This is a genomic window from Halofilum ochraceum, from assembly GCF_001614315.2.
Classification (GTDB): Bacteria; Pseudomonadota; Gammaproteobacteria; order XJ16; family Halofilaceae; genus Halofilum; species Halofilum ochraceum.
Map to the genome: position 1 here is coordinate 1 of NZ_LVEG02000017.1, position 115,343 is coordinate 115,343.

Genomic DNA, 115,343 nt, shown 5'->3' on the forward strand with positions numbered 1-115,343 from the left:
GGTGCATTCGCGACGCGGTCACAGGATTCATGTAGGAGCGAGCTTGCTCGCGAATGTACCCGCGATCGGGATCGGGAACCCCAGCGCGCGAATACCCCGAGACTGCCCACCCGCGTGCATAGGCGCCGATGCATTTCCACCCGCGCGCGCTCGGCTTCGCCGAAAACGCGCCTACGGGACGGTTTCCAGGCGGGCGTAGGCGAGTACGAGCCACTTGCTGCCGGCGTCGGCGAAGTTGACCTGTACTCGGGCGTGGGCGCCGTTGCCCTCGAAATCGAGCACCGTGCCCTCGCCGAACTTCGGATGCCGCACGCGCTGGCCCATGCTGGGCACCCCTTCGGGCACCTCCTCCTCGGCCGCGAAGCGCCCGGCCGCGGCGGACGGCGGCATCCCCATCGGCTGCCCCTGGGCGCGCGGGCGTACCTCGTCCACGAGCTCGCCCGGGAGTTCGCCGACGAAGCGTGACGGCACACCGAACACCTCACGGCCATACAGCCGCCGCTGCTCGGCGCTGGTGATGAACAGGCGCTGCTGGGCGCGCGTGATGCCGACGTAGGCGAGGCGCCGCTCTTCCTCGAGACGACCGCTTTCCTCCAGCGAGCGCTGGTGCGGGAACAGCCCTTCCTCGAGACCCACCAGGAACACGACCGGAAACTCCAGCCCCTTGGCCGAGTGCAGCGTCATCATCTGCACGCAGTCTTCCCAGGCGTCGCCCTGACCCTCGCCGGCTTCCAGCGCCGCGTGCGCGAGGAAGGTCTCCAGCGGGCTCTGCTCCGCCGTCTCCTCATCCGGCGGCGGCGTGAACGTGCGAGCGGCGGTGATCAGCTCTTCCAGGTTCTCCACCCGGGCCTGGCCTTTCTCGCTGCGATCGCGGCTGAAGTGATCGATCAGCCCGCTGGCGTGGACGGCGTGTTCGACAATCGCCTCGAGATCACGCTCGGCCGCCTTCTCCGCGATACCGTCGACCAGTTCCAGAAAACCGCCGACGGCGGTCGCCGCCCGGCCGGAGAGCATGCGTTCATCGAGCGCCTGGCGCGCCGCGCGCCACAACGAGCTGCCGGCGGCACGGGCCGCCGCCCGCAGCTGCGACAGCGTTTTCTCGCCGACGCCGCGCGTGGGCTGGTTGACCACGCGCTCGAATGAGACATCGTCGTCACGGTTGGCGATCAGGCGCAGATACGCCAGCGCGTCCTTGATCTCGGCGCGCTCGAAGAAGCGCTGGCCACCATAAACCCGGTACGGCATGCCGCGGCTGATGAACTCCTGTTCCAGCGCGCGCGACTGGGCATTGGAGCGATAGAGCACGCCGCACTCGGCCCGCGTGCCGCCTTCGTCGATCCACGCCTCGACGCGGTCGGCAACGAACCGCGCCTCATCGGTCTCGTTGTAGGCGGTGTAATACGCGATCGCCTCACCCTCGACATCGGCCGTCCACAGATTCTTGCCGAGGCGCCCGCTGTTGTTCGCGATCAGCGCGTTCGCGGCGGCCAGAACGGTACCGGTCGAGCGGTAGTTCTGTTCGAGGCGGACAGTGGTCGTCCCCGGATAGTCCTTCGAGAACTTCTGGATATTCTCCACCCGTGCGCCGCGCCAGCCGTAGATCGACTGGTCGTCGTCGCCAACGGCGGTCACGCAGCCGCGATCGCCGACCAACAGGCGCAGCCAGGCGTACTGGATGGTGTTGGTGTCCTGAAACTCATCCACCAGCAGATGGCGGAAGCGGCTGCGGTAGTGATCGAGCAGTTGCGGGTTGTCGCGCAGCGTCTCCAGCGCCAGCAGCAGCAGCTCGGCGAAATCGACGGCGCCCGCGGTCTTCCGGGACTGCTCGTAGGCCGCATAGATCCGCACCAGCTGTTCCTGCACCGGATCGACCGTGTCGCCGAGATGCTCGGGCCGGCGGCCCTCGTCCTTGTTGCCGTTGATGAAGCCCATCGCCTGCTTCGGTGGCCACTTGCTGTCGTCCAGCTCCAGATTGCGCAGCACACGGCGGATCAGACGCAGCTGATCGTCGGCATCGAGGATCTGGAAGCCCTGCGGCAGCCCCGCCTCGCGCCAGTGCGCGCGCAGCAGGCGATGCGACAGGCCGTGGAAGGTCCCGACCCACATCGCCCCCGCCGTTGCCCCGACCAGCGACTCCACGCGCCCGCGCATCTCGCGCGCCGCCTTGTTGGTGAAGGTCACGGCGAGGATCGAATGCGAGGACATGCCCTCCACCGCCTGCAGCCAGGCGATGCGATGCACCAGAACGCGCGTCTTGCCGGAACCGGCGCCCGCGAGCACGAGCAGGGGCTTGCCCGCCGGGGCCGTAACGGCCTCGCGCTGGCGTTCGTTGAGGGGGTCGATGATCGGGGTGACGTCCATTGTCCTATTGTATCCGGGTGGGGGTTTGGGAGTCAGTGGCCGTGGCCATTTGAGCGTTGTCTGTTTCTCACGCAGAGGCGCAGGGCACGCCAGGGGCGCGGAGAAAAGCGAAAGATGCAAAAGGCCGTGGGTCGGGTTTTAACCCGACATCAAACGTAGGCGCGTCTTCGAGCGGCGCGGCTGAGCGCCGCTCGAATGCGCGCAGCACGCCGGGGCGGGTTCGCCCTTTGTCGATGACCTCGTCGCCGTACCCGCGAAGCGCGCGTTCGCCTTCGGCGAAAACGCGCCTACGTGCCTTCGCCGGCGAGCACATATGCCAACCCTGCCTATGCGCTGCTGCTTCTTAGCCCTTCTCTGCGCCCTTGGCGTGCCCTGCGCCTCTGCGTGAGAAACGGACAGCGTTACCGCACGGCCACGGCACTGATCAACAGACTGATGCCGCCGACACCAAGAATCCATATGGGCAACCCGACCCCGGCCAGGGCAACCGGTGCCACGGGCGCGGCGCTGTAGACGATGGCGGCGGCGACGGTGAGGGCGCCGCCGGCGATCCCGCGGCGCGTGGCGCGGTGCTGGCGGCGCATTTCGCGGTGCAGCCGGTGCAGCTGGTCGCTCTTCCAGTGCACCTCGAGCTTGCCATTGCGGGCGCGCGTGAGGACGTCGTGCGCGAGACCCGGCAGCTGGGGCAACTGCTCGCCCCATTCGGGCAACCGGTCCCGCAGATGGCGCAGCGTGGCCTTCGGGCCGACCTGACGCTTCATCCACTGCTCGAGGAACGGCTTGGCCGTGGTCCACAGATCGAGATCCGGGTAGAGATCGCGGCCCAGGCCCTCGATGTTGAGCAGCGTCTTCTGCAGCAGCACGAGCTGCGGCTGCACCTCCATCTCGAAGCGCCGCGCGGTCTGGAACAGGCGCATGAGCAGCTGGCCGAAGGAGATGTCCTTGAGCGGGCGCTCGAAGATGGGTTCACAGACGCTGCGGATCGAGGCCTCGAACTCATCCACGCGTGTATGCGCGGGCACCCAACCGGAATCGACATGCAGTTCGGCCACCCGGCGATAGTCGCGGCGGAAGAATGCGAGGAAATTCTCGGCGAGGTAGCGCTGGTCCTGCGGCGCGAGCGTGCCGACGATACCGAAGTCGACCCCAATGTAGCGCGGATTGCCCGGATCGTCCCACTCGACGAAGATGTTGCCGGGGTGCATGTCGGCGTGGAAGAAGTTGTCGCGGAACACCTGCGAGAAGAAGATCTCCACACCACGCTCGGCCAGCACGCGCAGATCAACGCCATGGGCGCGGAGCGTCTCGACGTGGCTGATCGGGATGCCGCCGATGCGCTCGAGCACCAGCACATCGGTATGCGTGTACGGCCAGTAGACCTCGGGCACGTACATGATCTTCGAGCCCGCGAAATTGCGCCGCAACTGCTGCGCGTTAGCGCCCTCGCGCACCAGGTCGAGTTCGTCGATCAGGGTCTTTTCGAACTCGGCGACGACCTCGCGCGGGCGCAGCCGATGGCCCTCGCTCCAGAAGCGGGCCGCGAGTCCGGCGACGATGTACATAAGGCCCACATCACGCCGGATGCGCCGCTCGACCCCGGGGCGCAGCACCTTGACCACGACCTCGCGGCCATCGATCAGACGGGCCCCGTGGACCTGGGCGATCGAGGCCGAGGCCATGGGATCGGCGTCGAAGCGGCTGAACAGCTCACCCACCGGATGGCCCAGCGAGGCCTCGATGGCGGCGCGCGCCTCGCTGGACGGAAACGGCGGCACGTGGTCCTGCAGCCGGGCCAGTTCGGTGGCGATGTCGTCCGGCAGCAGGTCGCGGCGCGTGGACAACATCTGGCCGAACTTGACGAAGATCGGCCCCAGATCCTCGAGCGCCGACCGGATACGGACACCGCGGGGCTGACGGCGCGTATCGAGACGCAGCCAGGCACCGGGCGTCAGGTAATACAGGAAGCGTATGGGCCGGAACACCTGGGTGGCCCAGATGATCTCGTCGAGCCCGTGGCGCAACAGGATCCACTGGATGTGGATCACCCGCAGCATCTGGGTGACGCGGATCATGGGTCCTCGCGCCCCTGGCGCTCGAGCCGGTTCACGCGGGCGGCCAGGCGATCGGCATCGGCGCGCAGACGGTCGACGGCATCCATCCAGTCATCGACCTCACCACGCGCCGGCAACGCCTCGATTTCATCGACCAGCCAGGCCCGCAGGTCCGTACGCCGATCGGCACTGATCCGCGCGGCGCGCGTGCCGGCGGCGCGCAGCATGCGGGCGGTCTCGTGCGCGGGGATATCGCCCATCACGCGCCCCAGTGCCTCTTCCCAGTCGGGATCGAGGGTGTCGAACAGGCGCTTGTAGGCCTTCGCGACCTGGACGTCACCGCTCACGTGCAGGCTGCCGCCGAACAGGACCCGGGTGCCGCCGGTGGTGGCAAGCGCCGCGAGCGAGGCCGGCGGCCCACCGATGCGGGCCGCCGGCGGCACCTCCGGATCGTCCGTAAGGAGCAGACGCCCTGCCGCCGGCACCAGATGGATATGCCAGTCCAGGCCGGTGACGTGGATCTCGAGCCCCTTGCCCTCGAGGCGCTCGACCCGCGCGCGTGCCGCGGCGTCGAGCGCCAGCGCGCCCTCGAACACCGGCTCGACGGCCCTGCAGATGCGGCCGACCAGGGTCATACGACGCTCGCCGGTTCGATATCGAGGATCTCCGAATCTTCGACCATGACCACGCGTGTGCCCGCGATCTTGTCGTGCAGCCCCTGGCACTGGCGGTCGAAGACGATCCAGAGAAACCCGAGTCCCAGCGGCAGCGCCGACACGAAATAGCCGATGTAACGAACGAGCGCGCGCAGATAGCCCGGCGGCTCACCGGTGCGGGCGTTGACCACCCGCAGATCGAGAAGGAGCTTGCCGGGCGTGCGACCGAACCGGCCCCAGCCGACGATGCAGACCACCGCCGGCAACAGTTCACGGATCAACGCCGCAAGCGTTGCGAGCGAGCCGGGATCCCCGAAAGCGGGCCAAGGCTGTCCGGTCAGAGCGATCGCGATCACACCGGTCAGGGAGAACAGCCACAGGGCATCGACGCCGAAGGCGGCCGCGCGGCGCCAGAAGCCGGCGTTGCGGACCGCGGTGGTCACGCGCGGTACCCCGTGTGCACCGCCACCACACCGCCGGTGAGATTGTTCCAGCTGCAGTGGACGAGGCCCGCGGTTTCCATCATGCCCTTGAGCGTCGGCTGATCCGGATGCATGCGGATCGACTCGGCGAGGTAGCGATAGCTGTCGGCGTCGCCGGCCACCCACTGGCCGAGCTGGGGCAGCACGCTGAACGAGTACGTGTCGTACAGCCGGCGGAACCATGCCCCCGCCGGCCGCGAGAATTCGAGTATGACCAGGCGCCCACCGGGCCGCAGCACGCGCGTCATCTCGGCGAGCGCGCGCGCCTGATCCGTGACGTTGCGCAGGCCGAAGCCGATGGTCACACAGTGGAAGTGGCGATCCGGGAACGGCAGGTACTGGGCATCGGCCTGGACGAAGCCCATGCGGGTGCCGACGCCTTCGTCGATCAGGCGATCGCGGCCACGCCCGAGCATGCTGGCATTGATATCGGAGGCGACCAGGTAGCCGCGCTCGCCCATGGCGCGGGCAAGGCCCGCGGCCAGATCACCGGAACCGGTAGCGAGATCCAGCGCCCGCTCACCGGGCCGAACCCGGGCGCGCGCCAGCGCGAAGCGTTTCCACAGCCGGTGCATGCCGCCCGACATCAGGTCATTCATCAGGTCATAACGGGACGCGACCGAGTCGAACACGGCTCCCACGCGGGCGGACTTCTCGCCCACCGGGACCTCGCGATAGCCGAAGTGCGTGGTTCCTTCGCTATCGCGATCGCCGGGATCGTCAGGTCTGTCGCTGGACACCGGCTTCCTCCAGACGCGCCAGATAGCTCTGCCAGTTCTCCTCGAACTGCGCGGCGAGCGTGTAGAGGTGCTCCCACGTATAGATGCCCGTGTCGTGGCCATCATCGAACACCAGCCGAACGGCGTAGTTCCCGACCGGGTCGATCCGCTCGATGTTCACGTGCTCTTTGCCGAACACGAGGACCTCCTGCCCGGGGCCATGGCCCTGTACCTCGGCCGAGGGCGAGAACACGCGCAGGTATTCGCAGCTCAGGCGTTTCTGGAAGCCGTCCTCGAACGCGACTTCGAGTTCGCGCGACTGCTTATGGAGCGTGATATCGGTGGGCTTGGGTACCGCCATTGGGCCTCCGTTGGGTGCGGGCATGCCGTCGCCCGGTGCGGCCCGGGGCTTCGGCGCAACCCGCGCACCGCGTCCCCGGATTCCGCTGCGCTGCATCCGGGCTACGGTCCGGGGTCATTGCGTGGTTACAGAATATAACGCGACAGATCGTCGTCGCCGACCAGTTCGGCCAGCTGTTCGTCGACGTAGGCCGCATCGATCTCGATCGACTCCCCGCTGCGATCCGGTGCCTCGTACGACAGGCGCTCGAGCAGACGCTCCATCAGGGTGTGCAGGCGGCGTGCACCGATGTTCTCGGTCCGCTCGTTGACCTGCCAGGCGATCTCGGCGATCCGGCGGACGGCGTCGGGCTTGAGCGTCAGCTCGATGCCCTCGGTCTGCAGCAGCGCGCTGTACTGCGCCGTCAGCGAGGCATCCGGCTCAGTCAGGATGCGGACAAAGTCCTCGGTCGTGAGCGCGGCCAGCTCTACCCGGATGGGCAGGCGCCCCTGCAGTTCCGGGATCAGGTCCGAGGGCCGCGCGACGTGGAATGCGCCCGAGGCGATGAACAGGATGTGATCAGTGCGGACCATGCCGTACTTGCTGGACACGGTACTGCCCTCGATCAGCGGCAACAGGTCGCGCTGCACGCCCTCGCGGGAGACATCGCCGCCGCTGCCGCCCTGCTCGCCGCGGCGCGTGATCTTGTCGAGCTCGTCGAGGAAGACGATGCCGTTTTCCTCGACCAGCTGGATGGAGCGCGCCTTGAGGTCCTCCTCGTCGATCAGCTTGTCGGCCTCCTCGTCGATGAGCTGGCGCAGCGCGTCACGCACGGTCATTTTCCGGCGCTGGGAGCGGCCGCCCCCGAGCTGGCGGAACATGCCCTGCAGCTGCTGGGTCATCTCCTCCATGCCGGGCGGCGACATGATGTCGACGCCCTGCCCGCCGCCGCTGACGTCGATCTCGATCTCGCGCTCATCGAGTTCACCTGCACGCAGCTTCTTGCGGAACTTCTCGCGCGTCTCCGACCCCTGGGGTTTCGGCTGATCCTGCTCCCAGCCACCCTGCTGGCGCGGCTGCGGCAGCAGCGCATCGAGCACGCGGTCCTCGGCGGCCTCTTCGGCCTTCGGGCGCAGGCGCTCGATCTCGCGCTCACGCAGCTGTTTGAGCGCGACATCGACCAGATCGCGGATGATCGACTCCACATCGCGCCCGACGTAGCCGACTTCGGTGAACTTGGTCGCCTCGATCTTGGTAAACGGCGCCTGCGCCAGGCGTGCCAGACGGCGCGCGATCTCGGTCTTGCCGACACCCGTCGGCCCGATCATCAGGATATTTTTGGGCGTGATCTCCTGACGCAGGGGCTCATCCACCTGCTGCCGCCGCCAGCGGTTGCGCAGCGCGATCGCCACCGCGCGCTTGGCGTCGTCCTGGCCGACGATGTGGTGGTCGAGTTCGGCGACGATTTCCTTCGGGGTCATCTGCGACATGGACGTCAGGCCTCCAGCGTCTCGATCGTGCGCTGGTGATTCGTGTAAATACAGATATCGCCGGCGATCTCCAGCGAACGCTCGCAGATCGTGTGCGCATCGAGCTCAGTGTTGTCGAGCAGTGCGCGGGCCGCCGCCTGCGCGTAAGGGCCACCGGAACCCATCGCGATCAGGCCCTGCTCGGGCTCGATGACATCCCCGTTGCCGGAGATCATCAGCGACTGCTCGTGATCGGCCACGGCCAACAGCGCCTCGAGGCGGCGCAGCATCCGGTCCGTGCGCCAGTCCTTCGCGAGCTCGACCGCCGCACGGGTGAGATGGCCGCTGTGTTCCTCGAGCTTGGTCTCGAAGCGCTCGAACAGCGTGAAGGCATCGGCCGTGCCGCCGGCGAAGCCCGCCAGGACGCGGTTGCGGTAGAGGCGACGCACCTTGCGGGCATTGCCCTTCATTACGGTATCGCCGAGCGTGACCTGACCATCGCCCCCAAGGGCGACGGCGCCATCGCGGCGGACGCAGACAATCGTGGTTCCGTGCATGCTACAGTGCCGGTCGGGGAAAAAACGGGACCGGCAGTCTACACGATTGACCGGGCCGCACGGCAGGGTAATACGCGTGTTCCGGCGCCCGGCGGGGGAGAGCGGGAACGGCGCGGCCAGGAGGTCGCCAGCGATGGCACTCGAACCAGGCGTCCCGCCTCGTGAGCCGCCGCAGCGCGGGGGATTCCCCGTGCGCAGGCGCGCCCTTTCGCAGTGGCTGTCGGGACTCGCCCATCTGGACCGCCGCGAGCGCAGCCGCCGTCTCCACGAAGGGGTACACACCCTGAACCGACTGGAGGTCCCGCCGCGCCGCCGCCTCGCCCTGATGGAAGAACTCCGCCCGGCGATCCGGGAAGTCCTCGATTATCTCTCCAGCCGCATCCAGTCCCAGGCGCTGCCGTTGCCCGACCGGGCGCGCCGGATCTACGACCTCAATATCGATCTCCTGCGCGAATGCGCCCTCGGCTACAGCATCGTACTGCTGGCCGAAGGCCCGAATGGTCGTCGTCGCCGGATCGCGCCGGCCGCCGAGCGGGCCCTGGCACTGCACGGCGAGTGGATGCTGCGTTCGGCGCAGATCTACGCGCGGGTACCGGACGCGTTCTGGGAGAGCGTAAATGCCATTTACGACATCGCCGACCGCGCCGGGGTCGCCTACCGGGCGGTCGAGGATGCTGACCTGCCGCAGGGCGATGGACAACCGACCTCGCAGTCACCGATCGGCATCTACCGGCGCATTCTCCTGTTCGCCCTCGCCGGGACCCAGGGCCTGCGGCGCGGGGAGGCCGAGCGCATCTACCGGGCACTGGCCACCTGGGCCGATGACGCCCACCTGGGCATCGACGACGGCGCCGTGTCAGGGGGCACCTGTTTCGCCATCGACCTCGAAACCGCGCGCGGCCCCTCGCCGCTGAGCGAATGGACGGTTACGCCCGAGGCGCGCATCCGGGTGCTGGAAGTGGATTCGGTGGTCGACCGTGTGGAGGCGCTTTACCGGCAATCGCCGCCCGACGACTCGCCGCTCGCCGACCGCAATCGCGTCGGCGCCGCGGCGCTGCGGCGCCTGATCGACAGCTGGCGACCGTCCACCCATGAACGCAGCGAGCGCGCGCAAAGGGGCGAGGAAGTCGATGCGGAGGTGGCGCTGAGCGTGATCGTCGCCCGCCTCTGGGCCGAGTTCGCCCCGGAGGAAGCGAAAAAACGACGACGGCATCGGCTCGAGACGCCCGGTGCCGCACTCACGCTGCAGACGATCGAGGCCCCGGAAGATCAGCGCGGGGAATCGGCGGAGCGAACCGCCGGCGCCTCCTGGGACGAAGTGGAGGTCGGCCAGGATCGCTCCGGCGGCTACGCCGCCGCCCGCCGTGCCGAGGCGCGGCTCGACCGCGAGGGGACCCGACCGGAGAATCCCCGCTGGTTGCTGCAGGATGTCAGCGCCACCGGTTGGCGCCTGTGGTGGGCCAGCGACGGCTCGTCGCGGGCCACGGTCGGAGAACTGGCGGCGCTGCGCCTCGCGGCGGATGACGACAGCGATTATCGCTGGTCGATCGGCGTTATCCGCCGCATGCAGTTCCTGGACGACGAGCGCTTCGAGATCGGCGTACACGCCCTGTCACGGCGGGCGACTCCGGCGCGCGTGCGGCGCGAACCGGCGAACCCCAACCGCAAGCGTGACCGCCGCAGCGAATCGAGTGAACCCGCCCTGATGCTGCCGGCCAGCCAGACGCTCGACACCGCCGCGACGCTGCTGGTGCCGGCGCATATGTTCCGCCAGGGCGATATCCTCGAACTCGACCTGCCGGAAACACTGTTGCGGATTCGCCTCGCGACGATCCGCGAGAACACGGGCTCGTTCAGTCAGTACGAAATCGAGACCGCACCATCGCGCGGTCGCAGCGCGCAACAACGACACGGCGGCTCGACGGGCGCGGACCCGGGGCAAGGAAGCTGAACCACACGATCGGTCAACAACACGGGGGAGTCACCGACATGGCGGTTCCATCGGAACACACCTGCACCAGGGAGCACAGGCGCCGGATTCCAGTCATGCACATTGTCGGCACGGCCATTGCAGGAGATACCACGCAGCCGCGGCTACTCGCGATCTGCGCCAGGAGGCACGGCAATGGCACTTGATTGGTTACGGGTCGGTCGAACGCGTTCATCCGCGAGCGGATTCCCCGATACCCCGCGGGCGCTGCGGCGCTGGCTCGATGCCGCCGAACGGCAGGAACACCGGACATTGTCCCAACGGCTGCTGGAGGCGGCGCGCGCGCTCAACGGCATGGACCTGGCCCCGCGCGAGCGCCTGCGGATGCTCGAGTTGATGCGCCCGACCGCCCGCAAGGGGCTCGACTATCTCGGTGGCCGCATCCACGCCCAGGCGCTGCCGCTCCAGGTCGCGGCGCGGGTCGCATTCGACCTGGATCTGGAACTGCTGGACGAGCTGACACGCGGTTACGAGGACGCGCTCACGCGCGAACCCGCCGGTCTGCGCCGCCGCACGGCGGCGCTTGCAGCCGAACGCGCGCTCACCCTGCTGGGCGAACAGATGCTGCGCGTAGCCCAGACCTACGGCACCCTCGATGACGGCTTCCACGAACGGGTCAACAGGGTCTACCGGCGGGCGGAAGCGGCGGACGCCGCGGGGCACGCGGTCGAGAACGACCAGCTGCGCTTCGCCGCCCGTCAACGGCAGTCGCCGGAGACCATGTTCAAACGCATATTGTTATTCGATCTCGCCGGTGTGCAGGGATTTCGCCGCGGCGAAGCCAGGCGGCTCTACCGCGCGCTTGAGGGTTGGGCCGACCTGGCGCGGCTCCATGGGGTGGACAGCGACGTGGACAACAGCTTGCCGCGGTTCGCCGTCGACACGGATTCCGGCGAGCCACCGCGGTTGCTGGAAGAGGCCGGAAGCGGCCCCGGTGTGCGCATCCTCGAAGTGGACGACCTCGTGCACCACGTCGAGCAGCAGCGCATCGACCGGGGCCCGGAGGACAACCCCGTACCCGCCGAGAACGAACTCGGCGCGACCGCTCTGGCGCGGCTCGTCGACAACTGGCGGCCCGGCAACTATCAACGCAGCGCCCGCACGCGGCGAGGCGTTGAGGTCGATGCCGAGGCCACCCTGAACGTCATCCACGCCCGCATCGCGATGGAGCTCGAACCGGAGGAAGCCGAGCCGGATCCGGTGGCCGAGACCGCGGGCTGGTCGCTGGAACCCATCGGCGAGGGCTCATCGGGTGACGCCGCCCGCCTGGATGGGGTACGCCCGGGGATCAACTGGAACGAGGTCTCGCGCGGACGCGATCTCTCCCCCAGTTACGTGGCAGCGCGCGAAGAGGAGGCGCGCCTCGTGCGCTCCGAGGCCCAGAACCTCGCGCCACGCTGGCTGCTCGCGGACGTCAGCGCCTCCGGATTCCGCCTGATCTGGGACGGCTCGGGTTCATGCCGGGCCGCCGTGGGCGAACTGGTCGCGCTCAAACTCACGAACCGCCCCGACCAGCGTGGCCGCTGGTGCGTGGGCGTCGTCCGGCGCATGCGCTTCCTCGACGAGCGGCGGTTCGAGATCGGGGTCGAGGCCCTGTCCCGCACGACCCTTCCGGCCCGCGTGCGTGCCGAGCCCGCGAACCGCAACGTCACCCGCTTCCGTGACAGCGAGTCGAGCGCACCGGCGGTCGTCCTGCCGGCCGACCGGGCCCGCGGGCTTCCGACCACGGTGGTGGTGCCGGCCCACATGTTCCGGGAGGGCCAGATCATTGAACTCGACCTGCACGACCGGATGCTGCGGCTCGTGCTGAACAACCTGCGCGAGGAGACCGGGGCCTTCAGCCGCTATACCGTGACACCGGCCCCCGAGCGCGGTCGCCACGCCGCCGGCGATACCCGCTTCGCCGAACACTCGTAATGCAGGACGGATTCCTGTCACTCACCAGCGGCCGGCTCAGGTCGGCTTGCCAGCGAAGTAAGCCGGCCGGCTGAGGCTCGTGACGGCTTGTGGGTAGCTCACGCCGGCTGTTGCCTTACGGCAAAAGCCGGCCCACGGTCGCGCGGCCACCGATCTACTCGCCGCCGTCCGAACTGCCCCCGTTGCCACGCCGCGCGCGCGGATGTGCGCGTTCGTAGACGTCGGCCAGATGGCTGAAATCCAGGTGCGTATAGATCTGCGTCGTGGCGATATCGGCGTGACCGAGCAGCTCCTGAACCGCGCGCAGATCCCCGCTGGACTCCAGCAGATGCGTGGCGAAGGAATGCCGCAGCATATGCGGATGCACGTTGCGTGGCAGGCCCAGGCGCCGCGCCCAGTGAGCGACCCGAGCCTGGATCGCGCGCCGTGACAGCCGCTGGCCACGCGCGCTGATGAACAGCGCCGGTTCGTCGGCGTCGGCCCATTCGGAACGCGCCCGCAACCAGTCGCCGAGCGCCTTCCGCGCCGCGCCGCCCAGGGGCACGATGCGCTCCCGCTGGCCCTTGCCGAGCACCCGGGCCGTCGCCTCCCCGAGATCGACCCCGGTTACGTCCAGCCCCGCCAGTTCCGCCAGCCGCAGGCCCGAGGAGTAAAACAGTTCCAGCAGGGCCCGATCCCGGCATTCGCGGGGTCCCGTCCCCGGTACGCTCACCAGCCGCTCGACCTCTTCGACCTCCAGCGCATGCGGCAGCGGCCGCCCCGAGCGTGGCGGCCGAATATCGGCGGCCGGATCGAAACGCACCCGGTTCTCCCGCAGCAGCCAGCCGAAAAGGGCCCGGATCGCCGCCAGCGAGCGGGCCAGCGAGCGACCACTCAGTCCACGCCGGTGCTCGGCGGCGACAAAGCGCTGCACATGATCGGCGGTCACGGCGGACCAGTCGTCGATCGCGTCGTGCTCAAGGAAGGCGCGGAAGCGGGCCAGATCACGGCCGTATTCGCTGCAGGTGGCGGGCGAGGCGTTACGCCCGTTGCGGAGGTTGTCGAGGAAGCGGTCGAGGTCCGTCTGTAGCGTCACACCGGACACTGCGTATAGCGGGCAATGCCGGCCGAGACCAGCTCACCGAGTTGTTCCAGGAAGAGCCTCCCCATATCCGGGGTGAAATGCCCGGAATCGTGGCTGCCGAGCCCGATCAGGCCACTGACCCGGCCCGCGCGCAGCGGCGCGACCGCCGCGGACGCGGTGTGTTCGGCACGCTTGCCGAACAGCGCGGCCTGCTGCTCGTCACTCAGTCGCCCGCAGACCGCGGCGCCGCGCTCCAGCACGCCGGCAAAGGCCTGCGCGACGGCGCCGTCGCCGGCCAGGAAATGGCCATCGGCGGGGCCTTCGTGATCGATCAGCACGATCACCGCCTCATCGGCGGCGAACTCGCTCAGCAGGGTGTCGCGCACCAGCGCGAGGACGCCGTCGAGCGACTCCGCCTCAAGCAGTCCGCGGCCGAGTGCCAGCAGCTGGGCACCGACCCGCTCGTTGTCACGGGCCGTGCGCATGAGTTCCGCGAGCTTGCGCTCCAGCCGCTCGTTGCGCTCACGCAGCGTCGCCACCTGGCGCTCGATCAGGGAGACCGCGCCCGGCCCCGGTCGGTGCGGTATGTCCAGCGCCACCAGCACATCCTCATTCCGTTCGAGGAAATCCGGGTGCGTGCGCAGATATTCGGCGACGGTCTCGTCGTCGAGTTCGGTCATCGGGGCTGTGGTCTCTGGCGAAGTCGTCATCGGGCGAGCGTCCCGTAGAAGGCGGTTTCGGCCGCGCCGGTCATCCATAACGGATTATCCGCGCCGGCCCAGTCAATCACAAGTTCACCGCCGGGCAATGCCACCGTCACACTGGCGTCAAGCAGGCCCCATAGCCGCCCGACCGCCACCGCGCCGCAGGCGCCGGTGCCACAGGCCGCGGTCTCGCCGGCGCCGCGCTCCCACACGCGCAGCAGGATCCGATCGCGGTCGATCACCTGCATGAATCCGGCGTTTACGCGGCGCGGGAAGCGCGAATGGTGCTCGATCACGGGGCCAAGCTCGGTCACCGGCGCCGCGGCAACGTCATCGACGCGCAGCACCGCATGCGGATTGCCCATCGATACCGCGCCGATCTCCCACTCGGTCCCGCCGGCCTCGAGCGGGTAGCGCTCGGCGCGCGCCGGCGCATCGAACGGGATCTCCGCCGGCTCGAAGCGCGGCACGCCCATGTCCACGGCGACGCGGCCATCCGGCATGAGCTGCGTGTGGATCATCCCGCCCAGCGTCTCGAAGCTGATCCGATCGGCATCGGTCAACCCACGATCGCGCACGAAGCGCGCGACACAACGGGCCCCATTGCCGCACTGCTCAACCTCGGCGCCATCGGCATTGAAGATGCGATAGCGAAAATCACCCTCACCCTCGGCGGGCTCGATCAGCAGGATCTGATCACAGCCCACGCCCCGGTGACGATCCGCCAACCGATTCAGCACGTCGTGTTCCAGCCACACGCACACCGACACCCCGTCGATCACGACGAAGTCGTTCCCCAGCCCGTGCATCTTCGTAAAGTCCAGCGTCATCCGCCTCCCGTAATCACTCGACCCGATACCGTAGGAGCGGGCTTGCCCGCGAACCGACGTCCCCCGGCAACACACCAACAAATACCGTAGGTCGGACTTCAGTCCGACACTCGCAAGCCCAGGCGCCATCCACTCCTCACCGCGCCCAGAACTCCCCCAACCCGACGCGACCCAACCAAAAACCTACCGATACCCCCAAACCACCAGATGATGGTCATCAATCAGACCAACCGCCAGATCCAGCCCCGCCGCACGCAACTGCCCACGCACCTCGTCCACGGTAAACGCCGCATGCAACGAAGCCCGAAAATCCCGCTGCAACACCTCGGGCTCGGCGGCCATATCGGCCACCAGCGCATCCACAGCGGCCTCATCCTCAGGCCGCGCAAGATCGGCGATAAACACCGGCGCTCCCGAAAGCGTGGTTTCCGCGACCACTCGCCACAACACCATCGGATCATGCAGATGATGCAGCAGGCTGTTCGAGATCACCGCGTCGTAGCCCACCCGCGGCGGCGCCTCATCGGGCAGCATCACCCGATACAGCCGCACCCGCTCACCGAGCCCGTCACGCTCGATGCGCTCGCGCCCGGGCGCCAGCATCGCCTCGGCACCATCAATGCCATCGACCCGCACGCCCGGAAACCGCCGCGCGACCCGAATCGAGATATCCCCGGGCCCACAACCGATATCCAGCACATGCCCGGTGGCGGGAAAATCCGGCAACCGCGCGACCAGCGCATCCACGATCGCGCCATGCGATGCCTCGAAATCGGCCCCCGCGTAGGCAGCGGCCTGCTCGGCCTCATCCATCAGTTCGGGTTCGGGCGTACGCTCCAGCATCACTCCGCGTCCGCACTGGCCGCCGTATCCGTTTCCGGCGCCAGGCACTTCTCCGCGACCCACAGATCGGCCAGCGCCTCACGCGCCCGCACCAGCTGCGCGCGATCGCCATCCACCATCACCTCGGCCGGCTTCGGCCGCGTGTTGTAATTCGAAGCCATCACGAACCCGTAGGCGCCCGCCGAGCGCACCGCCAGGAGATCGCCCGCCTCCACGGCCAGCGGCCGATCATGGCCGAGGAAATCCCCGGACTCGCATACCGGCCCGACCACATCGCAGGGCAACGCCTCGCCGTCGCGCTCGACCACCGGGATGATCGCCTGCCAGGCGTCGTACAGCGACGGCCGGATCAGGTCATTCATGCCGGCATCGACGATCGCGAAGCGCTTCTTCGGCGCCTGCTTCATGTACTCCACGCGCGTGACCATGATCCCGGCGTTGCCGGCGATCGCGCGCCCGGGCTCGACCCGGATCTCGCAGTCCACGTCGCCCAGCGCCCGATCGATTGCCGCCGCCCACTCGGTGGGATGCGGCGGCTGCTCGTCGCGGTACGGGATCCCGAGCCCGCCACCCAGATCCAGATGTTCGATCTCGATGCCATCGGCCATCAACTCGGCGCGCAGCGCCAGCACCCGATCGACCGTATCGACGAACGGCTGGACGTCCGTCAGTTGCGAGCCGATATGGCAGTCGATCCCGACCACGCGCAGATGCTCGCTGTTGGCGGCGTGCCGATACAGCGGCGGCGCGGCGTCGATGGCGATGCCGAACTTCGAGGTCTGCATCCCGGTCGCGATGTAGGGATGCGTCTTCGGATCGACATCGGGATTCACGCGCAGCGAGATCGGCGCGACCCTGCCCGCGCCCGCGGCGATCGACTCGATCCGCTCCAGCTCCGCCGCCGATTCGACATTGAAGCAGCCGATCCCGACGAACAGCGCGCGCTCGATCTCGGCCGCGCTCTTGCCGACCCCGGAAAAGACGATATCGGCCGGCGCGGCGCCGACCTTCAGCACACGCTCCAGCTCGCCCACCGAGACGATATCGAACCCCGAACCCAACCGCGCCAGCACGTCCAGCACCGCCAGATTGGAGTTCGCCTTCACCGAATAGCACACCCGGTGGGGGCGCCCTGCCAGCGCGCGGTCGAACGCATGCCAGTGACGCTCCAGCGTCGCGCGCGAATACACATACAGCGGCGTCCCGAAGCGCGCCGCCAGCGATTCGACGTCGATCGACTCGGCGTACAGGCGCCCGTCGCGGTACTCGAAATGATCCATCGGGCGGCCCTTACTCGTCGGTTTCTTCGGTGGACTCGTCCTGTGACTCGTCCGGCATGTACAGCGGGCCCTTCTGGCCGCAGCCGGCGACGAGTACCAGTACACAGGCGAGCAGCAGCAGTCTCGGCGTCACGGCGCGCGCTCCGGGCAGATTCAGGCAGATCGCACAGTATAAACGCCGGTGAGAGATGCGCCCACGGGGGACTGGCGTGAGGGGGCCTTGGGGCAATTCACGCGTGGGCTTGGGTTCTCGCCAAGCCGCGGAGTGCGCCAAGGATCGCAAAGGAGGATAAGCGAGCGAGGTGCCCGGAAGCCGGATGGGGATGGTTCCGGAAGCCAGCAGGCGTGGTCGGTCGTGGCCAGCCGGGCGGCTTGCGGGGAGGCCGGGCGGCGGGGAGAATCCGGGCGCTATGAGTGACAATCTCCCTGAATGCATAGAAGTCCCCGCCCCCGGCGAGCACCGCTGGAGCGTGATCTGGCTGCACGGACTCGGCGCGGACGGGAGCGACTTCGAGCCGATCGTGCCGGAGTTGCGCTTGCCTTCGGGTCATGGTGTGCGGTTCGTGTTTCCGCACGCGCCGGAGCGGCCGGTGACGGTGAACGGCGGGATGCGGATGCGGGCCTGGTATGACATTGCCGGGGTGGATCTCGCTTCGAAGGAGGATGAGGAAGGCATCCTGGATTCAACCGGAATGGTCGAGGCGCTGATCGCACGGGAGAAGGCGCTCGGTGTTCCGGCTGCGCGGATCGTGCTGGCCGGGTTTTCGCAGGGTGGTGCGGTCGCGCTGCATGCGGGGCTGCGGCATAGGGAGCGGCTGGGCGGGATCATGGCGCTGTCGGCGTATCTGCTGCTCGCGGATCGGCTCGAGGACGAGATGAGTGCCGGGAATCGGCTGACGCCGATTTTCCAGGCGCATGGCGAGCAGGATCCGGTGGTGCCGATGGAGCTGGCGGGGTATTCGCGTGACCGGATCGGGGCGGTGCGCCCCGTGCCGGAATGGCATACGTATTCAATGGGCCATTCCGTGTGTGGTGAGGAGATCGGCGACATTCGGAAGTGGTTGGTGGATACGGTGGGGGTCGGTCAGTAGCACCGGGTCCCGCAACGGACGTGAACCGTGCGTTGTAGGCCGGTTCTCGGCGGCGCCTGTTGTTCGGAGATGTAATGGCACTCACCGCCGGAAATGCCGGCATTGCGCGGCGAAGGGCCGTGTGGGGGTTGCGGATCGCCGTGGGCCGCGCAAAGCCGGCCTACGTTGGCGTGTGACAGGGAGGTTCGGCGATGGGCGATTCAGCGCCGGTGTACGCGCAGGAGATCGAGGAGCCGGTTGAGGCGGTCTTCGAGTCCAGCGGTCCGTTCGGGCTTTCATGGTCTTCTCGGGTCGTGCTGCGCCAGGGGGATACGTCGCTGGCGACCGTGCATCTCGCGGAGGAGACGGGCTTCCGACGGGCGTTTGGTTCGATCGATTTCGGCGCGCGGTCTTTCACGCTCACGATGCCGCCGGATCGGACGCTGGGCGAGATGCTGGCGGAGTTCTTCACCCGGTATCGGCGTCGGCGGGTATGGCGCGCCGGTTCGGGGATCGTTACCGAGATCCGCGATATCACGCAGGACGACAAATCCGCCCTCAAGGGCACTTTCCAGCGCGACGGGACGAGTTACGTGATCGAGCGACCGATCGATACCGGTTTTCTCGGCCGCACGGAGGGCGACATTCGCGTAATGGCGAATCACCGTGAGGTCGCGCGCATCGAGGAGAGCCTGGCGGACCAGGCGATCATGGTGATTACCCCGACTGCACCGGTGCGGCTTGATGTGATCGCGATCGCCTTCGATCTCGGGATGTCGCTGGCACTGCCGCGCGGCGGTGGTGGTGCCGGGGGCGGTGGCGGAGGAGGCGATGGTGGCGGGGGATGCTGACGACGGCCGTGGAGTAATCCCTCGACATGGCATCGAGGGGATCCGCCATGTGCGTGATCTGCGGTGGAATGCGCTGCTGTTCGACGAGCCCCGCCCGGTTCTTTCTTCGGCACCGGTAAATGGCGGCGATGTGATGGCCGAGCGGGTCGTAAATCTCTGTGTAGATGGGCCCGATGTGGTGGCGGCCTGTGACGATCCGGCGGGTACGTTCGCTTCGATTTCGAGGGCACAGGACTGGCGCGGTGCGACCGTGGGTCTGATGACCGGCGTAGCCGCGGCGAACGCCGGGATCGCGCGCGAGACTCATGATGACGTCGAATGGCTGGTGCTGGCGACGGTCGGCTTCAGTAACGCGCACCGCGCCGGGGGGCCGGCGGTGGAGAACGCCGGTCCGGGGACGATCAATGTCATTGCGGCGAGTTCGCTTGCTTTGACGGCGGCCGCGCGGGCGGAGGCGTTGGGGCTCGTCGTGGAGACGAAAGCGGCGGTATTGAGCGATCACGGGATCGTTGCGGCCGGAGGCGGGACGGCGACGGGCACGGGAACGGACGCGGTCGCGATCGTCGGTGCGCCCGGGGAAGCCGACACGCCGTATACGGGGTATCACACGGTATCCGGTCGTTGCCTCGCGGCGGCGGTGATCCGGGCTATGGGGTTGTCGATGGAGGCCGGGCGTGGGGGGTGAGGTTCGGTTGTGGCTTTGATGTGGCGTTGTCCGGTTTTCCTCGCGGAGGCGCTGAGGGCGCAGGGTGCGCGGAGGAAGGCGGGGGTTTCTTGATTGTATGGTTTCTCGGCGCCCTCGGCGCGCTTTGCGGCTCTGCGAGAGATTGGTTTTTGAGGGATTGCTGTAACGCCTTGGGGATGGCACCGGGTTCGGGACTCGTGTGATCGGTTCGCGAGCAAGCTCGCCCCTACAGGTTGCGGTTTGATCCTCTGCAGTGGGTTGCCGGCTGTTGCCTTTTGGCAAAAGCCGGCCTGCTTGTTTGCTGGCGCGTGCGGGGCGTGGCGTTCAGGCTGTTGCGGGCGCGCCTTCGTCCTGGCCGGATGCCAGTAACTCGACCAGATCCGAGAGCATGCGGTCATTGAGTTGATACGGGTCGAATGCGCTCAGGCCGTGGCGTTTGAGGAACGCGGCCATTTCATCTTCGAGCGTCAGGAACTTCATATTCCATGCCGCGAACCGGAGTTCGTCACGGGCCTCGTCCCGCAATACTTCGATATCTTTGTTGCGCGGGTCCTCGCGGATCGCGTCGAACAGCGCGTCCACCGTCTCGGGCTGGCCTTCGAGGATCTGCAGGAACTTGCCCTGACCGAAGTGCAGCACGCCGACGATGCCGCGCTTCGGGTTGGAGCGGCGGCTGTGGCTGACGATCTTCATGAGTTCGCGCTGTGTTTCGGGGTGGCTCAGATCACGGCCGATGGTGGCGGTGCTTGCGTACACGAGCTGCTTGTACGGACTGTCCGTCATGATGACTCCGGGTAATGGGTTGGCTGGCGCTGTGCGGTCGCTCGCCGCTGCTGATGCGAACGCGGACCTCAGCGGCGGCCGAACATTCTCTTGAGCAGTGAGTTGCCCCGTCCGTAGTTCTGATCGGGGTCGTTGAGCGGCGCGCGGCCTTCGACGAGCGTTCGGATCAGGTCATCGATGATGGCTTCATCGAAACGGTACGGGTTGAACCTGCGCATGCCGTGGCGCTTGAGCAGTGCTTCCACATCTTTTTCCAGCGGCACGTACTTCATGGACCAGTCGGGGAAGAACCGCGTCTCGGTCTCGCGCACGCTCAGGACCTCGAGGTCGCGGTGGCGGTCGTCAGCGGCGATGCGTTGGTACAGCGTGTTCACCGCTTCGCGCGGTCCCTCGATACCCTGGAAGAAGTAGCCATAGCCGTAATGAAGTACCCCGCCGATCCCCTGCTTCGGGTTATTGATTTTGCAGGCGCGCAGGATGCGGCCGATCTCGAGGTCGACACTGCCGCTGCCGCCACTGGTGTCGAAGTTGGCGGTGCTGGCATAGGTCAGACGGGTGAGTGGTTCGCTGGCCATGGGTTATTCCGGTGCGCGTGTTTGCGAATGCGGACGTACTTCAGGCCCTTCGGTCTGGAATCGGTTCTGGATTTCGGGGGCGATCGAGGGATCGTGGTTTCGGGTTGGTGTTGTGCGTTTTTCCTCGCAGAGGCGCGGGGTGCGCAAAGATTGCGGGGAGAGCAAAGGTCTATTCAATCACGGTTTTCTCTGGGCTCTTTGCGGGCACCGCGCCTCTGCGTGAGATGGTTTTTTTGCGGAGTTTCCCTGAACCCCCTGAAGGGGTGGCGGTTCGGGAGTCCTGTTGTCGGTTCGCGAGCAAGCTCGCTCCTACAGGGGGAGCGTTTGGTTGAGGCGATTGTGGCCCCGTTTTGTGGCGGCGCGGACCTGGTCGGGGGCGGTGCCGCCGAGGTGGTCGCGGCTGGCGGCGGAGCCTTCGAGGGTGAGGACTGCGTACACATCCTGCTCGATGGCGCTGGAGAACTGCTGCAGGTCGTAGAGTGAGAGTTCGGCGATATCGCAATTCTCATCGATGGCTTTGCGCACGGTCTTGCCGACGATCTCATGGGCGTCGCGGAAGGCGACGCCTTTTCTGACCAGGTAGTCGGCCAGATCGGTGGCCGTGGCGAAGCCTTTCCTGGCGCGGTCCGCCATGTTCTCCGGTTTAATCTCGATCGCCGGGATCATGTCGGCGAAGGCGCGCAGGGAACCGGCGAGCGTATCCACTGTATCGAACAGCGGTTCCTTGTCTTCCTGGTTGTCCTTGTTGTACGCGAGCGGCTGGCTCTTCATGAGCGTGAGCAGGCCCATGAGGTGGCCGTTCACTCTTCCGGTCTTGCCGCGCACGAGTTCGGGGACGTCCGGGTTCTTTTTCTGCGGCATGATCGACGAGCCGGTGCAGAAACGGTCCGGCAGGTCGACGAAGTCGAACGCGGGCGAGGTCCACAACACCAGCTCTTCGCTCATGCGCGAGAGGTGCATCATGGTGGTCGCCCCCCAGTGACAGAACTCGATGGCGAAGTCGCGGTCGCTGACGGCATCGAGCGAGTTCTCGGCCGGGCGCTCGAAGCCGAGCAGATCGGCGGTCATGTTGCGGTCGATCGGGTACGGCGTGCCGGCGAGCGCGGCGGCGCCGAGCGGCATCACGTTGGTGCGCCTGCGGCAGTCCATCAGCCGGTCGGCGTCGCGGAGCAGCATCTCGAACCACGCCAGCATGTGATGACCGAAAGTCACGGGCTGCGCGGTCTGCAGATGGGTAAAGCCGGGCATGACGGCGTCAGGATGACGGCCGGCCTGTTCCAGCAGGCCTTCGCAAAGGCGCCGGAGTTCAGTGGCGAGGCCGTCGATGGCATCGCGCAGGTACAGACGCAGGTCGGTGGCGACCTGGTCGTTGCGCGAGCGACCGGTGTGGAGTTTCTTGCCGGCATCGCCGATGCGTTGCGTCAGTGCGTGCTCGATGTGCATATGCACGTCTTCGAGTGCGTCGTTCCACTCGAAGCGGCCGGCGTCGATATCGCCCTCGACGCCGTCCAGGCCTTCGAGAATCGCATCGAGTTCGGCATCCGTAAGGACACCGACGGCGGTCAGCATTCGCGCGTGCGCGCGCGAGCCCATGATGTCGTGGCGGTAGAGCCGACGGTCGAAGGTCTGCGAGGCGGTGAAGGCCTCGACGAAGGCGTCGGTCGGTTCGGTGAAGCGGCCACCCCAGGGTTTGGCGCCACTGTCGTCACTGCCACTCATTACGGCTCTCCTGTCGGCGAGGGGGAAGTATAAAGGAGTGGATACAGGGCGTGCAGTTCCGCGGCGCATGTGCACCGCTGGCGGCGCGCGTCTATGATGGCTCCATGAGCGCGAACGAGCCTGGCAAGCGACCGTTTCTGCCGGACTTCTGTGAGCAGGGCAATCTGCTGCGCACGATGGTGATCGCGCAGTTGCTCGTGTTCGTGCTCGTGGCCGCTACCCCCGGCGACTGGTTCGAGCGATTGCGGTCGCTGGCGACGATGTCGCTGTTCATCCAGTGGGTGGCTATCGTCGATATCGCGCTCCTCTGCGGGCTGCAGGGTCGACTGGCCCGCCTCGATGACCGGCTGGCGGCATTGGCTGCGTTCGGTTTGCTGCAGGTCGTAACACTGTCGTTTACCTGGATCGCGCACGCGATCGCACGCGCCATTTTCCTGCCGCTCGGTACGATGGAACTGTCCACACTGCTCCTCGAGAACGGCGTGATCAGCGTGATCGTCAGTGCCATCGCGCTCCGGTATTTCTACGTGACGGCGCAATGGCAGCGCGACGTGGAGGCCTCAGCCGAGGCCCAGGTACAGGCGCTGCAGGCGCGCATCCGACCGCATTTCCTGTTCAACAGCATGAATACGATCGCGAGCCTGACGCGTTCTGACCCTGCGACCGCCGAACATGCGGTCGAGGATCTGTCCGAACTGTTCCGCGCGGCGCTCGCCCACAAGCCGTATGTCCCCCTGGCCGAAGAACTGGAACTGGTGGGCAGTTACCTGCGCATCGAGGGTCAGCGCCTGGGTGAGCGCCTGCGGGTGGAATGGGATCGCGACGCGGATGCGGATGACGTCGAGATCCCGGCGCTGTCGCTGCAGCCGCTGGTCGAGAATGCGGTCTATCATGGCATCGAGCAGTGCACGGCCGGTGGACGCATCCGGATCGTGACGCGCAAGGGCGACGACGCGGTCACGGTGACCATCAGCAACCCCCTGCCCGCGTCCCCACGACCGTCAAAGGGCCACCGCATCGCCCAGGACAATGTCCGCCAGCGGCTGGCATTCGCCTACGATGAAGGGGCACGCATGGACGTCCAGGACGATGATGGCGATTATCAGGTGACGATCCGGATCCCGCTGGCCAGGAGCGAAACGACATGAAAGTGCTGGTGGTGGATGACGAGACGCCGGCAAGAGCGCGGCTGACGCGCCTGGTCTCGGAGCTCGACGGGTTCGAGGTCGTGGGTGAGGCCGGCGACGGCGCCGAGGCGGTCCGGCGCGCCGAGGACACCGGTGCGGATATCGTGCTGCTGGACGTGCGGATGCCCGGCATGGATGGTCTCGAGGCGGCGCGGCACATCGCCCACACCGATCCGCCCCCGGCCGTGATTTTCACGACCGCCTATGGCGACCACGCGCTGGAGGCGTTCGAAGCCCATGCCGCGGATTATCTGCTCAAACCCGTGCGCGCGGACCGGCTGGCGCGTTCACTGGCGGCGGCCAAAAGGCCGACGCGGGCACAACGCACCGACCTTCCCGAATCCGATCAGCCGCGTGAGCAGATCTGCGCCCGCCTCGGCGGCGAGCTGCAGCTTGTACCGGTAACGGATGTCCTGTACTTCCTCGCCGAACATAAATATGTCACCGTTCATCATCGTTTCGGCGAACTCCTCATCGAGGAATCGCTGAAATCGCTTGAGCACGAATTCGGCGACCGGTTCATGCGCATCCACCGCAATGCCCTGGTCGCGGAAGCCTGGGTCGGCGGCCTCCGCCGCGGGCCCGACAATCAGAACCGCATCTGGTTCAAGGCCAGTGACGCCACCCTCGAGATCAGCCGACGCCATCTGCCGGCGGTGCGCCGGCGTCTGAAAAATGCCGGCACCCAGTCCGGCCGGTGACTTCCATGACCGCGACAAGACTCCGTATCGCCACCCGCAAGAGCCCGCTCGCCTGGTACCAGGCCGAGTTCGTCGGCCGCCGCCTGCAGGCCGCCCACCCGGATCTCGAGATCGAACTGGTGGGGATGAAGACCGAGGGCGATCGCGTCCTCGACCGGTCGCTCGCGGCGATCGGTGGCAAGGGGCTGTTCGTAAAGGAACTGGAGGAAGGTCTGCTGGATGGCCGCGCCGATATCGCGGTGCACTCGATGAAAGACGTGCCCGGTTATTTCCCCGAGGGCCTGCATCTGCCCGTGATCCTCGGGCGCGAGAGCCCGTTCGACGCCTTCGTCTCCAACGATTATGACGATCCGCGCGCACTGCCCGAGGGCGCGGTCGTCGGCACCTGCAGCCAGCGCCGTGCCAGCCAGCTCCTGTATGCCCTGCCCCACTGCCGGATCCGGGAACTGCGCGGCAACGTGAACACGCGGCTGGCGAAACTGGACGCCGGCGAGTTCGACGCGATCGTGCTGGCGGTGGCCGGGCTCGAACGGCTGGGGTTCGAGGCGCGGATCACCCGCGCGCTCGATTCCGACCTGTGCCTCCCGGCGATCGGCCAGGGGGCACTCGGGATCGAGTGCCGCCGCGACGACCCGGAGGTCGAGACCCTGATCGGCGCGCTCGATGATGCCGAGACCGCCGCCTGTGTGCGGGCCGAACGGGCCGTCAGCCATCGCCTGGGCGGCAGCTGTCTGTCGCCGATCGCGGGCTACGCCGTGATCGAGGACGACGCCATGCACCTGCGCGCGCGTGTCGCGGCGCCGGACGGCAGCGCGCTGATCGCCGGCGAACGCGCGGGCCCGGTCGCGGATGCCGAGGCCCTCGGCAGCGGGCTGGCCGAGGAACTGCTCGGCCGGGGCGCCGAGCGCCTGCTCGCGGCCGCGTCGGCCTGAGTCATGTCCTCGCCGCTGGCCGGACGCTCGGTACTGGTTACCCGGCCGCGGGAGCGGGCGGGGGACCTGATCGATCGGCTTTCGGCCCTCGGCGCCCGACCGGTTGCCTGTCCCGTCATCGAGATCCAGCCCCTGCCCTGGACCGGCGCGCGCGATGCCGGGGGGTACGATATCGTCATCTTCACGAGTCCCGCCGCGGTGCAGCATGGCACCGACGGCATGGATCTGCGGGGGACGTTCGAGGTCGCCGGCGTCGGGCCCGCGACCACGGCCGCGTTGCGCGAGCGCGGTTTCGGCGTCACCGTGGAACCCGTCAATACGAACGACAGCGAGGGTCTGCTGGCCCACCCGGCGCTGGCGCCGGAACGCGTTTCCGGGCGCCGGGTGCTGATCGTCCGCGGCGAAGGTGGACGCGGGTTGCTGGGCCGCAGCCTCGTGGCACGCGGCGCGAGGGTCGATTATGCTGAGGTGTACCGGCGGGCCCGCCCGGCCGGACCATTGCCGGCCGAGGCGGCCGGGTGCGACGTGATCACGGTCACCAGCAACGAGGGAGTGACCAACCTGCTTGCCATGATCGAACCGGCCAACCGTGCACGCATGCTTGACCGCCCGCTGGTGGCCGCAAGCGAGCGGGGGGCAACCCAGGCGCGCGAGGCCGGGTTCACGGGGCCGATCGCGGTAGCCGGAGGTGCCAACAGCGAATCGATCATTACCGCGGCCGAACAACTGGCCATATCGTCATCGCAGGGAAAAACGGGGTCCGCATGAACGATCAACGTTCGGACGATGACCGGCGCAGCGATAAGCCCGGTCCCGAGGAGAGCGACGAGCGCATGCCGGCGCCGGAGGAGTCGTCGGACGCGTCCACGGATCGCACGGAACCGGATAACGCGGTTGAGCCGGACTCGGGGCAGCCTCAGGAGCCGGACCCGGAGAGCGAGTCAGGCTCGCGCGAGGGGGCCGACACGGACGAGGCGGAGCCAGCGACTGCCGACCACGGCGGGGAGGGTTCCCGGGACAGCAGTGCGGACGACGACGGCGACGGTACGGATGACGGCGCGGCCGCCGCGGGCCCACCGCGGCGGCGCGGCGGCAGGTGGGTGCTTGCGCTGGCGCTGCTGATCGCCCTCGTGGCGGCCGGCGCCGCCGGTTATCTCGGGTGGCGCCTGTACAGGCTCGAAGAGCGCGTCGCCGACATCCCCGCGCAGCGCGCAGCGGCGCTGGAGCCGCTGGCAGAGCGGTCCGCGCTGCAGACGCTCGAGCGCCAGTTCGAACAACGCCTCCAGGCCGCGGTCGACGACAAGGCGGACGCGCTGATCTCCGCGCGCGATGAGGCGCTCGGCGAGGTGCGCGAACGGTTGGCGACGCTGGAATCGGGCGTTGAAGATATCCGCGAACTCGCGGCCCGGGATCATATCAACTGGCGCCTGGCGGAAATCCGTTACCTGCTCGCGATCGCCCAGCGCCGCGTCATGATCGACCGCGACGTTCGCAGTGCGGTCGCCGCACTCGAATCGGCCGACCAGGCCATCAGCGAGTTCGGCGACGTACGACTGCTGCCGCTGCGCCAGCGTATCGTCGACAACCTTTCCGCCCTGCGCTCGGTGGAGACCGCGGATATCGAGGGCATCGCGCTGCGGCTGCAGAATCTGCTCGGGCGCGTGCCTGAACTGCCCGCCGCCGGCAGCCGGACAACCGTTACTGACGCCACGGGCGATGGCACCGGCGCCGGGGGCTGGTGGGATTCGCTCGTCACGAGGCTGGATCGATTCGTGACCGTGCGTCGGCGCGAGGCGGCGCCCGAACCCGGCCGGCCACAACCGTCTACGGAACTGCCGGAGGCGGATAGCCTGGTGCTGGCGCTGGAGCGGGCCCGCAGCGCGGCGCTGGCGCGTGACCCGGCAGCATATCAGCGCGCACTGGAGCGGGCGTCGACGGCGCTGGACAACGGTTTTGAAACGGATGTGCCGGTTACCGAGCGCTTCCGCGAGGGGCTGGCGTGGTTACGGGAACGGCCCGTCGAGGTCGAGCTGCCCGACCTGGCACCGACCGTGGATCTCGCCGAAAAGCTCTCGGCGCGAATCGAATCGAGCCGCGAGGACACTCCGGCCACAGGCGACGAGGCGGAGGACTGATCCATGCGTTTGCTCCTCATTACGATCCTCCTGCTCGCCGCCGCCGTGGGCGGCGCGGTAATGCTCCAGCAGTATCCCGGCTACGTCTATCTTGAGGTCGGGCTCTGGACGGTAGAGACCACGCTGGCGTTCCTGATCGCAGCACTGGTTTTGGCCTTTGTTCTGCTCTATATCGTGCTCCGGCTGCTCGGGCTCGTCGTGCGCACGCCGCGCGCGCTGCGTAGGGGTAGCTACGGGCGCCGCACCGAACGCTCGCGGCGCGGACTCACGCGCGGCCTGATCGAGATGGCCGAGGGCCGCTGGGGGCAGGCGGAGAAGATCCTGACGCGGCACGCGCCGGATTCCGATACCGCCCTGCTGCATTATCTCGCGGCCGCGCGGGCGGCCCAGCAGGCCGGTGCCTACGAGCGCCGCGACAATTATCTCAAGGCGGCGATCGAGGCCAACCCCGAGGCGGACGTGGCCGTATCACTCACGCAGGCGGAACTGCAGCTCGCCCATCATCAGACCGAGCATGCACTCGCGACGCTGAACCGGCTGCGCGGGCTGGCACCGCAGCACAGCTATGTCCTCAAGCTGCTGGCACGGCTCTACGCCGAGACCGAGGACTGGGAGAGTCTGAGCGAGCTCGTCCCCGAGCTGCGCAGCCGCAAGGTCCTGGCGCGCGAGCGGATCGACATGCTGGAGCGCGCGGCGGCACTCGGGCGCCTGTCCGAACGGGGCATGGATGGCGCGGCGATCAAGGCGGTCCATGAGTCGCTGTCGCGGCGGATGCGCGACGACCCGGATATCGTGCTGGCGTACGCCGAACGCCTGATGAATGTGGATGGGAACGAAACGGCGGAGAAGCAGGTCCGCCATGTGCTTGGTCGCCAATGGGACGAGCGCCTGGCCCGCTGTTACGGCCGCATCCGCTGTGAAGAACCCCAGCGGCAACTGGAACACGCGGAGGCCTGGCTCAAGGAGCACGGGCGCAGCGCGATGCTGCTGCTGACTCTGGGCCGGCTGTGCGTGCGTAACCGCCTCTGGGGCAAGGGACGGATCTATTTCGAATCGAGCATCGGCATCGAGCCGCGCGCGGAGACGTATTTCGAGCTGGCGAACCTGCTGGACGAACTTGGCGAGTTCGGGCCCGCACGCGAGCAGTACCGGACGGGGCTGGCAAAGGCCGTGGAAAGCGGCGACGGCAACGGAAGGCGGGGTCCCGCCCGGATCCCGAGAGAGCGACTGCTGGCCGGGGCGACGGATCTGCCGGAGCAGGCGCTGCTGCCGACCGCTCGCGCGAGCGAGTGAGTCCCGGCTACCGCGTTTCGGCTCGAGCAACCCGTCTGGGTGACCGTCCGGGCGAGCCGCGCGCGCCGACGCCGAGGCCCCAACTCGCTCAGCCGGGATCGATTCCGGCTGCGGCCATCCCCTGGACCGCATCGGGCGCGTAATCGAAGGAATCGAAAAACAGCGCATCGCGCGGCAGGCCCGCCGCGCGGAACGTCGTTCGGCCGGCTTCGATCATCGGTGGCGGGCCCGACATGTAGACCTCATGACCGCTGAGATCCGGGTAGCGCTGCGCCACGACCTCGTGCACGAAACCGGTGGCGCCGGTCCATTCGTCCTCGGGCTCGGGATCGGACAACACCGGCGTGAACTCGATCCAGTCATGGGTCTCCGCCCAGCTCTGCGCGAGTTCCGCCATGTAGAGGTCGCGTTTGGCGCGCACGCCCCAGAAGATGTGCAGCGGACGGTGATTCCGGCTGGCGATCGCGTGCTCGACCATGCTCTTCAGCGGAGCGAAACCGGTGCCGCCGGCCATCAGGATCGCGGGCCGGTCCGATTCCTCGCGCAGATAGAATGAGCCCAGCGGGCCCTCGAAGCGCAGGACCGCCTTGGGCTTCATGTCCTCGAGCAGTTGATCCGAGAAACGGCCCCCCGGCACGCGCCGCACGTGCAGCTGGAGGTAGTCGTCGTCGTGCGGCGGGTTGGCGAGCGAGAAGCTGCGGCGCTTGCCGTCCTTGAGCAGGAGATCGATGTACTGCCCCGCCAGGAACTGCAGGCGCTCGGCCGCGGGCAGTTTCAGTTTCAGGAGTTTGACGTCGTGGCAGAGCTCTTCGATCGCGGCGAGCCGGACCGGCAGCGTGCGCACGACGATATCGCGGGCCGCTTCCACCTCCTGGACCTCGACCTCGCCGTCTTCCTGTGGCTGCGCCTGGCAGAGGATCACCTGGCCCGCCGCTTCGCCCTCTTCCGTCAATGCCGGCGGACGCCCGCCCGTGTAACTGAACGAGCCGCTGACGATCTCGCCGAGGCAGGCCGCGCAGGTGCCGTTACGGCAGCCGTACGGCAGCGCGTATCCCTGACGCAGCGCGGCATCGAGCACGCTCTCGCCGGATTCGACATCGATCTCATGGCCACTGGGGCGGATAACGACGCGGTTCGCCATCGGGATTCGCTCGGACTGGGTTGGAGAATCGGCGATTGTGGCCGATCAGCGCGGCTTGCGGAAGGGCCGCAGCGGGTGGCGGGACGCGATCCGAGGGCGTTCCAGTCCCGCCGCGGTGCAGAAGGCACCAGGAAAGGCGGAGGACCGTGCCGTCGGGAATTCCTGTAGGTCGGGCTTCAGTCCGACACGCGGTGCCCGGAGCGGTCGGACTGAAGGGCGGCCGTGGTTACGCCACCGGCCCGGTATCGCTCAGCCCGGCTTGCTGCGCTTGCTGTTGAGCCAGCGGACCACGGGCTGCCACTGCTCACGATCGGTGACCGTGGCATACGGCGCCAGTTCGAAAATGCCGAGCCCCCGTTCCGCCGCCCGGATATAGTTCATGTTGTCGCGCAGGGTGGTGAGGATCGGCACGCGCTGGCGACGCAGATGCTGGTCGAGCTCGCCGTAGACCCGGGTGTAGGTGCGGGCGCGGTTCTCGATCAGGGCGAATTTTGCCTGCCTGGACTGGATCCGTTTGTTGCGCCGCATCTCTTCGAGGAAGTTATCGGCGGCTCGCCAGTCGATAGGAGACGGCAGCACGGGGACGATGAAGGTGTCGGCCCGGCGCATGAGATTGCCGAGGTCGGCACCGTGCACGGCTGCGGGCGCGTCGAAGATGGCCATATCCGCGCTGCGCGGGAGGCGTGCGCCTTTGGTGGTGGCATCGACCCCACGGATCGGCGGCCGGCCCGCGGGCCGCTCCTCGAGCCACGCAAGCGACGAACCCTGGGGATCGAGATCGGCGAGGACAACGTCCTTGCCCTGGGTGGCGTAGTAACTCGCGAGATTGGTCGCAATGGTACTTTTGCCCGACCCTCCCTTCGCGTTCAGAACCATGATCTGGCGCATTGGGCCCCCACCGGGTTGTTGAACCGCCCCGATAGTGGCGCAATTCTTTGCGCGTGCCAAGTTCGGCGGGTTTATTGTGGACGATGCCCTGAATCAGGCGTGGTCGGGCAGGATATATGGGTGATGGTTCTCGCCAAGGCGCAAAGGGCGCCAAGGGACGCGAAGAAAGGCGTAGGTCGGGTTGTAACCCGACACTTGGTGGCCCCCGGCTCTGCGGGATTGCACCCCGCACGGAACTCCTGAAGCGGCGGGTGAGATCCCTCTCCATGACCTGATCGCCGTACCCTCCGACAGGTCGTTGTCGGGTTACAACCCGACCTACGTGTTTTCTTAAGGCTTTCCTTGGCGCCCCTTGGCGCCCTTCGCGCCTTGGCGAGAACCAAAGCCCACACTGGATCAGCCCGCCGACATCACGCAGTCCCTCACGTCGACGTATCGATCCCCAACTCGTCCCAGATCGCATCCACTCGAGCGACGGTGGCATCGTCCATGCGGATCGGGCGGCCCCACTCGCGGTCGGTCTCGCCGGGCCATTTGTTGGTGGCGTCCATCCCCATCTTGGACCCGAGCCCGGCGACTGGTGAGGCGAAGTCGAGGTAGTCGATAGGCGAGTTGTCGATGAAGGTGGTATCGCGCCGCGGATCCATGCGCGTGGTGATCGCCCAGATCACGTCGTTCCAGTCGCGGGCGTTGACGTCGTCGTCCGTCACCACGACGAACTTGGTGTACATGAACTGTCGCAGGAAAGACCAGACCCCAAGCATCACGCGCTTGGCGTGGCCCGGATACTGCTTCTTCATGGTCACGACCGCGAAACGGTACGAGCAGCCCTCCGCCGGCAGGTGGAAATCGACGATCTCCGGGAACTGCTTGCGCAGCAGCGGCGTGAACACCTCGTTCAGCGCGAGGCCGAGCACCGCCGGCTCGTCCGGCGGGCGGCCGGTGTAGGTCGAGTGGTAGATCGGATCCCGGCGGTGGGTGATCCGGTCGATGGTGAAGACGGGGAATTCCTCGACCTCGTTGTAGTACCCGGTGTGGTCGCCGAACGGGCCTTCGGGCGCTGTATCGCCCGGGTGCAGGTGGCCCTCGAGGACGATCTCGGCCCGCGCGGGTACCTGCAGGTCGGAGCCGATACAGCGCACGAGTTCCGTGCGGCTGCCCCGCAGCAGGCCCGCGAAGGCGTGTTCGGAGAGCGCGTCCGGTACCGGCGTGACCGCGGCCAGCGTCGTCGCCGGGTCGGCGCCCAGGGCGACCGCGATCGGGAACGGTTCGCCCGGGTGCGCGGCCTGCCAGTCGCGGAAATCGAGCGCCCCGCCCCGCTGCGCGAGCCACCGCATGATCACCCGGTTCGGGGCGATCACCTGTTGGCGGTAGATGCCCATGTTCTGGCGTTCGCGCTCGGGGCCACGGGTCACCACCAACCCCCAGGTAATCAGCGGACCGGCGTCGCCGGGCCAGCAGGTCTGTACCGGCAGTTGCGAGAGATCGACCTCGGCACCGGACTGGACGACCTCCTGACAGGGCGCGCGGCGGACCGTCTTCGGCGCCATGTCGAGAACTTTCTTGTACAACGGCAGGCTCTTCCATGCCTCACGGATGCCCTTCGGGGGATCGGGCTCCTTGAGGAACGCGAGCAGGCGGCCGATCTCGCCCAAGGCCTCTTTGTCCTCGGCGCCCATGCCGCGCGCGACCCGGGACTCGGTCCCGAACAGGTTGCCCAGTACCGGAGTCGAGAACCCCTTCGGTTGCTCGAACAGCAGCGCGGGCCCGCCGCGTCGCAGTGTCCGGTCACAGATCTCCGTCATTTCCAGATACGGATCGACCGGATGCCGGACGCGCACCAGGTCGCCGGCGCGTTCCAGTCCCTCGATGAACTCACGCAGGTCGCGGTATTCCATAGCCGCCCCCTCAGGCCGCGAAGGCGGCGATCACGGGCGCGTGGTCGGACGGGCGCTCGTTGCGGCGGGGTGCGACGTCGATCACGCACGACTCGCAGGCATCGCGCAGCATGTCCGAGGCGAGCACGAGGTCGATGCGCAGCCCGAGGTTCCGGCGGAAGGCGTTCATGCGGTAGTCCCACCAGGAAAACGCGCGCTCGGGCTGCTCGAACAGGCGGAACGTATCGGTCAGCCCGACGCCGCACAGACGCTGCAGGGCCGCGCGTTCGGGTTCACTGCAGTGGATCTCGCCGGCCAGGGCTTCCGGGTCGTGGACATCGGTATCCGCCGGCGTGATGTTGAAGTCGCCGACCACGGCGAGGCGCTCGTGACGAGTGCGCTCGTCGGCCAGGTGCGCCGTCATCTTCTCCAGCCAATCCAGCTTGTACGCATACTTCTCGCTACCGACCTCGGAACCATTGGGGACGTACAGGTTGTAGATCCGGACACCGTTGACGGTGGCGCCGAGAATCCGGCGCTGCGGATCGTCGAGCCCCGGGATATCACGGATGACCTCCGTGGGCTGGGTACGCGCGACCAGTGCTACCCCGTTGTATGTCTTCTGCCCACTGAAAACGACGTGCCAGCCGGCGTCCTCGAATGCCCTGCGCGGGAAATTCTCATCCGTCAGTTTCGTCTCCTGGATCCCCAGCACATCCGGCTGCGCTTCCTCCAACCAGGCCAGAACCTGCGGCAGACGAACCTTGAGCGAATTGACGTTCCAGCTGGCAATTTTCATAAATATATAAAAATCAATCGTTTAGGTTGTTCTTTGGCGCCCGGGAAGGCGGGAACCACGGATGGACACGGATGAACACAGATTGGCTCCCGGGGGCAGTTCGCTTTGGGGAGCTTCGCTGATGTCATGGAGCGTACGACAGGTTTTTTGGAACCACGAATGAACACGAATGCACACGAATAGTTCTTCGGGGCCAGGAAGTCGTGTCGGAGCTTGCGCTGATACCTTTGTGGCCCCGGGGAGCCGCGAGAAATCAGTGCAAGCCTTCAGCGAAGCTCCAACACCAGTGGTCAACCCGAAACGCCATCCGTGTTCATCTATGTCCATCCGTGGTTCTCAACCCCCGGTTCCACCCCGCCTCCGTTTCAGCGTTCCTCCACGAACGCATCGGCACCCTCAGAACCATTCGTGTCCATTCGTGTTCATTCGTGGTTCTTTCTTTCACGAACCCGCGCGATTCACGCAGCCAGGCCGGATTGGCGCAGCAGGGCGTTGGGGTCGGGTTCGCGGCCGCGGAAGGCTTTGAAGGATTCCAGTGCCGGGCGCGAGCCGCCCTGTTCCAGGAAGGCGTGCAGGAAGGACTCGCCCGTCTCGCGATCCAGAATGCCCGCCTCTTCGAACTTCCCGAAGGCGTCGGCCGAGAGGACTTCCGCCCACTTGTAGCTGTAATACCCGGCCGCATAGCCGCCCGCGAAGATGTGCATGAAACCGTGGGCGAAGCGATTGAAGGCCGGTGGATGCACGAGCGCGACCTGATTACGGACCTGCTCCAGCAGTTGCTGAATGTCGTCGACGCTCGGCTGCTCATGCTCCAGGTGCAGACGGAAATCGAACAGCGAGAACTCGAGCTGGCGCATGAGGCCGAGCGCCGCCTGGAAATGTCGGCTTTCGTGCAGGCGATTGAACAGCTCTTCGGGAAGCGGCGATCCGTCGTCGACATGGCCCGCGATCATATCGAGGGGTTCGCGCTCCCAGCACCAGTTTTCCATCAGCTGGCTCGGCAGTTCGACGGCGTCCCACTCGACGCCATTGATGCCCGCGAGACTGGGCACATCCACCAGCGTCAGCATGTGGTGGAGGCCGTGACCGAACTCATGGAACAGCGTGATCACCTCATCGTGGGTGAACTGCGCGGGGCGATCCCCCACCGGCGGTGTGAGGTTGCAGGTCAGGAACGCAACCGGTGACCGCACGCCGTCCTCAAACCGCATGCGGCTCGTGCACCCATCCATCCAGGCGCCGCCGCGTTTCCCCGGCCGGGCATAGAGATCAAGGTAGAAGCCGCCGCGTTCGATGCCGTTAGCGTCAAGTACACGATAGTATGAGACGTCGTCGTGCCATGTTTCCACGCCTTCGACCGGTTCGATATCGATGCCGTACAGGGTTCGGGCGATCCGGAACAGGCCATCGATTACGCGGGGCGCCGGGAAAAACGGGCGCAGCATCTCGTCGGAGATATTGAAGCGCGCCTGGCGGAGCTTCTCGCTCGCGTAGGCCGTATCCCAGGCCTGCAGGTCATCGATCCCGAGATGTTCCACCGCGAACGCCCGCAAGCTCTCGATCTCCGCGCGCCCGGCCGGGAGGCCTCGCCCCGCGAGGTCATTGAGGAATCGCAACACCTCATCGGGTCGGCGCACCATCTTGGTCGCCAGCGACAACTCGGCGTAGTTGGCATAGCCGAGCAGCTGCGCCTTCTCCTGACGCAGCGCGACGATCTTCTCCATCGCCGGGCCGTTATCCCACTTACCGGCGTCGGGACCCTGATCCGATGCGCGCGTAGTCCACGCCTCATACACCTCACGCCGGAGTTCACGGTCATCGGCCGTGGTCATGACGGCGTGGAAGAGCGGGAACTCCAGGGTCAGCAGCCAGCCGTCCACACCTTCGCGTTCCGCCGCTGCCCGGGCCATACCCAGCGCATCGGGCCCGAGGCCCGACAGGTCGTCCTCATTCGTGATCGGCTTGCGCCAGGCGTTGGTCGCATCGAGCACGTTCTCCTGGAATCGCGACTCCAGTTCGGCAAGCTCGGCCTCGATCGCGGCGAAGCGTTCACGGTCGTCACCTTCCAGCGCCACACCGCCGAGACGGAAATCCCTCAGGGCATCATCGACCGCCTTGCGCTGCGTCGCGTCGAGGTGCTGATACTCATTGCCTTCCGCGATCTGCCGCCAGGCGGCATAGAGACCGCGATGCTGGCCCAGTTCCGTGTGGAAGTGGCTGAGCTTCGGCAGGCAGCGGTTATAGACGGCCCGCAGCGCATCATCGCCCAACACGGCATGGAGATGCCGGACCGGCCCCCACATGCGGGTGAGCCGATCGAGCTCACGCTCGAGCGGTTCAACGAAATTGTTCCACGTGAAACCTTCCTGATTATCGAGAAGGGCTTCGATGCGCTCTCGCGCCTCGGCGATCAGGTAATCCAGGGCGGGTTCGACGTGGTCGGCATGGATACGCTCAAACGGCGGCAGACCGGGGTAGTCCACCAGCGGATTCGACGCGGAATGGTCGGTCACGAATTCTTTCCAGTTACGACAGAATGTTGGAGATCAGATATCGAGGTTGCTGACAGCGAGGGCATTGCGCTCGATGAATGCGCGACGCGGCTCGACATGGTCGCCCATCAGCGTGGTGAACATTTCGTCGGCCGCAACCGCATCCTCGATCCGCACCTGCAGCAGGCGCCGCGAATCGGGATCCATGGTGGTTTCCCAGAGCTGCTCCGGGTTCATCTCACCGAGGCCCTTGTAGCGCTGGAACGTCAGGCCCTTGCGGCCCTGGGCCAGCAGCCATTCCATCACCTCGCGGAATTCATGGACGTCGCGCTGATGCTTGCCCCGGCGGATAAACGCACCGGCGTCCAGCAGATCGTGCACGCGGCCGGCGAACTCGGCAATGACCTCGTATTCCGGTGACCCGAAGAAGCCCGGGCCCAGGACGCTGCGGTGTTCGTTGCCGTGGATCGAGTGGCTGACGACTACCGCGACGCCGGCATCCTGGCGCTCGGTACTGACGTCGTAGCCGTTCCCCGTCGCCCCATTGAGGCGGTCACGCAGCTTTTCGGCCCAGGCATGCATCGCGGATTCGTCGCGCTGGTCCTCGGCCGTCACCGGAGGCAGATTCAGGAGCTGCTCGAGCAGCTCCCGATCGAAACGCCGGCTTAGACCGGACACCACTCGCTGCACGCGCGTATAGTCGCGGGCCAGTGCCTCCAGAGCGGACTCGGCGATCGGCGGCGCGTCCGGATGGACGTAGAGCTCGGCGTCGTCCAGCGCGAGCGCCAGCAGGTGGGCGTTCAGCTCGTCGTCGTCCTTGACGTAATGTTCCTGCTTTCCGCGCTTGACCTTGTACAGCGGCGGCTGGGCGATATACACGTGCCCGCGGCGGATCAACTCCGGCATCTGCCGATAGAAGAACGTCAGCAGCAGCGTGCGGATATGCGAGCCGTCCACGTCCGCGTCCGTCATGATGACGATGCGGTGATAGCGCAGTTTGTCCGCGTCGAATTCGTCCGGGCCGATGCCGCAGCCGAGCGCGGTGATCAGCGTGGCGACCTCTCCCGACGCCAGCATGCGATCGAACCGCGCCTTCTCGACGTTCAGGATCTTGCCTTTGAGCGGCAGGATCGCCTGCGTTCGGCGGTCTCGGCCCTGCTTCGCTGACCCGCCCGCCGAGTCACCCTCCACGACGAACATCTCCGACAGGGCGGGGTCTTTTTCCTGGCAATCCGCGAGCTTGCCGGGCAGCCCCGCCACGTCCAGCGCGCCCTTGCGCCGCGTCATGTCGCGCGCCTTGCGGGCCGCGTCGCGCGCGCGGGCGGCCTCGACGATCTTCGCCGTAATCGCCTTGGCCTCGTTCGGCTTCTCCAGCAGGAACGCCGACAGGCGTTCGCCGAGACTGGACTCGACCACGCCCCGCACCTCGGACGACACCAGCTTGTCCTTGGTCTGCGAGGAGAATTTCGGATCCGGCACCTTCACCGACAGGACGGCGGTCAGGCCCTCACGCGCATCATCGCCCGTGGGCGTGACCTTGGCCTTCTTGGTGATCCCTTCGGCTTCCATGTAGTGATTGAGGCTGCGCGTGAGCGCAGTCCGGAAACCGGACAGGTGGGTGCCGCCGTCGCGCTGCGGGATGTTGTTCGTGAAACAGAAGATGTTCTCCTGGTACGAGTCGTTCCACTGCATCGCCACTTCGACCGTGATCTCCTGGGTCTCGTCCGCGAAGTGGAACACGGTCGGGTGGAGCGGCGATTTGTGGCGGTTGAGGTGTTCGACGAAGGCGCGGATGCCGCCCTGGTACTCGAACACATCCTCTTTGCCGGTGCGCTCGTCGGTCAGCGCGATCCGGACCCCGGAGTTCAGGAAAGAAAGCTCGCGCAGGCGGCGGGCGAGCACGTCGTAGTGGAACTCGATGTTCGTGAAGATGCCCGGATCCGGACGGAAATGGATCTCGGTACCGGAGTGGTCGGTGTCGCCAATCTCTTCAAGCGGGGCGACCGGGACGCTGTGGTCAAAATCCATGCGGTGGATGCGGTTATCGCGATGGATCGTCATGCGCAGGCTCGAGGACAGGGCATTGACCACGGAGACGCCGACGCCATGGAGACCGCCAGAGACCTTGTAGGAATTCTGGTCGAACTTACCGCCGGCGTGGAGCACGGTCATGATGACCTCCGCCGCCGATCGGCCCTCTTCCTCGTGGATGTCCACCGGGATCCCCCGACCGTCATCGACCACGGTGATCGATTCGTCCGAGTGGATAATGACCTGGATCGTGCTGCAGTAGCCGCCGAGGGCCTCATCGATCGCGTTATCGACCACCTCGAAGACCATGTGGTGCAGGCCGGTCCCGTCGTCGGTGTCCCCGATATACATACCGGGACGTTTCCGGACGGCGTCCAGGCCTTTCAGCACCTTGATCTGCGTGGAATCGTACAACGGCGAATCGGTCATCGGTCGGCCCCCTGAAGCGAACCCCTTAGTGTAGCACCTCGGACACCTCTCCCTGTTCCACGTGGAACATATTGCAGGCGATATCCTGCGGGATCGGAACACTGTCCTTTTCCAGCGCGGTCACGAAACACTGCGCCCCCACTGACACGGCCGCGGCCATCACCCGAGCGCGCCGATCGGCATCAAGCTCGGCGGGGAGGTCGTCCAGCAGAAGGACACAACTGCCATCCCCGGCGCCTGCCAGCTGCCGCGCCTGCGCGAGCCGCAGGAGGTACACGAGCAGTTTCTGCTGCCCACGTGAAATCCGCTGGCGGACATCCCGTCCATCGATGCGCAGGACCAGGTCCGCACGATGCGGCCCCATCCCCGTGACGCGTTGCTCGATATCACGGCTGCGGAGCCGACCGAGCGCATCGACAAGGGTTTCGCCCTCCGGCCATCCGCGACGATACTCAAGATCCAGCGCGATCGAGTCACCGAACAGCGCCGGCGCGAGCTCCATGACCTCCGCCGCCAATGACTCGACGTAGCGGCGCCGAAATTCATCGAGCTGCGCGCCCGTCCGACCCAGCTCGGCCTCCCACGGTCCCAGTTCGGGTTCCGCGACTCGTTTCCGCAGGAGTACGTTGCGTTGCGACAGGGCCCGCCGGTACCGCTGCCAGAGGTCGTGGAAACGAGGTTCCACGTGGAACAATCCGAGGTCGAGCAGCCGGCGGCGCTCACCTGGACCGCCCATAATCACTTCGTGACTCTGTGGGTGGATGGCGATCACCGGGAGCAGCCGTGCCAGTTCCGCCATGCGTTCCGCCGGTCGGCCATCGACGCGCATCCGCGCCGGTCCCGAATGCCCCCGCTCGATCCCGAGGCGGTGAAGCGTGCCCTCGCCCCCGCGTTGCACACGGCCGACCACCCGCAGCGGCCCACCACCGACCCGAACCACCCTCGCCGTACGGCTCGCGGCAAAGGAGCGCCCGGTCGCCAGGATATGAATCGCCTCAAGAACCGACGTCTTGCCGGTCGCATTCGGACCCAGCAGGAGGTTGACATCCGGACCCGGCTCCAGCGCCGCGCTCCGGATCAGTCTCACATCCCGCACATCAAGCGCCGTCAGCCGCACGGCGACCCGGCCAACGACTCGCGTGGCATACGGCTCAGAGGCGCATCGGCATCACGACATGCCGGCATTCATCCGATGCCACATCCGTGATCAGACAGCTGCTATTGGAATCATTGAACTGCGCCTGGACGGTGTCGCCCTCGATACTTCCCAGGATGTCCAGCAGATACACCACGTTGAACCCGATCTCGAGCGCCTCGCCGGCGTACTCGACCTCGATCTCCTCTTCCGCTTCCTCCTGATCCGGATTGTGCGTCTGGACACTCAGCCCGGACCCGTTCAGCGCAAGCCTCACGCCCTTGTATTTCTCGTTCGACAGGATCGACGTGCGTGCCAGCGCCTGACGCAGTGTCTCCCGGTCGGCCCGCATCTCGTAGGCACCGCCTTCCGGAACCACGCGGGTGTAATCCGGGAACCGGCCATCGATCAGTTTGGACGTGAACCGCAACCCCGGGATGTCCACCTGGATGTGATTCCCGCCGACCCGAACGGTAACCGGCTCTTCCGCGTCGGAATCGAGCAGCCGCGCGAGTTCAATCACCCCTTTGCGCGGAACGATGACCTGCTGACCCTCGGCTCCGGGCAGTTCGGTCCGGATTTCGCACATCGAGAGGCGATGGCCATCCGTCGCCACGGTCCGCAGGCGATCCCCCGCGAGCTCAAACAGGAGACCATTGAGGTAATACCGCACGTCCTGTTGCGCCATGGCGAACCCGATACGGTCGATCGCGCGCTTGAGTTCGGCTTGGCCCAGCTGGAACTCGACCTGCGCCTGCACCTCGTCGACGACCGGGAATTCAGCCGGCGGCAGCGTCACCAGCGTAAACCGGCTGCGACCGGAGCGGACCACGACCCGCTCACCGTCCAGTTCCACACCCACCGAGGCGCCGGTCGGCAGATTCCGGCAGATATCGAGCAGTTTGCGCGCCGTCACGGTCGTCTCGCCCGGGCGTTCCACCTCGACCGCGACGTCCGCGCGCAGCTCGATTTCCAGATCCGTTGCGGTCAGCTGCAGACCATGATCAGTTGCACGGATCAGCACATTGGCGAGGGCCGGCAGCGTCTGCCGCCGTTCCACCGCACCGATCACCTGCTGCAGCGGTTTCAGAAGCGATTCGCGCGCTATCTCGAATTTCATCGGCTGATCCCTGATTATTAGTGGTCTTATATAAACCTATTACTGTTATTAGTGCCGGCCAACGCTGCGGATAACCGTCCAATTTCCCCGACAGATCAGATACTTATAACCGTCTTACCCTGTGGGGCGATGGCCCGCTGGCCTGTTCCCCACCTGTGGACAACTTGTGGTCCGAATCGCGTCGATTTCATCCTACCCGCGTTACACTCACGTTTTCCACAGGATGCCCACGGCTTGTGCCTCAGCTCGTCAGAATCCGCATCATGTTGGAATAGTCTTCATCGATCCGGACGTCACCCTCGCGCAGTTCCGCGATCTTGCGGCAGGCGTGGAGAACGGTCGTGTGATCGCGCCCGCCGAACGCGTCGCCGATCTCGGGCAGGCTGTGGTTCGTCAATTCCTTGGCTAGGACCATCGCCAGCTGCCGCGGGCGCGCGATCGAGCGGCTGCGCCGTTTGGACAGCAGATCGGCGACGCGGATCTTGTAGTACTCGGCGACCGTCTTCTGGATGTTCTCCACCGTCACCAGCTTGTCCTGCAGCGCGATCAGATCGCGCAGCGCTTCGCGCGCGAACTCGAGCGTGATGGGCCGCCCGGTGAAATGCGCATTGGCGATCACCCGTCGGAGCGCCCCCTCCAGTTCACGCACATTCGAGCGGATCCGCTTGGCGATGAAAAACGCGACCTCATCCGGCAGGGCGATCTCCGCCTGTTCCGCCTTGCGATGCAGGATCGCGACCCGGGTCTCGAGCTCCGGCGGTTCGATCGCCACCGTCAGGCCCCAGCCGAAGCGCGATTTGAGCCGCTCCTCGAGCCCGTCCACCTCCTTGGGATAGCGGTCGCAGGTGAGGATCACCTGCTGGTCTCCTTCCAGCAATGCATTGAAAGTGTGGAAGAATTCCTCCTGCGAGCGTTCCTTGCGGGCGAAGAACTGGATGTCGTCGATCAGCAGTCCGTCGAGGGAGCGGTAGAAGCGCTTGAACTCATTGATCGCGTTCCGCTGCAGCGCCTTGACCATATCGGCGACGAAGCGTTCGGAGTGCAGATAGACGACCCGGGCATCGGGCTTGTGCGCAAGCATGGCATTGCCGATGGCGTGCATCAGGTGGGTCTTGCCGAGGCCCACCCCGCCGTAAATGAACAGGGGGTTATAGGCGCGCCCGGGATTCTCGCCGACCTGCAATGAGGCCGCTCGGCAGAGCTGGTTCGATTTGCCCTCGACGAAGGTCTCGAAGGTGAATTCGCGATTGAGATTGTGCTCGATGCGCTGCTGCGGGCGCCCGCGACCGTGTTCCGAGAGAGCGGCCGGAGTGGGATCCTCCACGGCGGCGGCTGGTTCCGGGTTCGCCGCGGGCGTGGCCGGGCGTGGCTGGCTGCCGACTTCGAGGACGACGCGCTCGGGCGCATCGTCGCCCAGGTCCTGCACGATCGCGTCGATGCGCGGGAAAAAGTGCTCGCGCACCCAGTCCAGCACGAACCGGTTGGGCGCGTAGAGCTTCAGGACCCCCGCCTGCAGCTCGGGCTGGAGCGGGCGGATCCACGTGTTGAGCTGCTGATCCGACAGTTCCCTTTCGAGTTGTGTCAGACAGCGGTTCCAGATGGCGGCGCCCAAGGCTCGAATTCCTTCCTGCGACGGGATTTTGCGTGCGTGCCACGTGGACGGCGCAGGCGGGCGACCCGCGCTCGCCGGCCAGCATCGCCTCCTGCCGCCAGGTACTCGTGGCGGCCGGCCGCCCCATGCGGGATCGACTCGGCGCAGGCACCGGGAATGACGCCGCAGTGTACGCCCGTTGCACAGGGCGATCCATACACCACAGACATTGACCCGGAGCGCGCTCGCCGCTACGATTCCGCGCTTGTCCGCGCCCCTCCGGGCCCGTCGAACAGCCGGATATCGATCATGAAGCGAACGTTTCAGCCCAGCACGATTCACCGCAAGCGCACGCACGGCTTCCGTGCCCGTATGGCCACCCGTGCCGGTCGCGCCGTGCTCAAGGCACGCCGCGCCAAGGGCCGTCATCGCCTGACGCCGTGATCGCCGGCCGGCCGTCGGCGTCCCGTTCCGCGTGGCCGGCTTTCCGCGCCATCACCGTTTGCTGCGGCCGGTCGAGTTCCGCGCCGTTTTCGAGCGGGCGACCCGGGCAGGCGATTCGCGGGTAACCGTGCTGGCCCGAGCGAACGCCCTGCCGTACGGACGGCTTGGCCTTGCCGTCGGCCGTCGCAAGATCGCCCTCGCCACGCGGCGCAACACGTTCAAGCGGGTCGTGCGCGAGAGCTTCCGCGCCCATCCCGAATACACGGCGGGCCTCGATTTCATCGTACTGCCCAAGCCCGCCGCCGCCCGGGCCGATCGTGCCGAGCTGCGGGCGAGTATCGATCGCCAGTGGCGCATCCTCCATCAACGGCTGGCCAGAACCTGAGACCGCCGCAGCGAAACCTCGGAGCCGTACCAGAAAATGGATAACCAGCGGTTATTTCTCTACGGGGCGCTCGGCCTGCTCCTGCTGCTGATCTGGCAGACTTGGCAGGTCGACTATGGCCCGCGGCGTGAAGGCACCGCACCGGCGACCGCCGAGCGTTCCGCCGACGGTGACGGCTCCGCCACCGCTCCGGGGGATACCCCCGAGGGTCCGGTAACCGCCGATGCGGGCGATGACGGTACGCCCTCCGACGCCAGCCTCGACGACGCCCCGGGCCAGGCACCGATCGAGAAGGGTCGGCGCATCCAGGTCGTGACCGATCGTCTGGACGTCACCATCGATACGCGCGGTGGCGATCTGCGCCAGGCATTCCTGCGCAAGTACAAGGCCGAGAGCGGCGGCGACGAGCCGGTCGAACTCCTGACGGATACCGGCGGCGACCTGTTCGTGGCGCAGTCCGGCCTGCAGGCCGGCGACCAGCCCGCGCCGACGCACCACGCCGAGTTCAGGGCCGAGGCTGACGAGTACCGCCTGGCCGAGGGGGAGGACACGCTGCGGGTGCCGCTCGTGTGGTCCGGCGACGGTGTGCGCGTGACCAAGACCTATACCTTCCATCGCGACAGCTACGTCGTCGATGTCGCTTTCGACGTCGAGAATACCGGCGACTCGCCTTGGGTGGGGCGCCAGTACCGCCAGTTCCAGCGCTACCAGATCCCGAGCGAGGAGCAGCCGACCCTGCTGCCGGCATTTTTCGGTGCCGCGTACTACAACAGCGAGGACAAGTACGAACAGATCGCCCTCGAGGACATCGCCGAAGAGCCGATGCAGAAAACCTTCGAGGGCGGCTGGGCCGCCATGGTGGAGCACTATTTCGTAACCGCCTGGCTGCCCAGCGAAGGGGAGACCAATACCTATTACACCAAGGCGCTCACCGACGGCGCGCAGCCGCGCTATCTGATCGGGCTCTATTCGACGGCGAAGGAGGCGGCCAGCGGCGAGAGTATCTCCTTCTCGAACCGGCTCTACGTCGGCCCCAAGGACACGGATTATCTGGCGGGGCTCGCCGAGGGTCTGACCCTCACGATCGACTACGGCTACCTCGCGTTCCTGTCCGAACCGCTGTTCTGGGTACTGGACTGGCTCCACTCGTACGTCGGCAACTGGGGCTTCGCCATCATCCTGCTGACGCTGCTGATCAAGCTCGTCTTCTACAAGCTCTCCGAGAAGAGCTACCGCTCGATGGCGAAGATGCGCAAGCTGCAACCCAAGATCCAGCAGCTCAAGGACCGTTACGGCGACGACCGCGAACGCATGGGTCGCGCCATGATGGACCTGTACAAGACCGAGAAGATCAACCCGCTCGGTGGCTGTCTCCCGATCCTGGTCCAGATCCCGGTCTTTATCGCGCTCTACTGGATGCTGCTGGGGACGGTCGAACTGCGCCACGCGGATTTCATCCTCTGGATCAATGACCTTTCCGTGCGCGACCCGTGGTTCATCCTGCCGCTGCTCATGGGCGCCTCGATGTGGGCGCAGCAGAAGCTGAACCCCGCGCCGGTCGACCCGATGCAGCAGAAGATCTTCGCGGCCCTGCCGGTCGTGTTCACGGTCTTCTTCATGTTCTTCCCGGCGGGGCTCGTGCTGTACTGGCTGACGAACAACGTCCTGTCGATCGCGCAGCAGTACTACATCACGCGCCATGTGGTCGGCGATGTACCGGGCCGCGACAAGGGCAAGGGCAAGGGCACTGACAAGGCCGAGCCCGAGGACGACACGCAGGCGGAGGCGTCCGAGGCCATTGCAGACCAGTCCGGTGCCGACCAGTCTGGCCACCGTAGCGACGACTCCGCCCGGGATCGCTGATCGGGCGCCCATGATCGAACCGGACACGATCGCCGCCCCCGTCACCCCGCCCGGGTATGGCGGGGTCGGCATCGTCCGGGTCAGCGGCCCGGCCGCGGGCACGATCGCCGCCGCCGTGGCGCCGCCCCTGCCGCCGCCCCACCGCGCTGCGCTGCGCCCGTTCCGAGACAGCGCCGGCATCACGCTCGACGAGGGGCTGGTCCTCTGGTTCCCCGGTCCGGGTTCCTACACCGGCGAGGACACGGTCGAGTTCCACGGCCACGGCGGCCCCGCCGTCGTCGATGCGCTGTACGCCCGCATGCTGGAACTCGGGGCGCGCCCGGCTCGCCCCGGCGAGTTCACCGAGCGCGCCTTCCTCAATGGCCGCCTTGATCTCGCCCAGGCCGAGGCGGTCGCCGATCTCATCGAGAGCGGTGACGCCGCCGGCGCCCGCGCCGCGATGCGCTCGCTGGAGGGCGCGTTCTCCCGCCGCGTGCATGCCCTGCGCGATGAGCTGACGACCCTGCGCGCCTGGATCGAGGCCGCGCTCGATTTCCCCGAGGACGAGATCGACTTTCTGGCCGATACGGCGCTGCGTGACCGCCTGGATGCCCTGATCGCGGATCTCGCCGACACGCGCGCCAGCGCCGCCGAGGGCCGGCGGCTGGTCGAGGGCCTGACGCTCGTCATCGCCGGCGCCCCGAACGCGGGCAAATCCAGCCTGCTCAATGCCCTCGCCGGCGCCGACAGCGCGATCGTCACCGACATCGCTGGCACCACCCGCGACGTCCTGCGTGAATCGATCCGCCTCGACGGCGTGCCGCTGACCCTGCTCGACACCGCCGGCCTGCGCGCCACCGACGATCCGGTCGAGTCCGAGGGCGTGCGCCGCGCGCGTGCCGCGCTGGACGAGGCGGATCGCGTTCTTCTGGTCGTCGACAGCGCCGCGGATGCCGACGCGGAAACGCCCGAGCTCCCACCCGGCGCGGTCGTCGACACGGTCCGCACCAAGATCGACCTCACTGGTGAAGAGGCCGGCGTGATCGACACGGAGACGGGGCGTGTCTTCCGCCTTTCGGCCGTCACCGGCGAGGGCCTCGACGCCCTGCGCGCCCACCTGCGCACCCTGCTCGGAACGGGCCCCGAAGGCGGCGCCTTCAGCGCCCGCCGCCGCCATCTCGACGCCCTGGACCGGGCCGATGGGGAAATCCGCGCCGCGCGCACGGAACTGGTGGATACCGGCGCCGGCGAACTCGCCGCCGAACGCCTCCGCCAGGCCCAGACCGCCATCGGCGCCATCACCGGCGAAACCACCACCGAGGACCTGCTGGGCGAAATCTTCAGCCGGTTCTGTATTGGCAAGTGATAGGGCTTCGGGGCGCTGAACCGTGTTTTGGGGTTCTCGCCAAGGCGCCAAGCGCGCCAAGGGACGCCAAGAACGGCGTAGGTCGGGTTTTAACCCGACACCTGCGTGTCGGGGTGTGAGGCGATCAGATCATGGAGAGGAATTTCACCCGCCTCGTCGGATTTCTGTGAAGCGGGGTGCAGCCCGACAGAATCGGGGCACCACGTGTCGGGTTAAAACCCGACCTACGAACTCTCCAGGCCTTCTTCCTTTGTCCTCCTTCGCGTCCCTTGGCGCGCTTGGCGCCTTGGCGAGAACCCGAAAACACGCATCAGAATTCCCCAACCCAAGCTTCCACCGACAGTCGGTGATTTAACCTCAGCGGGTCGGGCGCTATCATAGGCCGGCTATGCAGCATCCAGAACACTACGACGTCATTGTCATCGGCGGCGGACACGCCGGGACCGAGGCCGCGCTGGCCGCGGCGCGGACCGGTGCGCGCACGATTTTGCTCACCCACAGCCTCGACACCCTCGGGCAGATGAGCTGCAACCCGGCCATCGGCGGGATCGGCAAGGGCCATCTGGTGCGCGAGATCGACGCGCTCGGCGGCGCCATGGCTAAGGCCGCCGACCGTGCCGCGATCCACGTGCGGACACTGAACGGCCGCAAAGGTCCGGCCGTGCGGGCCACGCGCGCCCAGTCGGACCGCGTGCTGTACAAACAGGCGATCCGGGCCACGCTCGAACAGCAACCGAATCTGCAGCTGTTCCAGCAGGCCGTGGACGATCTGATCGTCGACGGCGAGCGGGTGATTGGCGTCGTCACCCAGCTCGGGATCGAGCTGCGGGCCGAGAGCGTCGTGCTGACCGTGGGAACCTTCCTCGGCGGGCGGATCCATGTGGGCGATCAGAACCACGGTGGCGGTCGTGCCGGCGATGCGCCGGCCAACGCACTCGCCCAGCGCCTGCGCGCCCTGCCGTTCGAGGTCGGGCGCCTGAAAACCGGTACGCCGCCGCGCATCGACGGCCGCTCGATCGACTTCTCCGCGCTGGACGTCCAGGCGGGCGATGAGCCGCGGCCGGTATTCTCGTTCATGGGATCGACCGCGGACCACCCGCGCCAGACCGTGTGCCATATCGCCCACACCGGGCCGGGGACCCATGACCTGATCCGTGAATCGCTCCACCGTTCGGCCATGTACGGCGGCCATATCGACAGCGAAGGCCCGCGCTACTGCCCCTCGATCGAGGACAAGGTCGTGCGCTTCGCCGACCGCGACCACCACCAGATATTCCTGGAGCCCGAGGGCCTCGACACCCCCGAGCTCTATCCGAACGGCATCTCGACCAGCCTCCCGTTCGACGTCCAGATCGAGTTCGTGCGCTCGATCCCGGGCTTTGGCAACGCGCATATCACGCGCCCGGGTTATGCCATCGAGTACGATTTCTTCGACCCGCGCGGCCTCCAGCCCTCGCTGGAAACGCGCCCACTGACCGGGCTGTATTTCGCCGGTCAGATCAACGGCACCACCGGCTACGAGGAGGCGGCCGCCCAGGGGCTCATCGCCGGCCTCAATGCCGCCCGCGCGGCCGCCGGCGAGGCCCCGTGGACGCCACGGCGCGATCAGGCGTATATCGGCGTGCTCATCGATGATCTGGTGACGCGCGGTACGCGCGAGCCCTATCGCATGTTCACCAGCCGCGCCGAGTACCGGCTGCAGCTGCGCGAGGACAATGCCGACCTGCGCCTCACCGCGATCGGGCGTGAACTCGGCCTGATCGACGACGAGCGGTGGGCCCGATTCGGCGAGCGGGAAACGGCGATCGCCGCGGAACAGGCGCGGCTGGCCGAATTGACGGTGCGCCCCGGCGACGACGCGGCGACCGACCTGGCCAATCGGCGCGGCGTGCGGATCTCGAAGCCCGAACCGGTCCAGGATCTGCTGCGCCGCCCGGAACTGGATTACGCCACCCTGGTGGGGGCACCGGGTATCGGGCCCGGTGTGGAGGCCGATGACGTGGCCTTCCAGATCGACGTCCAGGCGAAGTACGCCGGTTACGTGGCCCAGCAGCGTGACCAGATCGAGCGTGATCGCGCCCGCGAGGATACCGAGCTGCCGCCCGACCTCGACTATACGGAGGTCCAGGGCCTGTCGACCGAGGTCCGCGAGAAGCTGGCCGCCCATCGCCCGGCGACGATCGGTCAGGCCGGGCGCATCGCCGGGGTGACGCCGGCGGCCGTGTCGCTGCTGCTGGTGCACCTGCGCCGGCGCGGAGACGCGCTCCGGCGCAGCGCCTGATGGCCACTACCGATCCGCTCGCGGCGGGTTTGCAGGCGCTGGGACAATCGCTGCCCGATGATCGCCGCGAGCGCCTGCTCGCCTATCGTGACGAACTTGCGCGCTGGGGGCGGGTGCATAACCTCACCTCGGTACTGGATCCCGAGCGCATGGTGCCCGTGCATCTCCTCGACAGCCTTGCACTGGCACCACTGCTGCGTGGCGAGCGTATCGCCGATATCGGTTCGGGCGGTGGCCTGCCGGGCCTGCCGCTCGCGATCGCCGACCCGGATCTGGGCGTGACGCTGGTAGAGCCGCGCACCAAACGCGCCCTGTTTCTGGAACATATCGTCAGGACCCTGGGTCTCGGCAATGTTATTGTGGAACGTGCGCGAGTGGAGGATCTGCCGCCGAGCGCCACGTTCGACACACTGGTTACGCGCGCGTTCGGCAGTCTGGCGGAATTCGGTGCCGCGGCCGGGCATCTGGCGGCGCCCGGTGGCTGCCTGCTGGCGGCGAAGGGGCGTGATCCGGCGCGCGAGATCGAGGCACTGGGGCCCGACTGGATGGTCGAGGTCGTGCCGCTCGTGGTGCCGGGTGTCGACGCCCAGCGCCACGCCGTGCGCATGGTCCGGCGGGGCGAGCCCGCAGGTGCCGGGATGGATGATCAGGAGACGACAGGCTGATGGCCCGCATCATCGCGATCGCGAACCAGAAAGGCGGCGTCGGCAAAACGACGACCGCGGTCAACCTCGCGGCCTCGCTCGCGTCGACGCACCGGCGCGTCCTGCTGGTCGACCTCGATCCCCAGGGCAACGCCACCATGGGCAGCGGCCTCGACAAGCGTGACCTCGCCCGCTCCGCCTACCATGTCCTGATGGGGGAATGCGCCGCCCGCGATGCCGTGGTGGCGCTGGACAAGGTTCAGTACGCGCTGCTGCCGGGCAACGGTGACCTGACCGCCGCCGAGGTCAAGCTGATGGAGAAGCTGGCCCGCGAGCAGCGGCTGAAGAAGGCGCTGGATACCCTGCGTGAAGACTACGATTACATCCTCGTGGACTGCCCGCCGGCGCTGAATATCCTCACGCTGAACGCGCTGGTCGCGGCCGACGGCGTCCTCATCCCGATGCAGTGCGAGTACTACGCGCTGGAGGGCCTCTCGGCACTGCTGAACACGATCGACGATGTCCGCGACACGGTGAACCCGGATCTCGTACTCGAGGGCCTGCTGCGCACGATGTACGACGGGCGCAACAACCTCGGCGCCGATGTCTCGGCGGAGCTGACCGAGCACTTCGGAGACCGGGTCTACCGGACCATCATCCCGCGCAATGTCCGCCTGGCCGAGGCGCCCAGCTACGGCCGCCCGGTGATGTACTATGATCGCACCTCGCGCGGCGCGCTCGCGTATCTCGCGCTCGCCGGCGAACTCCTGCGCAAGGACTCGAAGACGCGCTCGCGCGAGAGCGCCGGCGCAGCGTAGGGGCGCTGCATCCCGGCTACGATCCAACAACCTGCTTTAACACGGAATCACGAAACCATGTCCAGGAAGCGCGGTCTCGGGCGGGGCTTCAGTGCCCTCGTTGGCGATGGCCACTCGGTCGACTCGGTCACCGAGGTGACCGAAGAGGAAAAGCGCGACGCACTGCAGATGCTCCCCGTCGATCGCGTCCGCCGCGGACGCTACCAGCCGCGGCGGCATTTCGATCCCGACGCGCTGCAGGAACTCGCCGACTCGATTTCCTCCCAGGGAATGGTGCAGCCGGTGGTCGTGCGCCCGGTCGACGGCGGCTTCGAACTCATCGCCGGCGAGCGCCGCTGGCGCGCCGCCCAGATCGCCGGGATGGACGAAATCCCAGGCGTGGTGCGCGAGATGGAAGATCAGGCCGCGGCAGCGATCGCCCTGATCGAGAATATCCAGCGCGAGGATCTCAACCCGCTCGAAGAGGCGCGTGCAATCTCACGGCTGGTGGAAGACTTTGGCCTGACCCATCAGCAGGTCGCGGGCGCCGTCGGCCGCTCGCGCGCCTCCGTAAGCAACCTGCTGCGCCTCCAGGAGCTCGACGACAACGTCAAGGAACTGGTCGAGACCGGCCACCTCGAGATGGGCCATGCCCGGGCCCTGCTCGGCCTCAAGGGGGATCGCCAGCGCGCGATCGCCCGTCAGGTAGCGGATCGCGGGCTGACCGTGCGCGCCACCGAGCAGCTGGTGAAGCGCGAACTCGAAGGTGACAACGAGAAGCCCGCGAAACCGCCGAAGAAGGACGCCGACACGCGGCGCATGGAGCAGGATCTCTCCGAGAAGCTGGGCGCGGCGGTCACGATCCAGACCGGAACGGGGGGCCGGGGCAAACTGCAGATCAGCTACAACAGTATCGACGAGCTCGAAGGCATCCTCGAACACATCCGGTAACCCGCGAACCGCGTCCGCACCGCGACGCCGTGCCGGGCCCGGACGGGCGCGGCCAAGTTGACCCCCCCGCGGACCGGTCTATATACTCGCGCGCTTCGTATGCAGCGCTTCGAGCGGGGCGACCGGTTGCTACGGTCTGGAGCGGAGTCACCCGTGAACGAGCAGCTGCCGAGCGGTGCCAGCCGATTACGACCGGTCCGCCGGCTGCTATTGGCTCAGGCGGGAACGGGGGCAGTCGCCGCCGGGATCGCATGGCTCGCGGGCGGGGATAAGGCGGCCCTGGCCGCGGCACTGGGCGGCCTAACGTGCCTGCTGGCACAGGTCTGGTTCGCCTGGCGGGTGTTCGCGGCGGATCCGGCGAAGCCGGCCGCGATGCTCGGGGCCCTGTATATCGGTGAAGGCGTCAAGCTCGCGTCGATCGCGGTGGCCTTCATGGCGATCTTTCGGGTGTGGCCCGAGGTTCCGCCATTACCGCTGATTCTGGCATTTATCGCGGTACAGACGGTGCACTGGTTCGCGCCGCTGCTACTGGAACAGTAAACCGCACAGAGAACGGTCCTGTCTTATGGCAAGCGAGCAGCTCACAGCCCAGGGTTACATCAAGCACCACCTGACCAACCTCACGTACGGGCAGCACCCGAACGGCTCCTGGGGTTTTGCGCAGAACGCGCAGGAAGCCAGGGAAATGGGCTTCATGGCGGTGCACGTCGATACGCTCATGTTCTCCGCCCTCACCGGCATCTTCTTTATCTGGATCTTCCGCATGGCCGCCAAGCGCGCGACCACCGATCAACCGGGCGGCTTCCAGAACTTCATCGAGTCGATCGTCGAGTTCGTCGACAACCAGGTGCGCGATACATTCCACGGCCGCAGCGAGCTGATCGCGCCGCTTGCCCTGACGATTGTCGTCTGGGTGTTCCTGATGAACCTGATGGACCTGGTGCCCGTCGACTACATCCCGTATATCGCCGAGCACGGATTCGGCGCGCCGGCCTTCCGCATCGTGCCGCCGGCCGACATCAATGCGCCGATGGGGATGGCACTGGGCGTGTTCATCCTGATCCTGTACTACAGCGTGAAGATCAAGGGCGCCGGTGGATTCGCGAAGGAGATGTGCTTCCATCCGTTCGGCAAGTGGATGCTGCCGTTCAACCTGATCCTCGAGACCGTGACCCTGCTGGCGAAGATGATCTCGCTCGGCATGCGTCTGTTCGGCAACCTGTACGCCGCTGAACTGATCTTTGTCCTGATCGCGGCGCTGCTGCCGTTCTGGGCCCAGTGGGCACTGCACCTGCCGTGGGCGATCTTCCATATCCTGGTCGTTCCCCTGCAGGCGTTTATTTTCATGGTTCTGACCATCGTCTACCTGTCGATGGCCCACGACACCGACGAGCATTGATGCGTGATGCCGTCGCACCGGTTTGACCCAACCCCTCGACACCCGGGAGTGAAGTAATGGAAATGGCAGAAGCTGTTCAATTGATTGCCGCGGCCATCATGGTGAGCCTTGCCGGCCTCGGCACCGCTATCGGCTTTGGCATGCTTGGCGGCAAGTTCCTCGAAGGCGCCGCGCGGCAGCCGGAGATGGCGCCGATGCTGCAGGTGAAGATGTTCATTGTCGCCGGTCTGCTCGACGCGCTGTCGGTCATCGGTCTCGCGATCGGCCTCTACGTGATCTTCGTGGCCTAGCAGTTCCGCCACGGTTGCCGCGTACTTTCCGCAACCGTCGTTGACGCCGAACCACCGGGGACGCAGTCATGAACATCAATCTGACACTGCTCGGTCAGACTATCGGGTTCGCCCTGTTCGTCTGGTTCTGCATGAAGCTCGTGTGGCCGCCGCTTCGCGACGCGCTGCACGAGCGGCAGAAAAAGATCGCCGACGGCCTCGCGGCCGCTGAACGCGGCGAGCACGAAGAGGAGCTTGCCCGTCAGCGGGGCGAAGAGACCCTGCGTGAGGCGAAGGCCCAGGCCTCGGAGATCATCGAGAACGCGCAGAAACGCGGGAACGAGATCGTCGAAGAGTCGAAGGAGTCCGCCCGGAGCGAGGCCGAGCGCATCAAGCAGTCCGCCCAGGCCGAGATCGACCGCGAGGTCACCCAGGCGCGCGAGCATCTGCGTGGCCAGGTCGTCGCAATCGCGCTCTCGGGGGCCGAGAAGGTGCTCCGCAGCGAGGTCGACCAGGACAAACACGCCCGCGTACTCGACGAACTCGTCGAGGAACTCTAAGGGATCCGCGCAATGGCTTCGAACCAGCTTGCCCGGCCCTATGCCGCGGCAGTTTTCGAACTCGCGAGTGCGAGCGGGCGTCGGGAGGAATGGTCCGGCACGCTGGCCGTGCTGGCGTATATCGCTGCCGATGAGCGCGTGGCGCGTGTCCTGCGCGCGCCCCGCCTGTCGCCGGACGAGCGCGCCGAGCTCGTGCTCGGAATCGCGGGGGACGATATCGAGGAAGGCGCGCGCAACCTCGTGCGCCTGATGGCCATCAATGGTCGGCTCCCCGTGCTGCCCGATGTCGCGCATCGCTACGAGGCATTGCGTGCCGAGGCCGAGGGCACGGTCGACGCCTGGATCACTTCCGCGGCCGAACTCGACGAAGGCCAGCGTGAGCGCGTCAGCGCCTCCCTGCGCAAGCGTCTCGACCGCGAAATCCGTCTCCATTGCGAGGTCGACCCGTCGTTGATCGGCGGGGCCGTGATCCGGGCCGGAGACCTGGTCATCGACGGCTCGCTCAAGGGGCGCCTCGAGCGCCTGACGAGCCGCCTCGCCCACTGATCACCGGGAATTACAGAGGAATCAACTCCATGCAACTCAACCCGTCCGAAATCAGCGAGCTGATCAAGCAGCGCATCGAAGACTTCGATGCGGGCACCGAAGCGCGCACCGAAGGCACCGTCGTCAGCGTGCAGGACGGTATCGTCCGCGTACACGGCCTCGGCGAGGTCATGCAGGGCGAAATGATCGAGTTCCCGGGCGAAACGTTCGGCCTCGCGCTCAACCTCGAGCGTGACTCCGTCGGCGTCGTCGTGCTGGGCGATTACGTCCACCTGTCCGAAGGCGATACCGCCCGCTGTACCGGCCGTATCCTCGAGGTGCCGGTCGGGGAAGAACTCCTCGGCCGCGTCGTCGGTTCGCTCGGCAGCCCCCTGGATGGCAAGGGCGAGATCGGGGCCAAACAGACGGCACCGATCGAGGTGGTCGCCCCGGGCGTGATCGCGCGCCAGTCGGTCGACCAGCCGGTCCAGACCGGTCTCAAGGCGATCGACTCGATGGTCCCGATCGGCCGTGGGCAGCGTGAGCTGATCATTGGTGACCGTCAGACCGGTAAGTCGGCGATCGCCGTCGATACGATCATCAACCAGAAAGGCACGGGCATTAAGTGCATCTACGTCGCGATCGGCCAGAAGCAGTCGTCGATCGCCGCGACCGTGCGCAAGCTCGAAGAGCACGGGGCGATGGAGCACACCATCGTGGTCGCCGCCGGTGCCGCCGAATCCGCCGCCGCGCAGTACATCGCCGCCTATGCCGGCTGTGCCATGGGTGAATACTTCCGCGACCGCGGTGAAGACGCGCTCATCGTCTACGATGACCTGACCAAGCAGGCCTGGGCGTACCGTCAGGTCTCCCTGCTCCTGCGTCGTCCGCCCGGCCGTGAGGCCTATCCGGGCGATGTGTTCTATCTGCACTCGCGGCTGCTGGAGCGCGCGGCGCGGGTCAACGCCGACTACGTCGAGAAGGCCACCGACGGCGAGGTCAAGGGCAAAACCGGGTCGCTGACCGCGCTTCCGATTATCGAGACCCAGGCGGGCGACGTCTCGGCGTTCGTCCCGACCAACGTGATCTCGATCACCGATGGCCAGATCTATCTCGAGAGCGATCTGTTCAACTCCGGCATCCGCCCGGCGATCAACGCCGGCTTGTCGGTCTCTCGTGTCGGTGGCTCCGCGCAGACGAAGATCATCAAGAAGCTCGGTGGCACCATTCGACTGTCACTCGCGCAGTACCGCGAGCTGCAGGCGTTCGCCCAGTTCGCGTCGGATCTGGACGAGCAGACCCGCAAGCAGCTCGAGCGCGGGCAGCGCGTCATGGAGCTGATGAAGCAGAGTCAGTATTCGCCGCTCTCGGTCGGCGAAATGGCGGTCTCGCTGTACGCGGCCACGCAGGGCTACATCGACGATGTCGAACTCAAGAAGGTCGTCGACTTCGAGTCCGCCCTGCAGAGCCACGTGAAGTCGAACTACAGCGCGCTGATCGAGAAGATCGACCAGAGCGGCGACTACAACGACGAGATCGAGGGCGAAATCAGGAAGGCCGTCGAGGACTTCAAGTCCAACGGCGTCTGGTAAACGGAGCGCACGATGGCCGGTGCAAAGGAAATCCGCGGCAAGATCTCGAGTATCCAGAATACTCAGAAGATCACCCGCGCGATGGAAATGGTCGCCGCATCCAAGATGCGCAAGGCCCAGAACCGTATGGCCGCCACGCGGCCTTACGCCGACAAGATGGTCAACGTGATCGGGCACCTGGCGTACGCCAATTCGGAATACCCGCATCCGTACCTGGTGGCCGCCGATTCGGTCAGTCGGGTGGGCTATGTCGTGATCACGACGGACCGCGGTCTCTGCGGCGGCCTGAACGTCAATCTGTTCCGGCGCCTGATCCGCGATTTCCAGGCCCAGCACGAAAAAGGCGTCACCATCGAAACCGCGGCGATCGGCCGTAAGGGTGCCCAGTTCCTCAAGCGCACGGGCTCGAACGTGGATGCCGAAGTCGACGGGCTCGGCGATACGCCGGGGTTATCGGATGTCATCGGCCCGATCAAGGCGATGCTCGAGGCCTACGACGAAGGCCGGATCCAGGAACTCCACCTGGTGCATAACCGCTTCGTCAACACGATGACCCAGGAGCCGACCGTCCGTCGCCTGCTGCCGCTGGATCCGCCGGATCCGTCCGAAAGCGCGGCCAATCGGGACGAACAGAAGGAACTGGAAGCTCTGCGCGAGCGGCACTGGGACTACATCTACGAACCGGAGGCGGCCGAGGTCCTCGACGCGCTGTTGCAGCGCTACATCGAATCGCTCGTATACCAGGGCGTGGTCGAGAACATCGCCTGCGAGATGGCGGCCCGGATGATCGCGATGAAGAGTGCCTCGGACAACGCCGAGGACCTCATCGAGGATCTCCAGTTGCAGTACAACAAGGCGCGCCAGGGCGCGATTACACAGGAGCTGACCGAGATCGTCTCGGGTGCAGCGGCCGTTTCGGGCTGATCGGACCGATTCAGGCGACGCCAGCGGCTTTTTCCGTATAACGATTTGTCAGAGGAAACCAACATGAGCTCCGGAACGATCGTATCCGTCATCGGCGCCGTGATCGACGTCGAGTTCCCGCGCGATGAAGTGCCAAAGGTCTACCACGCACTGAACGTCGATGACTGGGGACTCGTCCTCGAGGTGCAGGCCCAGCTGGGCGACGGCGTGGTGCGCTGCATCGCGATGGGCTCTTCGGATGGGCTGCGTCGCGGCATGGGCGTCAGCACATCGGGCAAACCGATCTCCGTGCCGGTCGGCACGAAGACCCTTGGCCGCATCATGAACGTCCTCGGCGAGCCGATCGACGAGAAGGGTGATGTCGGCGCCGACGAGGAATGGGCCATCCACCGCAAGGCCCCGAGCTATGACGAACAGGCCGGTGCGGCGGAACTGCTCGAGACCGGTATCAAGGTCATCGACCTGCTCTGCCCGTTCGCCAAGGGTGGCAAGGTCGGTCTGTTCGGCGGTGCCGGCGTCGGCAAGACCGTCAACATGATGGAGCTGATCCGCAACATCGCGATCGAGCACTCGGGCTACTCCGTGTTCGCCGGTGTCGGTGAGCGGACCCGTGAGGGCAACGACTTCTACCACGAGATGACCGAGTCGAACGTCCTCGACAAGGTCTCGCTCGTCTACGGCCAGATGAACGAGCCGCCGGGTAACCGCCTGCGCGTCGCCCTGACCGGCCTGACCATGGCCGAGGCGTTCCGTGAGGAAGGGCGTGACGTGCTGCTGTTCATCGACAACATCTACCGCTACACGCTGGCGGGTGTCGAGGTCTCGGCGCTGCTCGGCCGCATGCCGTCAGCGGTGGGCTATCAGCCGACGCTGGCCGAGGAAATGGGCATGCTCCAGGAGCGCATCACCTCGACCAAGACCGGCTCGATTACCTCGATCCAGGCCGTGTACGTGCCGGCCGACGACCTGACGGACCCGTCCCCGGCGACGACCTTCGCGCATCTGGACGCCACCGTCGTGCTGGCACGCTCGATCGCCGAGCAGGGCATTTATCCGGCAGTCGACCCGCTCGATTCGACCAGCCGCCAGCTCGATCCGCTCGTGATCGGTCAGGAACATTACAATGTCGCGCGTGACGTCCAGATGACCCTCCAGCGCTACAAGGAACTGAAGGACATCATCGCGATCCTGGGCATGGACGAGCTGTCCGACGAGGACAAGCAGAGCGTCAACCGCGCCCGTAAGATCCAGCGCTTCCTGTCGCAGCCGTTCTTCGTGGCGGAGGTCTTCACCGGCGCGCCCGGCAAGTACTGTTCGCTGAAGGAGACGATCCGCGGCTTCAAGGGTATCGTCGAGGGCGAATACGACGACATTCCGGAACAGGCGTTCTACATGGTGGGCACGATCGACGAAGCCGTCGAAAAGGCCAAGGAACTCCAGTAAGGAGGTTACGTCATGGCCACGACCATTCACGTCGACATCGTCAGCGCCGAGTCCGAGATCTACTCGGGCGAGGCGACGATGGTGCACGCACCGGCCGAACTCGGCGAAGTCGGCATCGCACCACGGCATACGCCGCTGGTGACGCGCCTCATCCCCGGTGACGTCCGCGTCAAGACCGAGAGCGGTGAAGAGGAGATCATCTACGTCTCCGGCGGGATCCTCGAGGTCCAGCCGTATGTGGTGACGGTGCTATCGGACAGCGCCGCCCGTGCGCATGATCTCGATGAGGCGGCGGTGGAAGAAGCGCGCCGCAAGGCCGCCGAGCGGATTTCGCAGCAGCAGGACGAATACGACTACGCCCGTGCCCGCGCGGAACTCGCGGAGGCGGCCGCCCAGCTGCAGACGATCCGGAAACTGCGCCGGCAACGCTCCTGATTACCGCGTACCGGTACGACAGTAACGCGGGCCGCCGGGCCGGCCGGCGGCCGCTGCCATTGCGCCGAGGCATCCCCTGATGGGCCTGAACGTCATCGTGCTCGCGGCCGGGGAAGGCCGCCGGATGCGGTCCCGCGGCCCGAAAGTGCTGGTCGATCTCGCGGGCCGCACACTCCTGCAGCATGTGCTCGACCGCGCTGCCCTGCTCGGTGCCGACCGTGTGCGCGTGGTGGTCGGGCACGGCGCCGACGCCGTGCGAGCGGCCGTACCGCAAGGCGTCGAGACCGTCCTCCAGCCGGAGCAGCGCGGTACCGGCGACGCCGTGGCGTCGGCGCTGGGCGGGTTGAACGCCAACGACACCACGCTCGTCCTCTACGGCGACGTGCCGCTGCCGCAACGCGCCACACTCGAGGCGCTCGTCGAGGCTGCCCACCGCACTGACCTGTCCCTATTGACCGTCAATGTCGACCATCCCGCCGGATACGGGCGGATCGTCCGCGACGCGAACGGGAACGTCAGCCGCATCGTCGAGGAGCGTGATGCGGGTCCCGAAGAGCGGGCGCTCACCGAGATCAACACGGGCCTGCTCGCTATGCGGACCGGGCCGCTCGCGCGGCACGTCGCCGCGCTCGACCGGGATAATGCCCAGGGCGAATACTATCTCACCGATGTCATCGGGCGCGTCGCCAGCGCCGGTGGGACGATCGCGGCCGTCCAGCCCGACCACGAGTGGGAAGTGCGCGGCGTGAACAGCCGCACCCAGCTCGCCGCACTTGAACGGACCTGGCAGGCCTGGCTGGCGGAGGAACTGATGGCAGCCGGCGTTTCCGTGCGCGATCCGGGCCGGATCGATATCCGCGGGAATCTGCACGCAGAGTGCGACACCACGATCGATGTGGGCTGCGTCTTCGAGGGTGATGTCCGGCTCGGCGCCGGCGTGCGCATCGGTGCCCACTGCGTGCTGCGGGATACCACCGTGGCCGATGACGCGGTGATCGAGCCCCACAGTGTCCTCCAGGGCGCGGAGATCGGCCGCGGCTGCAGCGTCGGCCCCTTCGCGCGCCTGCGACCGGGGAGTCGCCTCCGCGAGGCGGCAAAGGTCGGGAATTTCGTCGAGACGAAAAACACCGATCTGGGTGCCGGCAGCAAGATCAATCATCTGTCCTACGTCGGGGATACGGAGGTCGGGCCGAAGTCGAACATCGGCGCCGGTGTGATCACCTGCAATTACGATGGCTACCGCAAACACCGGACCGTGATCGGCGAGCGCGCCTTCATCGGTTCGGATTGCCAACTCGTGGCGCCGGTTACCATCGGTGACGGCGCCACCGTCGGCGCCGGCACGACCCTGACCAGCGATGCACCGCCCGAGCGCCTGACGGTCGGCCGTGCCCGCCAGCGTACGATCGAAGGCTGGACGCGGCCAGCCGACCGCGACGCGGGGCCCGACGACAAATCGTCGGAGTAGCCGCCGGGCGGGGCGCGCCGTGGCGCTTCCGCCGCGGTCTGCTATAAAAACCGGACGCGGTAGAACCGCCGTCGGCAGGGCGAGATGCCGCCGGCTGAATTCCGAGGGAGATCATCATGTGCGGCATTGTCGGCGCGGTCGCTGAGCGCGACGTTATACCCCTGTTGCTCGAAGGCCTGCGGCGCCTTGAATACCGAGGCTACGACTCCGCCGGTATCGCCGTGCTCGATGATGAGGGACGGCTGGTGCGCCAGCGTGCGGTCGGTCGGGTCGAGGCGCTCGAGCAGACCCTCGAGCAGCATCCGCTCCGCGGTCATACGGGCGTGGCGCACACCCGTTGGGCGACCCACGGTGTGCCGCATGAACGCAATGCACATCCGCACCTGTCCGGTGACGACCTCGCACTCGTGCACAATGGCATTATCGAGAACCACGCCGTCCTGAGGGCGGCACTCGAGACCGCCGGTTACGAATTCACCTCGGACACCGATACCGAGGTCGTCTGCCACCGCATCCACGAGCAGGCCGGAAGCAACGGCGGCGATCTCCTCAAGGCGGTGCAGGCGACGGTCGCCGAGCTTGATGGTGCCTATGCCCTGTCCGCGCTGAGCCGCCAGGATCCCGGGCGGATCGTGGTCGCGCGCAGGGGTTGCCCGGTCGTGATCGGGCTCGGGATCGGCGAGAACTTCGTCGCCTCTGATGTGGCGGCCCTCCTGCCCGTAACCCGCCGTTTCGTCTTCCTCGAAGAGGGCGATGTCGCCGACGTCACCCGCACCGAGGTCCGGATCTTTGACAGCGCCGGGCAGCGCGTCGAGCGTGCGGAGCACGAGTCCGAACTGACCGCCGATGCGGTCGAGCGTGGCAACTACCGCCATTACATGCTCAAGGAGATCTTCGAGCAGCCGCGCGCGATCGGCGATACCCTCGAAGAACGCACCGCCAATGGCCGCGTCCTCGACGCCGCCTTCGGTTATCAGGCAACGGAACTGCTGCCGCGCATCAGCGGTGTTCATATCGTCGCCTGCGGCACCAGTTTCCACGCCGCGATGGTCGCGCGCTACACGATCGAGCGCACGGCGCGGATCCCGGTCAACGTGGAGATCGCCAGCGAGTATCGCTATCGAGAACCGGTCGTGCCCGAGGGTACGCTGTTCGTGGCGATCTCCCAGTCCGGCGAGACCGCCGATACCCTCGCCGCGCTGCGCGAGGCCAAACGTCTCGGTTACGCCGCGACCATGGCGATCTGCAACGTGCCGGAATCCTCGCTGGCGCGCGAGGCCGACCTGGTGGCGATGACCCGTGCGGGCCCGGAGATCGGCGTCGCATCCACCAAGGCCTTTACCACCCAGTTGACCGCGCTGGCGATGCTCACCCTCGTCCTCGCTCGGCGAACCGGCGACGCGGAAGGCGAAGGCGCCGCCGTGGAAGACCTGATCGGCCTGCCCGGGCGGATTGAACGTGTCCTCGAGCTCGATGCCGAGATCGCGGAACTCGCCGAGCTGTTCGTCGACAAACGCCACGCCCTGTTCCTCGGGCGCGGCATACACTATCCGATCGCGATGGAGGGGGCGCTCAAGCTCAAGGAGATCTCCTACATCCACGCCGAGGCCTACGCGGCCGGCGAGCTCAAGCACGGCCCGCTCGCCCTGGTCGACGAGGACATGCCCGTAGTGGCCATCGCGCCCAATGACGCGCTGGTGGAGAAACTCGCTTCCAACCTGCAGGAAGTCAGCGCGCGCGGTGGCCGCCTGATCGTATTCGCGGGTGACGACGTTCGCGTGTCGCTGCAGGCCGCGGACCGCGTGATCCGCGTACCGGGCAGCGGCACCGACCTCACCGATCCGGTCCTCTACACCGTGCCCCTGCAGCTGCTGGCGTACCACGTCGCGGTCCTCAAGGGCACCGACGTGGACAAACCGCGCAACCTGGCGAAATCGGTGACGGTTGAGTAGCCAGCCGACGGTTTTCACGCAGAGGCGCGGAGCACGCGAAGGGCGCAGAGAAATTCCTTTGTAGGAGCGGGCTTGCCCGCGGTCCGCTCGAATGCGCGCAGCGCCCCGGGCGAGGTCATCCAAGCCTGGCTGGTTCTCTCGCCACGACGCGAGGGGCGACAGCGAGCCCCCAAAAAAGATGAATCACGCAGAGCCGCGGAGTGCGCAGAGTCTGAAAGAAAATCGATACTGGGCTAAACGCTCATGGCATTTCCATGTCGCCCGATTTTCGAAATATGGTTCAAAAGGTTTATTTACTTTGCGCCCTCTGCGGCTCTGCGTGATCCCGCCTTGTTCCTGGCGCCCTGAAGAAAGCCCGAAGCCTACCGCTGCAGCCGCGCCTCGACTTCCCGACGCCGTTCGCGCGAGTCCAGCCGTTCGATGAGCTCCAGCGCGAAGTCCATGGCGGTGCCCGGACCGCGTGAGGTCGCGACGTGGCCGTCGATCTCGATCGGCGCATCACTGCTTTCGATGCCGTAGGGTTCCAGCGCCCCGGGGAAGGCGGTCACCGGGCCGGGACCGAGGAGGTTGTGGGCGGCGAGCACGCCCGGCGCGGCGCAGATCGCGCCGAGCCAGCCGTCGCCCTCGCGGTGCCGGTTGAGCATATCGATCAAGCGTTCGTCCTCGCGCAGCCGGTCGGCACCGGGGCCGCCGCCGGGCAGCACGATGGCGTCGAACGATTCGGCGGCCACCATGGCCAGTGTGGTATCGGGGACGAGGACGACCCCGCGGCTGCAGGTGACCGGGCCCTCCTCCAGTCCGGCGGTAACGACCTCGAATTCCGCCCTCCGGAACAGGTCGATCAGGGTTACGGCTTCGAGTTCCTCGCAGCCGCTGGCGATGGGGATGAGGATACGCGCCATTTCGTGTCTCCAGTGGCGGGAGTCCCGCAGCGTTCGATGTAGGTCGCCAGGTCCACGCGCTCGATCCCATTCGCACGCGATAGCCGGCGTTCGAGCACCCGCATCGTATCCGGCCGCGGGTGCGCGATCGCGAGCGCGCACCCGGTCTCGCGGGCGCGCGCGAACCAGGCCTCGGTCGCCCGCTCGATCGCGTCCGTGCCCTTCCGGTGATCGAGAAACACATGCCGGCGGGCGACGGCGATACCCGCGTCCCGCGCAGCCGCTTCGGCTTCCGTGGCGGCCGTCGTGCGGGAGTCGATGAACAGCAGTGGCGGCGACCGTTGGGCGAGTTCCCGCATGACGACATCCATGACTGAAGCCCGTGTCGTCAGGCCACTGCCCTGGTGATTATTCACGCCGACGGCCCCGGGGACCGAATCGACGGCGCGCCCCAGGCGCGCGCGCAGGGTGCTCTCATCCATATCCGCGAGCAGCGCATGGGGTGCGGCAGGACCGCGTTCGGTCTCCATCGGCATATGGACGAGGATGTCGGTACCCGCTCGCCTGGCGGCCCGGGCAATGGCGGTGGTGTACGGTGCGTGGGGGAGGATCGCCACCGCGAACGGGGGTGGCAGCGCGAGAGCGCGCCGCGCGCTCTCGCGATTGTGCCCGAGATCGTCGATGATCAGCGCGGCGGTCGGGGCCGCTGCCGCCTGGCTGATGCCAAGCGCCAGCGTCAGGAGCAGCGGACCCCAGCGCCGCACCGCCACGCCGTTACTTCGAGCCGAAGATACTCAGGGCCTTGAGCACGTTGAGACCGACGTAGAGCTCGTAATCGCTGGTCGCGAGATCGCCGTTCTCCCCGTCGCCGGAGTCCGCATCCTCGTCTTTGGCCGCATCGTCCTTGTCTTCCCCGTTGGGGTTGGTCAGGTGCTGGGCCAGATCCGCCTCCGTCAGCGCGCCGACGCCCTCATCCTTGATCGAGGTGAGCCTGTATGCCCCGGTCGCGATGTCCGGCTCGATCCCTTCCGCCTGGATCGAGCGCCCGTCCGGCGTGTAGTAGCGCGCCGTCGTGAGCTTGAGTGCGCCGCCATTCGACAGGTCCTGGATCGTCTGCACCGAGCCTTTGCCGAAGGTCTGTTTACCGACCACCAGCGCCCGCTCGTGATCCTGCAGCGCACCCGCGACGATCTCCGACGCGGAGGCCGAGCCCTCGTTCACGAGCACGATCATCGGTGCGCCGTCGATCGCGTCACCGGGGCGCGCGCTGTAACGTAGTTTCGAATCCTTGACGCGGCCCTCGGTGTAGACGATCAGCCCGTCTTCGAGGAACGTGTCGGAGACGCTCACGGCCGCCGAGAGTACGCCGCCCGGGTTGTTGCGCAGATCGAGCACGAGTCCCCGGAGGCCGTTTTCCGCCTTGTCTTTCAGGCCGCGGATGGCCTCATCGACTGCCTGCTGGGTGTTGGTCTGGAAATGCGAAACCCGCAGGTAGCCGTAGCCCGGTTCAAGCATCCGCGAATCGACGCTGGTGACCTCGATCGTGTCGCGCGTGATCGTGACCCGGATCGGCTTGTCCTCGCCGTCGCGCACGATCATGAGTTCGATATCCGTACCCGGCTCCCCGCGCATCTTCTGCACGGCGTCGTTGAGGGTCATTCCCTTCACCGGCTTGTCGTCGAGCCGGACGATCAGATCGCCCGCCTGGATCCCGGCGCGCGCCGCGGGCGTCCCGTCGATCGGCGCGACCACCCGGACAAAGCCGTCTTCCATCGTCACCTCGATGCCAAGGCCGCCGAACTCGCCCTGGGTCCCGATCTGCAGTTCACGGAACGCCTCCTGGTTGAGGTACGACGAGTGCGGATCAAGGCCGTTCAGCATGCCTTCGATCGCGTATTCCAGCAGTTGGTCGTCGTCGATTTCCTCGACGTAGTTGTCCTTGATGCGCGAGTACACGTCCGTGAATGTGCGCAGCTGCTCCAGCGGCAGTTCCTCGGCGGCGCTGCGGTCTTCGTCCTGCGCCAGCACGGCATGCCCCAGGGTCAGGGTGGCGCCGAGCACGGTACCGAGGAGTACCAGCAAGAGTTTGCGGGTCGGGTGGGCCATGCGGGATCTCCGGGGCGGCCGGTATTGAACACGAGTATGATTTCAAGTCTAACACGCGATTTCGACGGCGCGGCGCATGGGGATGCGCCCCATAGGCACAATCAGCGCGCGGCGAGCCAATCCATCGGGTCCACGGGCTGGCCCTGGCGGCGGATCTCGAAGTACAGGCCGGGTTCGCGCTGACCCCCGGAGGCACCGACCCGGGCGATCGCCTCGCCGGGGGCCACCCAGTCCCCGGTCGAGCGCAGCAGTTGCCGGTTGTAGCCATACAGGCTGAGCCACCCGTCCTGATGGTCGACGATCAGCAGTTGGCCAAACCCTTCCAGCCAGTCGGCGAACACCACCCGGCCATGATAGACGGCTCGCACCGGCTCGCCCGCGGCGGCGTCGATCACAAGACCCCGCCACCGGGTGCGGCCGCTGGCGCGTTCGCTCCCGTACCGGACGCGCAGATCACCCCCCGCGGGCCAGTCCAGGGCATTGCGCTGGGTGTCGAACGGTCGTTCCTCCAGCGGCGCGCCGGGGATGTCATCCATGACATTGCCGAGTTTCTCGAGCAGCTCCCGAAGCCGTTCCCGGCTCGCCTGCAGGCGTTCCAGTTCATCGCCCTTCTCGGCGATGGACGCCTGCAGCCGTTCGACGACCTGACGTCGTTCAGCGCTCGCCTGTTCCAGCCTGGCCCGCTGGCTCTCGAGGCCCTCGCGCGCGGTTGCCAGTTCTTCGCGGGCCGCGCGCGCGTCCTGAGTCACCCCCGCGATCTTGTCCATCAGAGATCGCGCCTCATCGATCGCGCCCAGCCGTGCGCGATTGAAATACCCGTAATAGCCGAGTGCGCGGGCCAGGGTGCCAGGACTGTCCTGGCGCAGCAGCAGACGCAGGGCCGGTTGGCGGCCGAATCGGTGCGCCGCCCGCAACTGCTCCGCCAGTGTATCCCGGTGGCCCTCCAGTGACTCGACCAGCTCGCGCCGCCTGGCTTCGAGCTGGTCGAGGCGCCGCCGGCTCCGGTCGATCCGGGTATCGAGATCGTCGATCCGGTTCGCGATCGAGCCGATGCGCTGCTCGAGCCTGGCGAGTGTCGCGCTGGCCTCATCGCGGCGTTCACGCTCCTCGCGCAGATCACCCTGGACGGCATCGATCCGTTCCCGCAGTTCCTCGAGACGGGCTCGGGTCTCGGCCTCATCGGCCGCGACGCCGGGCGCCGGCAGGAGTGCCAGGGCCAGGAGCGGGAGCAGGAAAGACGGCAAGCGGGGGCGGCGCATGGCGCGTATTGTAGGCGAGTGGCAGGCTCCTCTCACCCGCCGCTGCGGGGTTTTGCGCTGCTGCGGCCGCGGCGTATACTCCCGCGCCATTCAACCGGGCGCTGGCGCGTCACCCAACACGTGAGTCCTCATGGAACGTATCCCCGAATTCGTCGCCAATCATCCGTTGATGTTCGTGGCGCTCGCCGTGACCGTGACCATGATCGTGGTCCTCGAAGTGCAGCGTGCGCGCCGCACGACGCAGCCGCTGTCGCCCGCGCGGGCGACCCGGCTGAGCAACAATGAAGACGCCGTGTTCATCGACACCCGTGCACAGAAGGAGTTCGAGCAGGGGCACGTGCCGGGCGCGCGCTCCATCCCGTCGCGTGAAGTCTCGAGTCACCTGAAACAGCTCGAGAAACTGCGCGAATACCCTGTCATCCTCTATGACGAGGGCGGGCTCGACGCGGAACGCGCCGCGAAGGAACTGGCGAAAAACGGGTTCACCCGGCTGCACTCCATCGAGGGCGGTATGCCGGCATGGCGCAAGGCGGAACTGCCGGTGGAGACCGGCAGCGGTTCGCGCAAGAGCGGTTCCGGCGGTCAAAAGAAGAAGAAAAAGCCGCAGAAAGACGAGCGCGCGAAGAGCTGAACCGGGCGCATCGCGCCGGCAAGGCGGCGCGGAGATGAGCGGGCGGCACCAAGTGTCATAAAATCGACACCCGGAAACGGGTGGTGACGGCGGAGACCACAGGCACCATGAGCGAAGAACAGCAGGCAGGGGCCGACAGCGGCCGCCGTTTCCAGATCCAGAAGCTCTATCTCAAGGACGTATCCTTCGAGTCACCCGCCGCGCCCGGGATTTTCGGCTCCGGCAGCGACTGGCAGCCCCAGATCAGCTTCCAGCTCAATACCGAGCACAATCAGGTCGGCGATACGCTGCACGAGATCGTCCTTGGTGTAACCGTCACCGCGCAGCACGGTGAGCGCACGGCCTTCCTGGTCGAACTGAAACAGGCGGGCCTGTTCGATATCGCCGGTTTCGAGGGCGAGGAATTCGAGCATATGCTCGGCAGTTACTGCCCTGGCATCCTCTATCCCTACGCCCGGGCGGCCGTGGGTGATCTGGTCCAGAAGGGCGGTCTGCCGCAGCTGGTTCTGCAGCCGATCAATTTCGACGTGGTCTATGCGCAGCAGCGGGCCCGCCAACAGGGTGGCGATGGCGACGCCGCCGGCGGTGCCGCAGCCGATTCGACCGACACGGCCCACTGACCAGAACGCACGTAGAGCGACATGAACCCCGCCCCCGCCACCCGTATCGCCGTCCTGGGCGCTGGCGCCTGGGGCACCGCCCTGGCCGCCGCCCTCGCGCGTAATGGCCTCGGCGTCACCCTCTGGGGCCGGGATGCGGACAACGTCGCGGCGATCCGCGACCGGCGCGAGAACCGGCGCTATCTGCCGGATCTGACCCTGCCCGAAGGCATTTACGCGACCACCGACCTCGCCGAGGCCGTCAGCGGCAGCGACGCGCTCCTCTACGCGACCCCGAGCCATACCTTCCGCGCCATGCTGCGCATGGTCGCTGATCTGGACCCGGAGGCGGCGCAGGCACGCCCCTTCCTCTGGGCCTGCAAGGGTGTCGAGCCCGATACGCATGCGCTGATGCACGAGGTTGTCGCGGCCGAGTGCACGTATCCACCCCCGCATGGTCTCGTCTCCGGACCGAGTTTCGCGCGTGAGGTCGTCGCCGGACTGCCCACCGCCCTGACCGTCGCCAGCACCGACGCCGAGTTCGCCGGCCGTGCGGTTACCTGGTTCCACGGCGCCGGCATGCGAGCCTATTCGAACCCGGATGTCGTCGGCGTCGAACTCGGCGGCGCGCTCAAGAACGTGCTCGCCATCGCCTGCGGGGCCACCGACGGTCTCGGTTTCGGGGCCAACGCCCGGGCCGCCGTCATCACGCGCGGACTCGCCGAACTGATGCGGCTCGGGCATGCGATGGGCGGGTTGCCGCAGACCTTCATGGGACTCGCCGGGATGGGTGATCTCGTGCTGACCTGCACCGATGATCAGTCCCGCAATCGGCGCCTCGGTCTCGCGCTGGCGCGCGGCCTGTCACCGGAGGCGGCCTGCGAGGAGATCGGTCAGGCCGTTGAGGGTCTCCGGACCGCACGGGCCGCCAAGGCCCTGGCCGCGCGCTACGGTGTGGATATGCCGATCGTGGAGCAGGTCCACGCCGTGCTGTATGAGGATCTGGCCCCGGCGGCCGCGGTACAGGCCCTGCTGGATCGTGATCCGAAAGAAGAAATCCCGCATGGCGGTGCATGATTGTACCGATGGGCACCCCGGCGGTGCCCGATCATTCCGCCACCGCACCCTCGAAGTTCCCCTGCCGCCACGCCTCGAATATTACCACCGCAACAGAGTTGGCAAGGTTCATGCTTCTGGACCCGCGACGCATCGGAATGCGCAGTCGCTGTGCGGCGGGGATGTCCGCCAGCACGGTCGACGGCAGACCACGGGTCTCCGGTCCGAACAGCAGTGCATCGTCCGGGCCGAAGGGGATCGTCGCGTAGTTGGTTTCGCCATTACGCGTCAACGCGAACACGCGTGCCGGCCGGATCGTGTCCAGGCAGGCGTCCAGATCGCGGTGTTCGTGAACGCGCGCGAATTCGGCGTAATCGAGGCCAGCGCGGCGCAGCCGACGATCCTCCAGGCGGAAGCCCAGCGGGTGCACGAAGTGCAGCGGCGCACCGGTGTTGGCGCACAGGCGGATGATGTTGCCGGAATTCGGCGGAATTTCAGGCTGAAACAGCACAATGTGCGGTAAGTTCATGATTTGACCTGATCTGCCTGGCAGTTCATAAAGGGTCCGGCGCGAAGCAGCGGCCGGGCCGCAACGGGAGCGGGAAGACGAAAGTGCGGTCTCTGCTGAACAGGCGCAAGGCGAAATCGGGAACCACCGTCGGCGTGGCCTATGGCACCGACGGCGTTGCGCTCGCCGCCGTACGCGGTGGCGGGCGCGACGCACCGCCACGCCTGACGCATGCGGCCCATATCCCGTTGACTTCGGAGGCCTCGGTGGCCGAGCGCATCGGCGCGTGGATTGCCGACAGCGGGCTCGAGAAATGCCGAGGCGTCGGCGTGATCGCGGATGGCGAGTACCAGGTCGTGCAGGTGGAGGCACCGGCGGTGCCCGCCACGGAGATGCGCCAGGCCGCCGCCTGGCGCGTTCGCGACCTGCTCGACTTCCCGATCGATCAGGCGGTGATCGACACGTTTCCGCCACCGGATTCCGCGCAGCGCGGGCAGCATAATATCAACGTGGTCGTCGCACGCCGTGCACTGATCACGGAACGGATCGAGCAGCTCACCGAGGCCGGCCTCGCGCTGGAGGCGATCGACATCCCGGAACTGGTGCAGCGCAACATCTCGGCGCGCCTGCCGGAAACACGGGGTGGCCACGCGCTGCTGGCGCTGGGTGCGGAGGATGGGCTGATTACCGTGTTCCGTGAAGGCGAACAGTTCCTGGCACGCGGCCTGGATGCCGGCCTGAACGGGCTGGCACAGGATGCCGAGGATACGGGGGAGACGCTCCTGCTCGAAGTCCAGCGCTCGTTCGATTATTTCGAAAGCGCGCTGTCACAGCCGCCACTGGGTGCACTCTATCTCTATCCGGCGGGGCCCGCGATCGATGTGCTGAGCGAACACTTCACGGATAATCTCGGCAACGTAGCGGTACGCGCGTTCGCCCTGGGGGATCTGGTGCAGCTCGACACCGAGCCACCGGAGGTCGGTGCGCAGCTCCTGCACGCCGTGGGCGCGGCCCTGCGCGAGGGACAAAAGAGCCGATGACCCAGCAGATCAACCTCTATCTGGACGAGTTCCGCCGGCGGACCGATCCGCTCGACGCGAAGCACATCGGCATCGGCATCATGGCCCTGCTCGCGATCCTGGCCGCGATCAGCGCGGGTCAGGTATGGCAGGTCCGCGGGGTCGAGTCCCGCGTCGCTGAGCTCGAGCGCGAGCGCGATTCCGTCCAGGCCGAACTGAATCAGAAACAGCAACGCCTGCAGTCGCTGCAGGCGGAGCAGAACGATGACGAGCAACTCCGGCGCCTGCGCGCTGAACTCGCGGCCAAGCAGCGGCTGGCGGAATACCTCGAGTCAGGGCGTTTCGGCACGCGCGGGGGCTTCTCGGTGTATCTCCAGGCACTGGCCCGCAACCGCGTGGAGGATCTCTGGCTGGCCCGGGTCGAATTGCGCGGCGGCGGCAGCCAGCTGCGCATTGCCGGCCACGCGCTGAATCCCGAGACGGTGCCATCGTTCCTCAGCGGCCTAGCCGAGCAGCCGTCGTTCAGCGGTTACCGTTTCCGCACCATGCGGATCGATCGCACCGACGACGGCGATCGCCTCGATTTCCTTTTGGCCAGTGACCGCAGGGAGGGCGACGGATGAAGCCGAACAATCCCCTGCACGTGCTGGCAACGCGCATTGACGAGCGCAACCGCCGCGAGCGCCTGCTGCTGGCCGGGACGCTGGCGGTGGTCGTGCTGGTCGCCTGGAACGGGCTGTTCCGGGCGCCGCTGGCCGAGCGTCGGGCCGTCGCCGTGGATTCCGTCGCGCAGCTCGAGGGTGATATCGCCGCGCTCGAAGACAGCCGCGCGGGGATCGACGAGCGGATCGCCGGGCTGGAGGCCGATTCCGGTACGAGCGCGGTCGAGCGCGTCCGCCAGCGCATCGACGCCGTCGACGAGGTGCTGGCCGAGCGGACCGCGCGCCTGATCTCGCCGGATCAGATGGTGCGGGCGCTGCGCGACGTCGTGAACGCCGATGCGGACGTCTCGCTGGTTCGACTGCGCAACGCCGGCCCGACGCCCGTGATTACCCAGCCCGGGCAGCAAGCGGGTAACGGTGAATCGAGCGGTGAGGGCGATGGCATTCCGCGGGTGTACCGGCATGATGTCGAACTCGTGATCGAAGGGCGTTATCTTGCGCTGCTCGCGTACCTGGAGCGGCTCGAGGGACTGGAGTGGCAGTTCCAGTGGGAAGCGATCACCGTCGAAACGCGTGAATACCCGACCGCGCGTGCGACCGTGTCGCTGTCGACACTCAGCCTCGCGGAGGACTGGATCGGTGTGTGAGATTCGGCGCATCAAGGGCTCGTCGCCGCGGGGCCGGAAGGCCTGGTGGCATACGGCGTTGGCGGTGCTGGCCCTCGCGGTGGCCCCAATGCCCGCGCAGGCCGAAGACGAGGAACTGCATGATCCGTTCATGCCACCGGGCTGGAATGAGCCGAGTGCGCCGGAAGCGAACAGCTTCAACGCAGCGGCATGGACGCTTGCATCGACCCTCACGTCGAACGGCCGGCGCGTGGCCATCATCAATGGCCGCGCCGTGCGCCCCGGCGAGTACGTCGGTGGTGCCCGCCTGCTCGGCGTCACGCGCGGTAGCGCGCGCCTCGAATACAACGGGCACCGGTTCACGATCCGGCGCCCCGGAACGCAGGTCCGAACGAGCCGGTAGTCGGCTCAATGACCGCCCCGACCATAGCGCGAGTAGCGATAATGAAGATGCAAACGACGGCGCCCATGCGGCGGCCGGCTCGCGATGACCGCGGAGAGACGACGGCCATGAACCCGACCCGTATGCGAACCCGGCCGCTGGCCGCCGCTTTCGCCGCCACCCTGTTGCTGGCTGGCTGCGCCAGTCCCATGGAGCGCGAGCCGGAAAGCGGACCCACGCTTGATCGGATCCGTGAGGCCCTCGACGAGGGGGCGGCCGCCAGTGAACCGGAGGAAACGCCGGCGGATGTCGAGGCGGCGCTGATGCCGGGGATGGAAGAACAGTTGAGTGACGAAAAGGCGAGCGCGGGCGGCGATACCGAACGCTTCGACCTGTCGGTCACGAATGCCAGTGCGCGGGCCTTCTTCATGGGCCTCGTCGAGGGGACGCCTTACAACATGGTGGTCCATCCCGACGTCGAGGGCGAGATCAGCCTCGAACTCAAGGATGTGACCATCCCCGAGGTCATGGATATCGCCCGGCGCGTTTACGGCTACGAATTCGAGCGCCGTTCCACGGGCTATATCGTCATGCCCGCGCGCATGGAATCGCAGATCTTCTATGTCGATTACCTGAATGTGAACCGCGATGGTGAATCGAACATGAGTGTGGCATCGGGCGAGGTCACCAGCGCGCCCGCCAACGGCAATAGCGGCAACAACAACGGCGGCAGCAGCCGCCGGACGCAGGACCCGGGCAGCCGGATCGCAACCAGCTCCCAGGCGAACTTCTGGGGCACGCTGCGAGAGACCGTCCGCTCCATCATCGGATCTGGCGAGGGCCGCAGCGTGGTCGTCGATCCGCAGGCGGGCCTCGTCGTCGTTCGGGCGATGCCGGGCGAACTGCGTGACGTCCGCGGCTACCTCGGCGCCGCCGAGGAAAATCTCCAGCGTCAGGTCGTGCTCGAGGCGAAAATCCTAGAGGTCCGGCTGTCCGAGTCGAACGAGACCGGGATCAACTGGGCGGCTCTGGGCGACGGTGCCAATGGCGACGCGGTGATTGCTGGCCAAGGCACGATCAGTCAGGGCACGACCGATGTGCTCACCGACAGTGGTGCGTTTGATCCAACCTCGATCACCAGCCCCGGTGGTACCGGAGGCGCGTTCGATTTCGGCGGGATTTTCGCGATCGGCGCGCGCGCCAACGACTTCGCGGCGCTCATCCGTCTGCTCGATACCCAGGGTGACGTCCAGGTCCTGTCGAGCCCGCGTGTATCTACACTCAACAACCAGAAGGCGGTCATCAAGGTCGGCACTGACGAATTCTTCGTGACCGATGTCCAGACCGATACTGACACCACCGCCGCGACGAGCACGCGCAGTGTCGACGTCGATCTGACGCCGTTCTTCTCCGGCATCGCGCTCGACGTCACGCCGCAGATATCGCAGTCCGGCAGCATCACCCTGCACGTGCATCCGACCGTGAGCGAGGTCACGGACCAGCAGAAGAGCATTACCTTCGCGGGCCAGCAGCAGTCTCTGCCATTGGCCGTCTCACAGGTGCGCGAATCCGATTCCGTCGTCCGCGCCAAGGACGGTCAGGTCATCGTCATTGGCGGTCTGATGCAGGATCAGGCCACCCGCAACCGGGCCCAGCCCGGCGGTCTGGGTGATCTGCCGCTGGTCGGCGGCCTGTTCCGCCAGAAGGCGGATTCGAGTTCCCGCAGCGAACTGGTGATCCTGCTGCGCCCGATGATCACCGGCGATGGCGGTGGCGACTGGTCCGATCAGATCCGCGAGATGCGCGAGCGCCTGCCGGATTCGGATGTCACCGGTGACGGTCAGGGGGCCGCGTCGCAGTGATGTATCTCGAATACTTCGGCCTGCGCGAAGCGCCCTTCTCGCTGACGCCCGACACCGGCTTTTTTTTTGCCATACGGGCCATCGCGAGGCGCTGAACACGCTGCGGATCGCCCTCGACAGCGGCGAGGGCTTCATCCGCGTGAGCGGCGAGGTCGGTACCGGCAAAACGATGCTGTGCCGCATGCTGTTGTCGGAACTGCGCGAAGACGAACGCGCGATCTACATCCCGAACCCGCACCTCATGCCGTCGATGCTACGCGTGGCCGTCGCCCGCGAACTGGGTCTCGAGGCGGACAGCCGGCTGGACCAGAATCTCCTGCTCAGCCGGATCCAGGATCGACTCATCGAGCTTGGACACGAAGGCATCCGGCCCATCGTCTGCCTCGACGAGGCCCAGGCGATGCCCGATGAGACCCTGGAAGCCCTGCGCCTGTTGACCAACCTGGAAACGGAAAAGCGCAAACTGCTGCAGGTGGTCCTGTTCGGCCAGCCCGAACTCGACGAGAAGCTGGCGAAACCCTCGCTGCGCCAGGTGCGCCAGCGCATCGCCTGGTCGTGCCGGCTCGAGCCGTACGACCGCAACGACATCGCCGCCTATCTGGACCACCGCCTCGCCGTCGCCGGTTACGACGGCCATCGCCTGTTCCGCGATGGCGCGGTGGACGCGCTCCACCGCACCAGCGGCGGCATTCCACGCCTGATCAACATTATCGCCCACAAGGCGCTGATGCTGACGTACGGCCGCGGCGGCGATACCGTGCGCGTGGCGGATGTCGAGGCAGCCGCCGCCGATACCGACGGTGCGCTGGAATCGGCCAGCAACCGCGGCCGGACCTGGCTCCTGGCGGCCGGCCTCGTAGCGCTTGCCATCGGCGTCCTGGCCCTGTTGCGGCCCGGTGGGTTGTTGCCATGAGCGTGATCAACCGCATGCTCGCCGACCTCGAACGCAGGGGCGCCCCGGGGGCACGACGGCAGCACACCGCGAACGCGTCCGCGCGTGCGCTGTCCCCGCGCGGGGCCCTCACGCGCTTGCGCCCTCTGGGGCCGCCCGTGCTGCTGGTCGCCCTGGTGATCGTGGCCGCCACCCTCTGGCGGGAACAGTGGCCACGGGTGCTGGCTCTGGTCGAGAGCACGCGCGAGGCACCGGCCGTAGAGGTCACGGCGACCGACGCCAAAGAATCCGGTGAAGCTTCACTGCCAGGCGTCCGCCGGTTCGAGTTCGAGCGCGATGGTGCGACGACCCGCCTCGTCGTCGCGTTCGACCGTCCACTGGAGCAGGCGCCGGGGTATGGCCGGACGGGAGACCGGATCGGTCTGCAGTTGCCGGCGCGCTGGGATCGGGAGGCACCGCCCGCGCCGCCGGGGGATCAGTCCGTATACCGCAGCGCCGTCGTGAACGATCGCGCGGAGGACGGCACACGTATCACCATGCGTGTGGATCCGGAAGCGCGCTTCGATCTCGCGATCGATGGCGATCGGCTGACCCTCACGGGACGCGCGCCTTCCGGGGGCGAGCGCGATCGGTCCGGGGAGGCGTCGGGTGCCGACGGCTCGGATCCGGAGGTTGGCGTGGGTGTGGCTGAGACCGGGGATACCGCCGAACGCGGGACCAACGGAACCGGGACCACCGGCGCGACGACGCCAGGCGATACCCTGCAGGTGGCCGCGCAAAGCGGAGCGACCGCCGAGGGCGATCGGCCCGAGCGGTCCGAACGCTCCGGGCAATCCGAAGACGAAACGGCGGATAAGGACGACCGTGCAGACGCCGGACGGGGATCGGCCGCGCCGGCGAGCAACGACGACGGTGCGGACAATGTGACGCGGACGGCTGCGTCCGCTGGCGGCAGTGGATCCGCAGAGGCGAACGAACGGGCGGACGAATCCGAAGGCCGGGTCCGGAAGTCCGAACCCGATATCGGACCGCAGGAGCGCGCGCAGCGGCTCGAGGCCAAGGCCCGGGAGCGCCTCGGCGATGGGGATGTCACGGCGGCGCGGCGGCACCTCGCGAAAGCGCTCGAGTTCGATCCCGACCGTCATGCCGCACGGGATCTGCTGGTCGGTCTATCCCTGCGCAGCGGCGACTCGGCGGCGGCACGCAACCTGCTTGCAGAGGGTGTGGCACGGGCGCCGGAGCGCATCGCCTATGCGAAACCGTTCGCCCGCCTGCTGGTCGACGCGGGCGATCTGGAGCGCGCACTGCGCGTGCTGCAGCGCGCGGCGCCGGCAACCGACGGTGATGCCGGGTACCATGGGCTTACCGCCGCCGTCGCCCAGCGCCTGAAACGGCACGAACTCGCCGCGAGCGCCTACACGCGTGCGCTGGAAATCAACAGCGGCCGCGGCGTGTGGTGGATGGGGCTGGGCATATCGCTGCGCGCGACCGGCCATCCGGACGAGGCGCTGGCCGCGTTCCGCGAGGCCCGCGCGAGCGGTGATCTGAACGAGCGGCTCGACCGCTGGGTGCAACAGCGTATCGAGGCGCTGGCGCGTACCGGGGAGTAGATCGGCATGGCATTCCGCAAAAAAATCCGCCTCGGCGACCTGCTGGTGCAGGACGGGCTCATCAACCAGGAGCAGCTCGACCGGGCCCTGTCCGAACAGAAGCGGAGTGGCCGCAAGCTCGGCTCGACCCTGATCGACCTCGGCTATGTGACCGAGGACCAGGTCCTCGACTCGCTGGCGCGTCAGTTGCACCTGGAGCGTGTCGATCTCACGCGCTACGACTTCGACCCCGAAGTCGTGCGCATGCTCCCCGAGACCCAGGCGCGGCGCTTCCGGGCCGTGGTCCTGGCGGATGAGGGCGACGCCCTGCTGGTCGGCATGGCCGACCCCACCGACATCTTCGCTTTCGATGAGCTCTCCCGGCATCTGAAACGCCCGGTCCGTCAGGCCGTGGTCAGCGAGACGCAGCTTGTGCGCATGCTCGACCGCATCTATCGCCGCACGGCGGAGATCAGCAATCTCGCCGAAGAGCTCGGCCAGGAACTGTCGGAGAGTGATTACGACATCGAGCGCCTGCTCGAGGAGGAAGAGCAGACCGAGGTCCCGGTCGCCAAGCTGCTCAAGTCCCTGTTCGAGGACGCCGTCCAGGTCGGCGCCTCGGACATCCACATCGAACCGGATGAACGGATCCTGCGCATCCGCCAGCGCGTTGATGGCGTGCTGCAGGAACAGGAGATGAAGGAGCGCCGCATCGCGCCGGCCCTGGTCCTGCGTCTGAAACTGATGGCGGGCCTCGATATCTCCGAGAAGCGTGTACCGCAGGACGGGCGCTTCAACATCCGCGTGAAGAAGCGCTCCATCGACGTGCGCCTGTCGACCATGCCGGTGCAGTACGGCGAATCCGTCGTCATGCGCCTGCTCGACCAGAGCGGCGAGATGCTGGATCTGGGCCAGCTCGGCATGACCGAGGAAACGGTCACGCGCCTGCGCCGCCACGTGCACCACCCCTACGGCATGGTGCTAGTGACCGGCCCGACCGGCAGCGGCAAGACGACCACGCTCTATGCCGCCCTGCGCGAACTGAACAACGCCGAGAAGAAGATCATCACGGCCGAGGACCCGGTCGAGTACCGCATGTCGCGCGTCAACCAGGTCCAGATTCAGCCGCGCATCGGGCTCGATTTCGCGCGCATCCTGCGCTCCGCGCTGCGCCAGGATCCGGACGTCATGCTCGTCGGCGAGATGCGCGACGCCGAGACCGCGGACATCGGCCTGCGCGCCGCGCTGACCGGTCATATGGTCCTGTCGACGCTGCATACCAATGACGCGATCGGCACGGTCGATCGTTTGATCGACATGGGCGCGGAGGGCTATCTTATCGCCGCCACGCTGCGCGCCATCGTCGGCCAGCGATTGCTGCGGCGGGTGTGCACCAGCTGCCGCCAGCCGACGGAACTCGACGCAACGCAGCGCGCCTGGCTGGAATCGCTCATCGGCGAGAAGCGGGCGGCGAAGCTGACGTTCCAGGTGGGCAAGGGCTGCGCCCAGTGCAACCGCACCGGCTACCAGGGACGGATCGGCATCTATGAGATCCTCGAGCTGACCGCCGAGATGCGCACCGCGCTGCGGCGCAGCGACACGATCGCCTTCGCCGAGGCCGCCCGCAGGGCGCCCGGCTATAAGCCGCTGGTCGCGAGCGCACTGGAACTCGCGGCGCGCGGGACCACCACGCTGCGCGAGGTGGAGCGTATCTCCGGCGAGGTGGAGGAACTGCTCGCCGAAAACAACATGCCGGGTGCCGACCGCGCCGAGGAAGAAGCCGCGGCTGATGGGGTGACAACGAATGCCGCGCTTTGAATACACCGCGCGCGATCGCTCCGGCAGCCGCGTTACCGGCGCGGTCGAAGCGGGCTCGGTCGACGCCGTCGCCGGGCAGCTGTTCGACCAGGGCATCACCCCGATCGATATCCAGCAGCGCGCGCGTTCCCGGGGCCCGGGCCTCCGCCGCCGCCTCGGTATGGATCAGCCCTCGCGCGACGACATCGTCATGTTCTCGCGCCAGATGTACACGCTCACGCGCTCCGGCGTGCCCCTGATCCGCGGGCTCACCCAGCTCGCGGAATCCACCCGGAACCCGGTGCTCAGGGAGACCATCCGCACCGTCATGGCGGACCTCGAGTCCGGGCGCGAGCTCTCCGGCTCGCTCGCCCGCCACCCGCGCGTATTCTCCCCGCTTTATGTGGCCATGATCCGCGTAGGCGAGGATTCGGGGCGCCTCGAGGAGTCGTTCGAGCGCCTCACGCGGTACCTCGAGCGCGAGCGCGACACCGTCCGCCAGATCAAGCAGGCGGTCCGCTATCCGACCATCGTCGTGGCCGCGATCGCGATCGCGATCTTCATACTCATGACCTACGTTATCCCGGTATTCGCCGACGTGTTCGAGCGTTTCGATGCTCAACTGCCGCTGATGACCCGCGTGCTCATCGCCGTGTCGAACTTCTTCGCCGCGTACTGGTGGGCGATCCTGATCGCGATCGGCGGGGCGTGGTACGGACTGAAGCTGTGGCGCAGAACCGAAAACGGCGCCCTGCGCTGGGACCGGGGCAAGCTGAAGACGCCGATCATCGGCGATATCCTGCTGCGCGCCACGCTGGCCCGCTTCGCGCGCGCCTTCTCGATGTCCCAGCGTTCCGGCGTGCCCATCCTGCAGGCCATGAACGTCACCGCCGCCGCCGTCGACAACGTCTGGATCAGCCGCAAGGTCCTGGGGATGCGCGAGGGCATCGAGCGCGGCGAATCCCTGTCGCGCACCGCACAACGCACGGAAGTCTTCACCCCGCTGGTCATCCAGATGATCAGCGTCGGCGAAGAGAGCGGCCGCCTCGACGAAATGATCGACGAGGTCGCCGATTTCTACGAGCGCGAGGTCGATTACGACGTCCAGAACCTCGGCTCCCTCGTCGAACCGATCCTCACCATCGGTGTCGCCATCCTCGTATTCCTGCTGGCCCTGGGCATCTTCCTGCCCATGTGGGATCTCGGCGCGGTGCAGCTCGGTGGATGATGACGAGCGCGCCCACGCAGCCAAAGGATGGACCCGCCATTGCGAACGCAGCCACCGCTGCGAAGAGCCAGACGCGACGCGGCAGGAATCAATCCAGGCCACTCCGCCATGCACAAACCGGCCTCTCCATCCTCGAATTCACCCTCGTGGTCAGCATCTTCAGCGTCCTGATCGTCTTCGCGGCCAACCGCATCACGGAACTGCGCGTTGACCTCGAGCGCGCGGCCGTCGAACATACGCTCTCCGGCATGCGCAGCGCGCTCGCCCTGAAATTCTCCGAACTCCTGATCCAGAGCGAGCGTGAGCGTATCCGCGAATGGGCCGGCGGCAACCCGCTGGAACTCTTCGAAAGCCGCAAAGCGCTGGAAGCCGAAGCCGGCGCGGACCCCGGACCGGGCGACTGGCATTACGACCGCGAACGCGGCGAAGTCGTCTACCGGCCCGCCTACCCGAATGCCCTGACCGGCGACCCGGATGCGGTGGGTCGCTGGCGAGTGACCGTACGCGGTGAAGAACAACCGAACGGCCTCGAGCTGGTGGCGATCGAACCGCTGCCCGGCATCGGCCGCGCCCAAGGGGGATAAAAAACCAATGGATGAAACGACCGCCCTGCTCGTGAGCGCGGCCTTCGCCATACTCGCCGCCCTGCTTGCGCTGACCGCGCTGCTGGGCGCCGCCGTCGCCATCAAGCCGGATCTGCTCCCGCGCCTGCGCGCCGCCGCCGATCGGCGCTACTCCATGCGCCGCGTGACCCGCCCGCTGGACGTGCCGCGCAATATCGATCGAATCCTCTACCGTCACCACAAGCTCTATGGCGTTTTCGTGGTCGCGCTCGCGATCTTCCTGCTGTATTTTCTGGCGTTTGGCGAGCAGCGGCCGTTCTGGCGCGAACTCTTCCCGCCGGATTACCGCGAAGTGGCGTCCATCGTGGCGGATGTGGCACGACTCGTGCTTTGGTTATTCACGGTGTTCGCGCTCATGATCGGTACGATCGTGTTCGTTCGTCCGAGCGCGCTCAAGCGGCTGGAAAGCCGGGCCAACCAGTGGGCCACGCCCCGCCGCGCGACCCGCGATCTGGACCGCGAGTACCGCTGGCTCGATGAACGGCTGGGACGGCGACCCCGTCTCTGGGGTACGGTGACCCTCTTATTGAGCCTGACCTGCCTGATCGCACTGCTCGTGCAATGGCAGGCATCCGGCTTGGCCGGCTGAAACAACGACAAGATCCGATCGCACCGCGACCGGTTTGTCACAATCTGACAGGGAAGGTAGCGCACCGCTGCGGCGGTGACGCCCGCAGGCAAAGCGGATACACGGGCTGCGGCCCAACGCAAAGAGAGGAGAAAACATCATGATGAACAAACAACAGGGTTTCACCCTGATCGAACTGGTGGCGGTCATCGTCATCCTGGGCGCGCTGGCGGTTGTCGCGCTGCCGCGTTTCATCAATCTGCAGGACGAGGCTAACGAGGCGGCGCTCGAGGGCGTTGCGGGTGCTGCAGGCTCAGCAATGGCGGTCAATCTTGCCGGCGTATTGGCGAGCGACCAGAACGCTGAAAATGTCGATAACTGTAATGACGTCGGCGCGCTTCTGCAGGGTGGTCTCGCCAGCAACTACGAAGCCGAAAACGAAACTATTAATCCTCCAAATGGTACCGAGGCAACCTGTACGCTGCGACAGGATGCAAATAATGAAGTGTTCAGCTCCGCCACAAATTCGACCACTTTCACGGGTTATTACGCGTCGAACTGAAGTCTCGCGGTAATGCTGGATGCGTGGCTCCGGGGCGGATTATTCCCCTCGGGGCCATTGCCTGCGGACGTATTGAGGATCTACTAGAAAAATCCAGTACTTTATTGTCCCCCGAAGCTGAGACTGGCGTTCGAGAGCGCGTGGAAGCACGGCATCGACAGGGGCACCGGTCACGGAATCAACCTCCGCGATGATGACCGGGGCGACTGATACCGGCGATACGGGCCCGCGGACCGGATGGTTCGGGATCCATTTCAAACACCGAATCTCGCTCGACGCGATTTCGCCTGTGTGCGTCCTCGTCGCCGTGGTCGTCGCATCGTTTTACAACGGCATCCACACTGACTATTACGCCGCCGCTGGGATCACGATCTGCGTCGCCATCGTATTTGCTGTCTGGAGTCCAGGCGCAAGGCCTGCGCTGTCGATCGGACCGGCAGGCTGCATGCTGGCCGCGCTTTTCCTCTGGACACTCGTCAGTACCCTGTGGTCAACGGTGCCCTACCTCACGTCCATTCACGCCGGGGCCATCGGTTGCGCGCTCGGCGCTTATCTTGTCGTCCGCATTCAGGGCGCAAGCGCTATAGCATCAGCGCTCACTGCAGGATTCCTCCTCACGGGAGGTTTCGCATTCTCTCTGTTCATGATTCTGCAAGCCCTTGCGGGGGAGCGGCCCGAAGGGACTTTCCTGAACGTCAACACCGCGGGTGCGTTCGTCAATCTCCTCTGGCCCGTCGCGGCCGCGCTTGTGCTGCACCCACGTATTGAAAAAAAGCCGAGACTAGTTCTTCTGGCACTTGTTACGACAAGCATTTTCGCTGTTGGTATCACTGGGGGGCGGGCGCTCGCCCTCGCGTTGATCGCGGCTGTCGCGGTCATGGCCATCGCCGCCCTCTGCTGGGGATATCGCCGCAAAGTCGCCGTGCTGGTGATCACGGTCGCTATTGCGCTCGTGCTCGCTCACGGGCTTAACCGTCTGCTCCCGGACAGCGGTATCCGCGGGCTCGGGCATCGTCTGACTACCCTGTCCGATCCCACTGCGGCGGGCGCTTCCCGACTGCGAATCTGGGAGCCCACCTGGCAGATGATCCTGGAGCATCCATGGCTCGGCTGGGGGCCGGGTACCTTTTTCCAAGCGTACACGGCATACCGGCCCTCGCAGGACGGGAGCGCGGGATTTCAGGCGCATAACGACTACCTTCAGGTTTGGGCAGAGTCCGGACTCCCGGGCCTCGTCCTTCTGCTGGGTCTTGCCGGTGCGTGTATCTATATCTACACCCGCGCCATGCGGCGCCCACCGGCAAGCAACGGCGATCGGGTCAAAATCATTGCAGCAGGCGGTGCACTCGCCAGCGTGGGCGTCCACGCGCTGTTCAGTTACAATCTCCAGGTACTCGTTTACCTGATCGTGCTGGCGATATTTCTTGCGATGCTCGATTCGACCGCAGCCACCCGGATCGTGACGGCGGTCCCCATCGCTCGCCTGCGCAGACGCCGTCTTCCCGCCGTTGCCCTGATTCTTCTGTTGGCAATTCCGGCCGTTCATCTCGGTACTGTGGCCACATCCCACCGGTACACTAACCGTGGGGTCACGCTTCTTGCCAACGGTGACTACCAAGCGGCTGATGAGGCGCTACGCACCGCCGCTCGTCTCTGGGATGCGCAGGATCTAGCACCGGGTCTGCAGGCCAAGGTTCGGAGCCGTGCTCTCGATACTGTCGAAGAGAGCGATATCGATCAGCGGCAGGCGTTGAAGCGCCAGGGGATTCAGCATGTTGAAGCCGCGCTGGAGCGGAATCCCCTGCGCGCGCTCCACTACCTTACGCTTGGCCGTATCCAGCTGGAGCCGCCCGGCGCCGATCTCGACGCCGCCGCCGCGAGCTTCCGGCGCGCATTGGCCCTGAATCCGCGCGCGGCGTCGGCACGGCGCGAACTCGCACTCCTGCTCCGAAAACGTGGCCGCGAAGACGAGGCGCTCGCAGTCGCCAACGCCGGCTTCGGCATGTACTACTCGCGTGCAAACCCGATTCCACTCATGCAACTCGGAATCGAGCTGCGATCGAGCGCTGGCGATCACGCCGGTGCCGAACGTCTCCAGACCCAGATACGCGAGCGCCGCGCACGGGCCGAAAGCCTCGACGAAGAGACAGGGGAAGTCCTCACCGCTGAGCCGGGTGATTCATAGCCGGATGAGTAATAAAACCAGTACAGCACCGGTGACGCGTCAGGCAGGCACCCCTCCCGGGACGATAGCGTAATGCTGTTCCGGTTGGCCTCTGCTGAAACCCCGATTGGATCGTCGCACGCCTGACGCCAATCTATCGCGCGGGATCCGCCACCAGGACGGTGTCTGTGTATGCCCGGCACCTCGACGAACTGACCGAGCACCGATGGGCCACTCCGCGGGGCCGCTTACGCCAGAGGCTGCGCTGTTCGCGGGGCTGGACGCCTCGCGCGATGTCATAATTCTGTTCTGGGCGAACCGCTTGTCATACGGCGCGCATGGTCCCGACCGGCGCGCGGATGGGGTGAATCTGGCATGCCGTGGTCGTCGGCGAGCATTTTGCATGCGACAACCGTTAGACTGACATAAGGTTTACCCAGACCAAATCGGTTCAGCGAGGCAGGCGGCATGCCTAGGCGCATACAAACCGCGATATCACGCGGCTTCACCCTCATCGAACTTGTGATTGCGATCGTTGCCCTCGCCGCGTTGGGTGCGGGTCTTGCCGCCGTATTCATCCAGGCCCCCGCGGCAAGCGCCGACCCCCAGATCCGCGCCCAGGCGCGTGCGATCGCCGAGGGCTACATGGAGGAGATTCTGCTCAAGGCCTACGAAAATCCGGAACCGGGTTTCGACGAAACCGGTGGAGTCGAGACCGAGGGCGGCAGCCAGGAGACCCGCGACGAATACGACGATATCTGGGACTACTGCAATATCGGCGGCAACAATGACTGCAGCCAGGGTATGGAGACGCCAACCAATCAAGATGGAAACGCCATGGCGGATAACAATGATGATGGCGTCGGGGTGTTGGACGACTACACCGTCGCGGTCGTGATCGAGGGAGACCATACGACCTCGGGTCCCGCGACGATCCGGGTCACGGTCGGCCACAGCACCGGCCGGGTGAACTACGAACTCGTCAGCCAGCGGGCGGATTACTGATCATGCGCGCGGTACGCGGCTTCAGCCTCATCGAACTGGTGACCGTGCTGGTGCTGATCGGCGCGCTCGCCGTGTTCGCGGTGCCGCGGCTCAACACGGGCGGGTTTGCCGGCTACAGCTTCCACGAGGAACTGCTCGCCGTCGTGCGCCACGCACAGAAGACCGCGACCGCATCGCGCTGCGAAGTAGAGGTGACAGTCGATAAAAACAATGACAGCTACGCGATAGTGTTCACGGGCGCAGGGCCGGATGGATGTCCACCCGCCGATACGCCGCTCATTGCGCCCGGCCGCGGCGGTAATCTCGCGGGAAACGCACCGAGCCGCGTCAACATCAATCAGGGCGCGCAGTTTATCTTCGACGGTTTCGGAGTGCCGAAATCAACGACACCGCCGCCCGAAATCACCATGACCACCACGATCGAGATCGACAATCGCCGCCGGATCGAGATCGAGGCGTTCACGGGGTACGTCCATGACTGATGCGCGCAGCCGCCACCGATCGATCCGGGGATTTACCCTGGTCGAGTACATCGTCGTGATCCTGATCATCGGCGTCCTCGCCGCCATCTCGGCGGTCTTCATCGTCCAGCCCTTCGAGGCCGCCCGCGACACGACCCGCCGCGCGGAACTGGTCGACGCCGCTGAGACGGCCCTGAACCGCATGACCCGCGAGATTCGCCTCGCCGTGCCCAACAGCGTGCGCATCAACGCCGGCGCCAATGCGCTCGAGTTCCTGCGTACGACAACCGGTGGGCGTTACCGGCGCCTGCTCGATGGTGATGGCAATGGTAATGTGCTGGACCCGACAGTGGACGCCAGCGAGCAACCCGCGACCTTCGACGTGTTGGGTGGGCTGCCGGATCCGGACGGTGACGTGGCCGCCAACACCCGTTCTGCCGGCCGTGACTGTGCCGAGGGTAGCGGTTACTGCATCGTCATCAACAACACCGGTCCGCGCGGCACCGATTTCGATGCCTACGACACGGGCAACAACGTCGCCGCGATCACTGCCACCAGCGGCCTTGGTGACAGCGACAGGACAAACGATACCCTGACCTTCGATACGGGGGGCGCCGGTGCGGCCGCGGCCTTTCCGGCCCATTCAGCCAGTCAGCGATTCCAGGTGATGGACACGGCCGTGACGTATGTGTGTACTGGCAGCCGCATCGATCGTCATCACGACTATGGCCTGAAAGATCCCCAGGAGGCGCAGCCTGGAGGCACCGTCAGCGAACTGGCACGCGACGTGGTGGACTGCGAGTTCACGTACGACGACGGCGCGGGCCAGCGCCATGGCCTGGTCACCATCGACATCACCATCCAGCGCGACGGGGAGACCGTGCGCCTCGTCGATCAGGCCCATGTGGTGAACGTCCCATGAAGCGGCCATCGAACCAACGCGGCGTCGCGCTTTTCACCGTCGTCTTCCTGATCGTGGTGGTCGGTGGCCTCGCGGTCTCGCTTGGCCTGATCAGCGGTCAGCAACAGCTCACGACCGTGCAGACCCTGGAGCAGACGCGGGCGTATTACGCGGCTCGGGCGCGCCTCGATACCCTGATCGCGACCGTGCTGGACCCGAGCAACAATTGCCCAGTATCGGCCCCGCCGCCCTTTGAGGGATTCACGATCGAACAAAGCTGTGATTCCTACAGCGTCAACGAAGGCGGCGCTCCTTATGAAATATACGAGCTTGAGGTGAGTGCCTCTAGCGGCAAAGCCGGCAGCGGCACCTTGGTGCACCGCTCCATCCGGGTTCAGGTGACCTCGGGCCCATGAATGCGATGATCGTAGGCCGGCTTTTGCCGAAGGCAACAGCCGGCGTTTGTGCGCAGCGGTCCGGCGGTGTGCGCCGGCTGGCTCCCTTCGGTCGCAAACCGGCCTACGGTGCGGGTTATGCGGGCGAATGGCGCAGGGCTCAGCGAAGCGAATGCGTCACCGATGCGACCGGGCGCCCGACACGATACCGGCAAGAGCCACATGGCCGAAGGCGATGACGCTATCCGGCGCTGGTGCCGTGATGGCGACGAGCGCTGGTTCGAACGCTTCTATCACGCCCATGCAACGCCGTTGTGGCGCATGCTCGTGCTTCGCGGTGTCGATCGCGACGCGGCCTACGACGTGGTCGCCGAGGCCTTCAGCCGCCTCATCCAGCAGGTCTGTCAGCGCCCGGAGGCGCCGCGGGCCCTGCTCTACCGTATTGCACTGAATCTGGTCACGGATCGGTTTCGCCGCAGCCGTGTCCGCGCCGTCTCCGATACTGATCCGGACACCCTCGGTCACGCCGGGCCACCCGTGGAACTCACCGAAGAGGCGCGGCGCCTGCTGACCCTGCTCGATCCCAGTGAACAGAATCTGTTGCTCATGCGTTACTGGCTCGGGATGACGCACCGTGAGGTCGCCGAGGTGCTCGAATGCCCCGAGGGCACGGTCCGGCGCCGTGCCGCGGCCCTGCTGCAGCGCCTGCAAGAGACGTTCGATGAGACCTGATCCGGACAAGGAGCGGCAGTGGCAGGCGAGGGTCGCTATCCAGCTGGCGGACGCCCCCGATCCCGATCCCGTGCGTCTCGCCGCGGGCCTCGCGGTGGCACAGGTGCGGGCGGTCCGCCGCCGGCGGGTACGAGTTGGCACGATCATCGCTGCGGTGGCCTTGTTCGCCGGCAGTGCGGCGGCCGCTGGCGCCTGGTGGCTCGGATATGCCGGCAGCAGCTACGACAACACGGCGCCTACGACCCCCGACGCGACCCCGCCGAAACAGCGGGCGCTCGAGCGGCGGCCGGCGTCGTCGTCGGACAACGAAGGTGCCGGCGAAAACGGGTCAACCAAGTCACCATCAGGGCGACGCGACGGCGCAAACGGTGCGGATGCTCGGGATCAGGATGACGAAACACCGTTCATCTACCGCCCCGCCGAATGACGTCGGCGTGGAAGAACGTCTTTATGGCGTAATCCGTGCCAGAGGCGGGCTTTGTGGCCAAGGAACGCAAATGGATCGATCGGATCCCGCGGCAGGAGGACCTCCAACTGGTACCTGTCTCGATCCAGTGTACGTAGCAAGTCTGGGAGCGTCGGCGACAGCGGGCTCGCAACCTGACCGCCGGCACGTCCCGATGCCGGCCGCTGTCATGTCTAGCCATTGGCGCCGTCAACTGGACTGCGCGGCAAGCCGAGGTTCCAGGGTTGGCGTCGACTCCGGAAGCTGCACCCGCTGCATGATGGAAGGCGCCGGAAGACAGATGTGTTCAGCCCCGACGTGTAATCCACGCGTTCCGGGACCGGTACTGCGGTCGGCCGGCGACCATACCGGAATATCGCGTCGTGCAGCATGGGGCTACGAGTACTCGAGGCCGCAAATCCGTCGAGTGGCGGTCGCGTCTATCGGTAATCGCGATTCGCGCGATGACATGGGTCGCGTGCCGCCGACCGAACTAGAGTAATTCCGGAATTCGCCGGCACTAGACCGAGGTGGGGAACCTATGGCGTGCGCAACCAGACATCCAATTGCCGCCGTTCTGCTGGTAATGGCCGGGGTGCTGAGCCCACCGTCGTCGGCTGACCAGACGGAAGAGTTCACCACTCCGGGCTCGGGGACATTCGAGGTCCCCGATACCGTCACGGAACTCACCGTCGAGGTCTGGGGCGGGGGCGGTCGCGGGGGCGACGCCGACGGCAACAAGAAGGGCGCCGGCGGTGGTGGCGCAGGCGCGTACGCCCGCTCGGTCATCTCCGTGCAGCCTGGCGATTCGTTTGACTACACCGTTGGCGCGGGCAGTGCCTCCGCGACCCAGCCAGGCGGGACGAGTCGTTTCGGCAGCCCGGCGGTGGCGGAGGCGCAAGGTGGGCGCAGTGTTTCCGGAACGAACACGGAACCGGGAGCGTCCGGGGGCCAAGCGAGCGCGAGTACCGGCAACCAGGAGAGACTGAACGGCAGCGACGGCGCGAATGGAAGCAGTGCCGGCAGTTCTGCCAGCGGTGGCGATGGCGGTGATGCCCCGGACGGCACTGACATCGCAGGCGGCACAGGTGGTGCCGGTGCGTCGGGTGGTGGAGATGGCGCCCCGGGCGGTGCGCCGGGTGCCGGTGGCGGTGGGGCTGCGACCGCCACCGGCGGCGGTGGGTCCGCGGCCCAGGACGGCGGCGCGGGCGCTAACGGACGGATTCGGGTCACGTACGTCACGGGTGGGCCCTTCATTGGTACCGGCACGGGGCTGACGGGCGCCTACTGTAATCGTCCTGACGCGTCCAGCGCCCGCAACGATGTCTGCGACACGAACCCCGACGTCGAGCGCGTCGATGCGACGGTGGAATTCACGAACGGCGATCCGGGCTGGCCGCCGGCCGGAGTCGATGAGACTACCTACAACGTCCGCTGGACGGGGCAGGTCCAGGCTCAGTGGAGCGAGGACTACACCTTCCACGCCCTGCACGACGACGGCGTGCGCATCTGGGTGGATGGTACCCAGGTGATCGACAATTACAGCGACCAGGACGACGCCTGGACCGATTCGGGCATGCCGATCAGCCTGCAGCGCGGTCAGAAGTACGACATTGTCATCGAGTGGTACGAGAACCAGGGGCAGCAGGACATGACCCTCGCCTGGTCGAGCGCATCGACCGCCTTCCGCACCACAGTCCCGCAGACGCAGCTTTACCCGGACAGTGCGCCCCCGCCCGCACCCGGCGGTGATCTCTTGCTCGAGTGGCGCATGGACGAGTCGGGATGGAGCGGGACCCCGGGCGAGGTCACCGACGCGTCCGGCAACAACCGCGCCGGAACGGCGGAGGGCGGCGCCGACACGGCGGGCGCCCCTCCGGCCATCCCGGGTGATCCCGGCACCTGCCGCTACGGCGACCTCTCCGGCGGGGGGCAATACGTGCTCGACGACAATGCTGGCGACTATCTCAACGGCCGCAGCGCGATCACGGCCACCGCGTGGGTGCGCAACACCGCATCGACGCCGGTAGACGCGGGCATCTTCAATACCGGTCCGACGATCGGCCAGGACAACAACCTCGCGATCCGCTATGACGCTGCCGGCGCCGGCAGCGGGTCCACGGCCGGCCTCAAGGCCTCGCTCAATACCGACCAGTGCGCCTCCGGGCAGGACTGCATCCAGGTGGAGACGGACAGCGGGCTGCAGGTCCAGGACCAGTGGCAGCACGTGGCGATGACCTGGTCATCGGGCGACAAGATCCGCATCTACATCGACGGCGTCGAGGTGCAGACCACAGTGGTCAACGGCAGCGGCAATCTGACCGGCACGATCGACGACGTGGACTTCCTGCGCGTCGGTCAGAGCAGCAAGGGCGGCGAGGACTGGCAGGGCTCGATCGACGAGGTGCGCATCTACGACCGTGCGCTCGACGAGAGCGAGGTCAAGACCGTCTATAACGCGACGCATGCCTGCGAAGCGTCCTCCGGCGGCGGCAACTGCAGTGCGACCTTCCCGAGTGCAGTGCAGAACACCGCGAGTGGCGGCAGCATCGGTCTCGGGTTCGACGCGCAGATCACCGATTCCGACAACGCGCTCGAGACGACGACGCTCAACGACAACGTCGGCTTCGGCAACAACAGTTGTGGCAGCGTTGACTGCACCGCCACCACGCCGCTCGCCACGGTGCCGAATGTGCCGAACTTCCAGACGGCCAGCGGTAACAACGATGTCGATACTCAGGGCGGGGCCTCGTCGTTCGCGCTCGGCCAGGACGGCGAGACGGACTACGACCAGGTCCGCATCCGCAACAACGAGACGCTCAACGACAGCGGCAACTTCTCGACCTACCGGATCGATGATCTACGGCTCAACTTCCGCTCTACCTGGAATCTCGCCGGCGGTGCCGACTACTACGTGGACGACATCACGATCGGCACTCGCACGGAGATCAACGTGACGGGCAGCGGCACGGCCCGTTTGTTCGTGCGCGGTTCGGTCACGTTCCCCAACCGCTCCACAGTCAATGCGGGCGGCACGCCGAACCAGTTGCTCATCGTCGGTTACAACGACATCACGGTAGACAACGACATCGGGCAGACCGCCAATGCCCTAATCTACGCACAGGGCGACGTCAGTCTCGATTTCCAGGACCAGGTTAACGGGGCGGTGGCTGCGGCCGGCACGGTCACGGTGGGCAACAGCGCGGGCGTCACCTATGACTCGGGCGCCGTGACCGGGGTCGACGATCGCGGCTTTTGTCCGATCATCGACGAACTCGACGGCTACTCGATCGACATCGGCTCCGGGACTGCCAGCACCTGCCAGCCGCGCACGGTGACGATCATGGCCGAGGACGATGCGGGCGATCCGCTGACCGACTACACGGGGACGGTGGATCTGGCGACCAGCAGCGGCAACGGCACCTGGTCAATCGCGGACGCCGACGGGACGCTGACGGAGGCCACCGCGGACGACGGTGCGGCGAGCTACACCTTCGTCGACAGCGACAACGGCACGATCGAGCTCGACCTCGCCAATCAGCACGCCGACGACCTGACCATCACGGTGACCGAGGACGACGGGAGTCCGACGGCGAGCAGCGCCACGCTGAGCTTCCGCGACAATGCCTTCGTCATCGACTCGATCGACCCGCTCGGCGACGACGTGGTCGCCGGGCGCGACCACGACCTGCGGGTGACGCTCTGGCGTCGTGATCCCGCCACCGGCGACTGCGGCATCGCCGACGCCTATGCCGGCGCGAACCAGGGCGTGAAGCTCTGGCTGGACCGCAGTGCCGGCGACCCGAACGGGAACGCGCCCGACGGCACGGGCGTCGACAGCGCGACCCTGCCCGACAGTGCGCCGGGCTCGAACAACATCACGCTGGACTTCTCGGGCGCCACCCTCGGGCAGGCGGGCCGTGCACCGCTGACGCTGGGTACCGACGATGTCGGGCACTACGCTCTGGATATCCGTGACGACACCAGCGGCTTCGCCCAGGACACGGCGGGTAACCCGCTGCCGATCAGCGGCGGCTCGACCGACTACGTCGTGCGCCCGTTCGCCTTCTCTATCACGTCCTCGCGCAGCGACTTCACGGCGACCGGACCGGGCGACGACAGCGCTGACGGCCCGTTCGTCGCCGCCGGCAGCGACTTCGACGTCACGGTGACCGCGCTGCAGTGGCAGGCCGCCGACGACGGCGACGACGACGGCGTGCCGGATACCGGGGCCGACCTGCTGGACAACGGCGCCACCCCGAACTTCGGCAACGGCACGCCGGCGCCGACCGTCGATATCGCCCACACGCTCTCCGCGCCCACCGGCCCGGGCGCCGTCGGCGGCACGCTGACCGGCGGCAGCGGCGTCGCCGGTTTCGGCAGCGCCGGCGGTGGCGCCACGACGACGCAGTTGTCGTTCGACGAGGTGGGCATCCTGGTGCTCACTGCGGACCTCACTGACTACCTCGGCGAGCCGGGAGCCGATGTCACCGGCACCCGCTCCGACATCGGCCGGTTCATCCCTGCGCGCCTCGAGGCGGCAGGCAATGAACCGGAACTGGCACCCTTCTGCGGGCTGGCACCCGGTTTCACTTATCTCGATCAGTCGTTCGGGTACGCGACTGATCCACGGGTGACGATCACCGCCTACAATGCGGCCGGCAATGTCACCGAAAACTATGGTGACGCCTTCTGGAAACTCGCCGTGCCGGCGGAATTCCCGAATCGAACCTATACGGACCAAAGCGGCGCCGCCGCCACGCTGAGCGATGACGCAACCAATACCACGATCGCCTGGGCCGATGGCGGGGCCGACGGGTTCGGCGGCAGTGATGCCGCAACGATTACCGGCGAGCAGTTAACCTACGGGCGCAATGGACTCGAGGCGCCGTTCGAGGCCGCCGTTGATCTGCGCATCCCGGAAGCCGACCTGACCGACAGCGACGGGGTCTGCGCGCCGGACGCCATCCCGGCGGACGGCATCTGTAACACTAATGCCGGCGATAGCGGGGCCGATCTCGTGTTCGACGGTGACGGCGGCGCGGGCCAGCAGCCGATCGGGGGCACGCAACTGCGTTTCGGGCGCCTGCGCCTCGATGATGCCTATGGCCCGGAGGTCGCGCCGGTCGTCCAGCGCTGGCAACTCGATTACTGGACCGGTACGACCTGGGCGATCAATGGTGACGATACCTGTACCGTCCTGGCGCTGGCAGATGACATTGAACTGGATCCGGACGAAGCCGCCGGCAGCGGCAACGAGGTCGACGGCACGCAGGAAGTGGATCTGAGTTCGGGTGACGGCACGACCTCGGTCGTGCAGCCGACACCCGACGTCATGAGCGGTTCCATCCTTTTTACCGGCGGTCTGGCTGATGTGCGATACGAGGCCCCGGGCGCGGGCGACCGCGGCTGGATCGAGACGCGGGCGCTGCTGGCGACCGACTTCCCGCACCTGCTGGCGGACACCGATGGGGATGGCGTTTTCACCGATGAGCCATCGGCACGGGTGACATTCGGTATCTTCGCCGGCGACTCCGAGCAGATTTATCTGCGGGAGGTGTTTCCCGCGCCATGAGTCGAGCGCGCAGGCGTTGAATCCTGGGGCTAACGCTTGGGCACTTATGACAATCTCTGCACACGTTTGACGGAAAACCGACATATCTACTTGAGTCTGCGCGCCAAACGTCGAATAATCGACGCCGTCGCCCTGTGCCCGGCGCCGCGGCGCCCGCTACCGGTAGAGAATAATGTCGAACGAAGCCGCCGGCTCGGCCGCTCCGAAACCCGGACTGCTGCTGGTCGATGATGACCCGCTGATCCGGGACAGCCTGTCCTACATGCTGCGCCCGGATTTCGATGTCCACGTGGCGGAGACGCGGCGCGAGGCCACCGAGATTCTGCAGCAGCTCGAACCGACGCCCGTGCTGGCGCTGGTCGACCTCGGGCTGCCGCCGTATCCGCATAAGCCCGACGAGGGCTTCGCGCTGGTGCCCGAGTTGCTGGCGCACAATCCCCGCATGCGTGTGCTGGCGCTGTCGGGCCAGGATGACCCGGCGAACCTGCGCCATGCCTTTGCCCTGGGTGCCGCCGACTTCATCGCCAAGCCCTGCGAGCCGGAGCTGCTGAAATCGCGCCTCAGCCACCAGCTCATGCTCATCGAGGCCGAGGAAGAGGCGGAAGAGAAAGCACCCGAGACGGTACTGCACGGCGAGAGCGCCGCCCTGGAGGCGCTGCGCGAGCAGATCGCCCAGTTCGGCGATGCGCCGTTCCCGGTCCTGATCGAGGGCGAGTCGGGGACGGGCAAGGAGCTGATCGCCAAACGCCTGCATGAGCTCAGTTCGCGCGCGGACCAGCCGTTCGTGGCCGTCAACTGCTCGGCCTTCACCGAGACCCTGCTCGAAGCGCAGCTCTTCGGGCACGCCAAGGGCGCGTTCACCGGCGCCACGCAGGCCCGGACCGGTTTCTTCGAGGAGGCGGGCGACGGCACCCTGTTCCTGGACGAGATCGGTGAGATGCCACAGGAGCTGCAGTCGCGCCTGTTGCGGGTGATCGAATCGGGCGAGTATTACCGCGTGGGCGAGACGCGTCCGCGCACGGCCAACGCCCGTCTGGTGGCCGCCACCAACAAACAGCTGCTGCGTGAGGTGGACGCCGGGCGTTTTCGCCAGGATCTGTACTATCGCCTCAGTATCCTGCCGATCCACGTGCCGCCGCTGCGCGAGCGCGCCGAGGATCGCCTCGGCCTGCTGGCGTTCTTCCAGGATTTCTACACCGGCACGGTGCCACCGTTCTCGCTCGACGACGGCGCCCGCGAGCGCTGGCTGGCCTATCCCTTCCCGGGGAACGTCCGGGAGCTGCGCAATATCGTGATCCGTCTCGGGACCAAGTACCCGGGGCGCACGATCGACGCGGCCACGCTGGAGGGCGAACTCGACCCGACCGCGGCCACGCCTGGATCCGCTGGTGCCGACACGCGCTCGGAGGAGGAGATCGCCCGCGACCGGCTCGACGACGGCGACTTCGATCTCGATCGCCACCTCGCCGAGATCGAGCGAACCTACGTGCGGGCCGCGCGCGATCTGGCCGGCGGCAACCTCAGTCGCGCGGCCAAGCTGCTCAACGTCAACCGGACCACGCTCTACAGCAAGATCGAGCGACTGGGGGATGATTGATATCGGCTGAGAGTCGAACGCCCTGGCCGTGGCGGAACCCGCCTCCCGGTGTCGCCCGGATGGAGGCGCGACCGGACTCCGGGGCGCGCCGGGTTACCGCCACTGGCCGGCATGCCGTCGAACAGGGGCTGCCGCATGTACCTTGAGCACTTCGGCCTCGACCACCCCCCGTTCCGGATTACACCGGATACGCGCGTGTTTTATGAGGGCGGCGACCGCGGTGCAGTCCTCGAAGCCCTGGCCTGGGCGGTCGAGAATGGCGAAGGCATCGTCAAGGTCGTCGGTGAAGTCGGCAGCGGTAAGACCGTGCTGTGCCGGATGCTCCCGCAGAAGCTGCCCGCGCACGTGGATGTCGTTTATCTTGTCAATCCGGGGCTGGGGCCGGATGACGTGATCCCGGCCGTCGCCTTCGAGCTCGGCCTCGACATCCGTGCCGAGGAGCGGCTGGCGCAACAGCACCGGCTGCACGAAGAACTGGTCGAGCGCCATGCGCGCGGTCGCCAGGTCGTGGTGTTCATCGAGGAAGCGCAGAACATGCCGCTGGCGACCCTCGAATCGCTGCGCCTATTGTCGAACCTCGAGACCGATGATGCGAAGTTGCTGCAGATCGTGCTGTTCGGCCAGCCGGAACTCGACCGCAATCTCGACGCCAACGAGATCCGGCAACTGCGCGAGCGCATCACCCACTCATTCGACCTGCGGCCCCTAGAGCGGCAGGATGTCGCCCGGTACCTCAATTTCCGTCTGCGTGCCGCCGGCTATCGCGGCCCTGACCTGTTCGGTCCGCGCATCGCGCGCGCGCTCAACCGCCATGCCCGGGGCCTGATCCGGCGGCTCAACGTGCTGGCGGACAAATGCCTGCTGGCGGCCTACGCCGAGGGTACGCATACCCTGAGATTGCGCCATGTCCGGCGCGCGGCGCGGGACGTCCAGGCACCGGATACGCGTGCGCGGGTCGGGCGGCGACGCATCGCACTGGCCGGTGCCGCCGTGATCGTCATCGCGGCCATGGCATGGATCGTGCTGAACGGAGAGGGTCCGGGGTATATCGAGACCGATCTCGCAATCGGAAATACCGCGGGGGGAGACAGCCAATGACCGAAGGAAGTCCGGTCCCGATCCGGATCGGCCTGTGCGCGCTCGTATTCGCGCTTCTGGCCGGTTGCGGTGTGACGCGCCCACCGAGCCCCTCCGAGGGGCACATCGAGGCTGAAAGCGACGGGCAACAGTCGCAGGACGGCGACGCGTCGGCCACCGATGACGCCATCCCGGATCCCGTGACCAACGGCGCCCCGCTGCCGGCGCCCTCCGAACCCGAAGAGGTGGAACGCTATACGGTGGTGGTCAATCAGGTGCCCGTGCGCGAACTGCTGTTCGCACTGGCGCGCGATGCCGATATCGAGATCGACATCGCCGGTGATATCCAGGGCGAGGTCACCCTCAACGCGATCGACGAAACCCTGCCACGTCTGCTCGAGCGGATTTCGTATCAGGCCGCGATCCGTTATGAGCTCGACGACGATTACCTGCGCATCGCCGCCGACGAGCCGTATCTCGAAAGCTACCCCGTCGATTACGTGAACCTCTCGCGCAATGCGACCAGTACCGTGGAGACCGCGACCCAGATCACCTCCACGGGATTCGGCGAGGACGGTAGCGGTGGTAGTGGCTCCGGCGGAGGTTCTTCCGGGACGAACAATTCGAGCACCAGCCTCGAGAACGAGAGCGATAACCAGTTCTGGAGCACCCTGGAGCGCAATCTCTCCGGCATGCTCGGCGTCGAGGTCGAGGACGCCGGGGAGCGGTCCGACGAGCGGCGCTATCTGATGATCAACCGCGAGGCCGGTTACGTCACGGTCCGGGCGACGCAGCGCCAGCATGAGCAGGTGCAGCGTTACCTCGATCGCGTCATGGAGAGCGCCCGGCGCCAGGTACTGATCGAGGCCACCGTGGTCGAGGTCGAACTCAGCGATCAATACCAGGCCGGTGTCGACTGGAGTTACATCTCCAGTTCGGTCGGTGGCCTCGATCTGCTGGAGCAGAACCTGACCGCCGGTTCCCTTGGCAGCGCACCGAACGCGCTCGCCACCTTCGTGGACACCGACCTCGGCGGCGGGGAACTCCAGGCCACCGTGCGCGCGCTGGAGACCTTCGGTGACGTCAGCGTCATGTCGAGCCCGAAGATCATGGCCCTGAACAATCAGCTTGCCATCCTCAAGGTCGTCGACAACCGTGTGTACTTCACGGTTGATGTGGAGCAGACGCTGGACGAAGGGGTTACCAACACCGTCTTCGACAGTCAGATCAATACCGTCCCGGTCGGTCTCGTCATGACCGTCACGCCGTATATCGGTTCCGATGACGAGGTCCTGCTCAATACCCGACCGACCGTGTCGCGCATCCTCGGGTTCGTCGAGGACCCGAACCCCTCGCTCGCAGAGGCCGGTGTAACCAACCAGGTGCCCGAGATCCAGGTCCGCGAAATGGAGTCGCTGCTGCGCGTGAACTCCGGCCAGGTCGCCGTGATCGGGGGTCTGATGCAGGACAGCATCGACCAGAGCGAGCGCAGCGTGCCCCTGGTCGGCAATCTGCCCCTGGTCGGTAACCTGTTCTCGTATCGCGACGACCGGGTCGAGAAGACCGAACTGATCATCTTCCTGCGCCCGACCGTCGTCGATCAGGCGAATCTGGACGGCGATATGAAACGCTTCCGCCAGTACCTGCGGAGGCCAGAAATCGAGTCGGACTCCCCGGAGCAGCCGTGAGCCTCCTGCTCGATGCGCTGCGCCGCGCCGGTTCCGCACGCGGCAATGACATCGCCGAGCCGGTGAACCGGCGCCCGGCTACCGACGACAATGGCACCGCGCGTGCCGGCGTGGACGAGTTCGATCTGGATCCCGATGCCGCGACCGCCCTGGAGGCGAGCGGCGAGACCGCCGGCGCTGGCCTCGAAGGGCCCGCCCGCGCCGAGGCCGTCTTTCGCGGCGGCGCCCCGGGACGGCGGGTCATCCGTACCGCCGCCCTGTATACGCTGGTTGCGCTCATGCTGTTGGGCGGGCTGGTCGTGGGCGGCTGGTACTACTATGAGTCGACCCGCAGCGCGGTTGATCAGGAGCTTGTGCGCTACACCCCGGACCCCGCGACCGCGCCGGTGACCGACCCGGTAGCCGAGCGCGATGCCGACGCCGATCCGGCAACCGACGATGCGCTCACAACGGCAGCAGCCGACAGCGCCGCTACCGCCCCCGATGGCGCCGACTCCGATAGCGTCGGGGCGGATACCGGCGCCGCGGAGGGAGATGCCGCGGCCGCACAGGCCGCTGCCGCCGACGGCGGTGACGGCAATCCCGCGGACGCCGCCAACGGGACGCCGGAGCAGGGTAGCGCCGCGGCGAACGAAGGGGCGACCGCGGGCGACGCGGGTACGGCCGCGAGCAGCACTGCCAGTGCGGAAACGGATTCCGCCTCCGGATCCACCACCGCGCAGGCGAATGCCAGTGCGGGCGCAGCGGACGCCACGGCGCCGGAAAGCGATAACGCCAAGCCGGCCTCGAATCCATCCCGTGGCACGAGCGCGTCGAGCGACGAGACGCGGACCGCCGCGGAGACGGGCGACGCGCCGATGGTGCGCAGCACCGGCAGCGCCGATGGCCGTTCCCCGCTCGGCCAGGCCCTGCAGGAAGGCTACCAGGCGCTGCGTGGCGGTGACCTCATGGCGGCGCGACGGCACTACCGCAAGGCGCTCGACCTCGCCCCGTCGAACCGGGACGCCCGCCTGGGCGCGGCCGCGGTGGCCCAGCGCCAGGGCAACGCCGCGGCCGCGATTGAACATTACCGCCGGGTATTGGCCGACCACCCGCGCGACCCGTACGCGCGCTCCGGTCTCGCCAGCCTGCAGAGCACCGCCGATCCGCGCCAGCTCGAGAGTGAACTCAAAACGCTCCTGAAACAGGACCCGAACGCCCACGCGCTGCGCTACGCCCTGGGGAACCTGTATGCGCGCGAGGACCGCTGGTCGCAGGCGCAGTCGGCGTACTTCGAGGCGTTCCGCAGCGCCCCGCAGGAGGCGGACTACGCGTTCAATCTCGCCGTGGCGCTGGATCAACTGGGTAAGCGGGAATCGGCCGTGGAGTACTATGACCGCGCCCTGGAACTGGCGGGTGACGGTTCCGCCTCTTTCCCGCTGGAATCCGCCCGCCGCCGCCTGGAAAGCCTCCGCCCATGACCGAGACCGAGCAACGGCAGGCCGCCCCGCCCCGGCGCCTCGGCGAACGCCTCGTCGAGGCGGGCATCGTCAGCGGCGACCAGCTGCGGATCGCGCTCACCGAACAGGACCGGGACGGTGAGCCGCTCGGCCGGATCCTGATCCGCCTCGGTTTCGTGACCGAGGCGGTCATGCGCGAACAGCTCGGCGAGGCCCTCGGGCAGGAGAGCATCGACCTCGCCCACGCGGTCCCGGACCGCGAGGCGCTCGCCCGCATCCCGAAGGAGCAGGCCAAACGCTTCGGGATCGTCCCCATCAGCTGGCGCGCTGATGAGGAAGCGCTCTATATCGCCATGGCCGATACGTTCAACCTGGTGACGCTCGACCGGGTCCGTGCGTACGTCGGCAGCGCGATCGAGATCCGCACGCTGCTGGCCGGCGAGGTCGAGATCGACGAGGCCATCGATCGCTTCTACGGCTACGAACTGTCGGTCGACGGCATCCTGCACGAGATCGAGACCGGCGAGATCGATTACGCCAGCCTCAACGCCGAGTCGGGCGAATACAGCCAGCCGCTGGTGCGCCTCGTCGATGCCATCCTCGCCGACGCTGTCAAACGTGACGCCTCGGATATCCACTTCGAGCCCGAGGAAGGCTTCGTCCGCATCCGCTACCGCATCGACGGTGTGCTGCGCCAGATCCGCAGCCTGCATGCGCACTTCTGGTCGCCGATCGCTGTGCGGCTCAAAGTGATGTCGGACATGAATATCGCCGAGACGCGTGCGCCGCAGGACGGGCGCATCTCGCTGTCGATCGGTGGGCACGTAATCGACTTCCGCGTCTCAGCGGTGCGCACGACCCATGGCGAGAACATCGTCCTGCGCGTGCTCGATCGGCACAAGGGCATCCGGCCGCTGCCGTCGCTCGGCTTCGATGAAGAAACGATGGACACCCTCAACCTGATGATGTCGCGCCCCGAGGGCATCATCCTGGTCACGGGCCCGACCGGCAGCGGCAAGACGACCACGCTGTATTCGATGCTTTCCCACCTGAACCAGGAAAGCGTGAATATCGTCACGCTGGAGGATCCGGTCGAGTATCCAATGCCGCTGGTGCGCCAGAGCGCCGTCAACGAGGCCGCGAAGCTGGACTTCGCCAATGGCATCCGCAGCCTCATGCGCCAGGACCCGGACATCATGCTGGTCGGCGAGATCCGCGACGAGCCGACCGCGAGCATGGCCTTCCGCGCCGCCATGACAGGCCATCAGGTCTACTCCACGCTGCATACCAACTCCGCGCTCGGCGCGATCCCGCGCCTGCTCGATATCGGCATCCTGCCGGACGTCATCGCCGGCAACATGATCGGTGTCATGGGCCAGCGTCTGGTCCGCCGGCTCTGCGAGCACTGCAGGGCGCCCTATTCTCCGGACGCCGCGGAGCGCCGCCTGCTGGCCCTGGAGGCGCACGGCGATCACACGCTGTATCGCCCCGTGGGCTGCAGCCGGTGCGATGGCCGTGGCTATCGCGGGCGTTTTGCCCTGCTCGAGGTCCTGCGCATGGATGCGGATCTCGACGACCTGATCGCCCGCCGCTCGACGCTCAAGGAGCTCTCCGCCGCCGCCTACGACAAGGGCTTCCAGACGCTCGCGGCGGACGGCGCCCGCCGCGCACTCGAGGGCACGACTTCGCTGGAAGAGGTCGCCCGCGTCGTCGATCTGACGAGTCGGGTGTAGTGTATGGACGTGCAATCCATCATTGCGGACGTTGCGGTTCGCACCGAAGGCGCCGGTCTGATCGGCCGGGCGGCTGAACACCGTAGGTCGGACTTCAGCCCGACACCCCGGTGTCGGGCTGCCCAGCGTGCCCTTTTTGCCGAAGCGCGGCGTTCTGCGGGGTTCACGGGCCGGCGGCAAAATCCGTTCGATCGGGGTGGGCACCGGCAATGGACCCGTAGTGCACGCCGACACGCTGGTGTCGGGCTGAAGCCCGACCTACAGCCATTGCTGGCGTCCTGAACCATGGACACCTACAAATACAAAGCCATGGACCAGCAGGGGCGCCGGGTCACCGGCACCCTCGATGCGGCGAACCTCACCGATCTGGAGATGCGCCTCGGGCGCATGGGGCTCGATCTCATCGACTCGCGCGAGGTGCGCCGGGTCACCCTGTTCCAGCGCTTCCGCCGCACGCCACGCGCCGAACTCATCAACTTCTCGTTCCATCTCGAGCAGCTGCTCAATGCCGGCGTGCCCATGGTGGATGCCCTGTCGGATCTGGGCTCGACCATCGACGACCCGGGCTTCCGCGATGTGGTCGCGGAACTGGTCGAGGCGATCGAGGGCGGCAAGACCTTCTCCGGCGCCCTCGCCGATTTCGAGCACGTGTTCGGCAGCGTCTACATCTCCATGATCCGCGTGGGCGAGGAGAGTGGCAGTCTGCCGCGGGTGCTGCAGGATCTCGGCGAGATGCTCCGCTGGCAGGACGAGATCGTCGCCTACGTGCGCCGGGTGATGGTCTATCCGCTGATCGTGCTCGCCGTGGTCGGCGCGGCGGTCGGTTTCCTGATGGTGTACCTCGTGCCGAAGCTGACCTCCTTCCTGCAGTCGGTGGGCAGTGAACTGCCGGCGCACACGCGCGCGCTGATCGCCGTATCCGACTTCTTCGTCGCCTGGTGGTATGTGCTGCTGCTGGTGGCGCTCGTCACGCCGGCCGTGATCCGGTATCTGTCGCGCAACAGCCCGCGTTTCCGGTTTGCCTGGGATGGCTTCAAACTGCGGGTATGGCTGTTCGGCGACCTGATGTACAAGATCCGCCTGGCGCGCTTCTCGAACTACTTCGCGCTGATGTATGGCGCGGGTATCACGGTGCTAGACGCCCTGCGCCTGTCGCGCGCCCTGATGGACAATGCCGTGCTCGAAGAAGCCGTCGACCGGGTGCATCGCCACATCGGCGAAGGTCAGACGCTCGGCGAGGCGTTCGCCCGCACCGGCCTGTTCCCGCCGTTCGTGGTGCGCATGATGCGCGTGGGCGAGAGCACCGGCGCGCTCGACGAAGCGCTGCGCAACGTGAGCTACTTCTACGCCCGCGAGGTGCGCGAGGCGGTCGAGCGCCTGGAACCGGCGATCCAGCCGGTGCTGACCGTGTTCCTCGGCGGCCTGGTGGGCTGGATCATGTTCTCCGTGCTCGGGCCGATCTACGACACGATCGCGACGCTGGATTACTGACGTGAAACGCCTGCTCTTCTTCCCCGGCCATCGCATCCTCGCCTACGAGTGGCGGGCCGGCGCGTTCCGGCGCATCGAGGCGTTCGAGCCCGACGAGGAGGGGCGTGAGCAGTTCCGGCAGTGGCTGCGCGAGGCGCCGCGCACGCCGCTGCAGATGCTGATCGACGTGATCGAGGAGGAGTTCCACATCGATCACGTGCCGCATGTGATCGGCCGTGAGCGCGCGCACCTGTACAAACGCACGGCCCGCAAGCACTTCCGCAACAGCGATTACACGTATATCACCTGCCAGGGCCGCGAGCGCCAGGGGCGGCGCGATGACCGCGTGCTGGTGGCGGGGCTGACCAACCCCGAACTGCTCCGCGTCTGGCTCGATATCCTCGCCGAGGCCCAGGTCCCGCTGAAGGGGATCCATTCGCTGCCGCTGGTCGGCGAATACCTGCTGCCGCACCTCGGTGCCGCGCGCTCCGAACGCGTGCTTGTCGTCAGTCAGCAGGTACCGAGTACGCTTCGCCAGTCGTATTACGAGAACGGCCGCCTGCGTTTCTCGCGCCTGGTCCCGGGTCGCTATGACGGCGTCGCCGAGTACGCCGATTTTGTCCACGACGAACTCCATCAGACGCTGCATTTCCTCGAGAACCAGCGCTTTCGCGGACACGGCCGGCCAGTGGATACCTACGTCCTCGCCGACAGCGACGCACACGCCGCGCTGCGTGAACGCCTCGCCAGCAGCGCCGTCGTCAATTGCCACCTCGTCTCGCTAACCGATCTGGCGGCCAGCGTCGGTGACCGCGACGAGGTCTCCGGACCGTATGCCGATACGATCTTCGCCCAGCTCCTGTTGAGCCGCCGTCGCCCGGCCAACCATTACGGGCTCGCGCGGTTGCGGCATTTCTTCTTCGTGCAGCGCGCCCGCGTCGGCCTGTGGGCTCTCGCCGCGGGTGCCGTCCTCGCCGCGGTGGCGGTGGCCGGTGGCGCATGGGTGCGCGGTCAAGCGTACGAGAGCGGGATCGTTCAGGCCCAGGCGCGAGAAGCCAGGTTCGAGCAGTTGTACGAAGAGCGCCTGAGCCAGCTCGACGAGTTCGATTACCGCGCCGTCGACGTCAAGACCGCGGTCGACCTGATGACCGAAGTGGACACGGGGGCGCGTCAGACACCAAAGCCCCTGATGGACACACTCGGAGACATCCTTGCCGAGCATCCGGCGCTTACGCTCGAACGCCTGCAATGGACCCGTGCTGATGGGATCGCCGAAGAGGGCGGACGTAGCAGCGGGCTGAACACCAGCGCCAACGGAGTCGCGGGGATGGGGCCGGTCGTTGAGATCGGCGGCCACGTATCCGGTTTCGACGGTGACTACCGCCGTGCGATCAGCCGTTTCGAGGGCTTCGTGCAGACACTACGCAATGCCGACCTCGGCACGGTCGCGGTCGCCCGCGCCCCGTTCGATCTCGCCCCTGGCAGCGGTGTGAGTGGCGACAGCGGCACGACCGCGAGCAAGCAGACGAACCAGAGCGGCGAATTCGCGCTGGAATTGCGGCTCACGGCGGATGACGGGGAGCCGGCCGATGGCTGATCCGACCGTGCGCAATCTTGCCGGATCACTGATCGCCGCCGCTGCGGGCCTGGCGGTGCTGGCCGCCACCGTCTGGCTCGCCTCGGACTGGCTGGCCGAACGCGAGCGCGCGTTCAACCGCGCCCGCGGCGATCTCGCCCGGGCGGCCAATCAATACCGGAACGCGAGCGACAACCAGGCCGTCTACCGGCAATACGCGGACCGGTTCCGCGACATGTCCGAGCGCGGCTGGATCGGCGAAGAGGGCCGCCTTACGTGGATCGAGGCGCTGCAGTCCATCAACGCCGATCTGAAACTCCCCACCCTGCGCTACGAGATTGGCCAGCGCACTGGCGTGGCGCATGATCGAGCCAGCGGCTCCAGCCGTCTGCACCTGTACCGCACGCCCATGCGCCTAGAGATCGGCGCGCTGCATGAATACGACGTCGTCGAACTGCTGGAGCGCCTCGATCAGCGCGGCGACGGCCTCCTGTCGCTGTCCGGCTGTACAATGACCCGCAACGGCAACCTGCGCTTCGACGCGCGCAGCGCGAACGTCAACGCCGCCTGCGAACTCAACTGGTATACGCTGCGCCTGGACACCGATGAGGAATAGCCGCGTGGACAACCCGTATCGCCGGGACCAGCCTGGGCGCGGAGACCGCACCATTCGCGGCTGCGGGTACCGGCCATCGAGCGTGCTACCGAGCCTGGCCGCGGCCGTCCTCCTGCTCGCGGCCATCCCGGTATCCGCGGCCGGCCCCAGCCTGTTCACCACCCCCGAGCAGCGCGAACGCCTCGACCGCATACGCGCCGAAGCGACCGCGGAAGAACTCGCACGCGAGCCCGAACCCGAGCCGGAACCAGCGGCCACCGCAGCCCCGAAACCCCCGCCGCGCGTGCACCTGCGCGGTTTCGTACGCCGCAGCAAGGGCCCATCCGCGGTCTGGGTCAACAGCGGCAATACACTCCAGGGCACCGCAGTCGGCGAAGGCCTCGCCGCCGGCCGCGTCGAAGGCGCCACCGTCGTGGTCACTCTGCCGGACGGCAAACAGGTGCGCCTGAAACCCGGTCAGACCTGGGATCCCGAGAGTGGGGAAGTCGTCGATGTCCAGGGTGATTGAAACGCAACCGGAGTGGCGACACCAGAGTGGTTTTGCGCTGCTCTTGACGCTTCTGGTTCTGGTGGTCGGGGCGGCGACGTTGTTTGTAAGCGCTCGCTCACCTACGGCCCACACCGACCCGCACGATCCGGGGGTATCTAGAAGTCTTGCCGATGCGCGTAACGCCGTGTTGGCCTATGCACAGTTTGGTGGCGCCAACAACAAGCCTGGAGCATTGCCGTGTCCGGATACGCGGGAGAAATCCGATCCTCAGGCCGGGCAAGTTGGGAATCATTGTAAGGGGAATCCGGATCCGGTGTACCTTGGTCGTTTGCCGTGGCGCACGATCGATATTTCTGGTTTGAATGCCGACAGTGCGTCGAACATTTGGTACGCCATAGATGGCGATTTCGCGAACGATCCGCTGATCCCACCAGCATCGCGAATCAATCCCGACACAACTGGAGATCTTTCCATTAGTGGAACGTCCTACGCAGCTGTTCTGATTCTTGCCGGTGACCCGATTGAAGGTCAGTCTGAACTTGCAAAGCGCCCCAACACTGATCCGCGGGCCTATCTCGAAGACGAGAATGCTGAAGCTGAAACAGTCGATGAAGCGATTTCGTTCGTTGATTGCGTGGATATCGAGGATTGCAATGATCGAGTCATTGGGCTCACTGCCGACACGTTGCTTGCGCGGGTTCCCTCGCATGTCATCGAAGATGTTTCCGCAACGTTGGCCGATTTCTACGCAGAGCACGGGTACTTTCCTACTGCCGCGGAACTGGGAGGCAATGACACCTGCAAGGACGGCACCTACCGCGGTCGTATACCAGTTGGCGGTCCTGAGGACGCGGGCGATGATCGTTCACCGCATTTCGTCTGCGATGACAACGGGATTCTGCCCGACTGGATTGATGCGAACGGGTGGAACGATTACATCTACTACGCGGTTGCGGAGGCCTGTGCCGGTGAAGGCTCGGCATGCTCCGATGCAGGCTCTGGCGAGCTGTTAACGCTGGATGGTCTCACCGGTCAAGCCGTGATTTTCGGTGTCCCCCCTGAAATCGACGCCTACAGCGCTGACTATCCGCCTGGGGACGATGTGTTCGAAACTCCCACGAGTGAGAAATATGGGTGGATGCGCTCGATCTCGCCGTAGTAATGGCGGCTTCTCTCTGATCGAGCTGGCGGTCGTGCTGGTGATCGTCGGCCTTCTGGTGGGAGGTGGGATTGCTGCGTTGGATGCGACCACCCAACAGGCGCGGCGCAGCGAGCAACAGCGCCAGATGGTCGAGGTTCGCGAAGCCTTGTACGGGTTTGCGCTGTCGGAGGGACGTTTGCCGTGCCCGGTGGATCTTGATCCTTCCGAGTATCCACCTGATGGGAACGAAGATCCGGAAGACCCGGATGCGGGGACCGATTGTTCGGCGGAAGAGGGCGCTCTGCCATGGCGGCAACTCGGCGTTGGTCGCCGCGATGCCTGGGATAATCCGCTCCTATACCGCGTGACGCAGGATTTCGCGGATGGACCGGTAGACGATGACGGAATGGATAGCGATACCGGTAGCAGTTTCGCTTTGTCAAGTAGTGAAAGTGACGGTGATGGTGACCTCACTGTGGAGGATGGAGCCGGCGGGACGATCACCACCAATACGCCGGCTGTTGTCGTATCTTTTGGGCCTCAAGGCGATCAGGTCTGGACCGAGGATGGCTTCGTCTGCCCGGGCTCCGGCGGTGCACCCGCAAACGGCTTTTCCGATGACGAAACCGAGAACTGCGACTGGATCGACGACAATACGGACGACACGTATGTGGCGGCGGATTTCCGCACACCGGAGGCGGACGACGGGCGGTTCGACGACATGCTGATCTGGCTGCCGACGCCGATTCTGAAAGCCCGGATGGTCGATGTCGGGCGCTTGCCCCGGCAGTGACCAAGCTGGCGGTCCCGCGTTGGCTGCCGCAGTGGCGGCGAATCCGGCTCTGCAGTCACCGGCGAAAAGGTTAGAATCCTTGGCGGCGCAGGCCACGGTGGCCGCCCGCCTGGGTTCAGGGCAATCGCTGCGCGGAAAATCCCCCTTATGGGCTATCCCTTATGCGCCCGATCTTTGGAGCCAGTCGGAATCGAAGGGCGCGCGGTTTCTCGCTGGTCGAGGCCGCGGTCGTGCTGGTGGTGATCGGCATCATCCTGGGCGCCGTGCTGCAGGGGCGTTCATTGATCGAGAGCGCGGAGTACAAGTCGTTCCGTCAGCAGATCCGCGAGTACCGGGGTGCCTTCCACAATTTCCGTGACCGCTTCGACGCCCTGCCGGGCGACTTCGAGGACGCGTCGGATCGTCTGGAGAGCACGCAGAACGATGGCGGGGGCGATGGCCTCATAGGCACCAACATCGAGAGCGACTGGGACGGGTGTTCCACAGACACGGATGAGCGGTGCATGGCGTGGCAGCATCTGCGCGCCGCCGGCATGCTGGACGGCAATCCCGAGACGCCCAACGACGCCGCTGCACCGGAACACCCTTACGGTGGTCTCGTGGCGGCATTTTTCACGGGGGCGGGCGAGAACGGCGCGTTTGGTCACAAGCTTTTGATTACCGATGTCCCCGTCGGGATCGCGCAGCGCTTCGACGCGGATAATGACGACGAGCGCTGCGACGGCGGGCGCATCACCGGCCAGACATGCCCCGACGGCGACTGGCCCACGGGTCAGACGACTGTTGATGTCGTCTACGCGCTCTGAGCCGCCGGCGCCCCGCTCAGCCGAAACCGCACCAGCCCCGATTCATTATCCGTCAGGCGCAGATCGAACCCGTGGTACTGCGCCAGGCGGGCGCACTGGTACAGCCCGACACCCAGGCCCCCCGCCGACTGGACCGCGCCGTTGAACAGGTTGCGGGCCGTGGCCTCGGGCATCGGCGCGCCCGTGTCCTCGATCTCCAGTGCAACGGCCTCGGCCGTGCTCGACAGCCGTGCGCGGATCGTGACCTTCCGGTCGGTCGCCTGCTTGTAGCGGGCATTCTCCAGAAGATTCTCGGCCACCGTATCGAACAGATCGCGTGGCACCTCGAGGCCCGAATCCGCTTCACCCTCGAATGTGACCGCGCCGTCGGCGTAGCGGCGTCGGAGGCCCTCCCACCAATCGCTTACGGCGACCGAATCATCATTTTCGACCGCGGCGGGTTCGCGCAGCTTCTCGAGCGTCGACTGCAGGCGCTGGTTGATGTCGGGTAACTGCCGCTGGACCAGCTGCAGCGCTTCGGCGCTGCGCTCTTCCCCCGAGGAAGCGACTGCGGCCGACAGCGACTGCAGCGACTGCAGCAGGTTCTTGATGTCGTGCGTGAGCCGCGCGCCGGTCTCGTGGACGGCCCGCACCTTCTCCTGATTGCGCAGCTCGACCTCGTGCAGGCGCGAGTGATAAAGCTGCTGGATCAGGCGCGCCAGCAGCTGGATATGCAGCCGCAGTGTCGGGCCCGGATCGTTCGCCGTGTAGACGATCAGCGGGGCGGTATCGTCGTAGCCCTCGGTGGCGTGCTCCGTGCGCTGACCGATCAGGCGCTCACGAGCCGGTCCGCGCACCTCCACGCCCTGAACCCATTCGAGCTCGGACATCGCGGTGACGGCCTGGTCCAGATAATCGTCGGGACCGAGTCCGGTGGCAGCGGGCCCCGAGAGGCTGACGAGGTAGTGCTCGAACGGCGTGCCGATGTTGAGCAGGTACCGGTTCCAGAGCACCTGGAACATGGTATGGCTGGCCTTGCGGCGCCAGACCCAGTTCATCACCAGGATCAGGCCCGCGACGAACAGCGTCGTCTGTACGAGCGTGATCGCGTAGGGCGTGCCCGTGCGATAGGTCCACAGCACGCCGCCGGCGGCCATCAGCAGCGCCAGGAGCGTGATCGCGAGGCTGCGCAGGTAGTCGAAGCGCTGCAGGTATGCGGGCGGTGAAGCGGCCGGCATGAACAGCAGCAGGAGCGGAATCGAGCCGCCCGCGGCCATCACCGTCCAGAGCGCGTTATCGCCGTTGGCCTCGACCGCGAACAGCGGTGGCGTGACGCCGATCAGCAGTGCCATCAGCAGGTACAGGATCACGAGCCACTGCACGAGCTGGTCGCGCCGGCTGCCGACCTGCTCGCCACCGATCAGGCCGAGCAGCACCAGCAGCCAGGCGGCGAGCAGCAGCCAGCTGCTCAGCAGCACCACCGCCGTGCCGACCACCAGGGTCGCGATGGCCGCCCGGCGGTTGACCTCGGTCGATCCCTGCCAGAATGGCTGCCACAGGATGATCAGCCCGAAGTGCACGAGCGTGGCGGCGGTCACGACCGCCGGCTCGTCCGGCGCGAGCAGGGCGACCTGGAGCGCCAGCAGCGCCAGTGCCAGCAGGCGGTGACGCTGCGAGTGGTGCTGAATCCATGGAAGCACTGCGCCCCTCCTTCTCGAGACTGACTGATCCGGAACTGCTCTACGCTGTTGGCGATGATGCCCGATTTCGCCCGTAGGCCGGCTTTTGCCGAAGGCAACAGCCGGCAGACCAGGTATCGTCCCCGAAAATGCCGGCTGGCTCCCTTCGGTCGCAAGCCGGCCTACGTGCTACGGCGCGCCGCCAAAGCCTTGTAGCCCGTACGCAGTCGGCAGCCGGAATCCGGAAAGGATATGCCCGAACGAACCGGTATCCGTCCCCGGGATCAAGCAAATGCCGCACCACATCCCGCCACGGCGAGCCCGATGGCACCCCTCATGGTATCTTGTCAGGCTGTAAACGGGGGCGATTGCAATTCCCCGCAACCGCTCGGCGGGCATGGCTGATGCCCGTGAGGTACGCAGACGCCGGAGGCCCCGCCATTGGTCGCGACGATCGCGCGTTTCACCCTGCGCCAGGCACGGCACAGTCGCCTGCTCGTGCTGGCGGGCCTTCTGCTGGTGTTCGCGTTCGTCCTGACCGGCCTGGCCGGTGCGGTTGCCCTGACCGAGCACGCCGCCGTGCAGGCGGTACTGCTCGCCGCGAGCCTGCGCGCCGGGGCGGTCGGTCTGATCGCCCTGTTCGCCGTATCCGCCTGTCTGCGTGAGCAGGACGACCGCACGCTGGATCTCGTGCTCGCGCTGGACGCGCCCCGCAGCCACTACGTGCTGGGCAAGCTCGCCGCCTTCGCTCTGATCGCCGTTGCCCTGGCCGCCGCCTGCGCGCTGCCGCTGCTGCTCTGGTCGCCGCCACTGGCCGTCGCCGGCTGGGCCGTGTCGCTCGCCTGCGAGGCGTGGCTGATCGCCGCGCTCGGCCTGCTGCTCGCGTTTACTTTCCGCCAGCCGGTGACCGCGCTCGCCGCGCTCGCCGCTTTCTATCTGCTGGCCCGCGGGCTCGACGCACTGCTCCTGCTCGCACGCGATCCCGTGTTCGTGCATGAGGGGGCGTTCCGGGCCTTCGTCGAATCCGGGATCGCGTTGATCGCCTGGGTCATGCCCGGCCTGCACCGCTTCACGGACGCCGGTTGGCTCGGCACGGCCGGGTTCGACCCTGTGCTGCTGTGGCCGGTGCTCGGTCAGACCCTGGTCTACGGCGCGCTGCTGGCTGCGGCGGCAGCCTTCGATCTCTACCGCCGCGAGTTCTGATGCGACTGCCGGCACGACTCGCCGCGGCCCGGACGCCAACACGCCCCCTCCGCGCGGTACCGGTGGGCGTTCAGGGCGCATTCGCGCTGGCGCTGACCGCTCAGCTTTTGTGGTACGGCTTCGCACCGACACCGAGTAGCGAGCGCCACGCGTTGCCGCCCGCCCCGCCGGTATCCCTGCTGCGCGTCTCGGCCTTCGGCGAGCCGGCCGCGCTGGCGCGCGCGGGGACGCTCTGGCTGCAGTACTTCGATCAGCAACCGGGGCACAGCGTGCCCTACCGCGAACTCGATTACGGCCGTCTACGCGCTTGGCTCGACCGCTGGCTTATGCTCGCGCCCACGAGCGAGTATCCGCTGTCGCTGGCGGTGCGCCTCTACGGCCAGGTGTCCGATCCGTCCCGCCAGCGGATCATGCTCGATTTCGTCCACGAGGCCTTTCTCGAGGATCCCGGTGCGCGCTGGCGCTGGCTCGCCGAGAGCACGCTGCTGGCAAAACACCGCCTCGAGGACCTCGACCTCGCCCTGCGCTATGCCCGCGACCTCGCCGAACACACCGAGGGCATGGACGTGCCGTACTGGGCACGGGATTTGCAGATTCTCCTGCTTGAAGACATGGGCGAATACGAAGCCGCACGGATCCTGATCGGTGGCCTGCTGGCCAGCGGCGAGATCGAGGATCCCCGCGAAGTGCGGTTTCTGGAGCGACGCCTCGAGGCACTTTCGCAGGGAGAATGACGCGGCGATAATGCGCCGCGGCCTCGGTCGCCGACCATGAATGACGGTTATCTGACGTCGAAACGCCGACGCTGTGTCGGCGATCCGACACAACACCCGGGCGCTCGCGACGCCCGACGCGGCAAACGGAATGCCATGCGAACGCGGCGGTAACAACCAACCGTCCGCCAGGCGGGGAGTCACAATGCAACTGAAGCAACGACAGAAAGGTTTCACGCTGGTCGAGATCGCCGTGGTTCTGGTGATCATCGGCCTCCTGCTGGGCGGCGTACTCAAGGGACAGGAGTTGATCTCGAGCGCGCGAGTGCGGAACCTGGCGGATCAGCAGGCCGGTATTCAGGCTGCTTATTTCGGCTTCATTGATCGATACCGCGCTGTGCCTGGCGACATGCCGCAAGCCGATGCCGACAACGCGATCCAGGCCAATGTCACAACCGGCGGCGATCCTTCCGGCGACGGCGCTAACGGCGTGATCGATGCAAACTGGACAGAAGTGAATGCAGTGTGGGAACACCTGTCCAAAGCTGGGTTCATCAAAGGGAGCTACGAAGGATCGAGTTCTCAATCCACGGCCGATACCTCCCCGATCAACGTTTTCAATGGTGTCCTGGTGTTAGCACGGGATGATGGCTATGAGGACACCGATACTGACCCGCCGCCGCGATTGCTGCTGCACATGGGTCGATTCGTTCCTGCGGATATCGCGAGAGAACTCGACGTAAAGCTCGATGACGGTGAGCCGGACACTGGAAGTTTGCGGAATGCGCTCGATGCCGATTCACCGTTCGTGGAACTCGCGCACTCCGACTCCAGTTGCTCTGTAGACGACAACGGCAATCAAATCTGGAATATCGATCAGAACCCGACGAACTGCGTGCCGACGTATCTTATGCAGTAGCGTGCCCGGGAAATGTGATCCCGCGGTATGAAAGTTGTCGACGAAGATGTCCTACGCGTAGCGTCGGTCAGCCGCCGTGAAGGCAGGCGCACGGTGCTCGCGGGCGTCGATCTCGCCGTGCAATCGGGCGAAACGGTGGCCCTCGTCGGCGCCAACGGCGCCGGCAAGTCGACCCTGATCCGGACCATTCTGGATCTGCGGGCCGCGCACGGCGGCACGATTACCCTCGCCGGCCGCCCGAACACCGATCGCCGCGCCCGCGCGGCGGTCGCCTATCTCCCCGAACGCTTCCAGCCACCGACCTACCTGAGCGGCAGCGAATTCCTCGATTACATGCTGTCCCTGTACCGCGTCGGGCCGGCGGACCGCGGCGCGCGCGAGGTTGCGGCGGCGTTGGGTCTGGGCGCCGAGGCGCTGGCGCGTCCGGTCGCGACCTACTCGAAGGGCATGGGCCAACTGCTCGGACTGACTGCCTGCATCGCCTCCGGCCGGCGGTTACTGATCTTCGACGAACCGATGGACGGGCTGGATCCGGCGGCGCGCGTGCGTCTGCGACAGGCGCTCGAAGTCCGGCGCGCCGAGGGGGCCAGCGTCCTGTTCAGCACCCACCTGCTCACCGATGCCGCGGAATTCGCCGACCGCATCGCGATCCTGCACGACGGCCGGATCGCCGCTGCGGGGAGCGTTGCGGAGCTCTGCGCGCGGTTCGAGGCCGATGATCTCGAGTCGGCCTACCTCTATTGCACCGGGGAAACCGCCGCGACGGCCTGACCATGTCTCCCGGATCGAAACGCGAGCAGAAATCCCGTGTGCGCCGGTTTCTCGTCGACTCGCCAAAAGTCGTCAAGGCAAACGAAGGCGAGTGCCGGAGCCTGTAGGAGCGAGCTTGCTCGCGATAATGCCTGCACAGCGCTCGGGTATCATCGGGCAAACCCCGCCGAAGCCGAGAGGGTCAGCAATAACCGGTGTGGCCGCCAGCCGCAGTGCGGGCACAATCGCGAGCAAGCTCGCTCCTACAGGGTTGTTGCTCTTGTCGCGCCTCTTTGCGAGGGCTCTGTAATCGGCTCGCGAACTTGCCGATACGTCCCTTGAGCAATTTTTCCTGTCAGGCTTCGAGCCCGTGCTCGCGAATCTTGCGGGTGAGGGTGTTGCGGCCCCAGCCGAGGAGGCGGGCGGCTTTCTGGCGGTGGCCGCCGCTGCGGTCGAGGGCTTCGCGGATGAGGATGCGCTCCATTCGCTGCGCCGCTGACTCTGCGACCCCGGTGGTGCCCGCGGCCAGTTCCGCGCGTGCCCAGTTGGCGAGGGCGTGCTCCCAGTCGTTGGCCGCGGTCGGTTTTTCGCCCTGCAGTTCCACCGGCAGGTCGTCCAGGTGGACCTCGCGCCCGGCGGCCATCACCGTCAGCCAGCGGCACACGTTTTCCAGCTGACGCACGTTGCCCGGCCAGTCCAGTGCCATCAGACGGTCCTCGACCGCGGGGGTCAGCCGTTTGCGTTCCATGCCGAGTTCCTGCGCCGCCTGTTCCAGGAAGTGCGCGGCCAGCAGCGGGATGTCCTCGCGGCGCTCGCGCAGCGCCGGGACCGGCAGGCGCACGACATTGAGGCGGTGGTACAGGTCTTCGCGGAACTCGCCGCGTTCGACCCGGCGCTCAAGGTCCTGGTGCGTCGCCGCCAGGATGCGGACATCGACGGTGCAGGGCGTGGCGCCCCCGACCCGATAGAACACGCCTTCGGACAGGACCCGCAGCAGGCGTGTCTGCAGCTCGGCCGGCATATCGCCGATCTCGTCGAGAAACAGGGTGCCGCCGTCGGCCTGCTCGAAACGGCCCTGGCGGCGGCCCTCGGCGCCCGTGAACGCGCCTTTCTCGTGCCCGAACAGTTCGGACTCGAGCAGGTCGCGGGGAATCGCCGCGGTGTTGAGCGCGATGAAGGGCCCGCGGGCGCGCGGGCTGTGCCGATGCAGCGCCTGCGCGACCCGCTCCTTGCCGGTCCCGGACTCGCCGGTGATCAGGACCGTGATCGGGGCGCGCGCGAGGCGACCGATCGTGCGGAACAGCGTCTGCATCGCCGGCGCCTGGCCGATGATCTGGTTCGTGTCGTCCGCGTTCGCCGTGTGGTCCGCGCTCACCGATTCGGTCTTCGCGGGCGCACAGGCGCGTCTCACCAGTTCGACCGCCTCGTCGAGGTCGAAGGGTTTGGCGAGGTAATCGAAGGCCCCGCCTTCAAAGGCGGCGACGGTGGTATCCAGATCCGAATGCGCCGTCATTACGAGCACCGGCAGCCCCGGGCGAGCGGAGCGCATGCGCTCCGCGAGGGACAGGCCGTCGATCCCCGGCATGCGCACGTCGGTGATCACGGCATCCGGCGCGGCCCCGTCCAGGGCCGCGAGGGCGCTGTCGCCGCGCTCGAAGGTGCGCACGTCCATACCGGCGCCTTTCAGCGCCCGCTCGAGCACCCACAGCATCGACGCATCGTCGTCGATGATCCATACGTGCGGGGCGTCAGTCATCGCCCGTCTCCAGCGGCAGCAGTACCCGGAAGATGGTGCGCGGCTCCGCTCTGCCGGTGCCGCTCGCATCCGCCGTCGCGAGGCGCTCGCATTCGATCAATCCCCCGTGACGGCTGACCAGTGATTGCGCGATCGTCAGGCCGAGTCCGGTCCCTTCCGCGCGACCGCTGACCATGGGCTGGAACAGGCTGTCCAGCAGATCGGGCGGGATGCCCGGTCCGTCGTCGGCGATCTCGATGCAGGCGACGAGGCGGTGCTGGACTTGCCCGATCGTGAAGCGTCGGCGGGTGCTGGTGCGCAGGGTCACGTGACCCTGCTCGCCCACCGCCTGGATCGCATTGCGGCCCAGGTTCAGCAGCGCCTGGATCAACTGGTCCCCGTCCGCCTGGAGGTCGGGGATGCTGGGGTCATATTCGGTCTGCAGCGACACCCCTTCCCCGGCCTCGCCACGCAGCAGCTGCAGCACGTGCTCCGTCAGCCGATGGATGTTCACGCGTTCGAACGCGGGGGGCTGCACCGGCCCCACCATCCGGTCCACCAGACCCCGCAGCCGGTCGGCCTCGCGCACGATCACATCCGTGTACTCGCGCTGGGCGTCGTCTTCGAGCTCCCGCGCCAGCAGCTGCGCGGCGCCGCGGAGGCCGGCAAGCGGATTGCGGATCTCATGCGCCACCCCACGCAGCAGGCGCCGGTTCGCGAGTTCCTGCGTGCGCAGCCCTTCCTCGCGAGCGATGCGCAGGTGGCGGTCAACCGGGGTGAGTTCAATCACCACGGCCGACGCCAGCTCACCCCACGCCAGGGGCGTGACACTGGCATCGACCTGCCGCGTGCTGGTGGCGTCGTGGGTCGTGAGCGTGACCTCGCGCGCGGTGAAGGTCGCGTCGGCATCGAGGTTGGCGGCGACGTGGTCCAGCCAGGTCGGCTCGAAACCGGCGACCACGGCCAGCGGTTGCCCCAACGCCCGCCGTCGGCTAAGGCGGATCAGGTCCTCGGCGGCCGTGTTGAGGTAGCGCACGTGCAGCTCGGCGCCCTCGACCACGAGGATCGCACCGGACAGCGCTTCCAGCAGCTCGGCCGCCGCCGTGCCGGCATTGTTGTCGGTATCGGGGATCATTGCACCATTGTAGTGCAGGCGAGACCGCCACGGTGGCCGTCGGGATCAGTTCCCGCCGCTGCCACCCAGCGCCTTGCGAAGCAGGTAGAACTTGACCGAATCGGACTCGTACCGCGTCTGGCCGGAACTGTCGATGATCCGTGCGCGCACGGTGTGCGGGCCACGATTGACCGGCGATACCGTCACCCGGGCGCTCGCCGCGCGGCCACGGACCTCGCCGTCGAGGATGATCTCGACCTGGTGTCCGCGCGGGAGCGTTGCGCCTTCCGGCTCCAGCGCGACCTCGAAGGGGACGTTGCCGCC

At 66.7% G+C, this 115,343-nt stretch carries 104 protein-coding genes (1 of these 104 running past the window's edge); 69 read left to right on the forward strand and 35 right to left on the reverse strand.

Translation table 11 applies throughout. From position 1 onward, the window contains the following. Positions 1-171 precede the first annotated feature (171 nt). From uvrD to hslV, 8 genes are all read right to left on the reverse strand, one after another. Positions 172-2,361, reverse strand: coding sequence for a DNA helicase II (gene uvrD / locus A0W70_RS13335; RefSeq protein WP_070989443.1), 2,190 nt, complete (start codon positions 2,359-2,361; stop codon positions 172-174). A 401-nt stretch (positions 2,362-2,762) separates the two neighbouring features. Then, the gene (gene ubiB / locus A0W70_RS13340; RefSeq protein WP_070989445.1) at positions 2,763-4,433 is read right to left on the reverse strand and encodes a ubiquinone biosynthesis regulatory protein kinase UbiB; all 1,671 of its coding nucleotides are present in this window, start codon (positions 4,431-4,433) and stop codon (positions 2,763-2,765) included. Further along, on the reverse strand, positions 4,430-5,047 hold the full coding sequence (locus tag A0W70_RS13345; protein WP_070989447.1) for a ubiquinone biosynthesis accessory factor UbiJ: 618 nt from the start codon (positions 5,045-5,047) through the stop codon (positions 4,430-4,432). The genes ubiB and A0W70_RS13345 overlap by 4 nt, the downstream gene beginning before the upstream one ends. After that, positions 5,044-5,511 (reverse strand): RDD family protein, encoded by a 468-nt coding sequence (locus A0W70_RS13350; RefSeq protein WP_070989449.1) that lies wholly within the window; start codon positions 5,509-5,511, stop codon positions 5,044-5,046. The genes A0W70_RS13345 and A0W70_RS13350 overlap by 4 nt, the downstream gene beginning before the upstream one ends. After that, positions 5,508-6,290, reverse strand: a complete 783-nt coding sequence (gene ubiE / locus A0W70_RS13355; protein WP_070989451.1) for a bifunctional demethylmenaquinone methyltransferase/2-methoxy-6-polyprenyl-1,4-benzoquinol methylase UbiE — start codon at positions 6,288-6,290, stop codon at positions 5,508-5,510. Before ubiE ends, A0W70_RS13350 begins: the two co-directional genes overlap by 4 nt. Continuing rightward, positions 6,271-6,630 carry a gamma-butyrobetaine hydroxylase family protein gene (locus A0W70_RS13360; protein ID WP_070989453.1) on the reverse strand — a complete coding sequence of 120 codons (360 nt, stop codon included), beginning with the start codon at positions 6,628-6,630 and terminating at the stop codon, positions 6,271-6,273. Before A0W70_RS13360 ends, ubiE begins: the two co-directional genes overlap by 20 nt. Positions 6,631-6,755: 125 nt before the next feature. Further along, a complete protein-coding gene (gene hslU, locus A0W70_RS13365) occupies positions 6,756-8,099 on the reverse strand; it encodes an ATP-dependent protease ATPase subunit HslU (protein ID WP_070989455.1) in 1,344 nt (447 codons plus the stop codon). A 5-nt stretch (positions 8,100-8,104) separates the two neighbouring features. Continuing rightward, positions 8,105-8,635, reverse strand: a complete 531-nt coding sequence (gene hslV / locus A0W70_RS13370) for an ATP-dependent protease subunit HslV (RefSeq protein WP_070989457.1) — start codon at positions 8,633-8,635, stop codon at positions 8,105-8,107. A 133-nt stretch (positions 8,636-8,768) separates the two neighbouring features. Here hslV and A0W70_RS13375 point away from each other — a divergent pair, with 133 nt between their 5' ends. Both A0W70_RS13375 and A0W70_RS13380 read left to right on the forward strand, forming a co-directional pair. Further along, positions 8,769-10,586 (forward strand): hypothetical protein, encoded by a 1,818-nt coding sequence (locus A0W70_RS13375; RefSeq protein ID WP_139150878.1) that lies wholly within the window; start codon positions 8,769-8,771, stop codon positions 10,584-10,586. Between the two features lie 174 nt (positions 10,587-10,760). Continuing rightward, complete coding sequence (locus A0W70_RS13380; RefSeq protein WP_070989461.1) at positions 10,761-12,542, forward strand: hypothetical protein; 1,782 nt, start codon at positions 10,761-10,763, stop codon at positions 12,540-12,542. A gap of 154 nt (positions 12,543-12,696) precedes the next feature. On the opposite strand, the gene xerC is transcribed toward A0W70_RS13380, so the two are convergent. The 6 genes from xerC to lptM all read right to left on the reverse strand — a co-directional run bounded on the left by xerC (position 12,697) and on the right by lptM (position 17,395). Beyond that, complete coding sequence (xerC, locus tag A0W70_RS13385) at positions 12,697-13,617, reverse strand: tyrosine recombinase XerC (protein ID WP_070989708.1); 921 nt, start codon at positions 13,615-13,617, stop codon at positions 12,697-12,699. Further along, entirely contained in the window at positions 13,614-14,315 is a 702-nt protein-coding gene (locus A0W70_RS13390; protein ID WP_070989463.1) for a DUF484 family protein, read from the reverse strand. The genes xerC and A0W70_RS13390 overlap by 4 nt, the downstream gene beginning before the upstream one ends. Beyond that, positions 14,312-15,139, reverse strand: coding sequence for a diaminopimelate epimerase (gene dapF / locus A0W70_RS13395; RefSeq protein ID WP_070989465.1), 828 nt, complete (start codon positions 15,137-15,139; stop codon positions 14,312-14,314). The genes A0W70_RS13390 and dapF overlap by 4 nt, the downstream gene beginning before the upstream one ends. A gap of 183 nt (positions 15,140-15,322) precedes the next feature. Further along, positions 15,323-15,982, reverse strand: a complete 660-nt coding sequence (locus A0W70_RS13400; protein WP_070989467.1) for a class I SAM-dependent methyltransferase — start codon at positions 15,980-15,982, stop codon at positions 15,323-15,325. Further along, entirely contained in the window at positions 15,982-17,262 is a 1,281-nt protein-coding gene (gene lysA / locus A0W70_RS13405) for a diaminopimelate decarboxylase (protein ID WP_070989469.1), read from the reverse strand. The genes A0W70_RS13400 and lysA overlap by 1 nt, the downstream gene beginning before the upstream one ends. A gap of 10 nt (positions 17,263-17,272) precedes the next feature. Beyond that, positions 17,273-17,395 (reverse strand): LPS translocon maturation chaperone LptM, encoded by a 123-nt coding sequence (gene lptM / locus A0W70_RS17190; RefSeq protein ID WP_245675889.1) that lies wholly within the window; start codon positions 17,393-17,395, stop codon positions 17,273-17,275. Between the two features lie 277 nt (positions 17,396-17,672). Here lptM and A0W70_RS13410 point away from each other — a divergent pair, with 277 nt between their 5' ends. The 3 genes from A0W70_RS13410 (at position 17,673) to A0W70_RS13420 (ending at position 19,868) form a co-directional block, all read left to right on the forward strand. Continuing rightward, the gene (locus A0W70_RS13410) at positions 17,673-18,353 is read left to right on the forward strand and encodes an alpha/beta hydrolase (RefSeq protein ID WP_070989471.1); all 681 of its coding nucleotides are present in this window, start codon (positions 17,673-17,675) and stop codon (positions 18,351-18,353) included. A 191-nt stretch (positions 18,354-18,544) separates the two neighbouring features. Then, a complete protein-coding gene (locus A0W70_RS13415; protein ID WP_070989473.1) occupies positions 18,545-19,183 on the forward strand; it encodes a hypothetical protein in 639 nt (212 codons plus the stop codon). Further along, complete coding sequence (locus tag A0W70_RS13420; protein WP_139150880.1) at positions 19,164-19,868, forward strand: adenosylcobinamide amidohydrolase; 705 nt, start codon at positions 19,164-19,166, stop codon at positions 19,866-19,868. The genes A0W70_RS13415 and A0W70_RS13420 overlap by 20 nt, the downstream gene beginning before the upstream one ends. 324 nt (positions 19,869-20,192) lie before the next feature. On the opposite strand, the gene A0W70_RS13425 is transcribed toward A0W70_RS13420, so the two are convergent. From A0W70_RS13425 to argH, 3 genes are all read right to left on the reverse strand, one after another. Continuing rightward, the gene (locus tag A0W70_RS13425; protein ID WP_070989477.1) at positions 20,193-20,651 is read right to left on the reverse strand and encodes a BLUF domain-containing protein; all 459 of its coding nucleotides are present in this window, start codon (positions 20,649-20,651) and stop codon (positions 20,193-20,195) included. Positions 20,652-20,719: 68 nt separating this feature from the next. After that, positions 20,720-21,226, reverse strand: a complete 507-nt coding sequence (locus A0W70_RS13430; protein ID WP_070989479.1) for a BLUF domain-containing protein — start codon at positions 21,224-21,226, stop codon at positions 20,720-20,722. A 309-nt stretch (positions 21,227-21,535) separates the two neighbouring features. Next, on the reverse strand, positions 21,536-22,945 hold the full coding sequence (argH, locus tag A0W70_RS13435) for an argininosuccinate lyase (protein ID WP_070989481.1): 1,410 nt from the start codon (positions 22,943-22,945) through the stop codon (positions 21,536-21,538). Between the two features lie 104 nt (positions 22,946-23,049). Between argH and A0W70_RS13440 the strand changes: the two genes are divergently transcribed. From A0W70_RS13440 to A0W70_RS13465, 6 genes are read left to right on the forward strand one after another with little or no spacing between them, the layout of a single operon-like run. Then, positions 23,050-24,093 carry a sensor histidine kinase gene (locus tag A0W70_RS13440; protein ID WP_070989711.1) on the forward strand — a complete coding sequence of 348 codons (1,044 nt, stop codon included), beginning with the start codon at positions 23,050-23,052 and terminating at the stop codon, positions 24,091-24,093. Next, the gene (locus A0W70_RS13445) at positions 24,090-24,833 is read left to right on the forward strand and encodes a LytR/AlgR family response regulator transcription factor (RefSeq protein ID WP_070989483.1); all 744 of its coding nucleotides are present in this window, start codon (positions 24,090-24,092) and stop codon (positions 24,831-24,833) included. The genes A0W70_RS13440 and A0W70_RS13445 overlap by 4 nt, the downstream gene beginning before the upstream one ends. Before the next feature lie 5 nt (positions 24,834-24,838). Continuing rightward, a complete protein-coding gene (hemC, locus tag A0W70_RS13450; RefSeq protein ID WP_070989485.1) occupies positions 24,839-25,765 on the forward strand; it encodes a hydroxymethylbilane synthase in 927 nt (308 codons plus the stop codon). 3 nt (positions 25,766-25,768) lie between these two features. Next, positions 25,769-26,533, forward strand: a complete 765-nt coding sequence (locus tag A0W70_RS13455; protein WP_070989486.1) for a uroporphyrinogen-III synthase — start codon at positions 25,769-25,771, stop codon at positions 26,531-26,533. After that, positions 26,530-27,900 (forward strand): uroporphyrinogen-III C-methyltransferase, encoded by a 1,371-nt coding sequence (locus A0W70_RS13460; protein WP_070989488.1) that lies wholly within the window; start codon positions 26,530-26,532, stop codon positions 27,898-27,900. Before A0W70_RS13455 ends, A0W70_RS13460 begins: the two co-directional genes overlap by 4 nt. A gap of 3 nt (positions 27,901-27,903) precedes the next feature. Further along, positions 27,904-29,193 carry a heme biosynthesis HemY N-terminal domain-containing protein gene (locus A0W70_RS13465; protein WP_070989490.1) on the forward strand — a complete coding sequence of 430 codons (1,290 nt, stop codon included), beginning with the start codon at positions 27,904-27,906 and terminating at the stop codon, positions 29,191-29,193. A gap of 88 nt (positions 29,194-29,281) precedes the next feature. On the opposite strand, the gene A0W70_RS13470 is transcribed toward A0W70_RS13465, so the two are convergent. From A0W70_RS13470 to dnaA, 9 genes are all read right to left on the reverse strand, one after another. After that, the gene (locus A0W70_RS13470) at positions 29,282-30,334 is read right to left on the reverse strand and encodes a CDP-6-deoxy-delta-3,4-glucoseen reductase (protein ID WP_070989492.1); all 1,053 of its coding nucleotides are present in this window, start codon (positions 30,332-30,334) and stop codon (positions 29,282-29,284) included. 249 nt (positions 30,335-30,583) lie between these two features. After that, positions 30,584-31,222 carry a nucleotide-binding protein gene (locus A0W70_RS13475; RefSeq protein ID WP_070989494.1) on the reverse strand — a complete coding sequence of 213 codons (639 nt, stop codon included), beginning with the start codon at positions 31,220-31,222 and terminating at the stop codon, positions 30,584-30,586. Positions 31,223-31,644: 422 nt separating this feature from the next. After that, the gene (ubiD, locus tag A0W70_RS13480; protein ID WP_070989496.1) at positions 31,645-33,120 is read right to left on the reverse strand and encodes a 4-hydroxy-3-polyprenylbenzoate decarboxylase; all 1,476 of its coding nucleotides are present in this window, start codon (positions 33,118-33,120) and stop codon (positions 31,645-31,647) included. 10 nt (positions 33,121-33,130) lie between these two features. Further along, the gene (gene xth / locus A0W70_RS13485; RefSeq protein ID WP_070989499.1) at positions 33,131-33,898 is read right to left on the reverse strand and encodes an exodeoxyribonuclease III; all 768 of its coding nucleotides are present in this window, start codon (positions 33,896-33,898) and stop codon (positions 33,131-33,133) included. Between the two features lie 458 nt (positions 33,899-34,356). Further along, positions 34,357-36,411 carry a M3 family metallopeptidase gene (locus A0W70_RS13490; RefSeq protein WP_070989501.1) on the reverse strand — a complete coding sequence of 685 codons (2,055 nt, stop codon included), beginning with the start codon at positions 36,409-36,411 and terminating at the stop codon, positions 34,357-34,359. Between the two features lie 33 nt (positions 36,412-36,444). Next, complete coding sequence (gyrB, locus tag A0W70_RS13495) at positions 36,445-38,850, reverse strand: DNA topoisomerase (ATP-hydrolyzing) subunit B (protein ID WP_070989503.1); 2,406 nt, start codon at positions 38,848-38,850, stop codon at positions 36,445-36,447. Positions 38,851-38,875: 25 nt separating this feature from the next. Next, a complete protein-coding gene (recF, locus tag A0W70_RS13500; RefSeq protein WP_070989505.1) occupies positions 38,876-39,967 on the reverse strand; it encodes a DNA replication/repair protein RecF in 1,092 nt (363 codons plus the stop codon). Positions 39,968-40,001: 34 nt separating this feature from the next. Then, positions 40,002-41,105 (reverse strand): DNA polymerase III subunit beta, encoded by a 1,104-nt coding sequence (dnaN, locus tag A0W70_RS13505; RefSeq protein ID WP_070989507.1) that lies wholly within the window; start codon positions 41,103-41,105, stop codon positions 40,002-40,004. Positions 41,106-41,346: 241 nt separating this feature from the next. After that, a complete protein-coding gene (gene dnaA / locus A0W70_RS13510) occupies positions 41,347-42,717 on the reverse strand; it encodes a chromosomal replication initiator protein DnaA (protein WP_070989509.1) in 1,371 nt (456 codons plus the stop codon). 288 nt (positions 42,718-43,005) lie between these two features. Between dnaA and rpmH the strand changes: the two genes are divergently transcribed. From rpmH to glmS, 19 genes are all read left to right on the forward strand, one after another. Continuing rightward, complete coding sequence (gene rpmH / locus A0W70_RS13515) at positions 43,006-43,140, forward strand: 50S ribosomal protein L34 (RefSeq protein WP_070989511.1); 135 nt, start codon at positions 43,006-43,008, stop codon at positions 43,138-43,140. A gap of 31 nt (positions 43,141-43,171) precedes the next feature. Continuing rightward, a complete protein-coding gene (gene rnpA, locus A0W70_RS13520) occupies positions 43,172-43,525 on the forward strand; it encodes a ribonuclease P protein component (protein ID WP_070989514.1) in 354 nt (117 codons plus the stop codon). 36 nt (positions 43,526-43,561) lie between these two features. Continuing rightward, complete coding sequence (gene yidC / locus A0W70_RS13525) at positions 43,562-45,388, forward strand: membrane protein insertase YidC (protein ID WP_070989516.1); 1,827 nt, start codon at positions 43,562-43,564, stop codon at positions 45,386-45,388. Between the two features lie 10 nt (positions 45,389-45,398). Continuing rightward, positions 45,399-46,733: a tRNA uridine-5-carboxymethylaminomethyl(34) synthesis GTPase MnmE gene (gene mnmE / locus A0W70_RS13530; protein WP_070989518.1), complete on the forward strand. Its 1,335-nt coding sequence runs from the start codon at positions 45,399-45,401 to the stop codon at positions 46,731-46,733. Between the two features lie 388 nt (positions 46,734-47,121). Further along, positions 47,122-49,014, forward strand: a complete 1,893-nt coding sequence (mnmG, locus tag A0W70_RS13535; protein WP_070989520.1) for a tRNA uridine-5-carboxymethylaminomethyl(34) synthesis enzyme MnmG — start codon at positions 47,122-47,124, stop codon at positions 49,012-49,014. After that, a complete protein-coding gene (gene rsmG / locus A0W70_RS13540; protein ID WP_070989522.1) occupies positions 49,014-49,679 on the forward strand; it encodes a 16S rRNA (guanine(527)-N(7))-methyltransferase RsmG in 666 nt (221 codons plus the stop codon). Before mnmG ends, rsmG begins: the two co-directional genes overlap by 1 nt. Next, positions 49,679-50,476, forward strand: a complete 798-nt coding sequence (locus A0W70_RS13545) for a ParA family protein (RefSeq protein WP_070989524.1) — start codon at positions 49,679-49,681, stop codon at positions 50,474-50,476. Before rsmG ends, A0W70_RS13545 begins: the two co-directional genes overlap by 1 nt. A gap of 57 nt (positions 50,477-50,533) precedes the next feature. After that, entirely contained in the window at positions 50,534-51,406 is an 873-nt protein-coding gene (locus tag A0W70_RS13550; protein ID WP_070989526.1) for a ParB/RepB/Spo0J family partition protein, read from the forward strand. A gap of 153 nt (positions 51,407-51,559) precedes the next feature. Then, positions 51,560-51,946, forward strand: a complete 387-nt coding sequence (locus tag A0W70_RS13555; protein WP_175443126.1) for an ATP synthase subunit I — start codon at positions 51,560-51,562, stop codon at positions 51,944-51,946. A gap of 25 nt (positions 51,947-51,971) precedes the next feature. After that, entirely contained in the window at positions 51,972-52,805 is an 834-nt protein-coding gene (atpB, locus tag A0W70_RS13560) for a F0F1 ATP synthase subunit A (protein WP_070989528.1), read from the forward strand. 56 nt (positions 52,806-52,861) lie between these two features. Continuing rightward, positions 52,862-53,095, forward strand: a complete 234-nt coding sequence (atpE, locus tag A0W70_RS13565; RefSeq protein ID WP_070989530.1) for a F0F1 ATP synthase subunit C — start codon at positions 52,862-52,864, stop codon at positions 53,093-53,095. A gap of 68 nt (positions 53,096-53,163) precedes the next feature. Then, a complete protein-coding gene (locus tag A0W70_RS13570) occupies positions 53,164-53,634 on the forward strand; it encodes a F0F1 ATP synthase subunit B (protein ID WP_070989532.1) in 471 nt (156 codons plus the stop codon). A gap of 12 nt (positions 53,635-53,646) precedes the next feature. After that, positions 53,647-54,180, forward strand: a complete 534-nt coding sequence (locus A0W70_RS13575; RefSeq protein ID WP_070989534.1) for a F0F1 ATP synthase subunit delta — start codon at positions 53,647-53,649, stop codon at positions 54,178-54,180. Positions 54,181-54,209: 29 nt separating this feature from the next. Beyond that, positions 54,210-55,751 carry a F0F1 ATP synthase subunit alpha gene (gene atpA / locus A0W70_RS13580; RefSeq protein WP_070989537.1) on the forward strand — a complete coding sequence of 514 codons (1,542 nt, stop codon included), beginning with the start codon at positions 54,210-54,212 and terminating at the stop codon, positions 55,749-55,751. Positions 55,752-55,763: 12 nt separating this feature from the next. Next, on the forward strand, positions 55,764-56,675 hold the full coding sequence (atpG, locus tag A0W70_RS13585) for a F0F1 ATP synthase subunit gamma (RefSeq protein WP_070989539.1): 912 nt from the start codon (positions 55,764-55,766) through the stop codon (positions 56,673-56,675). Positions 56,676-56,738: 63 nt separating this feature from the next. Further along, positions 56,739-58,118: a F0F1 ATP synthase subunit beta gene (atpD, locus tag A0W70_RS13590; protein WP_070989541.1), complete on the forward strand. Its 1,380-nt coding sequence runs from the start codon at positions 56,739-56,741 to the stop codon at positions 58,116-58,118. Between the two features lie 12 nt (positions 58,119-58,130). Continuing rightward, positions 58,131-58,553 (forward strand): F0F1 ATP synthase subunit epsilon, encoded by a 423-nt coding sequence (locus A0W70_RS13595; RefSeq protein WP_070989543.1) that lies wholly within the window; start codon positions 58,131-58,133, stop codon positions 58,551-58,553. Positions 58,554-58,632: 79 nt separating this feature from the next. Then, complete coding sequence (glmU, locus tag A0W70_RS13600; protein WP_070989545.1) at positions 58,633-60,021, forward strand: bifunctional UDP-N-acetylglucosamine diphosphorylase/glucosamine-1-phosphate N-acetyltransferase GlmU; 1,389 nt, start codon at positions 58,633-58,635, stop codon at positions 60,019-60,021. A gap of 116 nt (positions 60,022-60,137) precedes the next feature. After that, positions 60,138-61,973 carry a glutamine--fructose-6-phosphate transaminase (isomerizing) gene (gene glmS, locus A0W70_RS13605; protein WP_070989547.1) on the forward strand — a complete coding sequence of 612 codons (1,836 nt, stop codon included), beginning with the start codon at positions 60,138-60,140 and terminating at the stop codon, positions 61,971-61,973. A gap of 362 nt (positions 61,974-62,335) precedes the next feature. Here glmS and A0W70_RS13610 read toward each other — a convergent pair whose 3' ends face one another. From A0W70_RS13610 to A0W70_RS13625, 4 genes are all read right to left on the reverse strand, one after another. Beyond that, on the reverse strand, positions 62,336-62,875 hold the full coding sequence (locus A0W70_RS13610; RefSeq protein ID WP_070989548.1) for a DJ-1 family glyoxalase III: 540 nt from the start codon (positions 62,873-62,875) through the stop codon (positions 62,336-62,338). Further along, the gene (locus tag A0W70_RS13615) at positions 62,821-63,624 is read right to left on the reverse strand and encodes a divergent polysaccharide deacetylase family protein (protein WP_070989551.1); all 804 of its coding nucleotides are present in this window, start codon (positions 63,622-63,624) and stop codon (positions 62,821-62,823) included. Before A0W70_RS13615 ends, A0W70_RS13610 begins: the two co-directional genes overlap by 55 nt. 4 nt (positions 63,625-63,628) lie before the next feature. Beyond that, on the reverse strand, positions 63,629-64,960 hold the full coding sequence (locus A0W70_RS13620; RefSeq protein WP_070989553.1) for a S41 family peptidase: 1,332 nt from the start codon (positions 64,958-64,960) through the stop codon (positions 63,629-63,631). 101 nt (positions 64,961-65,061) lie between these two features. Further along, positions 65,062-66,219 (reverse strand): murein hydrolase activator EnvC family protein, encoded by a 1,158-nt coding sequence (locus tag A0W70_RS13625; protein ID WP_070989555.1) that lies wholly within the window; start codon positions 66,217-66,219, stop codon positions 65,062-65,064. Positions 66,220-66,349: 130 nt separating this feature from the next. On the opposite strand from A0W70_RS13625, the gene A0W70_RS13630 reads away from it, so the two are divergent. The 3 genes from A0W70_RS13630 to A0W70_RS13640 all read left to right on the forward strand — a co-directional run bounded on the left by A0W70_RS13630 (position 66,350) and on the right by A0W70_RS13640 (position 68,526). Then, complete coding sequence (locus tag A0W70_RS13630; RefSeq protein WP_070989557.1) at positions 66,350-66,850, forward strand: rhodanese-like domain-containing protein; 501 nt, start codon at positions 66,350-66,352, stop codon at positions 66,848-66,850. Between the two features lie 107 nt (positions 66,851-66,957). After that, positions 66,958-67,470 (forward strand): protein-export chaperone SecB, encoded by a 513-nt coding sequence (gene secB, locus A0W70_RS13635; RefSeq protein WP_070989559.1) that lies wholly within the window; start codon positions 66,958-66,960, stop codon positions 67,468-67,470. Positions 67,471-67,491: 21 nt separating this feature from the next. Further along, entirely contained in the window at positions 67,492-68,526 is a 1,035-nt protein-coding gene (locus A0W70_RS13640) for an NAD(P)H-dependent glycerol-3-phosphate dehydrogenase (protein ID WP_070989561.1), read from the forward strand. Positions 68,527-68,557: 31 nt separating this feature from the next. Here A0W70_RS13640 and A0W70_RS13645 read toward each other — a convergent pair whose 3' ends face one another. After that, positions 68,558-69,034: a tRNA (cytidine(34)-2'-O)-methyltransferase gene (locus tag A0W70_RS13645; protein WP_070989563.1), complete on the reverse strand. Its 477-nt coding sequence runs from the start codon at positions 69,032-69,034 to the stop codon at positions 68,558-68,560. 83 nt (positions 69,035-69,117) lie between these two features. Between A0W70_RS13645 and pilM the strand changes: the two genes are divergently transcribed. The 32 genes from pilM to A0W70_RS13805 all read left to right on the forward strand — a co-directional run bounded on the left by pilM (position 69,118) and on the right by A0W70_RS13805 (position 106,927). Next, the gene (gene pilM, locus A0W70_RS13650) at positions 69,118-70,053 is read left to right on the forward strand and encodes a type IV pilus biogenesis protein PilM (protein ID WP_139150882.1); all 936 of its coding nucleotides are present in this window, start codon (positions 69,118-69,120) and stop codon (positions 70,051-70,053) included. Next, complete coding sequence (locus tag A0W70_RS13655; protein ID WP_070989567.1) at positions 70,050-70,655, forward strand: PilN domain-containing protein; 606 nt, start codon at positions 70,050-70,052, stop codon at positions 70,653-70,655. The genes pilM and A0W70_RS13655 overlap by 4 nt, the downstream gene beginning before the upstream one ends. Further along, positions 70,652-71,341 (forward strand): hypothetical protein, encoded by a 690-nt coding sequence (locus A0W70_RS13660; protein ID WP_070989569.1) that lies wholly within the window; start codon positions 70,652-70,654, stop codon positions 71,339-71,341. The genes A0W70_RS13655 and A0W70_RS13660 overlap by 4 nt, the downstream gene beginning before the upstream one ends. Next, positions 71,334-71,723 (forward strand): hypothetical protein, encoded by a 390-nt coding sequence (locus A0W70_RS13665; protein ID WP_070989571.1) that lies wholly within the window; start codon positions 71,334-71,336, stop codon positions 71,721-71,723. The genes A0W70_RS13660 and A0W70_RS13665 overlap by 8 nt, the downstream gene beginning before the upstream one ends. Before the next feature lie 107 nt (positions 71,724-71,830). Beyond that, on the forward strand, positions 71,831-73,564 hold the full coding sequence (gene mshL / locus A0W70_RS13670) for a pilus (MSHA type) biogenesis protein MshL (RefSeq protein ID WP_070989715.1): 1,734 nt from the start codon (positions 71,831-71,833) through the stop codon (positions 73,562-73,564). A 139-nt stretch (positions 73,565-73,703) separates the two neighbouring features. Next, entirely contained in the window at positions 73,704-74,477 is a 774-nt protein-coding gene (locus A0W70_RS13675; RefSeq protein ID WP_281182047.1) for an ExeA family protein, read from the forward strand. Beyond that, positions 74,474-76,066, forward strand: a complete 1,593-nt coding sequence (locus tag A0W70_RS13680; protein ID WP_083331021.1) for a tetratricopeptide repeat protein — start codon at positions 74,474-74,476, stop codon at positions 76,064-76,066. Before A0W70_RS13675 ends, A0W70_RS13680 begins: the two co-directional genes overlap by 4 nt. Positions 76,067-76,072: 6 nt before the next feature. Next, positions 76,073-77,863 carry a GspE/PulE family protein gene (locus A0W70_RS13685; protein WP_070989575.1) on the forward strand — a complete coding sequence of 597 codons (1,791 nt, stop codon included), beginning with the start codon at positions 76,073-76,075 and terminating at the stop codon, positions 77,861-77,863. Then, positions 77,850-79,070 carry a type II secretion system F family protein gene (locus A0W70_RS13690; RefSeq protein WP_070989577.1) on the forward strand — a complete coding sequence of 407 codons (1,221 nt, stop codon included), beginning with the start codon at positions 77,850-77,852 and terminating at the stop codon, positions 79,068-79,070. Before A0W70_RS13685 ends, A0W70_RS13690 begins: the two co-directional genes overlap by 14 nt. 146 nt (positions 79,071-79,216) lie before the next feature. After that, complete coding sequence (locus tag A0W70_RS13695) at positions 79,217-79,654, forward strand: hypothetical protein (RefSeq protein ID WP_070989579.1); 438 nt, start codon at positions 79,217-79,219, stop codon at positions 79,652-79,654. 7 nt (positions 79,655-79,661) lie between these two features. Next, positions 79,662-80,282 carry a hypothetical protein gene (locus tag A0W70_RS13700; RefSeq protein ID WP_070989581.1) on the forward strand — a complete coding sequence of 207 codons (621 nt, stop codon included), beginning with the start codon at positions 79,662-79,664 and terminating at the stop codon, positions 80,280-80,282. A 139-nt stretch (positions 80,283-80,421) separates the two neighbouring features. After that, entirely contained in the window at positions 80,422-80,823 is a 402-nt protein-coding gene (locus tag A0W70_RS13705; RefSeq protein ID WP_070989583.1) for a prepilin-type N-terminal cleavage/methylation domain-containing protein, read from the forward strand. A gap of 190 nt (positions 80,824-81,013) precedes the next feature. Further along, positions 81,014-83,008, forward strand: coding sequence for an O-antigen ligase family protein (locus tag A0W70_RS13710; protein ID WP_070989585.1), 1,995 nt, complete (start codon positions 81,014-81,016; stop codon positions 83,006-83,008). A gap of 447 nt (positions 83,009-83,455) precedes the next feature. Beyond that, positions 83,456-83,992: a type IV pilus modification PilV family protein gene (locus A0W70_RS13715; RefSeq protein ID WP_083331022.1), complete on the forward strand. Its 537-nt coding sequence runs from the start codon at positions 83,456-83,458 to the stop codon at positions 83,990-83,992. A gap of 2 nt (positions 83,993-83,994) precedes the next feature. Then, positions 83,995-84,474: a pilus assembly FimT family protein gene (locus tag A0W70_RS13720; protein ID WP_070989589.1), complete on the forward strand. Its 480-nt coding sequence runs from the start codon at positions 83,995-83,997 to the stop codon at positions 84,472-84,474. Next, positions 84,467-85,375 (forward strand): type II secretion system protein, encoded by a 909-nt coding sequence (locus A0W70_RS13725; RefSeq protein WP_070989591.1) that lies wholly within the window; start codon positions 84,467-84,469, stop codon positions 85,373-85,375. Before A0W70_RS13720 ends, A0W70_RS13725 begins: the two co-directional genes overlap by 8 nt. Continuing rightward, on the forward strand, positions 85,372-85,770 hold the full coding sequence (locus A0W70_RS13730) for a hypothetical protein (RefSeq protein WP_070989593.1): 399 nt from the start codon (positions 85,372-85,374) through the stop codon (positions 85,768-85,770). Before A0W70_RS13725 ends, A0W70_RS13730 begins: the two co-directional genes overlap by 4 nt. Positions 85,771-85,932: 162 nt before the next feature. After that, positions 85,933-86,481 (forward strand): RNA polymerase sigma factor, encoded by a 549-nt coding sequence (locus A0W70_RS13735; protein ID WP_175443127.1) that lies wholly within the window; start codon positions 85,933-85,935, stop codon positions 86,479-86,481. Next, positions 86,471-86,908 (forward strand): hypothetical protein, encoded by a 438-nt coding sequence (locus A0W70_RS13740; RefSeq protein WP_070989597.1) that lies wholly within the window; start codon positions 86,471-86,473, stop codon positions 86,906-86,908. The genes A0W70_RS13735 and A0W70_RS13740 overlap by 11 nt, the downstream gene beginning before the upstream one ends. 613 nt (positions 86,909-87,521) lie before the next feature. Further along, positions 87,522-92,501, forward strand: a complete 4,980-nt coding sequence (locus A0W70_RS13745) for a DUF6701 domain-containing protein (protein ID WP_175443128.1) — start codon at positions 87,522-87,524, stop codon at positions 92,499-92,501. A gap of 172 nt (positions 92,502-92,673) precedes the next feature. Next, positions 92,674-94,098 carry a sigma-54-dependent transcriptional regulator gene (locus tag A0W70_RS13750; protein ID WP_070989601.1) on the forward strand — a complete coding sequence of 475 codons (1,425 nt, stop codon included), beginning with the start codon at positions 92,674-92,676 and terminating at the stop codon, positions 94,096-94,098. A 135-nt stretch (positions 94,099-94,233) separates the two neighbouring features. Further along, positions 94,234-95,196, forward strand: coding sequence for an ExeA family protein (locus A0W70_RS13755; protein WP_070989603.1), 963 nt, complete (start codon positions 94,234-94,236; stop codon positions 95,194-95,196). Then, positions 95,193-96,863 carry a pilus (MSHA type) biogenesis protein MshL gene (gene mshL / locus A0W70_RS13760; RefSeq protein ID WP_070989605.1) on the forward strand — a complete coding sequence of 557 codons (1,671 nt, stop codon included), beginning with the start codon at positions 95,193-95,195 and terminating at the stop codon, positions 96,861-96,863. The genes A0W70_RS13755 and mshL (A0W70_RS13760) overlap by 4 nt, the downstream gene beginning before the upstream one ends. Further along, complete coding sequence (locus A0W70_RS13765) at positions 96,860-98,323, forward strand: tetratricopeptide repeat protein (protein WP_070989607.1); 1,464 nt, start codon at positions 96,860-96,862, stop codon at positions 98,321-98,323. The genes mshL (A0W70_RS13760) and A0W70_RS13765 overlap by 4 nt, the downstream gene beginning before the upstream one ends. Beyond that, positions 98,320-100,035: a GspE/PulE family protein gene (locus tag A0W70_RS13770; protein WP_070989609.1), complete on the forward strand. Its 1,716-nt coding sequence runs from the start codon at positions 98,320-98,322 to the stop codon at positions 100,033-100,035. Before A0W70_RS13765 ends, A0W70_RS13770 begins: the two co-directional genes overlap by 4 nt. Positions 100,036-100,320: 285 nt before the next feature. Next, positions 100,321-101,526: a type II secretion system F family protein gene (locus tag A0W70_RS13775; RefSeq protein WP_070989611.1), complete on the forward strand. Its 1,206-nt coding sequence runs from the start codon at positions 100,321-100,323 to the stop codon at positions 101,524-101,526. 1 nt (position 101,527) lies between these two features. Next, positions 101,528-103,102 (forward strand): hypothetical protein, encoded by a 1,575-nt coding sequence (locus tag A0W70_RS13780; RefSeq protein ID WP_070989613.1) that lies wholly within the window; start codon positions 101,528-101,530, stop codon positions 103,100-103,102. Continuing rightward, the gene (locus A0W70_RS13785) at positions 103,095-103,697 is read left to right on the forward strand and encodes a hypothetical protein (RefSeq protein ID WP_139150884.1); all 603 of its coding nucleotides are present in this window, start codon (positions 103,095-103,097) and stop codon (positions 103,695-103,697) included. The genes A0W70_RS13780 and A0W70_RS13785 overlap by 8 nt, the downstream gene beginning before the upstream one ends. Positions 103,698-103,701: 4 nt before the next feature. Then, on the forward strand, positions 103,702-104,205 hold the full coding sequence (locus A0W70_RS13790; protein ID WP_139150885.1) for a hypothetical protein: 504 nt from the start codon (positions 103,702-103,704) through the stop codon (positions 104,203-104,205). Then, a complete protein-coding gene (locus A0W70_RS16815; RefSeq protein WP_139150886.1) occupies positions 104,189-105,346 on the forward strand; it encodes a hypothetical protein in 1,158 nt (385 codons plus the stop codon). The genes A0W70_RS13790 and A0W70_RS16815 overlap by 17 nt, the downstream gene beginning before the upstream one ends. Beyond that, positions 105,318-106,121 carry a type II secretion system protein gene (locus A0W70_RS13800; protein ID WP_075109879.1) on the forward strand — a complete coding sequence of 268 codons (804 nt, stop codon included), beginning with the start codon at positions 105,318-105,320 and terminating at the stop codon, positions 106,119-106,121. The genes A0W70_RS16815 and A0W70_RS13800 overlap by 29 nt, the downstream gene beginning before the upstream one ends. Positions 106,122-106,282: 161 nt before the next feature. Next, complete coding sequence (locus A0W70_RS13805) at positions 106,283-106,927, forward strand: prepilin-type N-terminal cleavage/methylation domain-containing protein (protein WP_070989624.1); 645 nt, start codon at positions 106,283-106,285, stop codon at positions 106,925-106,927. On the opposite strand, the gene A0W70_RS13810 is transcribed toward A0W70_RS13805, so the two are convergent. Next, positions 106,915-108,606 carry a sensor histidine kinase gene (locus tag A0W70_RS13810; protein WP_070989626.1) on the reverse strand — a complete coding sequence of 564 codons (1,692 nt, stop codon included), beginning with the start codon at positions 108,604-108,606 and terminating at the stop codon, positions 106,915-106,917. The genes A0W70_RS13805 and A0W70_RS13810 overlap by 13 nt on opposite strands. Before the next feature lie 420 nt (positions 108,607-109,026). Between A0W70_RS13810 and A0W70_RS13815 the strand changes: the two genes are divergently transcribed. From A0W70_RS13815 to A0W70_RS13830, 4 genes are all read left to right on the forward strand, one after another. Beyond that, positions 109,027-109,788: a hypothetical protein gene (locus A0W70_RS13815; RefSeq protein WP_070989628.1), complete on the forward strand. Its 762-nt coding sequence runs from the start codon at positions 109,027-109,029 to the stop codon at positions 109,786-109,788. Then, entirely contained in the window at positions 109,788-110,522 is a 735-nt protein-coding gene (locus A0W70_RS13820) for a hypothetical protein (RefSeq protein WP_070989630.1), read from the forward strand. The genes A0W70_RS13815 and A0W70_RS13820 overlap by 1 nt, the downstream gene beginning before the upstream one ends. A 184-nt stretch (positions 110,523-110,706) precedes the next feature. Beyond that, the gene (locus A0W70_RS13825) at positions 110,707-111,420 is read left to right on the forward strand and encodes a prepilin-type N-terminal cleavage/methylation domain-containing protein (RefSeq protein ID WP_070989632.1); all 714 of its coding nucleotides are present in this window, start codon (positions 110,707-110,709) and stop codon (positions 111,418-111,420) included. 27 nt (positions 111,421-111,447) lie between these two features. Next, entirely contained in the window at positions 111,448-112,191 is a 744-nt protein-coding gene (locus A0W70_RS13830; RefSeq protein WP_070989634.1) for an ABC transporter ATP-binding protein, read from the forward strand. A 334-nt stretch (positions 112,192-112,525) separates the two neighbouring features. Here the strand turns inward: A0W70_RS13830 and ntrC are convergent, their stop codons facing one another. The 3 genes in view from ntrC to A0W70_RS13845 are tightly spaced (at most 45 nt apart) and all read right to left on the reverse strand, a layout consistent with a single transcriptional unit that may run on beyond the window. Beyond that, entirely contained in the window at positions 112,526-113,926 is a 1,401-nt protein-coding gene (ntrC, locus tag A0W70_RS13835; protein ID WP_070989636.1) for a nitrogen regulation protein NR(I), read from the reverse strand. Then, positions 113,919-115,040 carry a nitrogen regulation protein NR(II) gene (gene glnL, locus A0W70_RS13840; RefSeq protein ID WP_070989638.1) on the reverse strand — a complete coding sequence of 374 codons (1,122 nt, stop codon included), beginning with the start codon at positions 115,038-115,040 and terminating at the stop codon, positions 113,919-113,921. The genes ntrC and glnL overlap by 8 nt, the downstream gene beginning before the upstream one ends. A gap of 45 nt (positions 115,041-115,085) precedes the next feature. Further along, positions 115,086-115,343 carry the end of a DUF4124 domain-containing protein gene (locus A0W70_RS13845; RefSeq protein WP_083331026.1) on the reverse strand. 291 nt of this gene lie beyond the right edge of the window, so only the last 258 of its 549 coding nucleotides appear in the window; its start codon lies beyond the right edge, outside the window; its stop codon occupies positions 115,086-115,088.

Bases quoted from the DNA above. Each gene is read 5' to 3' on its own strand.
- A0W70_RS13625 (WP_070989555.1), bottom strand. From the start codon at position 66,219: ATGCGCCGCCCCCGCTTGCCGTCTTTCCTGCTCCCGCTCCTGGCCCTG.
- A0W70_RS13475 (WP_070989494.1), bottom strand. From the start codon at position 31,222: ATGCGCCAGATCATGGTTCTGAACGCGAAGGGAGGGTCGGGCAAAAGT.
- ntrC (WP_070989636.1), bottom strand. From the start codon at position 113,926: ATGACTGACGCCCCGCACGTATGGATCATCGACGACGATGCGTCGATG.
- A0W70_RS13470 (WP_070989492.1), bottom strand. From the start codon at position 30,334: ATGGCGAACCGCGTCGTTATCCGCCCCAGTGGCCATGAGATCGATGTC.
- A0W70_RS13630 (WP_070989557.1), top strand. From the start codon at position 66,350: ATGGAACGTATCCCCGAATTCGTCGCCAATCATCCGTTGATGTTCGTG.
- A0W70_RS13390 (WP_070989463.1), bottom strand. From the start codon at position 14,315: ATGACGACTTCGCCAGAGACCACAGCCCCGATGACCGAACTCGACGAC.
- ubiD (WP_070989496.1), bottom strand. From the start codon at position 33,120: ATGGAATACCGCGACCTGCGTGAGTTCATCGAGGGACTGGAACGCGCC.
- dnaN (WP_070989507.1), bottom strand. From the start codon at position 41,105: ATGAAATTCGAGATAGCGCGCGAATCGCTTCTGAAACCGCTGCAGCAG.
- hslU (WP_070989455.1), bottom strand. From the start codon at position 8,099: ATGTCGCAGATGACCCCGAAGGAAATCGTCGCCGAACTCGACCACCAC.
- secB (WP_070989559.1), top strand. From the start codon at position 66,958: ATGAGCGAAGAACAGCAGGCAGGGGCCGACAGCGGCCGCCGTTTCCAG.
- A0W70_RS13400 (WP_070989467.1), bottom strand. From the start codon at position 15,982: ATGCTGGAGCGTACGCCCGAACCCGAACTGATGGATGAGGCCGAGCAG.
- A0W70_RS13685 (WP_070989575.1), top strand. From the start codon at position 76,073: ATGGCATTCCGCAAAAAAATCCGCCTCGGCGACCTGCTGGTGCAGGAC.
- A0W70_RS13715 (WP_083331022.1), top strand. From the start codon at position 83,456: ATGCCTAGGCGCATACAAACCGCGATATCACGCGGCTTCACCCTCATC.
- A0W70_RS13595 (WP_070989543.1), top strand. From the start codon at position 58,131: ATGGCCACGACCATTCACGTCGACATCGTCAGCGCCGAGTCCGAGATC.
- A0W70_RS13690 (WP_070989577.1), top strand. From the start codon at position 77,850: ATGCCGCGCTTTGAATACACCGCGCGCGATCGCTCCGGCAGCCGCGTT.
- atpA (WP_070989537.1), top strand. From the start codon at position 54,210: ATGCAACTCAACCCGTCCGAAATCAGCGAGCTGATCAAGCAGCGCATC.
- lysA (WP_070989469.1), bottom strand. From the start codon at position 17,262: ATGGATCATTTCGAGTACCGCGACGGGCGCCTGTACGCCGAGTCGATC.
- A0W70_RS13775 (WP_070989611.1), top strand. From the start codon at position 100,321: ATGGACACCTACAAATACAAAGCCATGGACCAGCAGGGGCGCCGGGTC.
- rpmH (WP_070989511.1), top strand. From the start codon at position 43,006: ATGAAGCGAACGTTTCAGCCCAGCACGATTCACCGCAAGCGCACGCAC.
- hslV (WP_070989457.1), bottom strand. From the start codon at position 8,635: ATGCACGGAACCACGATTGTCTGCGTCCGCCGCGATGGCGCCGTCGCC.
- A0W70_RS13455 (WP_070989486.1), top strand. From the start codon at position 25,769: ATGTCCTCGCCGCTGGCCGGACGCTCGGTACTGGTTACCCGGCCGCGG.
- mshL (WP_070989715.1), top strand. From the start codon at position 71,831: ATGAACCCGACCCGTATGCGAACCCGGCCGCTGGCCGCCGCTTTCGCC.
- atpB (WP_070989528.1), top strand. From the start codon at position 51,972: ATGGCAAGCGAGCAGCTCACAGCCCAGGGTTACATCAAGCACCACCTG.
- uvrD (WP_070989443.1), bottom strand. From the start codon at position 2,361: ATGGACGTCACCCCGATCATCGACCCCCTCAACGAACGCCAGCGCGAG.
- A0W70_RS13755 (WP_070989603.1), top strand. From the start codon at position 94,234: ATGTACCTTGAGCACTTCGGCCTCGACCACCCCCCGTTCCGGATTACA.
- A0W70_RS13465 (WP_070989490.1), top strand. From the start codon at position 27,904: ATGCGTTTGCTCCTCATTACGATCCTCCTGCTCGCCGCCGCCGTGGGC.
- glmS (WP_070989547.1), top strand. From the start codon at position 60,138: ATGTGCGGCATTGTCGGCGCGGTCGCTGAGCGCGACGTTATACCCCTG.
- A0W70_RS13730 (WP_070989593.1), top strand. From the start codon at position 85,372: ATGAAGCGGCCATCGAACCAACGCGGCGTCGCGCTTTTCACCGTCGTC.
- A0W70_RS13660 (WP_070989569.1), top strand. From the start codon at position 70,652: ATGAAGCCGAACAATCCCCTGCACGTGCTGGCAACGCGCATTGACGAG.
- A0W70_RS13545 (WP_070989524.1), top strand. From the start codon at position 49,679: ATGGCCCGCATCATCGCGATCGCGAACCAGAAAGGCGGCGTCGGCAAA.
- A0W70_RS13440 (WP_070989711.1), top strand. From the start codon at position 23,050: ATGAGCGCGAACGAGCCTGGCAAGCGACCGTTTCTGCCGGACTTCTGT.
- mnmE (WP_070989518.1), top strand. From the start codon at position 45,399: ATGATCGAACCGGACACGATCGCCGCCCCCGTCACCCCGCCCGGGTAT.
- A0W70_RS13645 (WP_070989563.1), bottom strand. From the start codon at position 69,034: ATGAACTTACCGCACATTGTGCTGTTTCAGCCTGAAATTCCGCCGAAT.
- argH (WP_070989481.1), bottom strand. From the start codon at position 22,945: ATGAGTGGCAGTGACGACAGTGGCGCCAAACCCTGGGGTGGCCGCTTC.
- atpG (WP_070989539.1), top strand. From the start codon at position 55,764: ATGGCCGGTGCAAAGGAAATCCGCGGCAAGATCTCGAGTATCCAGAAT.
- A0W70_RS13620 (WP_070989553.1), bottom strand. From the start codon at position 64,960: ATGGCCCACCCGACCCGCAAACTCTTGCTGGTACTCCTCGGTACCGTG.
- A0W70_RS13640 (WP_070989561.1), top strand. From the start codon at position 67,492: ATGAACCCCGCCCCCGCCACCCGTATCGCCGTCCTGGGCGCTGGCGCC.
- A0W70_RS13360 (WP_070989453.1), bottom strand. From the start codon at position 6,630: ATGGCGGTACCCAAGCCCACCGATATCACGCTCCATAAGCAGTCGCGC.
- A0W70_RS13750 (WP_070989601.1), top strand. From the start codon at position 92,674: ATGTCGAACGAAGCCGCCGGCTCGGCCGCTCCGAAACCCGGACTGCTG.
- A0W70_RS13700 (WP_070989581.1), top strand. From the start codon at position 79,662: ATGGATGAAACGACCGCCCTGCTCGTGAGCGCGGCCTTCGCCATACTC.
- A0W70_RS13825 (WP_070989632.1), top strand. From the start codon at position 110,707: ATGCAACTGAAGCAACGACAGAAAGGTTTCACGCTGGTCGAGATCGCC.
- A0W70_RS13680 (WP_083331021.1), top strand. From the start codon at position 74,474: ATGAGCGTGATCAACCGCATGCTCGCCGACCTCGAACGCAGGGGCGCC.
- A0W70_RS13375 (WP_139150878.1), top strand. From the start codon at position 8,769: ATGGCACTCGAACCAGGCGTCCCGCCTCGTGAGCCGCCGCAGCGCGGG.
- mshL (WP_070989605.1), top strand. From the start codon at position 95,193: ATGACCGAAGGAAGTCCGGTCCCGATCCGGATCGGCCTGTGCGCGCTC.
- A0W70_RS13425 (WP_070989477.1), bottom strand. From the start codon at position 20,651: ATGACGGACAGTCCGTACAAGCAGCTCGTGTACGCAAGCACCGCCACC.
- atpE (WP_070989530.1), top strand. From the start codon at position 52,862: ATGGAAATGGCAGAAGCTGTTCAATTGATTGCCGCGGCCATCATGGTG.
- A0W70_RS13720 (WP_070989589.1), top strand. From the start codon at position 83,995: ATGCGCGCGGTACGCGGCTTCAGCCTCATCGAACTGGTGACCGTGCTG.
- A0W70_RS13420 (WP_139150880.1), top strand. From the start codon at position 19,164: ATGGTGGCGGGGGATGCTGACGACGGCCGTGGAGTAATCCCTCGACAT.
- A0W70_RS13575 (WP_070989534.1), top strand. From the start codon at position 53,647: ATGGCTTCGAACCAGCTTGCCCGGCCCTATGCCGCGGCAGTTTTCGAA.
- A0W70_RS13705 (WP_070989583.1), top strand. From the start codon at position 80,422: ATGATGAACAAACAACAGGGTTTCACCCTGATCGAACTGGTGGCGGTC.
- A0W70_RS13785 (WP_139150884.1), top strand. From the start codon at position 103,095: ATGGCTGATCCGACCGTGCGCAATCTTGCCGGATCACTGATCGCCGCC.
- A0W70_RS13725 (WP_070989591.1), top strand. From the start codon at position 84,467: ATGACTGATGCGCGCAGCCGCCACCGATCGATCCGGGGATTTACCCTG.
- A0W70_RS13800 (WP_075109879.1), top strand. From the start codon at position 105,318: ATGGGTGGATGCGCTCGATCTCGCCGTAGTAATGGCGGCTTCTCTCTG.
- A0W70_RS13610 (WP_070989548.1), bottom strand. From the start codon at position 62,875: ATGGCGCGTATCCTCATCCCCATCGCCAGCGGCTGCGAGGAACTCGAA.
- A0W70_RS13410 (WP_070989471.1), top strand. From the start codon at position 17,673: ATGAGTGACAATCTCCCTGAATGCATAGAAGTCCCCGCCCCCGGCGAG.
- A0W70_RS16815 (WP_139150886.1), top strand. From the start codon at position 104,189: ATGTCCAGGGTGATTGAAACGCAACCGGAGTGGCGACACCAGAGTGGT.
- A0W70_RS13460 (WP_070989488.1), top strand. From the start codon at position 26,530: ATGAACGATCAACGTTCGGACGATGACCGGCGCAGCGATAAGCCCGGT.
- A0W70_RS13570 (WP_070989532.1), top strand. From the start codon at position 53,164: ATGAACATCAATCTGACACTGCTCGGTCAGACTATCGGGTTCGCCCTG.
- glnL (WP_070989638.1), bottom strand. From the start codon at position 115,040: ATGATCCCCGATACCGACAACAATGCCGGCACGGCGGCGGCCGAGCTG.
- mnmG (WP_070989520.1), top strand. From the start codon at position 47,122: ATGCAGCATCCAGAACACTACGACGTCATTGTCATCGGCGGCGGACAC.
- A0W70_RS13550 (WP_070989526.1), top strand. From the start codon at position 50,534: ATGTCCAGGAAGCGCGGTCTCGGGCGGGGCTTCAGTGCCCTCGTTGGC.
- ubiB (WP_070989445.1), bottom strand. From the start codon at position 4,433: ATGATCCGCGTCACCCAGATGCTGCGGGTGATCCACATCCAGTGGATC.
- rsmG (WP_070989522.1), top strand. From the start codon at position 49,014: ATGGCCACTACCGATCCGCTCGCGGCGGGTTTGCAGGCGCTGGGACAA.
- A0W70_RS13430 (WP_070989479.1), bottom strand. From the start codon at position 21,226: ATGGCCAGCGAACCACTCACCCGTCTGACCTATGCCAGCACCGCCAAC.
- atpD (WP_070989541.1), top strand. From the start codon at position 56,739: ATGAGCTCCGGAACGATCGTATCCGTCATCGGCGCCGTGATCGACGTC.
- A0W70_RS13805 (WP_070989624.1), top strand. From the start codon at position 106,283: ATGCGCCCGATCTTTGGAGCCAGTCGGAATCGAAGGGCGCGCGGTTTC.
- A0W70_RS13740 (WP_070989597.1), top strand. From the start codon at position 86,471: ATGAGACCTGATCCGGACAAGGAGCGGCAGTGGCAGGCGAGGGTCGCT.
- A0W70_RS13710 (WP_070989585.1), top strand. From the start codon at position 81,014: ATGATGACCGGGGCGACTGATACCGGCGATACGGGCCCGCGGACCGGA.
- A0W70_RS13820 (WP_070989630.1), top strand. From the start codon at position 109,788: ATGCGACTGCCGGCACGACTCGCCGCGGCCCGGACGCCAACACGCCCC.
- hemC (WP_070989485.1), top strand. From the start codon at position 24,839: ATGACCGCGACAAGACTCCGTATCGCCACCCGCAAGAGCCCGCTCGCC.
- A0W70_RS13345 (WP_070989447.1), bottom strand. From the start codon at position 5,047: ATGACCCTGGTCGGCCGCATCTGCAGGGCCGTCGAGCCGGTGTTCGAG.
- A0W70_RS13380 (WP_070989461.1), top strand. From the start codon at position 10,761: ATGGCACTTGATTGGTTACGGGTCGGTCGAACGCGTTCATCCGCGAGC.
- A0W70_RS13770 (WP_070989609.1), top strand. From the start codon at position 98,320: ATGACCGAGACCGAGCAACGGCAGGCCGCCCCGCCCCGGCGCCTCGGC.
- gyrB (WP_070989503.1), bottom strand. From the start codon at position 38,850: ATGACCGATTCGCCGTTGTACGATTCCACGCAGATCAAGGTGCTGAAA.
- glmU (WP_070989545.1), top strand. From the start codon at position 58,633: ATGGGCCTGAACGTCATCGTGCTCGCGGCCGGGGAAGGCCGCCGGATG.
- A0W70_RS13655 (WP_070989567.1), top strand. From the start codon at position 70,050: ATGACCCAGCAGATCAACCTCTATCTGGACGAGTTCCGCCGGCGGACC.
- A0W70_RS13415 (WP_070989473.1), top strand. From the start codon at position 18,545: ATGGGCGATTCAGCGCCGGTGTACGCGCAGGAGATCGAGGAGCCGGTT.
- yidC (WP_070989516.1), top strand. From the start codon at position 43,562: ATGGATAACCAGCGGTTATTTCTCTACGGGGCGCTCGGCCTGCTCCTG.
- A0W70_RS13735 (WP_175443127.1), top strand. From the start codon at position 85,933: ATGCGACCGGGCGCCCGACACGATACCGGCAAGAGCCACATGGCCGAA.
- dapF (WP_070989465.1), bottom strand. From the start codon at position 15,139: ATGACGCTGGACTTTACGAAGATGCACGGGCTGGGGAACGACTTCGTC.
- xth (WP_070989499.1), bottom strand. From the start codon at position 33,898: ATGAAAATTGCCAGCTGGAACGTCAATTCGCTCAAGGTTCGTCTGCCG.
- A0W70_RS13445 (WP_070989483.1), top strand. From the start codon at position 24,090: ATGAAAGTGCTGGTGGTGGATGACGAGACGCCGGCAAGAGCGCGGCTG.
- A0W70_RS13830 (WP_070989634.1), top strand. From the start codon at position 111,448: ATGAAAGTTGTCGACGAAGATGTCCTACGCGTAGCGTCGGTCAGCCGC.